The 114574-nt window shown below is 59.8% G+C and carries 101 protein-coding genes and 1 tRNA gene; 53 read left to right on the top strand and 49 right to left on the bottom strand.

All coding sequences use genetic code 11. From position 1 onward, the window contains the following. Positions 1-383 (top strand): hypothetical protein (locus tag J2D73_RS14240; protein WP_207882328.1); only part of this gene is annotated, 383 nt, incomplete at its 5' end. Here J2D73_RS14240 and J2D73_RS14235 read toward each other — a convergent pair. Then, positions 355-642 carry a hypothetical protein gene (locus tag J2D73_RS14235; protein ID WP_207882326.1) on the bottom strand — a complete coding sequence of 96 codons (288 nt, stop codon included), beginning with the start codon at positions 640-642 and terminating at the stop codon, positions 355-357. The genes J2D73_RS14240 and J2D73_RS14235 overlap by 29 nt on opposite strands. On the opposite strand from J2D73_RS14235, the gene J2D73_RS14230 reads away from it, so the two are divergent. Continuing rightward, positions 633-953, top strand: coding sequence for a hypothetical protein (locus J2D73_RS14230; protein WP_207882324.1), 321 nt, complete (start codon positions 633-635; stop codon positions 951-953). The genes J2D73_RS14235 and J2D73_RS14230 overlap by 10 nt on opposite strands. A 27-nt stretch (positions 954-980) precedes the next feature. Here J2D73_RS14230 and J2D73_RS14225 read toward each other — a convergent pair whose 3' ends face one another. From J2D73_RS14225 to J2D73_RS14205, 5 genes are all read right to left on the bottom strand, one after another. Continuing rightward, complete coding sequence (locus J2D73_RS14225) at positions 981-1592, bottom strand: hypothetical protein (RefSeq protein ID WP_207882322.1); 612 nt, start codon at positions 1590-1592, stop codon at positions 981-983. A 771-nt stretch (positions 1593-2363) separates the two neighbouring features. Further along, positions 2364-2454: transfer RNA gene (locus J2D73_RS14220), tRNA-Ser, on the bottom strand. Between the two features lie 13 nt (positions 2455-2467). Beyond that, on the bottom strand, positions 2468-3157 hold the full coding sequence (locus tag J2D73_RS14215) for a phosphoribosylanthranilate isomerase (RefSeq protein ID WP_207882320.1): 690 nt from the start codon (positions 3155-3157) through the stop codon (positions 2468-2470). Beyond that, positions 3154-3861: an orotidine-5'-phosphate decarboxylase gene (pyrF, locus tag J2D73_RS14210; RefSeq protein ID WP_207882318.1), complete on the bottom strand. Its 708-nt coding sequence runs from the start codon at positions 3859-3861 to the stop codon at positions 3154-3156. The genes J2D73_RS14215 and pyrF overlap by 4 nt, the downstream gene beginning before the upstream one ends. Before the next feature lie 13 nt (positions 3862-3874). After that, positions 3875-4222: a lipopolysaccharide assembly protein LapA domain-containing protein gene (locus tag J2D73_RS14205; protein WP_207882316.1), complete on the bottom strand. Its 348-nt coding sequence runs from the start codon at positions 4220-4222 to the stop codon at positions 3875-3877. Positions 4223-4402: 180 nt separating this feature from the next. Between J2D73_RS14205 and J2D73_RS14200 the strand changes: the two genes are divergently transcribed. The 7 genes from J2D73_RS14200 to J2D73_RS14170 all read left to right on the top strand — a co-directional run bounded on the left by J2D73_RS14200 (position 4403) and on the right by J2D73_RS14170 (position 13378). Next, entirely contained in the window at positions 4403-4708 is a 306-nt protein-coding gene (locus J2D73_RS14200) for a hypothetical protein (protein WP_086643952.1), read from the top strand. 97 nt (positions 4709-4805) lie between these two features. Further along, positions 4806-5303, top strand: a complete 498-nt coding sequence (locus J2D73_RS14195) for a protein-export chaperone SecB (RefSeq protein WP_207882314.1) — start codon at positions 4806-4808, stop codon at positions 5301-5303. Positions 5304-5422: 119 nt separating this feature from the next. Further along, positions 5423-8416, top strand: a complete 2994-nt coding sequence (locus J2D73_RS14190; RefSeq protein WP_207882312.1) for a glycosyltransferase — start codon at positions 5423-5425, stop codon at positions 8414-8416. Positions 8417-9214: 798 nt separating this feature from the next. Next, complete coding sequence (locus tag J2D73_RS14185; RefSeq protein ID WP_207882310.1) at positions 9215-10270, top strand: sugar phosphate isomerase/epimerase family protein; 1056 nt, start codon at positions 9215-9217, stop codon at positions 10268-10270. A 6-nt stretch (positions 10271-10276) separates the two neighbouring features. Continuing rightward, the gene (locus tag J2D73_RS14180; RefSeq protein WP_207882308.1) at positions 10277-11413 is read left to right on the top strand and encodes a Gfo/Idh/MocA family protein; all 1137 of its coding nucleotides are present in this window, start codon (positions 10277-10279) and stop codon (positions 11411-11413) included. A gap of 515 nt (positions 11414-11928) precedes the next feature. Beyond that, complete coding sequence (gene frmR, locus J2D73_RS14175) at positions 11929-12204, top strand: formaldehyde-responsive transcriptional repressor FrmR (protein ID WP_207882306.1); 276 nt, start codon at positions 11929-11931, stop codon at positions 12202-12204. A gap of 61 nt (positions 12205-12265) precedes the next feature. Next, positions 12266-13378 carry an S-(hydroxymethyl)glutathione dehydrogenase/class III alcohol dehydrogenase gene (locus J2D73_RS14170; protein WP_207882304.1) on the top strand — a complete coding sequence of 371 codons (1113 nt, stop codon included), beginning with the start codon at positions 12266-12268 and terminating at the stop codon, positions 13376-13378. A gap of 135 nt (positions 13379-13513) precedes the next feature. Here the strand turns inward: J2D73_RS14170 and J2D73_RS14165 are convergent, their stop codons facing one another. From J2D73_RS14165 to J2D73_RS14145, 5 genes are all read right to left on the bottom strand, one after another. Beyond that, positions 13514-14071: a cytochrome b gene (locus tag J2D73_RS14165; protein ID WP_207882302.1), complete on the bottom strand. Its 558-nt coding sequence runs from the start codon at positions 14069-14071 to the stop codon at positions 13514-13516. Between the two features lie 2 nt (positions 14072-14073). Beyond that, positions 14074-15153 (bottom strand): catalase family peroxidase, encoded by a 1080-nt coding sequence (locus J2D73_RS14160; RefSeq protein ID WP_207882300.1) that lies wholly within the window; start codon positions 15151-15153, stop codon positions 14074-14076. 73 nt (positions 15154-15226) lie between these two features. Further along, a complete protein-coding gene (locus tag J2D73_RS14155) occupies positions 15227-15562 on the bottom strand; it encodes a hypothetical protein (protein ID WP_207882299.1) in 336 nt (111 codons plus the stop codon). Positions 15563-15659: 97 nt separating this feature from the next. Beyond that, a complete protein-coding gene (locus J2D73_RS14150; protein ID WP_207882297.1) occupies positions 15660-16409 on the bottom strand; it encodes a molybdopterin-dependent oxidoreductase in 750 nt (249 codons plus the stop codon). Then, a complete protein-coding gene (locus J2D73_RS14145) occupies positions 16406-17029 on the bottom strand; it encodes a cytochrome b/b6 domain-containing protein (protein ID WP_207882295.1) in 624 nt (207 codons plus the stop codon). Before J2D73_RS14145 ends, J2D73_RS14150 begins: the two co-directional genes overlap by 4 nt. Before the next feature lie 158 nt (positions 17030-17187). Between J2D73_RS14145 and msrB the strand changes: the two genes are divergently transcribed. Genes msrB through J2D73_RS14125 form a run of 4 tightly spaced genes read left to right on the top strand, consistent with a single transcriptional unit; the run spans position 17188 to position 19567 of the window. Further along, the gene (gene msrB / locus J2D73_RS14140; protein ID WP_207882293.1) at positions 17188-17652 is read left to right on the top strand and encodes a peptide-methionine (R)-S-oxide reductase MsrB; all 465 of its coding nucleotides are present in this window, start codon (positions 17188-17190) and stop codon (positions 17650-17652) included. A 12-nt stretch (positions 17653-17664) separates the two neighbouring features. Further along, on the top strand, positions 17665-18366 hold the full coding sequence (gene msrA / locus J2D73_RS14135; protein WP_207882291.1) for a peptide-methionine (S)-S-oxide reductase MsrA: 702 nt from the start codon (positions 17665-17667) through the stop codon (positions 18364-18366). A gap of 39 nt (positions 18367-18405) precedes the next feature. Continuing rightward, on the top strand, positions 18406-18936 hold the full coding sequence (locus J2D73_RS14130) for a sigma-70 family RNA polymerase sigma factor (protein WP_341535097.1): 531 nt from the start codon (positions 18406-18408) through the stop codon (positions 18934-18936). Then, positions 18926-19567 (top strand): NrsF family protein, encoded by a 642-nt coding sequence (locus J2D73_RS14125; RefSeq protein ID WP_207882286.1) that lies wholly within the window; start codon positions 18926-18928, stop codon positions 19565-19567. The genes J2D73_RS14130 and J2D73_RS14125 overlap by 11 nt, the downstream gene beginning before the upstream one ends. 406 nt (positions 19568-19973) lie before the next feature. On the opposite strand, the gene prpB is transcribed toward J2D73_RS14125, so the two are convergent. The 3 genes from prpB to J2D73_RS14110 form a co-directional block, all read right to left on the bottom strand. Next, the gene (prpB, locus tag J2D73_RS14120; RefSeq protein ID WP_207882284.1) at positions 19974-20888 is read right to left on the bottom strand and encodes a methylisocitrate lyase; all 915 of its coding nucleotides are present in this window, start codon (positions 20886-20888) and stop codon (positions 19974-19976) included. Beyond that, on the bottom strand, positions 20885-22054 hold the full coding sequence (prpC, locus tag J2D73_RS14115; protein WP_207882281.1) for a bifunctional 2-methylcitrate synthase/citrate synthase: 1170 nt from the start codon (positions 22052-22054) through the stop codon (positions 20885-20887). Before prpC ends, prpB begins: the two co-directional genes overlap by 4 nt. A 71-nt stretch (positions 22055-22125) precedes the next feature. Then, positions 22126-23640 carry an MmgE/PrpD family protein gene (locus tag J2D73_RS14110; protein ID WP_207882279.1) on the bottom strand — a complete coding sequence of 505 codons (1515 nt, stop codon included), beginning with the start codon at positions 23638-23640 and terminating at the stop codon, positions 22126-22128. 491 nt (positions 23641-24131) lie between these two features. On the opposite strand from J2D73_RS14110, the gene J2D73_RS14105 reads away from it, so the two are divergent. Together J2D73_RS14105 and J2D73_RS14100 are read left to right on the top strand one after the other, a co-directional pair. Next, on the top strand, positions 24132-24596 hold the full coding sequence (locus J2D73_RS14105; RefSeq protein WP_207882277.1) for an Rrf2 family transcriptional regulator: 465 nt from the start codon (positions 24132-24134) through the stop codon (positions 24594-24596). After that, entirely contained in the window at positions 24586-25506 is a 921-nt protein-coding gene (locus J2D73_RS14100; protein WP_207882275.1) for an NAD(P)/FAD-dependent oxidoreductase, read from the top strand. Before J2D73_RS14105 ends, J2D73_RS14100 begins: the two co-directional genes overlap by 11 nt. A gap of 306 nt (positions 25507-25812) precedes the next feature. Here the strand turns inward: J2D73_RS14100 and J2D73_RS14095 are convergent, their stop codons facing one another. Beyond that, entirely contained in the window at positions 25813-27090 is a 1278-nt protein-coding gene (locus J2D73_RS14095) for a L,D-transpeptidase scaffold domain-containing protein (protein WP_207882273.1), read from the bottom strand. 233 nt (positions 27091-27323) lie between these two features. On the opposite strand from J2D73_RS14095, the gene J2D73_RS14090 reads away from it, so the two are divergent. Continuing rightward, positions 27324-27527 carry a hypothetical protein gene (locus tag J2D73_RS14090; RefSeq protein ID WP_051292363.1) on the top strand — a complete coding sequence of 68 codons (204 nt, stop codon included), beginning with the start codon at positions 27324-27326 and terminating at the stop codon, positions 27525-27527. A 752-nt stretch (positions 27528-28279) separates the two neighbouring features. Here J2D73_RS14090 and thiO read toward each other — a convergent pair. Beyond that, positions 28280-29257 (bottom strand): glycine oxidase ThiO, encoded by a 978-nt coding sequence (thiO, locus tag J2D73_RS14085; protein ID WP_207882270.1) that lies wholly within the window; start codon positions 29255-29257, stop codon positions 28280-28282. Between the two features lie 165 nt (positions 29258-29422). Here thiO and J2D73_RS14080 point away from each other — a divergent pair, with 165 nt between their 5' ends. Then, positions 29423-31798 carry a bifunctional diguanylate cyclase/phosphodiesterase gene (locus J2D73_RS14080; RefSeq protein ID WP_207882269.1) on the top strand — a complete coding sequence of 792 codons (2376 nt, stop codon included), beginning with the start codon at positions 29423-29425 and terminating at the stop codon, positions 31796-31798. 1288 nt (positions 31799-33086) lie between these two features. On the opposite strand, the gene J2D73_RS14075 is transcribed toward J2D73_RS14080, so the two are convergent. Beyond that, positions 33087-33569: a DUF721 domain-containing protein gene (locus J2D73_RS14075; protein WP_207882267.1), complete on the bottom strand. Its 483-nt coding sequence runs from the start codon at positions 33567-33569 to the stop codon at positions 33087-33089. A gap of 14 nt (positions 33570-33583) precedes the next feature. Between J2D73_RS14075 and J2D73_RS14070 the strand changes: the two genes are divergently transcribed. From J2D73_RS14070 to hemH, 4 genes are all read left to right on the top strand, one after another. Further along, on the top strand, positions 33584-34663 hold the full coding sequence (locus J2D73_RS14070) for an A/G-specific adenine glycosylase (RefSeq protein WP_207882265.1): 1080 nt from the start codon (positions 33584-33586) through the stop codon (positions 34661-34663). 153 nt (positions 34664-34816) lie between these two features. Continuing rightward, on the top strand, positions 34817-35371 hold the full coding sequence (locus tag J2D73_RS14065) for a hypothetical protein (RefSeq protein ID WP_207882263.1): 555 nt from the start codon (positions 34817-34819) through the stop codon (positions 35369-35371). A gap of 352 nt (positions 35372-35723) precedes the next feature. Next, entirely contained in the window at positions 35724-35879 is a 156-nt protein-coding gene (locus J2D73_RS14060) for a hypothetical protein (RefSeq protein WP_207882261.1), read from the top strand. Between the two features lie 59 nt (positions 35880-35938). Further along, on the top strand, positions 35939-36991 hold the full coding sequence (hemH, locus tag J2D73_RS14055) for a ferrochelatase (protein ID WP_207882259.1): 1053 nt from the start codon (positions 35939-35941) through the stop codon (positions 36989-36991). A 149-nt stretch (positions 36992-37140) separates the two neighbouring features. Here hemH and J2D73_RS14050 read toward each other — a convergent pair whose 3' ends face one another. After that, the gene (locus J2D73_RS14050; RefSeq protein ID WP_207882257.1) at positions 37141-38703 is read right to left on the bottom strand and encodes a S10 family peptidase; all 1563 of its coding nucleotides are present in this window, start codon (positions 38701-38703) and stop codon (positions 37141-37143) included. Between the two features lie 216 nt (positions 38704-38919). Here J2D73_RS14050 and J2D73_RS14045 point away from each other — a divergent pair, with 216 nt between their 5' ends. After that, positions 38920-39090 (top strand): DUF1328 domain-containing protein, encoded by a 171-nt coding sequence (locus tag J2D73_RS14045; RefSeq protein ID WP_207882255.1) that lies wholly within the window; start codon positions 38920-38922, stop codon positions 39088-39090. Here J2D73_RS14045 and J2D73_RS14040 read toward each other — a convergent pair. From J2D73_RS14040 to J2D73_RS14010, 7 genes are all read right to left on the bottom strand, one after another. Beyond that, positions 39032-39601: a disulfide bond formation protein B gene (locus tag J2D73_RS14040; RefSeq protein WP_207882253.1), complete on the bottom strand. Its 570-nt coding sequence runs from the start codon at positions 39599-39601 to the stop codon at positions 39032-39034. The two genes, J2D73_RS14045 and J2D73_RS14040, sit on opposite strands and share 59 nt — an antisense overlap. 107 nt (positions 39602-39708) lie before the next feature. Next, positions 39709-41082 (bottom strand): alpha,alpha-trehalose-phosphate synthase (UDP-forming), encoded by a 1374-nt coding sequence (locus J2D73_RS14035; RefSeq protein WP_207882251.1) that lies wholly within the window; start codon positions 41080-41082, stop codon positions 39709-39711. A gap of 2 nt (positions 41083-41084) precedes the next feature. After that, the gene (gene otsB, locus J2D73_RS14030; protein WP_207882245.1) at positions 41085-41822 is read right to left on the bottom strand and encodes a trehalose-phosphatase; all 738 of its coding nucleotides are present in this window, start codon (positions 41820-41822) and stop codon (positions 41085-41087) included. Between the two features lie 305 nt (positions 41823-42127). After that, positions 42128-42793, bottom strand: a complete 666-nt coding sequence (locus tag J2D73_RS14025; RefSeq protein ID WP_207882242.1) for a DUF2155 domain-containing protein — start codon at positions 42791-42793, stop codon at positions 42128-42130. Next, positions 42790-42993 carry a hypothetical protein gene (locus J2D73_RS14020; protein WP_207882342.1) on the bottom strand — a complete coding sequence of 68 codons (204 nt, stop codon included), beginning with the start codon at positions 42991-42993 and terminating at the stop codon, positions 42790-42792. The genes J2D73_RS14025 and J2D73_RS14020 overlap by 4 nt, the downstream gene beginning before the upstream one ends. Before the next feature lie 71 nt (positions 42994-43064). Beyond that, positions 43065-43625 carry an outer membrane lipid asymmetry maintenance protein MlaD gene (mlaD, locus tag J2D73_RS14015; RefSeq protein ID WP_408736847.1) on the bottom strand — a complete coding sequence of 187 codons (561 nt, stop codon included), beginning with the start codon at positions 43623-43625 and terminating at the stop codon, positions 43065-43067. A gap of 209 nt (positions 43626-43834) precedes the next feature. Further along, positions 43835-44203, bottom strand: coding sequence for an NADH-ubiquinone oxidoreductase subunit NDUFA12 family protein (locus tag J2D73_RS14010; RefSeq protein WP_207882338.1), 369 nt, complete (start codon positions 44201-44203; stop codon positions 43835-43837). A gap of 202 nt (positions 44204-44405) precedes the next feature. Here J2D73_RS14010 and J2D73_RS14005 point away from each other — a divergent pair, with 202 nt between their 5' ends. The 4 genes from J2D73_RS14005 (at position 44406) to J2D73_RS13990 (ending at position 49421) form a co-directional block, all read left to right on the top strand. Further along, a complete protein-coding gene (locus tag J2D73_RS14005) occupies positions 44406-46043 on the top strand; it encodes a TSCPD domain-containing protein (protein WP_207882240.1) in 1638 nt (545 codons plus the stop codon). 29 nt (positions 46044-46072) lie between these two features. Continuing rightward, positions 46073-46333, top strand: a complete 261-nt coding sequence (locus tag J2D73_RS14000; protein ID WP_207882238.1) for a hypothetical protein — start codon at positions 46073-46075, stop codon at positions 46331-46333. A 198-nt stretch (positions 46334-46531) separates the two neighbouring features. After that, positions 46532-47926, top strand: a complete 1395-nt coding sequence (locus tag J2D73_RS13995; RefSeq protein WP_207882236.1) for a sodium:solute symporter family protein — start codon at positions 46532-46534, stop codon at positions 47924-47926. Between the two features lie 376 nt (positions 47927-48302). Further along, the gene (locus tag J2D73_RS13990; RefSeq protein ID WP_207882234.1) at positions 48303-49421 is read left to right on the top strand and encodes a THUMP domain-containing class I SAM-dependent RNA methyltransferase; all 1119 of its coding nucleotides are present in this window, start codon (positions 48303-48305) and stop codon (positions 49419-49421) included. Between the two features lie 242 nt (positions 49422-49663). Here the strand turns inward: J2D73_RS13990 and J2D73_RS13985 are convergent, their stop codons facing one another. Further along, positions 49664-49870, bottom strand: coding sequence for a hypothetical protein (locus J2D73_RS13985; protein WP_207882232.1), 207 nt, complete (start codon positions 49868-49870; stop codon positions 49664-49666). Further along, positions 49863-51020, bottom strand: coding sequence for a hypothetical protein (locus J2D73_RS13980; RefSeq protein ID WP_207882230.1), 1158 nt, complete (start codon positions 51018-51020; stop codon positions 49863-49865). The genes J2D73_RS13985 and J2D73_RS13980 overlap by 8 nt, the downstream gene beginning before the upstream one ends. A 277-nt stretch (positions 51021-51297) precedes the next feature. Here J2D73_RS13980 and J2D73_RS13975 point away from each other — a divergent pair, with 277 nt between their 5' ends. From J2D73_RS13975 to J2D73_RS13960, 4 genes are all read left to right on the top strand, one after another. Then, on the top strand, positions 51298-51990 hold the full coding sequence (locus J2D73_RS13975; protein ID WP_207882228.1) for a fumarylacetoacetate hydrolase family protein: 693 nt from the start codon (positions 51298-51300) through the stop codon (positions 51988-51990). A gap of 62 nt (positions 51991-52052) precedes the next feature. Further along, positions 52053-53093: an aldo/keto reductase gene (locus J2D73_RS13970; protein ID WP_207882226.1), complete on the top strand. Its 1041-nt coding sequence runs from the start codon at positions 52053-52055 to the stop codon at positions 53091-53093. Between the two features lie 123 nt (positions 53094-53216). Further along, positions 53217-53714 carry a DUF2721 domain-containing protein gene (locus tag J2D73_RS13965; RefSeq protein WP_207882335.1) on the top strand — a complete coding sequence of 166 codons (498 nt, stop codon included), beginning with the start codon at positions 53217-53219 and terminating at the stop codon, positions 53712-53714. A gap of 148 nt (positions 53715-53862) precedes the next feature. Continuing rightward, the gene (locus J2D73_RS13960; RefSeq protein ID WP_207882224.1) at positions 53863-54033 is read left to right on the top strand and encodes a hypothetical protein; all 171 of its coding nucleotides are present in this window, start codon (positions 53863-53865) and stop codon (positions 54031-54033) included. 203 nt (positions 54034-54236) lie between these two features. Here the strand turns inward: J2D73_RS13960 and J2D73_RS13955 are convergent, their stop codons facing one another. Continuing rightward, positions 54237-54878 (bottom strand): hypothetical protein, encoded by a 642-nt coding sequence (locus J2D73_RS13955; protein ID WP_243429964.1) that lies wholly within the window; start codon positions 54876-54878, stop codon positions 54237-54239. 528 nt (positions 54879-55406) lie between these two features. On the opposite strand from J2D73_RS13955, the gene J2D73_RS13950 reads away from it, so the two are divergent. Next, positions 55407-57134, top strand: coding sequence for a DUF885 domain-containing protein (locus tag J2D73_RS13950; RefSeq protein ID WP_207882222.1), 1728 nt, complete (start codon positions 55407-55409; stop codon positions 57132-57134). Positions 57135-57319: 185 nt separating this feature from the next. On the opposite strand, the gene fdhD is transcribed toward J2D73_RS13950, so the two are convergent. Further along, entirely contained in the window at positions 57320-58141 is an 822-nt protein-coding gene (gene fdhD / locus J2D73_RS13945; RefSeq protein WP_207882220.1) for a formate dehydrogenase accessory sulfurtransferase FdhD, read from the bottom strand. Then, a complete protein-coding gene (mobA, locus tag J2D73_RS13940; protein WP_207882219.1) occupies positions 58138-58827 on the bottom strand; it encodes a molybdenum cofactor guanylyltransferase in 690 nt (229 codons plus the stop codon). The genes fdhD and mobA overlap by 4 nt, the downstream gene beginning before the upstream one ends. Positions 58828-58961: 134 nt before the next feature. Between mobA and mobB the strand changes: the two genes are divergently transcribed. Next, positions 58962-59504: a molybdopterin-guanine dinucleotide biosynthesis protein B gene (gene mobB, locus J2D73_RS13935; protein WP_207882218.1), complete on the top strand. Its 543-nt coding sequence runs from the start codon at positions 58962-58964 to the stop codon at positions 59502-59504. 84 nt (positions 59505-59588) lie between these two features. On the opposite strand, the gene J2D73_RS13930 is transcribed toward mobB, so the two are convergent. Continuing rightward, positions 59589-60581, bottom strand: a complete 993-nt coding sequence (locus J2D73_RS13930) for an N-acetylmuramoyl-L-alanine amidase family protein (protein WP_243429963.1) — start codon at positions 60579-60581, stop codon at positions 59589-59591. A 514-nt stretch (positions 60582-61095) separates the two neighbouring features. Here J2D73_RS13930 and J2D73_RS13925 point away from each other — a divergent pair. Together J2D73_RS13925 and uvrB are read left to right on the top strand one after the other, a co-directional pair. Beyond that, positions 61096-63972, top strand: a complete 2877-nt coding sequence (locus J2D73_RS13925) for an Rne/Rng family ribonuclease (RefSeq protein WP_207882216.1) — start codon at positions 61096-61098, stop codon at positions 63970-63972. Positions 63973-64159: 187 nt separating this feature from the next. Then, positions 64160-66397: an excinuclease ABC subunit UvrB gene (gene uvrB / locus J2D73_RS13920; protein ID WP_207882214.1), complete on the top strand. Its 2238-nt coding sequence runs from the start codon at positions 64160-64162 to the stop codon at positions 66395-66397. A 40-nt stretch (positions 66398-66437) separates the two neighbouring features. On the opposite strand, the gene J2D73_RS13915 is transcribed toward uvrB, so the two are convergent. From J2D73_RS13915 to J2D73_RS13895, 5 genes are all read right to left on the bottom strand, one after another. Further along, positions 66438-66650: a hypothetical protein gene (locus tag J2D73_RS13915; protein ID WP_086643480.1), complete on the bottom strand. Its 213-nt coding sequence runs from the start codon at positions 66648-66650 to the stop codon at positions 66438-66440. A gap of 796 nt (positions 66651-67446) precedes the next feature. Beyond that, positions 67447-68193, bottom strand: coding sequence for an ATP12 family chaperone protein (locus tag J2D73_RS13910; protein ID WP_207882212.1), 747 nt, complete (start codon positions 68191-68193; stop codon positions 67447-67449). A gap of 22 nt (positions 68194-68215) precedes the next feature. Beyond that, the gene (locus tag J2D73_RS13905) at positions 68216-70387 is read right to left on the bottom strand and encodes an AsmA family protein (RefSeq protein WP_207882210.1); all 2172 of its coding nucleotides are present in this window, start codon (positions 70385-70387) and stop codon (positions 68216-68218) included. A gap of 3 nt (positions 70388-70390) precedes the next feature. After that, positions 70391-71365, bottom strand: coding sequence for an RluA family pseudouridine synthase (locus tag J2D73_RS13900; protein WP_207882208.1), 975 nt, complete (start codon positions 71363-71365; stop codon positions 70391-70393). A 10-nt stretch (positions 71366-71375) separates the two neighbouring features. Further along, positions 71376-72770, bottom strand: coding sequence for a replication-associated recombination protein A (locus tag J2D73_RS13895; protein WP_207882206.1), 1395 nt, complete (start codon positions 72768-72770; stop codon positions 71376-71378). 477 nt (positions 72771-73247) lie between these two features. Here J2D73_RS13895 and J2D73_RS13890 point away from each other — a divergent pair, with 477 nt between their 5' ends. Beyond that, positions 73248-76049 (top strand): HWE histidine kinase domain-containing protein, encoded by a 2802-nt coding sequence (locus tag J2D73_RS13890; RefSeq protein WP_207882204.1) that lies wholly within the window; start codon positions 73248-73250, stop codon positions 76047-76049. A gap of 4 nt (positions 76050-76053) precedes the next feature. Here the strand turns inward: J2D73_RS13890 and rsmI are convergent, their stop codons facing one another. Then, positions 76054-77088: a 16S rRNA (cytidine(1402)-2'-O)-methyltransferase gene (gene rsmI / locus J2D73_RS13885; RefSeq protein WP_207882202.1), complete on the bottom strand. Its 1035-nt coding sequence runs from the start codon at positions 77086-77088 to the stop codon at positions 76054-76056. Here rsmI and J2D73_RS13880 point away from each other — a divergent pair. The 3 genes from J2D73_RS13880 (at position 77076) to J2D73_RS13870 (ending at position 80648) form a co-directional block, all read left to right on the top strand. Next, the gene (locus J2D73_RS13880) at positions 77076-78587 is read left to right on the top strand and encodes a penicillin-binding protein activator (protein ID WP_243429962.1); all 1512 of its coding nucleotides are present in this window, start codon (positions 77076-77078) and stop codon (positions 78585-78587) included. The two genes, rsmI and J2D73_RS13880, sit on opposite strands and share 13 nt — an antisense overlap. Before the next feature lie 337 nt (positions 78588-78924). Then, positions 78925-79383, top strand: a complete 459-nt coding sequence (locus J2D73_RS13875) for a (2Fe-2S)-binding protein (protein ID WP_026398564.1) — start codon at positions 78925-78927, stop codon at positions 79381-79383. Next, positions 79380-80648 (top strand): c-type cytochrome, encoded by a 1269-nt coding sequence (locus J2D73_RS13870; protein ID WP_207882200.1) that lies wholly within the window; start codon positions 79380-79382, stop codon positions 80646-80648. Before J2D73_RS13875 ends, J2D73_RS13870 begins: the two co-directional genes overlap by 4 nt. Before the next feature lie 166 nt (positions 80649-80814). On the opposite strand, the gene J2D73_RS13865 is transcribed toward J2D73_RS13870, so the two are convergent. The 3 genes from J2D73_RS13865 to flgE form a co-directional block, all read right to left on the bottom strand. Next, positions 80815-81897, bottom strand: coding sequence for a flagellin (locus J2D73_RS13865; RefSeq protein WP_207882198.1), 1083 nt, complete (start codon positions 81895-81897; stop codon positions 80815-80817). 2 nt (positions 81898-81899) lie between these two features. Continuing rightward, positions 81900-83414 carry a flagellar hook-associated protein FlgK gene (gene flgK / locus J2D73_RS13860; RefSeq protein WP_207882196.1) on the bottom strand — a complete coding sequence of 505 codons (1515 nt, stop codon included), beginning with the start codon at positions 83412-83414 and terminating at the stop codon, positions 81900-81902. A 133-nt stretch (positions 83415-83547) separates the two neighbouring features. Next, positions 83548-84858 carry a flagellar hook protein FlgE gene (flgE, locus tag J2D73_RS13855; RefSeq protein ID WP_207882194.1) on the bottom strand — a complete coding sequence of 437 codons (1311 nt, stop codon included), beginning with the start codon at positions 84856-84858 and terminating at the stop codon, positions 83548-83550. On the opposite strand from flgE, the gene J2D73_RS21060 reads away from it, so the two are divergent. From J2D73_RS21060 to J2D73_RS13845, 3 genes are all read left to right on the top strand, one after another. Then, entirely contained in the window at positions 84857-84988 is a 132-nt protein-coding gene (locus J2D73_RS21060) for a hypothetical protein (protein ID WP_279380936.1), read from the top strand. The genes flgE and J2D73_RS21060 overlap by 2 nt on opposite strands. A gap of 197 nt (positions 84989-85185) precedes the next feature. After that, a complete protein-coding gene (locus J2D73_RS13850; RefSeq protein WP_207882192.1) occupies positions 85186-87288 on the top strand; it encodes a hypothetical protein in 2103 nt (700 codons plus the stop codon). Between the two features lie 13 nt (positions 87289-87301). After that, positions 87302-88069 carry a flagellar hook assembly protein FlgD gene (locus J2D73_RS13845; RefSeq protein WP_207882190.1) on the top strand — a complete coding sequence of 256 codons (768 nt, stop codon included), beginning with the start codon at positions 87302-87304 and terminating at the stop codon, positions 88067-88069. Between the two features lie 244 nt (positions 88070-88313). Here J2D73_RS13845 and J2D73_RS13840 read toward each other — a convergent pair whose 3' ends face one another. The 4 genes from J2D73_RS13840 to gmd all read right to left on the bottom strand — a co-directional run bounded on the left by J2D73_RS13840 (position 88314) and on the right by gmd (position 93645). Then, positions 88314-89099, bottom strand: coding sequence for a methylenetetrahydrofolate reductase (locus tag J2D73_RS13840; RefSeq protein WP_207882188.1), 786 nt, complete (start codon positions 89097-89099; stop codon positions 88314-88316). A gap of 1197 nt (positions 89100-90296) precedes the next feature. Then, a complete protein-coding gene (locus J2D73_RS13835) occupies positions 90297-91736 on the bottom strand; it encodes a glycosyltransferase family 4 protein (protein WP_207882187.1) in 1440 nt (479 codons plus the stop codon). After that, on the bottom strand, positions 91733-92647 hold the full coding sequence (locus tag J2D73_RS13830; protein ID WP_207882185.1) for a GDP-mannose 4,6-dehydratase: 915 nt from the start codon (positions 92645-92647) through the stop codon (positions 91733-91735). The genes J2D73_RS13835 and J2D73_RS13830 overlap by 4 nt, the downstream gene beginning before the upstream one ends. Before the next feature lie 14 nt (positions 92648-92661). Continuing rightward, positions 92662-93645, bottom strand: a complete 984-nt coding sequence (gene gmd / locus J2D73_RS13825; RefSeq protein WP_207882183.1) for a GDP-mannose 4,6-dehydratase — start codon at positions 93643-93645, stop codon at positions 92662-92664. A 199-nt stretch (positions 93646-93844) separates the two neighbouring features. Between gmd and J2D73_RS13820 the strand changes: the two genes are divergently transcribed. After that, the gene (locus tag J2D73_RS13820; RefSeq protein ID WP_207882180.1) at positions 93845-94270 is read left to right on the top strand and encodes a hypothetical protein; all 426 of its coding nucleotides are present in this window, start codon (positions 93845-93847) and stop codon (positions 94268-94270) included. 364 nt (positions 94271-94634) lie between these two features. On the opposite strand, the gene mdoH is transcribed toward J2D73_RS13820, so the two are convergent. The 5 genes from mdoH to J2D73_RS13795 all read right to left on the bottom strand — a co-directional run bounded on the left by mdoH (position 94635) and on the right by J2D73_RS13795 (position 101535). Next, positions 94635-96809, bottom strand: a complete 2175-nt coding sequence (gene mdoH / locus J2D73_RS13815; RefSeq protein ID WP_207882178.1) for a glucans biosynthesis glucosyltransferase MdoH — start codon at positions 96807-96809, stop codon at positions 94635-94637. Then, complete coding sequence (locus J2D73_RS13810; RefSeq protein WP_207882176.1) at positions 96785-98332, bottom strand: glucan biosynthesis protein; 1548 nt, start codon at positions 98330-98332, stop codon at positions 96785-96787. Before J2D73_RS13810 ends, mdoH begins: the two co-directional genes overlap by 25 nt. Before the next feature lie 87 nt (positions 98333-98419). Next, positions 98420-98782 carry a winged helix-turn-helix domain-containing protein gene (locus J2D73_RS13805; RefSeq protein WP_207882174.1) on the bottom strand — a complete coding sequence of 121 codons (363 nt, stop codon included), beginning with the start codon at positions 98780-98782 and terminating at the stop codon, positions 98420-98422. A 7-nt stretch (positions 98783-98789) separates the two neighbouring features. Next, complete coding sequence (locus J2D73_RS13800) at positions 98790-99830, bottom strand: FUSC family protein (RefSeq protein ID WP_207882172.1); 1041 nt, start codon at positions 99828-99830, stop codon at positions 98790-98792. A 124-nt stretch (positions 99831-99954) separates the two neighbouring features. Beyond that, positions 99955-101535, bottom strand: coding sequence for a DegQ family serine endoprotease (locus tag J2D73_RS13795; protein ID WP_207882170.1), 1581 nt, complete (start codon positions 101533-101535; stop codon positions 99955-99957). Positions 101536-101949: 414 nt separating this feature from the next. Here J2D73_RS13795 and J2D73_RS13790 point away from each other — a divergent pair, with 414 nt between their 5' ends. The 11 genes from J2D73_RS13790 (at position 101950) to J2D73_RS13740 (ending at position 114440) form a co-directional block, all read left to right on the top strand. After that, positions 101950-103605, top strand: a complete 1656-nt coding sequence (locus tag J2D73_RS13790; protein WP_207882168.1) for a lysine--tRNA ligase — start codon at positions 101950-101952, stop codon at positions 103603-103605. Between the two features lie 76 nt (positions 103606-103681). After that, entirely contained in the window at positions 103682-105715 is a 2034-nt protein-coding gene (locus J2D73_RS13785; RefSeq protein ID WP_341535096.1) for a lysylphosphatidylglycerol synthase domain-containing protein, read from the top strand. Between the two features lie 217 nt (positions 105716-105932). Then, positions 105933-106130, top strand: coding sequence for a Flp family type IVb pilin (locus J2D73_RS13780; RefSeq protein WP_207882166.1), 198 nt, complete (start codon positions 105933-105935; stop codon positions 106128-106130). Positions 106131-106148: 18 nt separating this feature from the next. Next, the gene (locus J2D73_RS21280; protein WP_207882164.1) at positions 106149-106640 is read left to right on the top strand and encodes a prepilin peptidase; all 492 of its coding nucleotides are present in this window, start codon (positions 106149-106151) and stop codon (positions 106638-106640) included. 3 nt (positions 106641-106643) lie between these two features. After that, positions 106644-107492, top strand: a complete 849-nt coding sequence (gene cpaB, locus J2D73_RS13770; RefSeq protein WP_207882162.1) for a Flp pilus assembly protein CpaB — start codon at positions 106644-106646, stop codon at positions 107490-107492. After that, a complete protein-coding gene (locus J2D73_RS21180; RefSeq protein WP_207882160.1) occupies positions 107482-108897 on the top strand; it encodes a pilus assembly protein N-terminal domain-containing protein in 1416 nt (471 codons plus the stop codon). The genes cpaB and J2D73_RS21180 overlap by 11 nt, the downstream gene beginning before the upstream one ends. A gap of 317 nt (positions 108898-109214) precedes the next feature. After that, a complete protein-coding gene (locus J2D73_RS13760; protein ID WP_207882158.1) occupies positions 109215-110462 on the top strand; it encodes an AAA family ATPase in 1248 nt (415 codons plus the stop codon). Further along, on the top strand, positions 110459-111805 hold the full coding sequence (locus J2D73_RS13755; protein ID WP_207882156.1) for a CpaF family protein: 1347 nt from the start codon (positions 110459-110461) through the stop codon (positions 111803-111805). The genes J2D73_RS13760 and J2D73_RS13755 overlap by 4 nt, the downstream gene beginning before the upstream one ends. A 449-nt stretch (positions 111806-112254) precedes the next feature. Further along, positions 112255-112758 (top strand): type II secretion system F family protein, encoded by a 504-nt coding sequence (locus tag J2D73_RS13750; RefSeq protein WP_207882154.1) that lies wholly within the window; start codon positions 112255-112257, stop codon positions 112756-112758. 1 nt (position 112759) lies between these two features. Beyond that, positions 112760-113644 (top strand): type II secretion system F family protein, encoded by an 885-nt coding sequence (locus J2D73_RS13745; protein WP_207882152.1) that lies wholly within the window; start codon positions 112760-112762, stop codon positions 113642-113644. Between the two features lie 37 nt (positions 113645-113681). After that, on the top strand, positions 113682-114440 hold the full coding sequence (locus tag J2D73_RS13740; RefSeq protein WP_207882150.1) for a tetratricopeptide repeat protein: 759 nt from the start codon (positions 113682-113684) through the stop codon (positions 114438-114440). The last annotated feature ends 134 nt before the right edge of the window (positions 114441-114574 follow it).

Genomic DNA, 114574 nt, shown 5'->3' with positions numbered 1-114574 from the left:
AGCCCGGCGTGCGCGAGGCAGACAGCGTGACCGACGAGCAGATACAGGCGCTCACGGATCTGCGCGACGACATGCGCCTTGCGTCACGTATCGACCTTGGGAAAGCGAGAGGGTCTGACAGCAGCGTCAACCTGTTCACGAACAGCAAGCTTCTGGATATGGCGCAGGGCGCTGCGGCCAAGATCGCCGGATCGGCAGGCGTTGGTCTCGGGGGGCTTCTCACCGGCGGTATCGATGGCGGGATGCTGGCTGGCTATGGCGGAAAGCTACTGTCTGAGGCGGCGTCCAGGCGCGCAGCCGCAAGGGCTGCGACCACGCGCGACAAGACTCTTGGCTATCTCGATAATATGTTGGTCAATCCCTACGGGAGAGATTCCAGGTAGTCTTTCCGGCCCACTCTCCGAAGGCGACATCTTTCCTCGCTTCCAGCCGAGCAAGATGCGCCTTCCACACCTGCCAAAGCATCCATGGGCCGAACGAGATCGACACGACCTCAGCGTAATAATCGAGGAAGTGAGCAGAAACATAGCTGCTCTCCGCCAAGTATCGCATGAACGCGAACAGCATCACCCCAGCGAACAACCGGCCCGTGAGCCAGAAATACGCGAAGACGAGAGCGAAGAGATAAAACCATGCTGACATGCGAGGACGATAGAGCAGGCAGCCCGGCTGACACCATAGAAAAGCTGTGTGGGGAGCTATCCGGAGATCTTCGATCCGCAAATTACAGCTTCGGGATGCATCTTGCCGAGTTGAGTGTGTTGAATGGCGTTGATGAGGCGACGTTCATGGAGAACATGCGGAGGTCAGCAGTCGAGACGCCGCACTATTATATCTCAGGCGGTTTGACGATGGAGGACGCAATCCGATCCATCGTCAACGAAACCGCGATTGCTGTCGTCCGCAGGCGTGAGCTTTTGGGTCGCACGCCTGTTGGGACGGCTAGGGCATGAGTGGACTGACCTTGGAGCCAACAGCGTCTACGGTTCGAAGTCAGGCTCAGGAGCTAGGCCAGATTCAGTATCGTGGACGAGATCGCTCAGGTTTGGCTCTATCTCCGCAATCCGCTCTTCCGCGCGCGCCATCGCCATATCCCATGCCTGCTTCGGGATGTAGCGCTTCACGATCTGCAATAGCCCGTATTCTCGATCCATTCGCCGCTCATGCAGCCTTCGCACGCTCTGCAGCTTGGCTTCGTGATCACGCAATAGGCGATTAACACGGTCAGCAGTCCTCCACTCAGCACGACTGAGTCGTTGGCGCGCTGGACCGATGCGTTCGAGGCCACAACGCGCCCCGACATCCTGCCAGTAACTGTCTTGCCATAGCCGCATTGCCTCTTTGTAGGCGATGTCCCCGGCCTTGTTGCTGGCTCCAGCGTCCATCGCACGCCGCTTTGCCCGCGCGCCCGGGTGGAGGTCCGCCGCACGCATATTGGGGGTAGTGGGCAATACATACGCATGGAGGTGGGGGTAACTCTCGTCATCGTGACGGATGACACTTCTCAGGGCAGCGCCAAACTGCCTTTGTAGCCACCTGACCGTCCCGCGCTGCCACTCCAGCATCATGCCGCCGCCGGGGTATGACGCCACGACCGTGAGGAGCGTGGATTGGCTACCTCGTATCCTACGGGGACCGTTTTTCGTTTCCGTGCGCGCTGCGATAACCCGCGCATGATGTTCCACTTCCAGTTCATCGATCGAACAACCGAAAACTGGAACCGGCGGAAGTGGCTGCTTAACGTGCGGACTAGCGCCCGGTCTTCGCGCCGCCTCATCAAGAACCGAACTCACGCTGGAACCCGACGGCGCTCCACTGAGAGAGTAGGCACTAATGTGAATGAATTGAGTATTCATCGTCTGCGTCCTCTCGTTGTGCAGGAAAATTCCTGCACGCCGGAAGAACAACTCATTTCTTTGCAAGGGACTAAAGAAAGTTCGTGAACAAGAAATGAACACAATAACCTTTAGATACCGACTAAAGGATTGCCGAAAATCATGAGAATTATGTGGTCGTGAAATTCGACGCATCCGTTACCAGAATCGGCAAATTTCAGAGATTCGGTCCAGAATCGCCCCCGACAACTGTCCCCGGCCCTAAGGCCCGGATGTGCATGCGGGGAGCAAAGCGAATGCCGCGCGGGCGCAATATATTAAAGGTAAGCGGCTGCCTAGCCGTAGTCCGCCTGGCAACTCCACAGCGCAGTCGGCCGCATATGAGAACCACGCCTCATGGAGCCTATGCGTCCCCCAATGTTCCCATCTGTTTCTCGGGAGCGCCGTTTTTAAGAGGGGTAACAAGAGGGGGAGGAAAAACTCATGCAGAGTTAACTATATGATTTTATTTGGAATTTTTACATCATCTGGCGGAGAGAGTGGGATTCGAACCCACGGTACGCTATTAACGCACACACGCTTTCCAAGCGTGCGCCTTAAGCCGCTCGGCCATCTCTCCGGCGTCGGCAAGGCTAGATAGCAGCATCTCCACGAGACTCAAGAGGGAAAGCGCTTTCGGTCGCATTCTCGTCGCGTGCGGCCGCAATGAATCGCCGGATCGCATGAGGATCCTTGACGCCCGGAGAGCGCTCGACGCCGGAGGCGACGTCCACTGCGACCGCGCCGCTTTCAGCGATAGCCTGGGCGACAGTGTCCGGCCGCAGGCCGCCCGCCAGCATCCAGGGCGATGGCGCGGCCCAGTCGGCTGTAATCGCCCACGGAAACGCGACGCCATTGCCGCCGGGGCGCGTCGCGTCTTTCGGAGGGCGGGATTCGACGACAAGCCGCTCGAATCGTCCCTCGGCTGGCAGGTCGGCGGCGTCCGAAACCGGACAAGACAGCCAGGTCGGCAGGCCAAACCGCTCCCTCAGGACGAGCGCACGCTCGGGCGAGGCGTAAAGCTGCATGGCGGCGAGGGGGGCATGAGCAAGCGCGCGCTCTATTTCCTGCTCGGACGGTTCGACGAACAATCCGACGATGACGGGCTGAAACGCGGAGGCCTTCACGATGGCGGCCAGTCCGCGCGCGCGCTCGGGCGTCACGTAACGTGGGGATCGGCTGAAGAAGTTGAAACCGATCCAGTCGGCGCGACATTCTATGCAGGCGGCGACCCCGACCTCTTCGGTCAACCCGCAAATCTTGACGCCGACTGCGCCGCTCACGACGTCAGTTCTGCCGCTATGGCGGCGGCGGCGGCGGCCGGGTCGTCTGCGCCAGTGATGGGGCGGCCGACCACGATCCAGTCGGCGCCGGCCCTGCGGGCCTCTCCCGGCGTCATGACGCGCTTCTGATCGCCTGCCGCAGCGCCTGCGGGGCGGATGCCGGGCGTCACCAATACCGGAGACTCGCCGAATTCGCGACGCAGGGCTTCCAGTTCATGGGCTGAACAGACAAGGCCGTCCGCCCCGTTGCGTAGCGCGAGTTCGGCCAACCGCAGCACCTGCGCCCTTGCGCCGCCCGCAACCCCGGTTTCTGCAAGCGCCGCGTCGTCCAGACTGGTCAGGACCGTGACCGCAAGCAGCAGCGGCCGCGTCGCAGTGTCAAATGCGTCATTCCGCGCGGCGCTGGCGGCGGCGACCATAGCGCTTCCGCCGCTTGCGTGAATCGTCAGCATGGCCGGCTTCAGACTCGTCAGACTGCCGACAGCTGCGCCGACTGTATTGGGGATGTCATGCAGCTTGAGGTCGAGGAAGAGCGCCCGCCCCGCGGCAAGTCGCGCGACGGCGTCGAAGCCCGCCGCATAGGCGAATTCGAGTCCAAGTTTTATGACCGAGGCGTGGGGCGTCACCGCTTGCGCCCAGCGCTCCGCCTGCGTCGGGTCACGCGTGTCCAGGGCGACGATCAGCCCGGTCTGTCGATCGGTCATCTCCGTTTCGCTTTCAGAGCGGCTGCGGCGGCAGGCTGGTGTGGGACGCCTCGGAAATCGGCGGAACCATGACTGCGTCCCGACGAAGCTGCGCAAGTTCGGCGTCGCGCTGCGCCAGCGTGGCGTTCAGTTCACGGATTTGTGCTTCCGCTTTTCGCGCACGCCGCCGCTGGGCCAGCTCCACGACCCAGACGGAGAACGCGCCGAGCAAAAACGATATGGCGGCGACGATCAACGCCACGATTCCTACAGACGACGACCACCCGTATGTCAGGAGCCACATCTGGAGGGAGTCCTGATTGCTGGCGGCGAAGAGGATCAGCGCCAGCAGAAATGGTATTATGAGAATAAGGCGGATCATGGTCTGTTCCTAACGTCACGCTGCGCCCGGAGCAAGGAAAGCGCTGGTTGATGGCTCGGCCATCGGCTGCGTTCTGTCAATTGGACGGGGAAATCTTGCATCGGGTCGCCGTGCATGGTGTCGTGACGGAACGCCGTCAGAAGGCGTGTCCTCCCGGGTTGGAAAGGATCGCCCCGACCGATGACTACCATTCTGCCATTCGATTTGCCGGGCAGGAAACGGGGTGAAAATACGCGGGATGGAATGTGGGCCGTCGTCGCCCTGATCGGGCGCACGCGAAAAGTGGCGAATATCTATCCGACGCGCGAAGCCGCCCTGACGGATTGCGCCTGGCGGCGTGATCAGGTCCGCGCCTACGCTCATTTTCTCGAGCAATCTCCTGACCCGGCGCCGACCTATCATATCGCGCCGATTCACCGCGCCGAGTTGCCAAAGGGGTGGAAGCCGATGCCAGCTCTTGGCGTGTTGCATGGACGCTTCGCCTGAAAACGGTCTTCGCTGACCGCCGCACTCGCTCATACGCGCGATGTCTGCTACGGAACCCTTTGTAAGGTATACATCGAAACGGAGCGTGTTCTTCAAGATGGTCGATGCTAACACGATGGAGTCAGTCGCGGGCGGAGCCCAGCAGCAGACTGGTCCGTCCATTCTTATGGGTGTGCAGTATGTCCGCTCCGTCACATTCGACGTCCACAACGCGCCACTGATCCACACTCGACCGCCCCAGCGTCCGCACACGACGCTGCAACTGGACGTCGGCGCCAAACAGATCGGTGAGAACTCTCCCGACTTCGAAGTCGAGTTGGTGCTGCGCTGCGAAGGGGTGGGCGAGCCACCCGCGGAAGGGCAGCAACCTGTCGCGTTGTTCAACGCCAGGATCGTCTACGCCGGACTGTTTTCTCTGCGAAACTCCACAGCCGAGACCTTTGAGCCGTTGCTGCTGGTGGAAGCGCCGAGAATGTTGTTTCCCGCCGCCCGCAACTACCTTGCTGATCTCACTCGCGAAGCAGGATTCCTGCCCGTCATTTTACAGCAGATCGATTTCGTGGCGCTGTGGCGGACCCGTCGCGCCCAGTCGTAGCGCCTGCTGGCAACGTCAGGTGTGATCGTGTTGACTGCGGCGATGTTCACTCGGGGCGTCTATCTGACCCTGCAAGTCGACGCATCGCCGAGGCTTGCTTTCAGGCAAGGTGAGGTAAAGTGCCGCCGGAGTCCTTGAAGACGCCAGTCTGGTCCAGCTTTGACGCCGACTGGTACCGCGCTCGCTATGCTTCCGAGCTTGGAGAACTGGCCGCCGCCGACAACGGTGCGCTGGAGGCGCATTATCGGAACGAAGGCGCCGCGCGCGGACTATCGCCCAACAAGTATTTCGATGAGCTGTGGTATCGCGGCGCGTATCCTGACATTGAAGAGGCTATTCGCCAGAATGGCTTTGTCTCAGGCTTTGACCATTACTCGCAATACGGTCACGAAGACCGGTCGCCGAACGGGCTGTTTTCGGAGCCCTGGTATCTGTCCCGCTACCCGGATCTGACTCGTGCGACCCTTGATCGTTCGGGGGCGTTCAACGGCTACGATCATTACCTGCGAACGGGCGACCGGGAGTTTCGGTCCGGCAGCCTCTTCTTCGATCCACAGCTTTTTTACAACGACTCACTTCTCGCGCCGTCGCCGCTGCCCGACAACGAGTTGCATCCGGCGTCCTCCATTCCCGAAACAGGCGCTTTCGCCACATTGCTGGCTGCCCCTCAGGAAGCTGATGTTCGTCGCACGTCGTGGTATTTCGACGCTCCATGGTATCTTGAGACGTATCCCGCAGTCAGAAAGGCCTTGCGTGATGGTCTGTTTCAAAGCGCGCTGCAGCATTTCCTGACCAACCGCACGCCCGGCCAGTTCTCGGCGCTCCCGTGGTTTTCCGAAAGTTTCTATCTCGATCTCTACCCGGATATCGGCGAAGCCGTGGCGGCCGGAAATTTTCGATCGGGCTATGAGCACTTCGTTCGTTTCGGCTGTCTTGAGCGGCGGCGTCCGCATCCGGAAATCGATCTTGAGGCGTATTTTCACTCGGGGACGGTGCGTGAGGACATCGAGCGTGGTCTGGTTCGGGACGCGTTCGCCCACTGGATTTCGCGCCGCGAGACCCAGGTCCAGTCACTGCCGTCGCTCGCTCAAGGTGAGTATGAGCATCTCGCGGCGTGTCGCGCCGAGGCGCTGATTGCGCTTCTTGCGCGACGTCCGCTGGATTTTTCTTTCAGTGGAACGCCTCGGTTGAGCGTCGTCGTGCACGTGCGCAACAGGTTTCCCCAGACGCTCGCCGCTCTTTCCGCGTTACGTTGCACATTTCATGAGCCTACCGAACTGGTGATTGTCGACGCAGGCTCCCGGGACGACACGGCGCGTATAGAGCAATTCATTATCGGCGCTCGGGTCATCAGGCTGGAAAGTGGCGCCACCCATGCCGACGCCATGGCGTCGGCGTTGCCATATCTGACGGCGCAGGTGGTGCTCTGGTTAGGGCAGGGCGTCCAGGTGGGGCATGGGGCCGTTCAGGCGGCGCTGAGCCATTTCGATGCGGTCGGAGGATCTGGACGAAAACGGGTCGGTCTGGTCACCGGACGCATCGTTCGGCCGGATGGCCGATTGCTGGAGGCCGGGGCCATCCTTTGGCGTGACGCCTCTCTTGAGCGTTATCAGGAAGGCGCTCCGCCCGAAACGCCGGAGGCGTGTTTCTCGCGGGAAGTTTCCTGCGGTTCGACGCCCTGCCTGATGGTCGACCGGGCGTTGCTTGGCGCGCTGAATGGTTTCGACAGGGCGTATGACTCTCCGGCTGCAGCGATCGTCGATCTTGGGTTGCGGGCGGCAGCGCTTGACGCCGCCACTCTTTACGAACCTGAGATGTTCGCCTCGGTGGACATCGTCGCGTCGGAAGCTGTCACGTTGGAAGCATCAGATCGCGCCACCCTGCGCAGTCGCCATGCTGAGCGTTTTCTGACTTTACCGCCGCCCGCGCCGTCTCTTCGCGCCAGGGCGCGTTTGGGGGCATCGTCGCGCAAACGTATTCTATTTGTCGAAGACAAAGTGCCATGTCGCGGGCTTGGCTCTGGGTTCGTGCGTTCGAACGATATTGTGCGCGCGATGAGCCGCCTCGGTCATCAGGTGACTGTGGCGCCAATTTACTCGGCCACCGAACCGCTTTCCAAGATTCTCGCTGAATTTCCATCTGATGTTGAGGTTCTTAACGGCCTGGAGTTGAAAGACTTCGACAGGCTCCTGACCGAGCGAAGCGGCGTTTTCGATTGTGTTTGGGTCGGCCGCACCCACAATCTCGAACGCCTGGCGCCAATTCTTCTGGCGCACGCGGCTGGCTTGCCTATGAACGGAATTGTGCTTGATACGGAGGCGCTGGACGCGCCGAGGACCGCTCTTCGCGCGCAGCTGGCAGGCGAGCCCCAATCCTCGTCGGTGGCGGACGCTGTGTCGGCTGAGTTGACGCACGCATGGTTGTGTCAGGCTGTCGTCGCTACCAGCGCGCTGGACGCCAACGCGATCAGGCAAGCGGGATACGCCAATGTCATGGAGCTGGGGCACATGCGGCCAGTCCGCCCGACACCCACGAATTGGGCGGAACGGCGCGATTTATTGTTTGTCGGGGCGATGCATGAAACTGGGTCGCCGAATCACGATAGTCTCGTCTGGTTTATCCAGCATGTACTGCCGCTGGTGCGTGAAGCGTCAGGGGCTGACATACGCCTCACTGTTGCAGGATACCGGGGGGCAGGCGTCGATCTGAGCTCGCTCGGCGCGTTTCCCGGCGTCGAATTGTTGGGCGCGGTCGATGATGTCGCGCCGCTTTACGCTTCTCACAAGATATTCGTGGCGCCTACACGCTTTGCGGGAGGCGTGCCCTATAAGGTGCATGAGGCGGCTTCGTACGGCCTTCCTGTCGTCGCGTCCGATCTTCTCTGCCGTCAACTCGGCTGGCGCGACGGTCTGGAAATCGTTTCTGGTCCGGTCGATGACCCGTCCCGGTTCGCCTCGCGCGTTGCGTCCTTGTATGCCGACGAAGAGTTCTGGAGCGCGGTGCGCACGGGCGCCTTACGTGCGCTTGAAGACGAGAACAGCGAAAAATCATACACGGTGCGCCTTAATGCAATTCTGCAACGTGTTTTTGCAGCCAGCACGCTGCAGATATAGGTGAGGGACGCATTGGCGTTCTCTGGAAATTTTTCAGTATAATATTTGGGGGGCGAATTTTTTCTCTGAAATCCCGCGTTGAAACTTTGATTGCTTGGCTTGGGTGTTTTGTGAGCGTTTAGCAGAGCGCCAGATGTTTCGGTGGCCAAAATTGATTGCCAAGGGCTGAAAGAAACTAGAGCGGAATAATTCTGCGGCCCTGGCCGTTCTCGAGATATAGATGGATTTCGGGTGTTCTCGCCGATCTGGGCGATAAGTCCGCTCGTGTAATTCGTGGCGCAGAACGGTTGGCAGGATCGGACAACCGCTTGCGCCTTTCTCTTCCGGTGGATCCAGTCGCTCACACAGGAGGTTGAACCTGTGTCAGTTCGAGGCTTTATCCGCGTGCGAAAACATGGGTCAAAATGGAACGCGAGACACGTTACGTTCTGGATACCATCTTCCAGGACGCAGTGGGCTTAGGGCCCAGTTTGGGTTGTCTGATATGAAATGTGCGGATAATCCAAATGCTCCGCAGTTTTGCTCGAATCGTATCGGCGGCGCCCACGTGATGGATATAAATACGTCTCCTCTTGAAGTATGTGGGCTCCCGTCGCCCCATGTGGCGTCGTTGCGGCGGCAGAATTGTTGGAGGAATCTGGAAAAGATATGTTCTTGATAAAAAATCTCCTTTCGCTCTCCGAACGGACAAGTCGGTCCGGTTGGTTTCCGAGGTTGACCGGGTGGTGATAAGCTCGTTCTCGACAGCGAGAGTAAGCGTCGATGGGGGGCGAAGTTGTTGCAGTGAGGGGGCTGACCATGCGGACAATTAAAGGTCCTGCCATTTTTCTTGCCCAGTTCATCGGGGAATCTGCACCGTTCAATAGCCTCGAAGGCCTGGCTGAATGGGCGGCGAAACAGGGATACAAAGGTATTCAGATTCCGACCAATACGCCGTCGATTTTCGATTTGCAGGCGGCGGCGGATAGCGACGAATATTGCAATCAGGTTCGCGGCGTCCTGGATGCAGTCGGGGTCGAGATTACGGAGCTCTCCACGCATATCCAGGGACAGTTGCTTGCAGTTCATCCCGCTTATGACGAACTGTTTGCGCCGTTCGCCCCTGAGGCGGTGCGGGGGGATCGGATCGCGACGCAACAATGGGCGGCAGGCCAGTTGAAACTCGCCGCTCAGGCGTCCCGCCGTCTGGGGCTCACGGCGCACGCAACGTTTTCCGGCGCATTGGCATGGCCGTATCTGTATCCTTGGCCGCAACGCCCGGTCGGTCTGATCGAGACGGCGTTCAGTGAGCTTGGCAAGCGGTGGAGGCCCGTTCTGGACCAGTTTGACGAGGCGGGTGTCGATCTGTGCTTCGAATTACATCCCGGAGAGGATCTGCATGATGGCGCATCTTTCGAAAGGTTCCTGAAAGAAGTGAATGGCCATCGCCGTTGTAACATCCTGTTCGACCCCAGCCATTTTGTCCTTCAGCAGCTCGACTATCTGGCGTTTATCGATAAGTGGCGCGACAGAATAAAGATGTTCCACGTGAAAGACGCTGAATTTCGTCCAACTGCCGATCAGGGCGTCTATGGCGGTTACGAAGGGTGGGTCAATCGTGCGGGACGTTTCCGGTCGATCGGTGATGGACAAGTGGATTTCAAAGCGATCTTTTCGAAACTGACGCAGTATGGTTTCGATGGATGGGCCGTGCTGGAGTGGGAATGCTGCATCAAAAGCCCTGAGGCAGGGGCACGAGAAGGAGCAGGGTTAATAGCCGGTCATATTATCGACGCGACGCAGAAATCGTTTGACGATTTCGCAGGCGTTCAGTTGTCGACGCAGGATGCGGCGCGAATTCTCGGCGTGGGGTGACAGGTCATGGAATTACAGGGTTATCAGCGACCATTACGTCTGGGCATGGTTGGTGGCGGTCAGGGAGCCTTTATTGGCGCGGTGCATCGTGCCGCCGCCCGCCTTTCCGGAGATTTTGACCTCGTTGCCGGGTGTTTTTCATCCAATCCGGACCGAGCACGACAAAGCGCTGCGTTGATAGGGATCGCTCCTGAATGGTGTTACGTCGACTACAGGGATATGGCGCGGGACGCGGTGAAGATCGGGCTCGACGCCGTATCAGTTGTTACGCCAAATTTTCTGCACGTTCCTGTTGCGCAGGCGTTCGCTGAACAGGGTGTCCACGTCATTTGTGACAAGCCGCTGGCGGCCACGTGGGACGGGATCGATGCACTGCAAGCGACGCTTAGGCGGCGGAATGTGGTTTTTGTCCTGACCCATACCTATTCAGCGTATCCGATGATCCGTAAGGCGCGGCGAATGATCGTCGAGGGAGCGCTGGGACGCATACGTTCGGTTACTGTCGAATATTTGCAGGATTGGCTGGCGACGTCGATCGAGGACGCAGGTAACAAGCAGGCGGAATGGCGGACTGACCCCTCCAAAGGCGGCCGTGGCGGCGCCGTCGGCGATATTGGCACCCACGCGTTTCACCTGGCGGAATATGTGTCGGGTCAACACTGTGAATCTCTGTTGGCCATGACGGCGTCGCCGGTGGGAAATCGCGCAGTCAATGATGATGCGCGTATGTTGCTGAAGTTTGCCAATGGGGCCACCGGTTCTTTGTGGTGCAGCCAGGTCACGTTGGGGGCCCGTAATGCATTGACCCTGCGCGTCTGCGGCGAGAAGGGGGCGTTGTCCTGGGCGCAGGAAACACCGAACCAGCTCGTGGTGGCCGACACCGGTGGGTGTGAGCGGTTGATGAGAAGGGGCGAGCAGCCCGGAGAGGGCAGTTTGCCGACTGGGCATCCTGAGGGATTTTACGAGGCGTTCGCGCAATTATATCGCGACGCCGCCAGTTTGATACGTTCAGAGGATTTGACACCGTCTTCGGAAACGGAAGCCGGAGAGATTTCGGGGCTTGATGCGGGCGTTAGGGGTATGCGGTTCATTGATGCGACTCTGACGTCGGCTGAAAAGGGTAATATCTGGGTCGAGATGTAACCCGACGAACGGGTGCGAGATGAAGCTCGGACGGGGACGTTTTTCTCGGGCGTCGGGGGAAGGCGCGCCGGATTGCGTTCCCGGTCATGCAAGGCTCTGAGGCACGTCGAATGCGTTCAGAGCGATAGAAAATCTATCTATAATAATTTTTTAGAATTAAAGTTTCTCCGTTAAAATATTCGATGATGTATATTTATTACTTTTGGGTATTCGATGAATATTCTCGCGGAATTATTAAATATTGTAGAGTCGGCCTGATGTTTTTTTGTAATATTCTCGTGGCAACCGTCTTGCTCAGGTTACGAATTTTGACTCAGGAGCGGACGATTGCGGAAATCATGCGCCTGATAGTCCCGTGACGCCCACTGTGCGGCACGAAGTAGTGGTTATTTGCAACCGTGCCCAACGCCAGAGATGGACTCCCCTATAATGACATCGTGAGGTAGTCAAAATGACACTTGCCGTCCACGTTGATCTGTCTTTATATACTCCTACCCAGTACTGAAAGGCGCTCTATGCCACACAGCCTCGCGGAAAAAAAACGCGCCCTTGCAAGAGTAAGGCGAATCCGAGGCCAGCTTGACGCCCTGGAAAGCGCGTTGGAGCAGGGAAGGGAATGCGGACCTGTTCTGCAGCAGTTGGCGGCCGTCAGAGGGGCGGTCAATGGTCTGATGTCCAGTGTTTTGGAAAGTCATCTGCGTGAAGAGTTTTCTCGTGCGGACGCAAATCATGGTGTGGCCGAGCGATCAATTGATGACGTGATTGCGCTGGTCAGATCGTATTTACGATAAGCGTTGGAAACGCTTCTGTCTGGATGCGCTTAGTCGTCGGGTTATCGAAAGGAATGTCGAAGTGAAATCACGAGCAGCCGTTGCGTTCGAGGCAGGAAAGCCCCTTGAGATCGTCGAAATTGACGTGGATCCGCCGCGTGCGGGCGAGGTGCTGGTGAAGATCACTCATACTGGCGTCTGTCACACGGATGCGTTCACCCTGTCTGGTGACGATCCTGAGGGACTTTTTCCTGCAGTTCTGGGCCACGAGGGCGCTGGCGTCGTAGTGGAAGTGGGTGAGGGGGTTTCCAGCGTGGCGCCGGGCGATCACGTCATCCCACTGTATACGGCGGAATGCGGCGAGTGCCTGTTTTGTAAATCAGGCAAGACGAATCTGTGCGTTTCGGTCAGAGCGACACAGGGAAAGGGAGTTATGCCCGACGGGACAAGCCGTTTCTCCTACAAGGGGCAGCCGGTCTATCATTACATGGGATGCTCGACCTTCAGCGAGTACACGGTCGTCGCGGAGGTTTCCCTCGCAAAAATCAACCCGCAGGCCAATCCGGGACATGTTTGTCTTCTAGGCTGCGGCGTGACGACCGGGATTGGTGCGGTGCACAACACGGCGAAGGTTCAACCGGGCGACACAGTGGCCGTATTCGGGCTAGGTGGGATCGGTCTAGCCGTTATTCAGGGCGCTCGGCAGGCGAAAGCGGGCCGCATTTTTGCGATTGACACCAATCCTGAGAAATTCGAACTGGCGGCCGCTTTCGGCGCCACTGATTTTCTGAACCCCAAGGATTATGAAAAACCTATCCAGCAGGTTCTCGTAGAGATGACGACCTGGGGCGTCGATCACACGTTTGAATGCATCGGGAACGTCAACGTCATGCGCGCGGCGCTTGAAAGCGCGCACCGTGGGTGGGGGCAGTCCATCGTTATCGGCGTGGCTGGGGCCGGGCAGGAAATAGCGACGCGTCCGTTCCAGCTCGTTACAGGACGAGTGTGGAAAGGATCTGCGTTCGGAGGCGTCAAGGGCCGTAGTCAACTACCGGGAATGGTCGAGGATGCGATGCGGGGTGATATCCAGTTGGAGCCTTTCGTCACCCACACGATGCCTCTGAACGACATCAACGACGCCTTCCGTCTTATGCATGAAGGGAAGTCCATCAGATCTGTCGTTCATTACGAATAACGCATCAGGGGCATAGATTCTGAATTCGCTGAGAGCTTTGGCTCTCAGCGATAAACTCGCCAAGTATAACTGTTTTATGAAAGTTCAGTATTTAAAAATAAAAATCATAATCTGGTAATGTATGTTCTCTATGCTCTACTCAATCCGCGTTGAGGCATGCGGACGCCGCCACAACATAGCTTGAAATACGCCGTCCCTGAGCAGAAGACCATGAACAAGCGCCCCAGTGATATGTGCGAGGATTACGCCGAACAGTCCTAGCGCCAACCACGTATGAAGCCCCCTCAAGGAGGCGTACAGAGCAGGGTCGGGCGACACGATCGGAGGCAAGGTGACGCCGCCTGTCATCGAAACTGGATAATCTCCCGCGGACAGCATGGCCCATCCGACCAGCGGCAGGGCGATCATCAGCAGATAAAGCGCGACTTGCGAGCTTCCTGCAAGGATGCGTATCCCTTGGGGCAGCGTCGTCGGCAGTGACGGTGCGCTGGATGCGACGCGGTTGACCAGACGTAAAAAAGCTAGAGCCAGAATTGCTATTCCCAGAGGGCGGTGGAGTCCGACAAGGCGATGATACGCCGGGCCCGTGCTGGCGACCATGGCGACGCCGATGAACAACATAGCGAGAATCATCAGCGCCATGGCCCAGTGTAGTCCCCGTGCGAGCGGAGAAAAATATTTTCTTTCAGACATGACTATTTTCCGCTCTGGGTGGAATTTAGATTGATCGCGCTGGGCGCCTTCGTCTCGCCTGACCGTGCTGTGAAGGAACGGGCGTAGACGGCCGAACGTGCGGCGGGAATCGGATCGTCAGAAGGAGTTATACCCTCAGGCAGGATCAGGGGATCGAACGTGATGCCTGTACATGGCCCGCCATCCTCTCCTTCCGCCTTGTCGAGAACAAGCGTCCCTGCGTCGATGCGTGTTCGCCCGACAGGCCATGCGACAGTGGGATCAGCCGTAGGGTCTCCGGGTTGTCCAAGCACGATCATCAACTTCCACCGCAACGAATGCTCGGCCAATGTCGCCGTAAGGTCGTCAAACAGGTAATCGCGGCCGGCTTTGACGTTGTTCTGCGTCGAAACGGGCTGCTCCGGCTCTATGGCCCAGCGCACGGGCGTTGTTCGCCTGTCTGCATTCACGAACAGGAAGGTATCAAGGCTGTTATAGGCGTCGTCGGCAAAGCCCGACGATAGGGAGCGCTGTTTTATCTGGCTGAGCGCGCGAGCCGTTTCGGGGTGCGCGGCCAGAAACGCGCCGATACGAGCGGGGTCCGGTTTCCGCGTTGTCGCCTCCGGACGGGAGGCTATCAGGAACGAGTTGAAATCGCGCGCATTGCGAAAGAGGAATACCGGAATATCGTTCACGCCCATACGCCACTCGCTGCCGTTGGCGGGCATGATCCGAAGGGCGAGACTGCGCACTTTGTCTGGCGCGTCGTCTTGATAGGGCTGTCCGCCCGCCAGCGCGAAGCGTCCGATGACTGGAGAGCGCTCCACCCTGAACAACGCGGCGCTGGAGTAAGGAGAGGCCTGGCCGCTTCCCTCAAACCATCCGCTCACGCAAACGCCTTTTGCATGATTGCGACGAAAACCGGGGTGTGGACCGTCAACACTGTCAAACGTGCGCACAACCGTGGCCGGCGTCAGGCGATCGGGGGTGAACCAGCCGGCGGCGGCGATAAAGGCGAACGCAAGAGCAGCAGGAACGCCGATGACAACACCGACGCGCCCAAGATTTCCTTTTTCTGTTGCTTTCTGCCGTATCAGTGACATGGACGATCTGCTCCTGCAGGCGATTCTGGATAAAAAACAAGGCAAGATTTCGAGGAGAATTTTTTTAAGAAAATTATTTTTCCGAACTGTCTGATTTCTCGTCGTGCGTATTCAATATGCTCGGAGCAGGAGACGCCGAATCTTTCTTCATCATCATTCCTGCATGCATTTTCGCCATGCTGTTATTCGGCGACATATGCTCGTGCGAAGCGTCGCCCGCCATACTCATGTGTCCAACTCCGGCAGGCATTATTTTGGATCGCGCCATGTTGCCAGTCGTCGTGCCGTCAGGAGTCACGGTTCCGGGAGACATGGGGGCGGCAGCAGCTGGGGTTTGTGCGTGAGCGACGCCGCCCAACGCGAAAATCGAAGAAGCGGCCATCGCCAGAGCGAGTGAACGGAAAGACATGTTTTTCTCCGTGGCAGGTTTTGCGTGAGAGAAAGCGTTCGCCCTCTCCCGTATTATACTCTTCGAATGGCGGAGGCATCGGGTTACAGGAATATTTTTATGATCCCCCAAACCAGTCGTAACCTTGATTCTCCCAGTATCCACCAGGGAAAATATTTGTGACTTCTACCGACGCGAGATATTTCGGATTTTTGTAGCCCAACTTGGTTGGAATCCTGATCTTCATAGGCGCGCCATAGGTAGGAGGAAGAGACGCGTCGTCGAAATCCAGAACCATGATCGTCTGAGGATGCAGGGCGGTCTCCATATCGATGCTGGTCGAATAATCGTCGAAGCATCCGAATTTGACGTATTTGGCCCGTGTGTCCGCTCCGATATGTTGAAGAAATGTTGAGAGCCGCACGCCTGACCATGAACCGATAGCGCTCCACCCCTCGACGCAAATGTGGCGTGTGATTTGTCGCTGCTGTTCAAGGGCCCGGAACTGCGCCAAAGACCAGGGGCGCCTGTCAGAAACCAGACCGGAAACCTCCAATCGCCAGCGTGTTTCATCGACGACACGAATGTCGTCCTGATCATAATAGGCGTTGAATGGAAACGGACGCGTCATTTGCGAGGCCGAGAATTCGCGGGCCACCCGGTTGCGGCTGAATATCATGGCCTGAACACGATCGGTAAACCCCATGATCGTGGCGAGCGCCTTTTCGACGGATGGTTCGTCGTCGATCGCGCAGCCTGACAGCATCGCCAGTCCACCCAGCGACAACGCGCTTTTCAGCATGAATCGTCTCTCTACGCGCCGTAGCTCCGAGGCGACGAGGCCGCGATCAATCGTCGGACGTTTCATGAAGGTTTGTCCTCGTCGATCACAAGAACGCGTCGCCCAAACACCATGCCAAACAGTGTCGAAGGCACGATCAAAGCGAGGCAGACATGCACGATCAGGAAGCCGACGATCAGGCACATCAATGCGAAATGCAGACGTCTGGCGATGTCGTAGCCGCCAAAAGCCCACGCCAGAAAAGCAAGTTGCACGGGTTTCCAGATAGACAGCCCCGTTGCGACCGCCAGTATAACGACGCCCAAAACGCCGCTGTACAGCAGGCGCTGTATGGCGTTGTATGTCCCGGGCGCATGTGTCAGGCGTAAGCGGGCGGCCAGCCCGAGATCGCGCAGCAGCAAATACGCGGCGCGAGGCCGCAGGTCACGGCGCAGACGCCCCGACGCCACGCCGTGGAGCAGGTAGATAGCTCCGCTACCCATCAGCGACCACATCGCGGCGAAATGCCACGCAATCCCGCCGCCGAGCCATCCGCCCAATGTCGCCCATGCAGGAAAGATGAAGGGCAGGAGTGGCGAGGCATTGTAGATCTGCCAGCCGCTGCCGATCATGACGATCATGGACAGGGCGCCGACCCAATGCGTGACGCGGGTGACGAGCGACGGCGAATGAGGGCGATGCGTCATGCCGGGAAAACTTTCGCAGATGCCATGATCGCACGTTCGTCAGGCGCGACCGAAAGGTTACGCCGTTTGAAAAAAATAAGTGGGTGCTGAGGGTGTAACCGTTCAACGCGGTCTGTCGAAGAACGCAGCGTCATTTACCGAATGGACGGAGACCCGCCATGTTCGCTCGACGCCAGTTCCTCCTTGCCGCTGCGATGTTGTCGGTCGCAGGCGAGGCCAGCCGCGCTCAAACACATTTTCCGGTTACGCGAACCGACGCCGAATGGCGTCGGGCTCTCACATCCGTCCAATACAACGTGTTGCGCGAAGCGGGCACCGAAGCCCCGTGGTCCAGCCCGCTTCTGGACGAGCACAGGTCGGGACGTTTTTCTTGCATCGGTTGCGCTACGGCGGTCTTCGACGCCGCAGCAAAGTTCGATAGCGGTACCGGTTGGCCCAGCTTTACTCGCGCATTGCCGCGAGCGGTGCATGAACACGCCGATGACTCTCTGGGGATGGAACGCATGGAGGTGCTGTGCGCCACGTGCGGCGGTCATCTTGGTCATGTTTTCGATGACGGGCCGGCCCCGACGGGTCTGCGTTACTGCATGAACGGCGTGGCTCTCTCCTTCACCCCGGCCTGAGGGATCGTCTCCATGAAACCCTCCACATTCTGGGTCTTTCCCATTCTGGTCACGACACTGTTCGGCGCAGCGTGTCAGGCTGCGGCTGAGCGCTCGGCGATCTTGCTTCCGGCGCCTGTTCTCAAGGAAACGTCCGTAACGGATGGGCGGCATGAAACGGCGGTGTTCGCCGGGGGGTGCTTCTGGGGCGTGCAGAGCGTGTTCCAGCACGTGCGTGGCGTTACTGCGACGCGTGTGGGGTATGACGGTGGGTCGCGCAGCACAGCCGAGTACGACGTCGTCAGTGGCGGCGGCACAGGCCATGCGGAATCTGTCGAAGTCGAATATGACCCTGCGCAGGTGAGCTACAGCGCCCTCCTGCGCATCTTTTTTTCAGTGGCGCTGGATCCGACGCAGGCGGACGGTCAGTTCCCCGATGAGGGCAGCCAGTACCGCTCGGTTCTTTTCGCCCGAACGCAGGAACAGGCAACGATCGCACGCGCCTACGTAGCCCAGCTTGATGCCGCGCACGTCTTCTCCGGCACGATCACCACAGTCGTAACGCCTGACAAGGGTTTTTACCCGGCAGAGGCGGAGCATCAGAATTTCGCCGCGCGCTATCCGTATAACCCGTATATCGCCGCCTACGACGCCCCGCGCGTGGCTGCTCTCAAGTCTCTGTTCGGTTCCGTATACCGGGACGATCCGGTCCTGACCTTGGCCGGAGCCGGATAGCGTGGCAGGAAGGGCTGCGCGTCAGATTCAGGAGGCTGTGTGACCGAAGCTGACTGGAGCCGGTGGATGGCTGCCGCCCAGAATGGCGACGCCGACGCCTATCGCCATGTGCTGGGCGAGGCCTCGGCATGGCTGCGCCGTTATTTTCAGCGGCGCCTGCCGCCGTCTATGGTCGATGACGCAGTGCAGGATACGCTGCTGGCGGTGCATGAAAAGCGGCACACGTTCGACCCTGCGCAAGGTTTTGCTCCGTGGATCGCGGCGATTGCGCGCTACAAATGGATCGATCGTCTGCGTGCGATGCGACGGGTGGACATGACATCCCTCGATGACGAACTGCCGGTTATGGACCACGAAAACGCTGTCACGGCGGCGCATGCTCTGGAGCGTCTGCTCACGTTACTCAAACCCGCGCAGGCCGAAGTCATTCGTCTGGTGAAGCTCCAGGGCTTCAGTATTGAGGAAGCCGCAAGGCGGACTGGACAATCCGCTGCGCTGGTGAAGGTCAACATTCACCGAGGCCTGGGACGGCTGAGCGATGTAGTGATGCGAGGCGCCGATGTCGACTGACCCCCTGATCGGCCGTCTGACGGCGGAATTGCAGCCCGTCAGACGGCAAAGTCCACGCCGCGCGGCGCTGATTCTTGCAGTGCTCTGCGTTACCGAAATCATCGTCCTGCTGTCGCTGGGCTGGATGCGCCCGGATATGCCGCGTGCAATGGGTATGCCAAGTTTCTGGTGGAAGACAGCGAGTCTGACCGTGATCATGATGATCGGGGCGACGACGACGTTGCGCTCGCTCAACCCGATACGCTCGCCACGGCCGGGTTTGCGTGCGCTTGGCTATGTCGTTCTCGCGGCCTTGGCCGCAGGGTGGATGATCGATGCGGCTCAGGTCGGCCCGATTGTCCTGTGGCGGCGTCTGGACCCGGTACATGGGTTGCGTTGTGCGCGGAAGATCATCGAGCTGTCCCTGCCGGTGGCGCTGGCGCTCGGCGTTCTCGTCCGGCGAGGCGCGTCGGTCGACCCGCGTGGCACGGCATGGGCGGCGGGTTCAGCTGCGGCGGCCTGGGGAGCGCTGGCGTTCGTCATGGCATGTCCATTCGACGATCCGCTCTATGTGGCGGTCTGGTATTCTCTCGGGTGCGGCGTCGTCTCGCTTGTCACCCGGCTGGCGCTGCCGTTGCTCACGCGCTGGTAGCGGCGAGCGCGGATTGCCGGTGGCGCTATCCTGATCGCTCCAGGCAAGATGTATTTTCATTGGAATAGAAACGCCCATATCGTTGACGCATCTGCGGGCTTCTTGATGCTAGGTAGGGGGCGTCTTCGGCAGGGCGAAATTTCGAGCTAATTTGTGTAGTCTGGCGGATTGTGAGGTTGTTGAGCCTGTGACTGCCGTTCCGGACGAACTGGCCCCGTTTCGGAGGTCGTTCGCCCGGTGCAGAAAAGCCAGAATTTTGTAATGTTGGCTTTTGAAGGAGACTTCCTGCACACTGGTCTTCGAGCGAACTTTTCGTTGGCGGCCCCGCAGGCGCCGCCGCGCGATGCGATGCCTCCTGGTCGTCGTATCAGCGTTTTTTTATCTGCGTATGCGAGATATCCAGTCCTTAGGCGTCTACGGACGGCAGGACGGTCTCGACGATGCTTTTATCGAGCGCCTCGTAATCATGATAACGAAGCGTCTTGTATAGTTCTTCGCGGGTCTGCATGCGGCTGAGCATCGCTTCCGTGCCTCCATCCCGCATGATTGTTTCATAAAGATCGGCTTGCGCCTTGTTCGCCACGCGCAGCGAACTGACCGGCCAGATCACCATGCTGTAGCCCATGTCTTCGAATTCGCTTGCCGTGTAGAACGGCGTTCGTCCGAACTCCGTCATGTTGGCCAGAAGTTTCACGCCCGGCATGCGTCTGGCGAATTCCCGGAACATCTCCGCGTTTGTCAGGGCCTCCGGGAAAATCGCGTCCGCGCCAGCTTCGATGTAGAGTTTGGCTCGCGCGACGGCGCCATCCATCCCTTCGCTCGCCGCAGCGTCGGTACGCGCGACTACGACGATATCTCGTGCGGCCTTGCGTGCAGCACTGACTTTCATCGCCATATCGTGCGGGGTGGCGAGCTTCTTATCGTTTAAATGCCCGCACTTTTTCGGCAGCAACTGGTCTTCCAGATGCACGGCTCCGGCTCCGACGTCTTCAAATGCGCGAACCATGTTCATGACGTTCAGCGTCTCGCCATAGCCGGTGTCGCCATCGACCAGAAGCGGCAGATTGGAGGCGTGCACGATCTGCTTGATAAAGAACGTGACCTGATCGACCGTGATGATTCCCAGATCTGGCAGGCCCATGCTGGCGGTCATCGCCGCGCCCGAAAGATACAGCGCGTCGAATCCGGCGTCTCTCGCCTGAAGAGCGGCCTGTCCGTTATGAGCGCCCGGTAGCCGGAGGATACCCGGAGCGTTCAGGAGTTCGCGAAATTTCCTCCCCGCCGAGATGGTCGCGCGTTCGCTTCCGATCAGATATGTCATGCTGCTTGCTCCTGATTGCCGCGCCTGTGGATATGAACGAACGGCCGATCGTCTGGTCCGACATACTCCGCGGACGGGCGAATGATCTTGCCGTCCTGACGCTGCTCGATCACATGCGCGCTCCACCCGGCGGAACGGGCGATTACGAAAATAGGGGTGAACATCGCCGTCGGAATACGCATCATGTTGTAGGAAACAGCGCTGAACCAATCGAGGTTCGGAAACATCTTCTTGGTTTCGGCCATGACGGACTCAAGCCGTTCGGCGACGTTGTAAAGACGCATCGAGCCATGCGTGCGCGACAGGGCGTATGCCGTGCGCTTTATGATCTCGTTGCGCGGATCTGCAATTGTATAGACCGGGTGTCCAAAACCGATGACAACCTCGCGATTTTCGACGCGCTTGCGGATGTCCGCCTCAGCCTCGTCCGGCGTCTGGTAACGTTGTTGTATCTCCAGTGCGACCTCATTCGCTCCTCCATGCTTGGGACCTCGCAGGGCGCCGACGCCGCCGCACAGCGCGGAATAGATGTCGGAACCCGTTCCGGCGATCACCCGACATGTAAAGGTCGAGGCGTTGAACTCATGTTCGGCATAAAGAATCAGGGAGACGTGCATCGCCTTCACCCATTCCTCTGGCGGCTTTTCGCCATGAAGCAGGTGGAGAAAATGACCGCCCACACTGTCGTCATCGGTCTCCACTTCGATCCGCCGCCCGTTGGTCGCGAAGTGATGCCAGTAGAGGAGAATCGAACCGAGCGACGCGATGCAGCGATCGGCGATCTCTCGGGCGCCGACAGGGTTCTGATCTCGACGCTCGGGCAGAACGCACCCGAACGCGGAAAGGCCGGACCGCATCACATCCATGGGATGCGCGGCCGCCGGAATCTGTTCCAGCGTGCGCTTCACATTATCCGGCAATCCTCGCAGAGAGCGGAGTTGCGCCTTATAGGCGGAGAGCTCCGCCGGGTCAGGCAGATGGCCGTGTATGAGAAGATGCGCGACCTCCTCATACTCGCAGTTCTCCGCAAGGTCCTTTATATCATACCCGCGGTAGTGCAGGTCGTTCCCGCTGTGTCCGACGGTGCACAACGCCGTGGTCCCGGCGGTGACGCCTGACAGGGCCACGGACTTTTTTGGACGCTTTGCTTCAGAGGTTTGCGTCATGACGGCTTGTCCTCCTTTTTCTTTTTCGATCCCTTGCGAGCGCCCGTTTTCGGTCGTGGCCCGCGACGTAATTACTGCCCAAATCCGAAGATGCCGGTTTTGGGGTTTTTCTTGAGCTCCCTGTCAGGCAAAGAAATTTCAAGCTCGTAAAGCTCTGTCGCACTCAATTCCGGCAGACGCTGGGCCACGTCGAGAAAGCGCTCGATTTCCTTCGGATCAAGAATCCCGTCCGTCAGGGTGCGGAATTTCTTTATATAATCAGGACGCGTCCACGGCGTGTCGCCCAGAGGGTGTGCATTGGCGACGGCGAGTTCGTCAGACAGGACGGAGCCATCGTTAAAGGTGATGGTGATACGACCGCCAAAAGCCTTCACGTTCGGATCCGTCGAGTGGTAGCGCTCGGTCCACTCGGGACGTTCGACCGTATGGATCTTCCTCCACAGACGCACAGTGTCTTCGCGGGCCGCCCGTTCAGGGGCGTAGGATTTTACATGGTGCCAGACGCCGTCCTGCAGTGCGACGGCGACGATATACATGATCGAGTGATCGAGCGTTTCGCGCGAAGCGGTAGGGTCGAATTTTTGTGGGTCATTGGAGCCGGTGCCGATGACGTAATGCGTGTGATGGCTCGTCTCGATCAGGACGTCCTTTACGTCGTCCCAGTTCCCGACCTGCTCGCCAAGCCTGAACGCCAGATCGATGAGGGCCTGGCTTTGATATTCGGCTGAATGCTCCTTCGTGTAGCTATCGAGTATCGCACGTTTTGCTTCGCCTTTCTCTGGCAGGCGAACGACGTAATGCGCGTCCGCGCCGTCCAGCATCCAGGCGATGACCCCGTCTTCTCCTTCGTAGATAGGGCTGGGTGATGTCTCGCCAAGCATGGCGCGGTCAACGGCCTCGACAGCCATTTTTCCAGCGTGCGACGGGGCATAGGCCTTCCATGAGGAGATCTCCCCTTTGCGACTCTGGCGGGTCGCCGTCGTCACGTGCAGGCCATGCTGCACCGCCTGATAGATCGTCTCGGTCGGAAGACCCAATAACGCGCCGATACCGGCGGCGACCGACGGACCGACATGCGCCACGTGGTCGATCTTGTGCTTGTGAAGGCAGATCCCGCGCACGAGATCGATCTGAATTTCATAGCCGGTGGCTATGCCGCGAATCAGATCCTTGCCCGAACGCTGACACTGTTGGGCGACCGCCAGAATGCCAGGAATATTGTCGCCCGGATGAGAATATTCGGCGGCAAGGAAGGTGTCATGAAAATCCAGTTCACGCACGGCGGTGCCGTTGGCCCACGCCGCCCATTCGGCGTGCACGCGCACATCCGGCCCGCAACCGAACACTGTCGCCCCACCCGGACGCTGGTGCGCCAAAGCTTCGGCGCGCGCGCTCATCACTGAATGACGGTTGACCGAAGCGATCGCCACCGACGCGTTGTCGATCACGCGGTTGATGATCATCTCGGTGACCGCAGGCTCCACGGCGACCGTATCGGCTGCGACTTCGGCGATACGCCAGGCGAGTTGTCGCTCGCGCGGAAGTCGATCTTTCTCGGGGTGCACCTTGATGTCGTAACTATGCATGTTGGCCTCGTCTGGGAAAACATGGCGGAGTATGGCGGGTCGGGCGAATTCGACTATGGCCAACCGAGCGAATTCGGGCGAGGAACGGCGTCTGTTTTGCAAATTTTGCGAAAGTGGCGAATTTTGTGCGGCCTGGCATTTGAGAGGCGTCATTTCATGTGATTGCGGTGTGATTTGAAAATATTATTTTACAGTCACATATTTTATTAATTTATCCGCGAAGATAGAATTTCCGAGAATTGATCCTGATCGTTTCTTGATCGGGACGCTTCACTATGAACTGCGTCGTGACCGTAGACGGGAGAGAGGCGTCCTCGGCTAAAGGGCTCGTCTCAATAGGCGGCATCTTGCATGGGTGACCGTACCGCCTCAGCCATGCATCACGGCGCTGTTGAACGTGATCCCTGGAAGATCCATGAAATCGAGGGAGCAGGCTTGCGGGTTGAGCGCCACATTTGACTTCGCAAAAGTCATGCAACATATACTGTTGCATGAAACGTGATAGCAAGCTCTCTGGGATCCTTCACGTCCTGCTCCACATGGCGGAGACGGAGAGTGCCGTGACATCAGAACTCATGGCGCGAGCAATGCACACCAACCCCGTCGTGATCAGAAGAATTCTATCCGGATTACGTGATGCGGGATTCGTGCGTTCGGAAAAGGGGCATGGTGGTGGATGGAAAATTGCTCGGCCACTGACGGAAATCACACTTCGCGACGTCTACGACTCTCTGGGCGCTCCGCAGTTGTTCAGCATTGGAAACAGAACGGAATCGCCGGAGTGTCTGGTGGAGCAGTCTGTAAACGCCGCGCTCGGGCGGGCATTGGAAGAGGCGAAGGCTCTGCTGCTTGACCGATTTGGGACTGTAACGCTGGCGCAGCTCGGGGAAGATTTTCACGCCCGCATGTTGGCGAGCGGAAAAACTATCGATCTGGAGCAGAGTCATGCAATTTGATGCGATTGTCATAGGCGGAAGTTTTGCTGGTCTCTCTGCGGCGATCCATATTGCACGCGCGCGCAGGCGGGTTTGCGTCATCGACTCCGGCGGACCACGCAACCGTTTCGCCTCTGCTTCACACGGTTTCTTTGGTCAGGATGGCGTCAGACCTTCCACTATGATCGACGCTGCGATGGCCCAGGTGCGGCGTTATCCAACGACACGCATGATTGGCGGGGAAGCGCAGGCCGCGCGAGCAATTCCAGAAGGGTTTGAAGTGACGGCACGCGACGGAGATACGCTGTCAGCGTCAAAGCTGTTGCTTGCTTTTGGTATTTCCGATTTGTTGCCGACTATAGATGGACTGGCGGAATGCTGGGGACGCAGTGTGCTTCACTGTCCATATTGCCACGGGTATGAGTTTGCGGAAAAGCGCCTGGGCGTTCTCTATTCATCGACGATGTCGGTCGATCAGGCGCTTCTTATCGCCGATTGGGGACCGACTACCCTCTACCTTGACGGAAAAAGTGATTTGGACGACTCCGCATTGGAGCAGTTGGCAAGGCGGAAGGTTTCGGTCAAAGCAGAGCAGATAGGCAAGCTCAATGCTGAGCAGGGGGAGTTGCATTCGCTGTCATTGCTTGGCGGTGAAGAAAGCCTCATTGACGCGCTGTATGTGATGCCTCGATGGCGGCTGAATAGCCCGATCGCGCAACAACTTGGTTGCGAGATGGATGACTGTCCACTGGGTCCTGTCATTCGGACGGATGAAAAGAAGCAGACCTCGGTGCATGGCGTCTACGCTGCGGGTGATATCGCTCGAGTTCCGCACAATGCGAGTTGGGCCGCCGCTGATGGTGTAACAGCTGGCATTTTCTTACATCAATCCCTTGTTTTTGCTCCACTCGCGTCGGGGAACTCGAAGTAGGCGTAGAATCGTTCGTTCTAATTGGAGATGGAGCGAAGTGATTGCTTGGTTGCAATGCTGTCTGATGCTTTTTTGGATAAAATGCGGTGCATTTTCAAAATCGATGAATCGCTGTCTGCGCCTGCGGCGAGGTCGAGGTTCGGGGACGATCCTCACACCGAATATCCGATTTTTCGTGCGCAGGCACGCAGTAAGATACGTTCACTGGTAAGCGTTTTCGTCGGTTAAGCTTTACAGGCTTCCGCAGGCGATGCGCCGTTAATCGGCGCCGGATATTCGCTCGAATTTGATAAAATCATAAAAAAGTCAAACCTTGGCTCCGTGCGATGTGTGGTTTCGTTTGCGCGGGCGGGGCTGAAGATCTCGCCAGATTGCATTATCTCGATTGTAAAAATCAGGCACAAGTTGCAGCTTTCCGGCGGCGTCCGCAAAAGCGGTCAGATAGACCACGAATACCGGCATTGGCTCCGGCAGGCTCTTCTTGGTTGTCGTTCCTGTCGCGATTTCCGCGTCGATTTTTTCGACGGGTTGTTCCATGAGCAGGGCCGCGAAGTCCCGAGGATTCTGCACGCGAATGCAGCCGTGACTCAGACGCCGGTTGTCTCGATTGAAAATATATCGGTCCGGCGTGTCGTGCAGATACACGTCAAATCGGTTCGGCATATTGAACATGAGCTGCCCGAGTCCAGCCTCCGGGCCGGGAAGCTGTTCGATTTCTCCATTGGAGAGCATGACCATCTTGTTGCGCTTCAGATAATTCGGGTCACGGCTGATCTTCGGCATGATCTCCCGTTTTGCGATATCCGCGGGGATGACCCAAGGGGGATTTACCCAGAAGGCGTCGATCGCCGTATGAAATTCGGGGCTTTGGTTGCGCTCGATATCCTCGCCTACAACGATTCTGGTTGTGAAGGCGGGTCTATCGTTGCGATATAAAATAAGTTGCTCTGCAGCGACGTTTACCCAGGCGCGGTTACGCGGCAACGACCGTGGCAGCCAGCGAAGGCGCTCAAGATTCACTGCGATTTTGTGTTGGCAGGTCGACGCTGCACGGGCTCCGCTTGCGCGACATTTTTGTAGAGCTTTGCGTAAGATCAGGTAGTCTCGCGTTGTCGGAGCAAGGGCGTTGATTGCAGCTGCGGGGTCGCTGCTGTCCATCACCCGGTCAAGCTCCGCGGCCACATCGACCGGCTCCGGGGCAAGCGCCTCGTAATCCTTCCGATGATCTACGTGCACGACGCCTCGGGCAAGCGCGTCCGCGTAGGACAGGAATGCGTCAGACAAGAGCAGATCGCGATCGGTCGGAGTTAACGTCGCGGCATGTTTCAGCGCAGATGCGTGAAACAATTCCGGATCCAGCCCCTGATCCCCAGCGTGAAGGATGGACTCAACCAGTTTGTTCGCTTGCGTTTCATGCGAGGGCCACACGGCTTCGAAGTCATGGCGCGCATAGAAGCTGCGCAGTAGCTCCGTATCCAGCTTTTCACCGGCGACGGTCACTCCGGCTGGAGCGTCAATTCGGTTTCCAAGTTCCGTATCGGCGTGCTGAGGCATGGTGCTGCAGGCGGCCAGCGTCCACGCCATAGCGAGCACGGTCAGGCTCGGACTACGTCGTGCGTATCGGAACGCCTTCAAAAATATTGGGAGCAGTGAGCGGGGAGGAGAGCCGGCAATACAGCGGTCAGATGGCCTGCCCGGCGATCTTGGCGGAGCATTCGCCTGTTTCTGGCGCTCTACACAAATCGTAGTTTGACTTTTTACCAAGAGTCGCTCCTAAATCCGCAGGTCACCCATAGATTCTCTCCAAGGAGTAACGGATGTTCGCTCGTTCTGAAACGTCGGCCCGGCATAAACTGACGCGCAAGGTGGCCGCCGCCGCTGTCGCCCTCCCGCTTGCCCTACTCGCGGCCTGCTCCGACGACACGCCGCCGCCGGCTCCTGCTCCCGTCGAGGCTGCTCCGCCGCCTGCGCCGGCTCCTGCTCCGGCTCCTGCCCCGGCTGTTCCCGCAGCGCGTGGCTGATAACGGCCTGGCTGTCGTTCAGTCTGAATAAAAGCCGATTGCGGTCGGTGCGTCGCAGGCGTTGGATTGAACTGAAAGCAAAGACCGTTTGAACAGGAAGAGGCCCCAATTTTGGGGCCTTTTTCGCGTTGCGATCACTTGTTTCGAATGTGCATTAAGTGGCTGTCGGTTGTGGCTCGTGAGTCATCGAGTTTGCCTGATGCATCCGAGCGACTATGGCGGCCGTAATCATCGCTTTGCGAGACAACGACTATTGTTTGCCCATTGAGGTCCCCCTCTCATGTTGGCTGTCGTCTCGTCTTGAGTTTTGGCTTGTCTGATTTTTTCGTATCATTGCCGCGGAATACAACGCTGTTTTGGTGACCAATCCGGCAGCCCCTATGGACGCGGTTGTATTATTAATGTTTCCTCGTCTCGAAATTCGAGGCGCGTTAAAGCTGCCCCAAACTCATGCAAAATAGCCCGTGACGTTACGAAGTCTGACGCTTTGCGAGTTGACGTCGTGTATAAATTCGTCGCCGCGTGTTAACCGTGTCGGCGGAATTATCGGTCGTGAAACAAATCGGCGGTCATACGCAAATACCGCGCGAACACCGGATTCATAACGTTCGTTGGTCACCCGGCTAAAAAACAGTCATCTACTTATATCTACACTTGGCCTTGAGGCCTCATCAGGCGGGATTTGGTCTGTTGCAAAAAACGTTGAGGTGCAAGTTTAGGTAGCTCGTAGCTCAAGTTGCAGTGGTGCGTTTCTAGCCGAACACCATGTTTGCGACCTCGCCAGCCAGCCAGGGTGAAAGCAAATAGCCGTGACGGTACATACCGTTGACCTGTATTTTGCGTCCGTTTCGTGTCACCGCAGGCATGTTGTCGACATAGGACGGGCGCAGTCCCGCCCCCATTTCCAAAATTTCCGCTTCGGCGAAAGCCGGATGCAACACCCACGCGGCGTTCAGCAACTCGCTCATCGAGCGGAGCGTCATGGGGCCGCCGTTTTCGCTCTCGATCATCGTGGCACCGACCATAAAAATGTTGTTCGCACGGGGAACGATGTAGATCGGGATACGCGGATGCAGCAGGCGGACTGGGCGGCTGAGCGTCACATCGGGGCAACGGAGCAGGATCATTTCGCCACGTACGCCGCGCAAGTCGGGGATTTCCCGGCGCGCTGCGAGGCCGGTGCAATCGACCTCCCAGTCAAATGCATCTGTAAAAGCGGCCGCTTCGTGATCCGTGAGTACACGCCCGCCAAGCATAATCAGCTGCTCGGCGAGAGCGGGCAGGGCCTGACGCGGGTCAAGATGGCCTTCATCCGGAAAGAAAAGCCCTCGTGCGAACCGGTCGGCCAGATCTGGCTCCAATGCGGCGATCTCCGGAGCGGTGACCTCACGGAAATGGCTCGTGCGTCGGGCGAATCGGGAAATTTCGCCGGTGTCGCGCGCCGGGGCGAGGACGAGGCTGCCGTTCGATGCGACATCCGGAACGTTTTCACTCCACCAGGAGAGCGAGCCCAGTGAACGATCCGTCACTTTAGGGGGGGCGGATTCGGCTTCGCACCATGGCGCGAGCATTCCGCCCGCGAGCCATGACGCGCCGGAGCCGATCTTCGCGCCGCTTTCCACCAGCGTCACCCAAGCGCCGCGTCGCGCCAGAGTGACGGCCGTTACTAGGCCTGCGACGCCTGCGCCGCGTATCAGAATCTGCGGGTGATATTCGGGGCTATTAACCATCAGGTCTCCGGCGAACTGCTTCGGTGGGCGTCTGGCGACGCTTCACAGGTTCCGCCGCGTTTGTGCGGCGAATATTAACGGCGAGGTTACGATCAGGGCCCATCTTCGAAGCGATTTGAATCGGTTCTGCAAGAGGTTCCCTTGGCGCCCATGGAAGTCTGGAACATGGCCGGAGCACGCGCCGAGAGCGCTCTGAACGCCACGGCGCTCATACTGAGCCTTGGCGCCGTGGTGTGCGCGCTCTGTGTGTGCGTCCTTTCGATGTTGCTCGCAAGCCAGCAACTGAGGCTCGCGCGCATGTCGCGGGGACGTGAACGCGCGCGTAAAAGTTTTTTTTCCGCCGTCACCGCCGGTTCTGGCGTCTGGGCGACCCATTTCCTTGCAATGCTCGGGTGCGTTGGGGTCATGGGGGTGAAGTTCGATCTGACGCTGACAGTCGTGTCAGCCGTGTTCGTCGTGCTGGCCCTCGCCGCAGCCTGGCGGGTCGAGTTGAGGGCGCCGCGACAGTCGCTGTCCCCGGTTTCCGGGCTGCTTATGACGGTTGCGGTTGGCGGGATGCACTTCGTGGGCTTGCTGGCCGGGCAGGGTGCGATCAGCTGCGTCCCCTCTCCGCAAAGGGGTGTGGCCGCTCTTGTTGTGGGTTTCGTGGGTTTTTACCTCGGCGTCATAATGTTTCGCCGCCGCAAGGGCGCAGCTCGCCTGCTTTCGACCCTGCCATGGGTTCTGGGAGTGCTGGGCCTGCATTTCACAGCGCTGTCATCACCGTCTCTCTCTGCGATGGAAATGATGCGCGACGCTCCGCCCTCCAAAGACGCGGTGTCGCTTATCTATATGGTCGGCGTCGGGACGTTTTTGTTTTTGCTTTTGGCCTTCTGTTCCGGTGTGCGCGAATATCGACGCAAACGGGATATCGCGGACGAACATGCTCGCGCTCATGAATTCGCTGAGGCGACGGTGGAGGGGTTGCTGATTGTCGACGAAGGGAGAATTGTCGACGCGAACAGCGCTTTCCGCAGGCTCGCCGGGTGGTCGAAGTCCGCAGCCGGACAACTTGCCGACAGTTTTCCCGACCTGACATTGGATAACGCGTTCGTCGCGTCGGATGAGCGGGACCGCAGTTACGAGACAAATCTCGTCGGGGAAGGGAAGCGCAGAATCCCGGTCGAGGTGTTCGTCCGGAGCGTGACATGGCGGGGCAAGAGACGCACGGTTCTCGCGGTTCTCGATTTGCGCGCCCGCAAGGCGGCGGAGGAGCGGGTAAGAAGCGTCTCCAGTCAGGATTTGCTGACCGGCCTCGCCAATCGCAGCGCTCTGGTTGCACGTTTAAGAGACTTCCTTCTGACAGCGAGGGAGAGGCGTGCAAGCGTCATCCTTCTTCTCGCTGACGTGGATCGTTTCAAAGCGATCAACGAAGCTCAAGGTTATGCTGTGGGTGACGCCGTCCTTCGTCAGGTCGGACGTGCGCTCGATCGGGCGGCGCCGCCTTCGGCGCTCGTTGCGAGAGTTTCGGGAGACGAATTCGCTGTGGCTTGCGTAGCGCCACCGGATGAAGCAGCGGCGGAGGAGGTCGTAGCGTCCATTGCAAGGGCGCTACGGGATGAGTTCGCGGCGGCGCGCGAGGGTATGCCGATTACGTCCACCTGCATCGGCTATGCGATCGTGAGTGGCGTGGATTGGACAAGCGAAAGCGCAATGCTTCATCATGCCGCCATCGCGCTTCTTCAGGCGAAGATGAGCGGTAAGGGTTCGATCAAGGCCTATGACAACAATTTTGACCTGACGCTTCAGAAACGCGCGAAGATGGAGGGCGAGCTTCGACTAGCGCTGGAGCGTCGAGAGTTGTTCTTGGAATACCAGCCTATTCTCGAATCTGCGACCAGGAGGGTGACGGGCTACGAAGCTCTGGTGCGATGGATGCATCCCATCCGCGGGCGCGTTCCCCCGGACGAATTCATTGGTGTAGCTGAGGAGTATGGACTGATCGGTGATCTGGGGCGGTGGGTTATCGACACAGCCTGCGCGGAAGCTGCATCGTGGGGAAATGACATGAATATTTCAGTAAATGTCTCTCCTGTTCAGTTTCAGACGTCAGACATCGAGAACGTCATAGGTCGGGCTCTTCGTCAGACACGCCTGAGCGCCGGCAGGTTAAATATCGAAATAACTGAATCTACTTTTTTGCAGCAGGAGGAAGAAAATATAGAAATCCTTCGCCGCGTTCATGCTGCGGGTGTCGGAATCGTTATGGACGACTTCGGCACTGGGTATTCCAGCCTCAGCTACCTGAGACGTTTCCCCTTCGACAAGGTAAAAATTGATCGATCCTTCATACGTGACATGCTGACGAACAATCAGGCGGCGGCGATTGTGGACGCCGTGCTCTCATTGGGCCGTGGCCTGGGCGTCGATATTGTTGCCGAAGGAATAGAGACGCATGAGCAATTCGATTATCTCGCTGACAGGGCCTGCTCTCTGATGCAGGGATATTATATCGGAAGGCCTGCTCCCAAGGTTCTGAAAGCGCATGAAAGCGCGCTTTGAGGGAGTCCGGGCAGGCGGAAATTGCGAAAATTTACTCTACACGTTAGGAAGAATTTAAAAAATTTATATAATTGAGGCAATTTTAATAGATTAAAAAATAACAATTTTCCGATGAGCGCAGAGAAATTTGAGCGTTAATGCCCGTGCGCTCTAGAGAAACGGAACCCTGCGCGGCGCTAAGGTACTTCAGTTCGTATGTCGGGCGAACTCATGATCTGGACCACCTGAACGACCATTGCGTTGCGGCATGCGGGTGCGGTCATATGTTCAACTCATGATACACATGGGCGCCACTTGTTGTAGCGAAAGCCGCGAGACGCAATCCGGCAAGCGTGTTACGCGTAACACGCTTGCCGGATTTTGCGGCGTTTTGGTAGGCCGCGTCGATTGACGAGTTCTGTATGACGCGCCGCGGCGGCGTCAACAAATAACGACCGCTCCCCATAGCCTTGTCTGATGGGCCTTCAGCCGCACGAACTATGATGTTTTGCGGGCGGGTTCGGCGTTGTCTCCTGTGTAATTCGACGGACGAGTTCAGGATTTGTGCGACGGAGGAGGCTCGCTCTGAGAAGTTGGGCTGTGTCACGGGCGGACGCGTGACGCCAGTCCTTCAAAAAGGTGACGTCGGAAAGTGTGCGTGCGTCCGCGAGAGCGGTCGAGGCCGTGTCCATGATAATCTCCGCAAATCGCTCAGTTGAATGACGCGTCGGACCGTGAAAGGCGATGCAGCGTTACAGTGAGCGGGGGGCAGGATGGCATGTCTTTATCTCTGACGGGTAAATTGCGACCGTGATGAAACTTCTAGATTTGTGCGACGGAGGAGGCTCGCTCTGAGAAGTTGGGCTGTGTCACGGGCGGACGCGTGACGCCAGTCCTTCAAAAAGGTGACGTCGGAAAGTGTGCGTGCGTCCGCGAGAGCGGTCGAGGCCGTGTCCATGATAATCTCCGCAAATCGCTCAGTTGAATGACGCGTCGGACCGTGAAAGGCGATGCAGCGTTACAGTGAGCGGGGGGCAGGATGGCATGTCTTTATCTCTGACGGGTAAATTGCGACCGTGATGAAACTTCTAGTTGCTCTACGCGGCGCGCCTTGGTCGCGCCGTCTGCCAGCTTCGGCCAACGGCGGCCGGAACTTTTGGTGTGTGTAGGCGGCGTGGGTAAGAAAATCCAAGTTATGGTTTTGTGATGGTTTGATAACTGATCGATAGGACTGCGCTGCTGACGCATCCCTGTCGCGGCGTGGTATAAACGCCGGAACGTGGCGTAATGGTGGCGCCGCGGCGCTTTTTTATCCGCGTCTGGCGCGAACGCGGCCTCCTAGAGCCTCCAGCGCGTCGCGTAGTGGTCCTTCGGGCATCTCGGGTATGGAGAGCGGGGCAGGCGCGGGAGTTTTTCTCGAAGCTCCCGACTGGCGCGGCGCGGCCTGCACGCTCTGCGTGAGGCGCAGGCGCTCGACGAGGGTGTGCCCGCTCCAGGCGTTGATGCGGTCGATCAGGGTCGCTTGCATGTGCTGCAGTTCCATCGCCACCGGCCCCTGACACGCGATGGTGAGCGTGCCTCCGGCAAGTTTCTGTGGCGCGGTCCGGGCGCCGTAGGCGGGGCCGACGGCGCTGTCCCACTCCAGAAAGAGTCGTACAGAGGCTGGCGACCGCTTTTTAAAAGCAGGGCGCGTCACGCCTGGCAGCAGCGCAGAGAGGCTGCGCGCGGCGTAGGCGCGCGGGGGAGGCGCTTCGGCGGCTGCAGCCTTGCCGCTTTTTCGGACCGGCTTCATAAGCTCACTCCGTGATGCCTCCTGCTTCTGCGCTTCTCGACTGGTACGACGCGCATCGTCGTTCTTTGCCATGGCGTGCTCCTACGGGCGCGATCGCCGACCCGTATCACGTCTGGATCAGCGAGGTCATGCTGCAACAGACGACCGTCACGGCGGTCATACCTTATTACCATCGCTTCCTTGGGCGGTTTCCGACCGTTGAGGCGCTGGCTCGCGCGCCGCTCGACGACGTGCTCGCAGCATGGTCCGGCCTTGGGTACTATTCCCGGGCCCGCAACCTCTATCGCTGCGCGCAGGAACTCGCGGCGTTGGGACGCTTCCCCCGAGACGTTGATTCGCTCCGCGCTCTGCCTGGAATCGGCGCGTATACGTCAGCCGCCATTGCCGCGATCGCTTTTGGCGCGCCAGTGGTGCCTGTCGATGGCAATGTTGAACGGATCGCGGCTCGCGTGTTCGCCGTGGAGGCGCCGCTTCCAGCCGCTCGTACGCTCATCGCAAAAAAAGCGGTCACTCTGAATAGGGAGAAGGCGGCGCGGGCGCGTCCTTCCGACTTCGCGCAGGCGTTATTCGACCTCGGCGCCGGAGTCTGCACGCCCAGAACCCCGGCCTGTATGACATGCCCATGGAATGAGGCGTGCGCGGCCCGACAGCAGGGATTACAGGGCGATCTGCCGAGAAAGGCCCCCAAAGCGCAGCGTCCGACCCGATACGGGGCGCATTTTCTGCTCGTTGATCCGTCGGGACGTTTCTTGCTGCGCCGTCGCCCGGAAGAAGGATTGCTGGGCGGAACGATGGAAATGCCTGGCGCTCCCTGGCGGGACGTCTCCTGGTCAGCGGAGGAGGCGTCAGGATACAGGCCGATGAAGGATCGGTCGTCCAAATTGTCTTGGGCGCCTGCCGGACGCGTTAAGCATGTGTTCACGCATTTCACTTTGTTCGTCGATCTTTACGCTGCTCGCTCCCCGGTCGCTTTGAACCCGACCGACGACGACGGCGTCTTTCTGTCCGGCGAAGATATTTCCCGCATAGGAATGTCGTCATTAATGATTAAATGTCTGGAAAATGCGATGACTGCGATGACAAAAGGAGGCTGACCGGCACGATCGGGACGTCGCTTCGGGCGGGGAGCGTTCCCATGTCCGCCCGGCGGCAGGGGAAAACGCATGATAGCGGACCGAAACAGGCGCGTGACTGATCCCGAGATTTGGCTTTTGGACGCGTTCGGTCGATTTCTGGACCATGACCCCGTGAGCGATCGCCTGATAGCGACGTCGCCGCACAACGCCGGAGGTGACCCGCCCGGCCTGATCTTCCGTCTGCGGCCTGACTGTCGGGAGCGTCCGTTTTCTCTGGAGAAGCGACGCTCTGCGCCGATGCCGTTGCCTGAAGTGGCGGCGGCGCTGGGGACAGGGCCGACGATTACGTTGCAAATTCTCGATACCGACGGCCCCTACAGCGGGAAAAGCGGCTTCCTTTCCAGTTCGCCGGACGGCGCGATCACCTACGGACCCGTTCCAAACCCGAATTGGGCGAAATTCGCGCCGTTGCCCGCCTCTGCTGGTCGGGCGCTGTTTTCCGTGGGTCGGGTGGCGCTGGCCGATGAAGGTGGCGAGAGGCTTGGAGATATCGCAGTCGAGTCCGATTTTCGGGTGCGCGTGGCCGACCGCGTTTATCCTCTGGAACGTGTGTCGACCCTTTTGGCCAAGCTTGGTTCAGTCGCTGAAGGGGAGGCTGTCACCCTGCTCCTGCCGCGTTACGGCGACTATGGTGAGAGGGCGTTCAGTGCGCGCAGAAACGCCTGATCCGACCATTCGAAAAAACACTTGGCGACAAAGATGGCGGCTGAGCTGGCGCAATTCGCCGTGCGAGCGATGGTCGCGAGACGCTCTGATCCGGGTGCGGCGTGATCCGCAAACCAGCTCTGCACTAAAACGTTTGGCAAGGTGCGCGCTCTGGTCGGTCCAAGTAGGCCAGACGCGGCGGAATGCCAGCACTCGGCAGCCATCTGCGAGTTTCTTGTTTTACGATGCGTGGGGTCGGGTGAGCGAATGCGTCGATAATTTTGTCTTGCGTGACTGCGCGTCGCGCGTCCATGCTGCGGGAGACAACTGGTGCGGTCGTCTGCGCGCGGCGTAGACGACAGGAGAGTTCGAAATGTCCGTTCCGGCTTCCGTCATGTCGTTTCCCTCCGCCGTCGGCGCTGTGGAGTTCTTCGCGCTGGCAGCCACGTCCGCGCTCGCCGCGTGGATTGTGCGTATTGCGTCCGTCACGCCTGAGCCGATCAGGGTGCGCGTTCGCCGCCGTCGCTGACACAAGTATTTCCTGTCGGAAGATTTCGCTGGCGCGCGTAACTCTCTAGATTACGCAGCATGACCTTCATTCATCTGCATGACGCGCCCGCCGCTCCGCAGGGCTCCGGGCGTATCGGAATCCTGCTCGTCAATCTGGGAACGCCCGACGACACATCCTTCGTCGGTGTCAGGCGCTATCTGTCAGAGTTCCTGTCTGACCGGCGTGTGATCGAAGCCCCGCCAGCGCTGTGGCAGCCGATCCTGCAAGGCGTCGTGCTGACGACGCGGCCACGGCGCAGCGCGGAGGCCTATCGCCGCATCTGGGACAATTCGTCGAATGAGAGCCCGCTGCGCGTCTACACCCGCGCGCAGGCGGAGGGGCTCGCGCAGCGCTTCGCAGCGGACGAGGACATCGTCGTGGCGTGGGGCATGCGCTATGGAACGCCGTCCGTCGCAAGCGCGGTCGACGAACTTCTGCGAGCAGGGTGCGATCGTATTGTCGCGATGCCGCTGTATCCCCAGTACAGCGCCACGACCACAGCCACCGCCAACGATCAGCTTTTTCGCCATCTAATGAAGTTGCGGCGTCAGCCCGCGGTTAGAACCTTGCCGCCATTCGCAGATCATCCGGCGTATATCGCCGCATTGGCGGAGTCAGTGCGCACGGCGTACGCCGCGTTGCCGGAGCGCCCGCAGATGCTGGTGACATCCTTTCATGGGTTGCCAAACGAATACGTGCGCAAGGGCGATCCGTATCGAGAGGAGTGCGAACGTACGGTCACTGCTTTACGCGCCAGCCTCAGCATGAATGAGGACGAGGCGCCGCTGACTTTTCAGTCCCGCTTCGGTCCGGCCAAATGGCTTGAGCCTTATACGGCCCCGTTCATCTCGGCGTTGCCCGCGCGCGGCGTGACTCGCATCGCGGTGCTCATGCCGGGCTTCATGGCGGATTGCATCGAAACGCTGGACGAAATCGGCAATGAGGTTCGTGAGGAATTCATGGAGGCGGGAGGCAAGGAGTTGACGCTTGTTCCGTGCCTGAATGACGCCGTCGAAGCGATCGACCTGCTGGAGACGTTGGCCAGAAACGAGATGAGCGGCTGGCGTGCGCAGGCGGCCCCGGCTCCCTGACGGGGAGCGACCCCGCCCCCTGCAGGGGCGTGGGAGGGCGTTATCCGATCAGGCAAGCTCTGTCCAACAAGGTCGCGTAAGCCGGAACCACGGCGACCCACCCAAACTGTCGGCCTGAAGCGCCTACGCAAGCGCCTCAGGCTTTTCGCTTATGGCGCAAGGAACGCCTTCACATCCCGGCTCAACGCGGTGCGCGTCGCAGGCCGTGTATAGAGCATGTGTCCGCCCGGGTAGACATGCAGCGCGATACGGTCACGGCCGACGGGAATGTGCTCCGCCACCCAGCGCGAGCTGGCGAAGGGGCAAACCAGATCGAAATAACCGTTAGCGATGAAAACGCGCAGCGTCGGGTTAAGGGCGAGCAATTTGCGCAAGGCGGGAATCTCGCTCGCAATCAGTTCGCCGTCGCCGCGGTAATCCCAGGCCCGATTGACGTCGAGATTCAGCAGATCGTACGTGAGTTCCGTATGAAAGCCGAGGGTCTGTGCGGCATAGCCTTCGAAAGCGCTGCCATAGGCGCGACCGAAGCCAAAGAGAACCGGGTCCGGGCTATCGCTGTTGTCGACGCCCTCGGGGAACGGATCGGCAATGGAAAGCGTCGCGTCATATAGCGAGTACAGGCGTCCGTCCCGGCTTCGGACGTCGTGCGCTTGTGGGTCCGGCGCGCCGCGCTGGCGTGCGATAATCCCGGCGTCGAGCCCTGTATGGCCCGCGACATCGGCGTAGAAGCTATGGGCGGCGTCGCCCTCCGGGGGCGGTCCCGCGAGCGCCGAAAGGTAGGGACCGAAAGCATAGCCATAGGCTTCATTGGCTGCTTCCGGCGTCAGTTTGTGCTGCCCGTCGAGATTGGCCGACTGCAGGGATGGAAGAAGCATCGCCGCAGCCAGCGGGTTCGCCGCCGGGTCGAGAAATTTCATCTCCAGCGCCGGAGAGACCATGACGATGCCGTTGAGGATCAGATTTTGTTGCTCTTGCAACGCCGTCGCGACCTCAATGGAGCGAATGCCGCCATAGCTCTCGCCGACCAGATAATGCGGGGAGGCATGACGTCCGAACTGACTGGTCCAGAGTTCAATCGCCTTGGCGAATGCTCGAGCGTCCTGCTTGGTGCCGTAGAAGGTCTTGTTGGCGTCTTCTGGCTTTACTGGGATGGAGTATCCGGTGCCGACCGCGTCGATGAACACCATGTCCGTCGCGCCGAGCCAGCTGTCCGGATTGGGGGCCAGTTTCGCATTCGCGCCGTCAGTGGGATTGCCTGCAGGAAAATTCAGGGCGACCGGTCCGGCCGCGCCGAGGTTGAGAAACGCGCTGCCTCCGCCTGGGCCGCCGTTGAAGAAAAACGAAACCGGCCGTCGATCATCGGGCGCACCGTCAAGCGTGTAGGCGACGTAAAACACGCGAGCCGTCGGGTCGCCCTTGTCGTCTCGCAGCGTCAGCGTGCCTGCATGTGTTGTATAGGACAGCTTGCCTGCGCCGATTGTAAGGGTCTGGTGCGTGACTGAATCAGCGGGAAGCAAGGCGGCCTGTCCCGTGAAGGTCGGCGCCGCCTTCTTTGCGTCGACGTCAGGGGCGGCAGGTTTTGTCGTGGTTGTCTTGTCGATCGCCCAGCTGTTCGTCGTTCCGAAAGTCAGCATTGCCAAACAAGCGGCGGAACGAAGCAGGATGCGACGACGACGCTTGAGCGCGGTGCGCTCGGAAAAGAAAAAAATCATGTAGAATTCCTTGTTTCGGCGCATGCTGCCTAACCCGTAAGCGCTTGCCAAGAAGCCGTCGCCGGGCGGGCGCTCCGGCGGGAAACTCCGCACCTGCGGGAAACGTTACGAAAGCGCGCCTCGTCTGGGCTACGCTTCCTGATGAAACGAGCGTACGGGAACAGGAAGGCAGGCCCGGCGCATGTGAAGCCCGTCCGTATACCGCTGGAGAGATCGATGGATTTGCTACGCTGGACGCTTGTTTTTCTCGTGCTCGCCCTGATCGCTGCGGTCTTTGGCTTTGGCGGCGCGGCTGCGGATTTCGCCTATATCGGCAAAATCCTGTTCTTCATCTTTCTCGTACTGTTTGTCGTGAGTCTGATTTTCGGACGCCGCCGTCGTCTTTAAACAAAAGAGACGCGAGAAGAAGGCCAAGCACGAGAAGGGCGGCAAGGCCTTCGAACTCTACGAGCGATATCGGCAGCCAGTCGAACGGATAGGTTGGCAGGTCGCAGGGCTTGGACGGATGCATCGGCATTGACGCCAGACGTTGCGATATTGATCCGACCTGAAAATGCGGCGCCTGGCATTCTGGAAGAGGGCTCGGCCAGAATCTCCACTCCACACCGAGATGAAGCCCGGCGAGCGCCACGGCCGTCAGCACTGGCGCCACGCCGACCCATGCGACGCCACGTGCCAGTCGGCGCGGCGCGAGCAGGGCTGCCAGCCCGATGACGATCATCGCCCGCCATGGCCAGCGCTCCCACAGGCACAGGCCGCAGGGGACGACGCCGAGCACGTCCTGCACCCACCAGACGGTGAGCATCGCCGCGACGCCCGACAGAGCCAAGAGGAACCCAGGGGGACGTACCAGGCCGGGAACGTGTCGTCTGAAAATGCGGCGCTTGGGCGTCAGCATAACTTACCCGCCGAATATCTGATCACGCCGTTCGTAATGCGGCGTTGTTGTTGCGGCGCGCCGACTCCTGTAGCGGAATGTGTCTGCGCGCTTCCAGAAGACAATGATCAAGTGATTGGCGTCTGTCCATCGACGTTGGCGTCCGCCGAGTCCAGAGCGGTCAGGAAATCACGCGCCCAACTGCCCGCTGTGGTGCTTCGAACCTCGTTATCCAGCAAGGCCCACCGCCGTTTCCGTTCGTCGAGGTTCATGGTGAGCGCTTCGTGAAGGGCGTCGGCGATGGCGTCGGCGTCGTGCGGATTCACCAGCAGCGCCTCGCTCAGTTCCGGCGCTGCGCCCGCGAGATGCGAGAGCACCAGAGCGCCGGGATGCTCAGGATCCTGCGCCGCGATATATTCCTTGGCGACGAGATTCATGCCGTCGCGCAGCGGCGTGATGAGAGCCACATCTGCAAGGCGGTAGAAACCGGCGAGCACGCTCCTCGGCACCGGGCGGGTGAGGTAGCGGATCGGGGTCCAGTCGAATTCGGCAAAGGCGCCGTTAATGCGACCTATCGTCTCGTCGAGTTGGCGGCGAAGCAGGCGATACTCTTCAACTTCGCCGCGAGAAACGGGTGCGACCTGCAGGTACGTGACGTGGCGTCGATGCTCGGGATATCGCGTCAGCAGCCTTTCGTAGCCGAGAAAGCGCTCCTGCAAACCCTTGGAGTAGTCGAGCCGATCAACGCCGATAATCAGCGGTTCGTCATGTACGCTGTCGCGAAGACGCTGAACTTCTTTTCCGGCGAAAGCCAACCGGGCATCTGCGCCGAACTGCGTTGGATCTATGCCGATCGGGAACGGTCGCACACGGTCGGCTCCGCTCAGACCTTCGGCTTCGAAACAGCCGCGCAGGTTGTTTGCGTCTTCCTCGGTTTGCAGGCCGATCAGATCGTAGGCCTGCATCGAACGAAGGATGGGTTCCGCTGGCGGCAGCGCCCGAAAAAGACTCCACGGCGGAAGAGGGATATGAAGGAAGAAGCCGATACGCCCCTGGAACCCGAGGTTGCGCAGTTCCTGCCCGAGAGGGAACAGGTGGTAGTCGTGGATCCAGACAGTGTCGCCCGGCTCCAGCAGCGACGCGAGGCCGCGCGCGAACAGGCGGTTGACCTCGAGATAACGAATCCAGTCGGCGCGCTCGTAGCTCATCAACCCGAGCCGGTAATGGAACAGCGGCCACAGAATGCCGTTTGAGAAATTCTGGTAATAGCCGCGGTGCTGCGCCGGGGTCAGAGGAATGGTCGCGTAGGTGACGGAGCCGTGGGTCTCGACGTTGGGCGTCGGGTCGCCTTCGAACTCCATCTGCCGTCCCGACCACCCGAACCAAAGGCAGGGATCGCCAGAACGGAGGGCGTCAGCGAGCGCGACAGTCAGGCCGCCTGCCGGCTGTGCGAGTTCGTGCGGATCGGGAACACGGTTTGAGACAATAACGAGACGCCCCATGGTCACGCATCCTCCCCGCCGTTGTTGTTTGGCCCCGACGTCTCCGTCAGGGAAGCAAGCCAGTTCCTGAAGGCTGTTGGCGTCGGGAAATCGGCGGGGATGCGAAAACCCGCGCCGCCCAACCGAACAGCCGCCTTCACCCCTTCCTCGTCCGTGACGTCATCGCCCACGAAAACAGGCTTGCGTCCGCTGAACGGGGCGTTTTGCATAAGCTCGGCCACGGCGTAACCTTTGTCGACCCCCGCCGGTCTGATCTCCCACGCCATCTTGGCCGCTTGCACATGGAAGGCGCCGTCGGTTGTGGCGATCCATGCGTCCGCTGCTTTTCTCAATGCGGCTTCTGCCTCAGGGGCTGCGCGGAAATGCAGCACGAAGCCGCCTACCTTGCGCTCGACGCGTACGCCCGGCCATGCCGCAGCCAATTCCTCGGCTTCGTGAATCCAGTCGGGGGGCACGGGAGGAAGCGCCACCCGTTCCACCGGGCCACCGGGCCGCCGGCGAATGGCGATGCCGTGCTCTCCCGCCACCGCGAAAGGGATATCTCCCAGAAATTCGTCGATCTGTGACACCGGACGACCGCTTACGACGGCCAGAGCGTTCCCGCATGCGTCGCGCAGGCGGCGCAACGTATCCTTGAGATCGGGCGGCACGACGACCGATTCCGGCGTCGGCGCGATATCGACAAGGGTGCCGTCGAAATCGAGCAGGAACGCTGCTTCGGAAGGGCGTACGGAGGACATGTCCGATCGGTTCGGCGAGGTCACTGTGAAGAACCTTCCCTGCTAGCGTGCGCCGTCGGGCGCGTGATGGTGTTGGCGCGGTCAGGCTGCGTCACAGTTTGCGGCATCGGGTTCGCGGAGCGCCCTGACAAGGATGCCGAACGTGCGCGCCAACCTCAAGGCGCGCAGCGATCGGGACTGCGCGTCTGTCGCCGCGCGTCACGCGCGGCCGGTTGCCGTTCTCGTATGGATGAAGAACGTCACTATTCGATGAAAGATGCGGTTAAAGAAAAAACCGGCGACGTGGAAGGCGCGCCGATGTGCATTCAGGGTTGCGGCGTTTGGGTATCGCCGGATGGCGCGCCCTGTTGTGGGGCGGCGGGAAGCGGCGCAACGGTCGAAGGCAGTGATTCCGCAGGATCCTGACCGGTGGGGGGTGAGGACAACGTTTGCGGAGCGGCGTCAGTCGCTGCTGGCGGCAGGGCGCCGGGAAGGGTGGGAACGGCGGGCTGCGCGAGGGGGGCTGGAGACGGCGCGACGTCGGCGCCGTCGCATTTGACGACCCTGACGTCATAAACGGGGCTCTCAAAAATGCCGAGCGATGGCTCCTTCGCGAGCATCCATCCGTGGAAGGCGACTTTTTGCGTGTGCTGATCCTGCACGTCTAGCCAGGCTGCGGCGTCGGGAGCCAGCGTCGCCGGTCTATCGAGACAGCGCGCGACGCCGATGTCGAGGCTTTCGTAGTGGGCGAGGGCGCCAACAGTGACGCTGAGAGTCTCGACATGGGCGTCGAGCCGGTTCAGCACGCGCACCACAGCGACACTTTTGCCTTGCCAGGTGTCCGCCGGGTACATCGCAGGCGGGGCGAGAGGTTGCGCTGCACGACTCTGGCTTCCGAGGACGCTGGCTCCAGCCAGACTGGCGCTGACAAAAAGAGCGTGGAGTGCGCGTGCATGAAAACGGTCGCGCCGCGAAGAGATCCGCAACGTCATGATTGCATGTGACTCCGGGGAGAGATCAGGTCGGTCGTCATTTCGACGATCATGCGCTTCATGGCGCTCTCATCGACGCCCATCAACACGGCGTCCTCAAACGCGTCCCGAAGAACGCCCCGCAGTTCTTCCCAGTTCTCCCGAAGCACCATCAGCTTTTCGGTGCAGGACACCGGGGAGCCGTCCGCCTGCGGCCATATGTCCGGCGTTGGTCCGGTCGTCGCAGTGCGTTCGCGCGTGCGGCTGGAAAGCGTGGCCCCCGCGTTGACCGTCACTGCAAATCCCCGCCGTTCTTTGTCGCGGGAGCGTCCGTTCCGGCCTTGCTCTTATTGGCTGCGGTCAGCGAGTCGGTGACCGAGAAGATGAATTTGCTGAGCAACTGCTCGAGACTAATCGATCCCTGCGTCTCCGCCACGGTAGCTCCCGCTGCGAGAGTTCGCGTATCGCCGCCGGGCGAGAGAGCGATGTATTTGCCGCCGAGCAGGCTGTCGCTGGTGATGATGGCGGCGCTGTCCACAGGCAGCTTGACGTCTGGACGCACGGTGAAGGTCACGCTGGCCTTGAACGTCTTCGGATCGACGGTCTCCGACACGACATGTCCAACGCTGATGCCTGCGAGCTTGACCTCGGAACCGATGTTGAGGCCGTCCACATGGGCGAAGTCCGCAGACAGACGATACCCGGCGTCGGTCCGTCGCCCTGTTCCGATGACCGCCAGCACGAGCAGCGCGGCCAAGGCGGCCAGTACGACGAAGCCGGCGAGCAGTTCCGCCAGCTCACGTGGCGCGCGCGCGACCGGCTGGGGCGCGGGAGAGGTCTGGGCCATGCTCATGGGCTGTCGTTCACTTCCACAGTTGCGGAACCCGAGGGTCGTTTCTTCCCGTCCCCGCATGCCTCATCTTCACTAGGAAGGGGCGGCGCGGACGTCATGTCGTTATCAATAACAGATAGCGAGAACAGAAACAGGGGGCGCGACCGAAGGGACGGCGCGCCATGGGTACGCGTGGTAAAGGGCCTTGGAAAGCCGGACCTGATTGGGCCTCAGGCGTCCGGCGTCCACGCCTCGTAATCGCCCGTCGCGGCAGGACGCTGTCCCCCGCGATAGGCGCTGCCAGCTGGGCGGTATGCGCCGGGCGTTCCGGTCAGGTTGGGCTGCGGCGGCAACTGCCAGGGCTTGCGCGCTTCCTGCGGGATCGGATCGGCTTCCACGTGGTGCAGCCAGTTCCACCACTCAGGCGGAACGGCGGAGGCGTCCTCGCCCTTGTGGTAGATGACCCAGCGTTCGAACCGCCGCTCTCCGCCGCCAATGCGGGACGGCGTGCGGGACTGATAATAGGAGCGACCGTCGACGTCCTTGCCGACGAGGCGCCCTTTCAGGCGGGTGTGCAGAAGCGTGCCGAGCGTGGTCATGCCCGACACGATACGGAGTCCCGGCGCCATCGTCCACCGCTTCGCGACGATCAATGTGTTCACGTTGCGCTGTGCAGGGATCGTGCTTCCACACAGCGACTCGGGGAGTCAAAAAGTTATCCCCCATATCCTCGTTTTGCGGGCCATAAGCGGCGTCTTGTTCTGCTTCCGCCACGTCGCGCAGACGCGATAAACTGTCTGCATGAACGCTCGACGCTATTGGAACGGCGTGCGCATGCGCACGGTCATGGCTTCTCCCGATCCCGACACCTCCGCGCGCCGGGTGACCCTGCCGGTTGACTGGGACGATGACGCCGCCGCCGCCCTTGCGCAGATTGCTCCTGTTCAAAAGGGGGCTGGCCAGGACGCCGTGTCCGTGTCCGAAGAGTCTGCACGGTGGATCGAGATGCTGGTCGAGCCGGGCGACGAGGGTAACGCACGCTCGCTGACATGGCTGCTGCTTCTGCGTCAGGCGGCGCCGACACTCGCCCTCTGGAGCGGCGAGCTTGATCGGCGTCCCGGTTTCGTCGTCAATCTCGCCGCGTTCGCCTTGCCGGGAGAGGGATTTGCTGGCGAGACGTTCGTTGCGGCCCTGCGGCTGTTGTGCGGCGTGTTGCGCAGGCAGGCGCTCGAAAAGGCAGGGCTTCGGAACGGTGAACTGGCGCTGGACGCGGAGTCGCCACCGCCGGAAGCTTTGGCGTCAGGCAAGGTCACGGCGCTGCGTAGCGCCGGGAAGAACGAGGCGCGGAAGGGCGGCGCGGCGTCCGAACCCGCTCTGCCGCTCGCTGAGCCTCAACTGGTTGCGGGCGAGTTGCTGCTCACCAATCTGGACGCCTGCCTGGCTTCACTCGGGTTCGATTACGACAGCGACGAAGGTCGGGACGCTGCATGCTCGCTGATGGCTTTGGCGACGCTGGTGGCGCGCGAGGGCCTTGGGTGCGACCGGCTGCCGCTCACCCCCCATCGCCACGTCATTCCCGGCCTCGCCTCGGTCGCGCGTGATGCGTGGGCGCGCGCCGCAGTGGAAACCGATGCGCCCGAGCCACGTATCGAGACAGGGCTGTCCGCGCCCGGTCCGGTGGATGCGCTTCTCGGGGTCGAGGCCTGCGGTCTTGCGCCTATTTTCTCTCCGATCCGGGCCGACGGGCGTCTGGCGGCCAGCACGCTGGCGCGTCTGGCGGCGCGCGGCCTGACCCTGGAAGCTGCATTTGCGGCCAGCATCGCTGGCGCGCCAGCGCTGGCTGTTCCGGGACCGGAGGGGCACATGCGTATGCACCGCGCCTTGGCCGGGTTCGTCGATCGCGCTCCGCCTCGCCCCGATCCAGTCGCCGGGCAGGCTCTGCGCCTGCCTCCACGCGGCGTCGCTCGTCGCATGCCGGACCGGCACGGCGGAGTGATGCAGAAAACGACGATCGGCGGTCGACGGTTGTTCCTCAGGACCGGAGAGTTCGACGACGGCACGCTCGGCGAGATCGAAATTTCGCCTACGCGCGAAAATCCGATGGTGCGCGGCCTGATGGAGAGCTTCAGCGAAGCGGTCAGCGTCGGCCTGCAATATGGCGCCCCGCTTGAGGAGTATGTCGAGCGCTTCGCTTATTCGTGCTTCGGTCCAGCCGGCACGGTCGAGGGCGACCCGGTGGCGTCCTACGCCACGTCCATGCTTGACTATGTTTTCCGTGCGCTTTCGGATCTCTATCTTGGACGCCGCCTGCCCGATGCGCCGCATGAAGACGACGGCGAGGATACGACGCCGCTTCTGCCACTGGACATGGAGAGGGGGTCGCAACGCGCTACCACTCCCCCACCGCGCGGCGGACGGCGACTGCGGCTGGTGAGCTGACGCGGCAGGCGAAGAAAAGGGGCGACGCGGTGAAGCATGCGACAAAGGACACGCTGACCGGGATCGAGCCGCTGCTTCAACGCATTCGTCGTACGGGTCTCAAGGAAAAATCTCTGGGCGTGTTTTATCGCAAATCGAAGCCGTTTCTGCACTTTCATGAAGATCCGAAAGGCCTCTTCGCAGATCTGGTTCGCGGGGCGGACTTCGATCGTTATCCGGTCAACACACCCGAAGAGCAGAAACGGCTGATCGCCGCAATCGACGGCGAGGCGCCACCCGATCCGGTTTAACAAAGAGATCAAGGCGCCCTCGTTCCTGAACCATTTGGCATGGAAAGAATTTTTTCTTCGTCTCGAAGGTGGTTCAGGCAGCAACTCCGGATGAAAATGATCGCACGGGGTCGACAGGCGCTTCATTTCCGGGTCGTATTGAAAACGCACCCATTCCGGCTGAACGCGAGCGGCGTCACATGTGGTTTTCCGATACTGATGGATAAGCTCGTTTTCGCGATCATCCTGATTTTGTCCCTTCTTGTGGCGGTATGGTCGCGCGGCGGTCGCCGACACGACGAAATCCACGATTACTTTGTCGCGTCACGGCAATTTGGCGGCTTGCTGCTGTTCTTTCTTGCTGTCGGAGAGACTTACAGCCTTGGCGTACTGACCGCGTTTCCGGGCGGCGTCTACCTGCATGGCCTGACGTTTTGCGTCTGGTTCGTCGGTTATATCGTGCTGGCCTTTCCCGTCGGGTATTTTCTGGGACCGCTTATCTGGCGGGCGGCGAGGCGATACGACCCCGTGACCATGGCTGATCTTTTCGCGCGGCATTTTTCCAGTCGTTTGCTGGAAATTATCGTCGCCGGGGCGGCGATTCTGTTCATGGTGCCTTGGGGCGTGATCCAGTTCATGGGTTTGACCATGGTGCTGCAGGGGCTGGGCTTCGATTGGCCCGCTTGGGCGCTTATGGGAGTCGCCGCCGCGCTGGCTTACGCCTATACGGCGATTTCCGGCATCCGGGCTCCGGCCTATGTTTCGGTCATCAAGGATGTGTTGTTGCTGGCCGCAATCTTTACGGTCGGCGTGGCGGCCATGCGTCTCCCGCACGGTCGGGAGGCGATGCTGCGCGGCGTGGCGACGGCCCATTTCACCGGCCGCGATATCCGCATCATGGCGACAAATATTCTGTTTCAGGCCAGCGGCCTTTGCATGTTTCCGTCCTATGCGGCGTCGATCTTTACGGCGAAGGACGCCCGCACGGTTCAGCGCGCGCAGATCGCCATGCCGCTTTATATGGTGATGTTCGCCTTCCTGATTGTGGTCGCATTCTATGCGCGGGGCGCCTTCGGAGACGGTCTGTCGCCCAACCATGTGTTCATCGACACGGCGCGTCAGCTTCTGCCGCCCTGGCTGATCGGTCTGGTGGCGGGCGGCGCGGCGTTGTCGGGTCTTGTCGTTCTGGCCGGGACATGTCTCGTGATCGGGCCGCTGTTCACGCACAATCTTCTGAAGTCGCTGACAGAGAGTCAGCAGAAAACAGGGGCGCAGGCGATCGGCGTGGTCTACCTTCTGGCGTCGATGGTCGGGGCGGCCTTCGCGTCGTCTTTTGCGGCGACCATGAACAACCTCACCTATTTTGGCATGACGCAATTCCTGCCCGGTGTGGTCGTGATCGCACTCAACCTGCGGGCTCCTGGCGCGGCGGTTGCGACAGGAATCCTCGTCGGCGACATCATCCCGGTGATTCTGTTCTTCCTCGGCGCCGATACGGGCGGCGTGAATCCGGGCCTGATTGGGCTGGTTGCGAACGTTGCGATCGTGACGTCCATGACGCTACGTGCTCGCCGTAGCAAAGACCGGACCTTGTGCTTGCAGAGCAACGAGTAAGGATCTCCCAACGCTGATGGCTGATGGCTGATGGCTGATGGCTGATGGCTGATGGCTGATGTGGCAGGTGGTCTTGCGTCTGAGTGCGCCAAGGACGCTCCTCCCGGCCGCTAACAGCCATTCCAGCAGTGCTTTCATCGGAGCAGTTTGCAGCAGCGGCAGCTGTCGTTTGCGTCGCCTCGGTGTGGAGCGAGGTCGGTGGGGCATGTGCCCCCCGCACAACTCGACTGCCGTGCCGCAATGGCGGCGGGAGGCGTGGTCCATGGCGTCCGGGGAATTTGGCGTTGACGGCGCGTGTGAGTGGCGAGGGGGCCGGTGGTCGGTTTCCCCTACAGGAACCGTTGCCCCCGACTGATGGACCTGCCATTCAGGATGGATGACGACCGCTGACACCGATTTCGAGATTTTTCTGGCCGGGCCGCCAGGGCTGGAATCGGTACTGTGCGAAGAGACACGCCTGAAGGGTTTCAAGCGTCCTGCGGTCGTGCCGGGCGGGGTTGTCACCCGAGGCGGCTGGCCGGAGGTGTGGCGCGCCAATCTCTGGATACGTGGGGCGTCGCGCGTCCTGGCGCGTGTTGATTCCTTCCCCGCTGTTCACCTCGCCGAGCTCGAGCGCCGGGCGCGGCGTGTGGCCTGGGCGTCGGTCCTGCGCCCCGACGTCTCGTTTCGCGTCGAGGCGGTCTGTCTGGGCTCACGGATTTATCATGAGGGCGCGGCGGCCGAGCGGATTGAGACGGCGATCAAAAGCGCTCTCGGCGCGCAGGTTTCACCTGTGGCTGAGGTCGTGGTCCGGTTGCGGATCGAGCGTAATATGTGTGTGCTGAGCGTGGACACGTCGGGCGAGCTGTTGCACCGGCGCGGCTACAAGCAGGCTGTGAACCGGGCGCCGTTACGGGAGACGTTGGCTGCGCTGTTTCTGCGCCAATGCCGTTTCGACGGTGTGGAGCCGGTGGTCGACCCGATGTGCGGGTCGGGAACATTTGTTATCGAAGCAGCTGAAATCGCGGCTCGGCTCAATCCGGGACGCGCACGTAATTTCGCGTTCGAACGCCTGGCCACGTTCGACGAGGAAGCGTGGCGGGCCATGCGCGCGCCAAAGGGTGTTCGCACGCCGACGGCGCGATATTATGGCCGTGATCGGGACGCAGGGGCGATCGCCATGAGTTGTGAGAATGCTGAACGTTCTGGCGTCACGGCATTCACCGACTTTCGGTGCGCGGTCATCAGCGAGGCGGCGCCACCCGATGGACCGCCCGGCCTTGTGATGATCAATCCGCCCTATGGTGCGCGAATTGGGGACAAAGGCGAATTGGCGCCGCTCTACGGCGCGCTTGGCAAGATTCTGATGCAGCGTTTCTCCGGGTGGCGCGTGGGGCTCGTGGCTAATGATTCCGGCCTGGCTCACGCCACAGGCCTTCCGTTTCTGCCCAATGACGCCCCGGTGCCGCATGGCGGCTTGCGGGTCACGTTGTTTCAGACTGATCCGCTGAGGTGAGGTCGCATGTCCGCGTGAGGAGAGGCCGTGAGTTGACAGGGCGTTCCTCTCGTGCAGCGCGATCTCGTGTCGACGTTTAAGTAATTTCAAAATTCCTATTATATAAATGGCTTTTTCTATATAAATCTAAAGTTTTTCTGGAATTCTGGATTGCGTGACAGTGAATGTTCAGCGTGATCAGGACGGCTATGCCTTGCGGCGTCCCCGTCCGATATGGCGATCTTGTTTCAATCAAAGCTGCTTTAGCGAACCGCCAGCGGTGCGGATTGCGCGTATCGGCCGCACTGCGCCGCCGCATTCGGGAACAATGCGCGATACTCGGCGGTGGGCGCAGGGGTGAGGACCGCCCACGCGGCGAATGCGTCCAGCGCCGTTGCGATCAACGCCGCAATCAACAACGCCGATCGTCGCGCGGCGTGGCGGGCATTGACATCGGGCGCGTCAGGCAAGCGTCGATTTTCCATTAATCCACAAAATTCCAATAATAATGTCCAGGATTGCGAAGAGTCCTAACGCGCCCCATTTCCATGTCGTATTGAGGCTACGCGCCGCCCGCCAGAATACGACGATCATCAGGGGGTTGGCGGGCACAATTCGGTAGATGGAGTTCAGTCCTGTCGACACGGATAGGAGCCATGTGACGCCGAGGATCGCGCTCTCTATCCGGAAGCCGACGGCGAACGCCCATATCAGCACGATCGGTTCGATGACGGCGAACGGAACGAGGGTGGCTGCGTGCGGAAGGCGCATTCCAGCAGCAATGTGAGAAAGGGGATTGTTAAAATGCCGTCCCCAGCCGCTTTGCACGTGGGAAAACGCCAGTGCGTCGCCGGTCGTGTGATGGAGGTACAGCATATAGGCCGCCAGACCGCTGACGCCGATTGCAACCAATGCGGCGCTTTCGGCGACGGCGTCGCCCAACGACGATGCGCCTGCTTTCCGAAGCATGGCGGCCTCGCTCTGCCGATCATTCTTCATGGCCGTAAGCACGTGCGCCACCGCTAGGACAAAGAGAATTGGGGCGCCGGTAGGCCTTGCCGCCGTCATGAGCGCTCCGGCGACGCCTGCCTGCAGCAGGGCGCCCGCCTGTAGCCGCGTGAGGCAGAGCATGAGCGTCAGGCCGAACAGCGTCTCGCTATAAGGAAGCCGGAACCACAGTCCCAATGGATACAGCAGGAAAAAGAAACAGAAGAAACGGGCGTCTCTGATGCCGTGCTGTTTGCGGGTCCAGTCAAAAGTGAGCCAGAGCAGGATCGGGAGCGACACGGCGTTCAGCAACAGGCCAGCTGCCGCGACGTTCAATGTCGTTACGACGCTCACCAGTCGCATGGCGAGAGGAAAAAGCGGAAAAAAAGCCCATGAGCCCTGACCTGGCAGGGCCTCGGGACCAGACTTCACAAGAGCGCCATAACCTGACCGTGCGATGGCGGAATACCACTCGCAGTCCCAATGGCAGGCCGAGCGGACGACGCCCGAACGCCATGCGAGCATAACGCCGAGCGCGAGAAGAATTGCATGCGTCGTCAACGCCAGCCGCAGTGGAAAGCGGCTCCAATGCAGTCGCGCGGGGAGGGTCAGACTCAATTCCGGTCGCTGCACGAACGCCCTGCTCCTAAAATCCGGCGATCGACCCCGGTTTTGCGCCGAAATCCGGGCAAAATACGCCGCCAGCTTAACCGAACGCCGCCGCTAATATTTTGACATAAAGTAACGTATCCAAAAAGTGGAGACGTCGCAGGGGGACTCTTTCGCATTATTTTGGTCGTCCAGCTCTCGACACAATCGCGGGAAGTTCGGGCGCGACTGCTCAACAGCGTTCTTCCGATGCGGTAGCCTGCGCCCGACAGAAACACGGCGAGCAAGGAACAGCACCGTAATGACGTATGTGATCGACGCGCCGAAGCAGGCGAGCGTGAGTGTGGCTGGCGAGGAAGCACGGTTTCCGGTGCGCCGGATCTGGTGCGTCGGACGCAACTACGCCGAACACACGCGTGAAATGGGCGGCGACCCGTCGCGCGATCCGCCGATTTTCTTCTCCAAGCCCTCCGACGCCGTCACCGAAGAGCAGGATCTGCCTTTCCCTGTTCACACGGACGACCTGCATCACGAGGTCGAACTGGTGGTCGCCATAGGTGAGGAGGGCGCTGACGTTCCGGAGGAACGCGCTCTGGACCTTGTCTACGGCTACGCCGTTGGCCTCGACATGACCCGTCGGGACCTTCAGGCGATCGCGAAGAAAGGGGGGCAGCCGTGGGATCTGAGCAAGGGCTTCGACCAGTCCTGCCCGATCAGCCCCATCGCGCCCGCAGCGCGAAACGGACATCCGACATCGGGGAAAATTGAGCTCACGGTAAATGGGGAAGTAAGGCAGTCAGGAAATCTCGATGATCTGATCTGGTCCGTGCCGCAGATCATCGCGTTTCTGTCGACCTATGTTACCCTGCGTCCCGGCGACCTGATCATGACGGGAACGCCGTCGGGCGTCGGCCCTGTGCGGGCTGGCGACATATTGCGCGCGGAGTGCGAGGGCGTCGGCTCTTTGCAGGTGACTTACGTGGCGCGGGATTGATAGCGGCAGTCATTCGTAATCCCTGCGTGGCGCACGCGCGCGACAGAAAAAGGAGCACGACGATGGAATATCGCCAACTGGGCCGTTCGGGCCTGCGTATTTCCGCGCTCACGATGGGAACGATGACGTTCGGCGGGCGCGGAAATTTCGCGAAGACCGGCAATGTCGATCTGGCGGGCGCGAAACGTCAGATCGATCTCTGCATCGAGGCCGGGATCACGATGTTCGACACGGCGGACATCTACTCCACCGGCGCGTCCGAGGAAATTCTCGGTCAAGCCCTGAAGGGGCGTACGGAGGAGACGCTCGTCACCACGAAGGCGCGCTTTCGCATGGGGCCGGGCCAGAATGACGCGGGCCTGTCCCGCCAGCATCTGATCGCGGCGTGCGAGGCCAGTCTGAAGCGACTGGATCGCGACCACATCGATCTTTACTACCTGCATGAATGGGACGGCCTGACGCCGCTGGATGAGACGCTGGAGGCGCTGGATGCGCTGCGTCGCGCAGGAAAGATCCGCTATGCGGGCGTTTCCAATTTTTCCGGCTGGCATCTGATGAAAGCCCTGTCCATCGCGGAGCGTGACCGTCTGATCGCCCCTACCGCGCAACAGATTTATTACTCGTTGCAGGCGCGCGACGCGGAGTATGAACTTTTGCCGATCGCCGTGGATCAGGGAATCGGCGTACAGGTGTGGAGCCCGCTCGCAGGCGGTCTTCTCTCTGGCAAATACCGCCGCGATCAACCGACGCCACAGGGGCGCCAACTGGAGAACTGGGGCGAGCCCCCGGTTCATGACAAGGAGCGTCTGTTCGACGTCGTGGACGTGCTGGTCGCCATCGCGGAAGAGCGTGGCGTTTCACCAGCCGAAGTGGCTCTTGCATGGACGGTTGCGCGCCCCGGCGTCACGTCTCTGGTCATCGGCGCCCGAACGGAGGAGCAACTTCTTTCGAACCTGAAGGCGGCGGAACTTCATCTGTCGGCGGAGGAGACGACGAAGCTGGAGGAGGCGAGTCGTCCGCCGCTGATTTACCCCTACTGGCATCAGGCGAGCACGGCGAAAGATCGGCTCTCGGCGGCCGACCGGGTGCTCATCCGGGAGTGATTTTGGGGGCGACGCATTGGCGCGACTATCGCGGTCGCGCCAATGCGTGGTTTGCACGAAATTTTGAACTTGGACGATCAAAAGGGTAGAACGCCCGGATCGCAACAAACTGTGTCTGATCTGATGCCTCTCCCCCTGTCCTCGCTCGCCACGGATTCAGCAGGCGACGTCGCCCATCTGATTGAAACCGCGCTGACGCCGGTTTTCATGTTGTCCGGCGTCGGCACCCTGTTGAATCTTTTCAACACCCGCTCCGCACGCGTGGCCGATCATATCGAAAAGGCGTCCGACCTGCTGGACGACGAGGTGGACATGCACGCCCGGCAGAGTTTGCACCGCCACCTGTTTCATCTCCGCCGACGGACGTTCGTGCTCGACGTGTCGATTCTGTTCGCTGGCCTCGCAGGCGCGACCACTTGCGGCGCCGCTTTTGTGCTGTTTCTCGGCAGCGTCCGCGACGCGTCTATCGCCCTGTGGCTGGTGCTTATGTTCGGCGCCGCCCTGCTTGCGACCGTGGCCGCGCTGGCCGCGTTCCTTGTCGATTGCCTGCTCTCCTGGAACAGTCTGAAGAGTGAAGGGCCGTTGCCGAAAAGCGTGAAGCGCAGCGGAAAAGCTGGGTGAATCGACGTGCAAAAGTGGAGCGCGCTCGGACCTGATTTGTGTCAGCGCCGGATTGAAATGTCCTACTTTGGCTGAATAGAAATGTTCTTCCTGTCGGCTTTGGCGTTAGTGTGTCGTCGCTCAGGTTGTACTGTTCTGGAGGCCGGACATGGGACTGGTGTTGATGGATGATCGAGACCTGCGCCGGGTTGGGGTGCTGTCCGAGGTGCTGCTGTGCGGGATTCGCACGCCAGGGCCGTCGCCTGCCTGGAGCGCCTGTGCGCGCGTGGCACCGCTCCGCTCCGCTCCGCTCCGCCTTACGGCTGCGCAACGCCCTTAGGTCATTACTCTCATGAAGAGGCGCACTTTGGCTTGAGCCCGCAGGCACAAAACTTGGCCGCAAGCCAGGCTCGCCTTACCGCGAGAAGTCAGTGATAAGTGACGTCTTTTTTTTTGGTGTAACGGAGTGTCTGTTTTGTGATATATGCCGAAAAGGTCACAGATTGTCGATAGTCTCAGGGCGAATCGCTTTGGGAAATATGATTAAAACCACGCGTCGAGGATGGCTGGCTCGAGATAGGGCGTCACCTGCACCAGATACGACCATTGCGCGTCAAACGCGGCTTGCTTGAGATAGGGGCGGTGGAACATCTCGAAGACGGCGTGCCCGAGTTCTTCGTTCGATGCGTCATACCCGATGTGGATATCCATCGCACACCTGTCAGCCATCTTGGCCTTGGAGAGTTGAAGACAATCCAAGGTCGTACGAATATTGGTGTACCTGCGACTTTCGCCTAACGTGTCAACATCAACGCCAAGCTCAGCCTTTAGCTGCGACTTAATGACCTTACTTCTTTCAACTGCACGCTCGCGGAGCTGGGTAATATACTCTGCTCGCCCCTCGAAGTCGTCGCGACGAATATGCTCATGGCATGATGACTTCGATAGCGCGTTTTGCACATAGGTCCCAAGCTGAGCGGGCGACATTGGCAGTGGCGCATACATGATCGGGTGGTCGGGATCGACTCCAGAAGTACCGTTCGCCCACTGCCAGCTAATGACGCATTTCTTGTGTAGCATAATACTGATGTGCCGGTTCTGGGTGGGTGGTTCGTGAGGATGAAAGCGGTTCAGTATGGGGCTGGCGGCAGGCCTTGCGACGACATCGAACATGGTAAGGTTCATGATGCGGCTCTGAACCCAGGTCCTGTTCTCTCGGCGATAGGCGACTATTCCCACCGGAGGGGTAATCTTGCCATGATTAATACGATTGAGGACCAAGGCAGGCCTACGCTTTAGAAACCAAGGTTTGTGGAGCATAGAATTTGGTCTACTATCCTTTGGCACTGGTTTGGGACGGATGAGATCTCCCACTAGGTAGTCATCGAACATGCCACTACTTCTCCACCTATGTTCTTGGACTTTTAGGGTAGTCGACTTTAGGAGCGCAAGCGGCCCATCTTCTTTTCGTAAGCCGTCGTCAGCTTGGAGCCCGCGTTGTGAGGCCTGTTTCGCCTATCGGCTGCACAGGCCTCACAACACGGCGGACACGCGAAAGAGGGCATTTCTATCTGGTTGCAACAATTTGTGTGCAGATAAAAAATTTCGTCGGTTGTGACTTAGATACGAAGCGCGCGACGATTGGTGAGTGCGTCGCCTCCTGAAGCCTGACGCACGCTTTGCACAGAGTTGCGCCCCGGATATCGTGCCGCCATGAACATACATGCACCACGCGCCGTCCGGCGCATCTTTCTGGCCGTGACGGTCTCAATGGTCGGTATCGCCGCTCATGCCGCGCCGCCGGCCTCGTCCACACTCGATGCAATCGAGAAAGCGCATTTTGACGCCGAATGGGCGGCGAGTCCGGTTTCTTCGACCCTGTTCGGCGTCCACAATGCCGATAGCGCACTGGATGACGTCTCCGTCGCCGCGACCGCCGCGCAGACGGCGCGCCTGCACCGCGAGAAGGATGCGCTGACCGCGCTTGACGTCTCCGGCTTGTCTCAGCGGCGTCAGGACGACAGGGATGTCCTTGTCGCCGAGATCAATGGCGAGTTACTCTCGAACGAGCGTCTCCAGCCTTATGCGCATAATCCCGACAGCTATGTCTCGCTTGCGACCAACGCGCTCTACAGCCTGATTGATCGGGACTTCGCGCCGCTTTCTGATCGCATGAAGAACGTCATAGCGCGGGAGAAGCTAATCCCAGCGATGCTGGCGACAGGCGAGAGCCAACTTACACAGGTTCCCGCGATTTTCATCGAAATTTCCAAAGAAAATCTCGCCGGAGCAGTGTCTTTCGTAAAAGACAACGTGCCCGAAGCTTTCGCCGAGGTGAAGGACCCTGCGTTGCAGGCGCAATTACGGGCCAGCACCGCCAGCGTGCTTGACGCTCTGCATACGTTTGGAACGAAGCTCGAAAGCATCAAGCCGTCCGGCGGTTTCGCGCTTGGCGCCGATACGATGAAGGCGATGCTGGCGGCGGATATGGTGGATGCTCCGCTCGATACAGTGATCGCTGCGGGCCGCGCGCAACTGAAGCGGGATCAGGTCGCGTTCCATCAGGCCGAGCGAGAGGTCGATCCATCCCACCCGAAAAACGCGCTCGCCGAAATCCGCAAGGATCACGTCGCGGCTGATGCGCTCAACCAGCTGGTGCGCGATCAGTTGAAGGACGCGCAAAGTTTCGTGACGACGCATCGTATCGTGACGTTGCCCAACGCGACCTTGCCGGTCGTGATGGACACGCCGAGCTTCCAGCGTTCCCTGATCACCGCCGCGACGGATTGGCCGGGTGCTTTCGAGATGAAGGCGACGACGTCGTTTTACTACGTGACGCCCATCGACCCGAAGCTGGATGCGAAGAAGGCTGAGGAGTCCCTGGAGGATTTCAATACGCCTTCACTCCTGAACATCACTGTTCATGAAGCGATGCCCGGACATTTCGTGCAGGGTCTGTATCTGCGCGCCAACCCGGACTGGACCCTGACGCGGAAAGGGGCGCAGTCCTATTCCACGACGGAGGGATGGGCACATTACACCGAGCAGATGATGGTGGAGCAGGGTTTTCACGCTCAGGACGCCAGGCTGCATCTGGCGCAGTTGCAGGACGCTCTTCTTCGCGACTGCCGTTTCCTTGCGGCTTTTGGTATGCATACGCAGGGAATGTCTCTGAAGGACGCGACCGGAATGATGCAGCGCGAGTGCTATCAGTCGTCCGTCATGGCGTACAAGGAAGCGCGTCGTGGTACTGCCGATCCCGGATATTACTCGTATCTGCTGGGAAAGTTGATGATCCTGCATCTGCGTGAGGATATGCGGAAGCGGGACGGAGCCTCATTCTCTTTGCAGAAGTTTCATGACGGGTTGTTATCTTCCGGGTTGGTGCCGATGAAGATCATTCGCCGTGAATTGACCGGCGCCGACGCGCCGATGCTGTAGGGCGTGATCCATTCGCGGACCAGTGCCCGGCTTGCGCGGATATTTCTATCTGATCAGACGATTTTTTGATCGAATGACGTATTGGAGCCTTAACTGTTTGCGCCGATTCACGGACGAGGCTCCAGCTTGTTGTCCTGGCGAGCATCGTGATCCCGCCGGAGGCTTCTCTCTAATCGGGTGGCGCTTTAAACGCCGGGATTTTTCCGGTCGGGCGACGTGAACACCCACGCGTCGTCGCCGCGCGCCAGCGCCGCCAGCGTTTGACCGGCCTGCTCGGCCAGTTTCACGGCTCGCTCCGTTGGCGCGGACACGGCGACCAGCGCGCCAATCCCCGCAGCGACCGATTTCTGCACCATATCGAACGAGCAGCGGCTGCTTATCGTGCAAAATCCATCTAACATATCAAGATTTTTCCTCGACGTCGCCCCGATCAGCTTGTCGAGCGCATTGTGCCGCCCAACATCCTCCCGCACGAGAACGATATCGCCATCGAGAGTCGACCAGGCCGCAGCGTGCAGCATATGAACGTCTCTGTTAAGAATCTGCCTGCCGCGTAGCTCAGCAAGCGTTCGTGCGACTGCTGCAGCCCTCAGTGCGGGAGAGGTGACGGGGCGCAGCGGACGCATGAGCGCGTCCGTATCTTCGGCGCCGCAGACGCCGCAACTGCTTCGAACCGGCATGCTCCTGCGGCGCGCGAGCACGGTTTTCATCGCCGCGCCCGATGTCGCGATTTCAGCGATAAGACCGTCCACGCCGTCGCGAATTTGTATCGAAGCGATTTCGTCAGGCGCTGAAACCAATCCCTCGGTTAGCGAGAAACCGATAATGAAATCTTCGATGTCGCAGGGCGTCACCATCATAACCGAGTAAGGGACGCTGCTGTAAATCAGCGACAGCGGCGTCTCGTCCGCTATCGCCAGTCTGCGCGCGTCGTGTGAGCCGTCCCCCAGTCGGGCGACAGTTCTCCAGAACGCAGGATCGTAAGAAGTCTGGGAAGAATTCGTCATGGCCGGATATTTTTCGTATCGACGCATGACGCCTTTTGGCGCGTGCGCGCCATGGCCAGATCATGCGGGGTGTTGATGTTGAAGAAAGGGTCGCCGTTCTCGACAGGAAACTCAACAACCCGCCAGACGCCAAGAGTTTCCATAAAATCACGGACCCGCCACGCAGCCGATTTTCCTTCGGTCGGGCGGGCGTCCGCCATGCGCTCCTCGATCCACCGCCGAAGTTTTGGCGCGGCTGCTGTCGGCCAGCAGGCGACCAGTGGGTGCGTTCGCCCGCCTGATGACGCTACGGAGAGCGGCGCAGTCAGTTTCTCGGTTAGATTGGACGGGATGAAGGGCGTGTCGCCTGGTACGGTCAGAAGCCTGGCGAAGCCTTCGCGGTGCGCCCATTCAAGTCCGGCAAGCACGCCTCCAAGAGGGCCGACGCCGGGGATGGGGTCGGCGAGCATGGGCTTTTCAAGGGCCGCCGACGCCGGGTTCCGCGTGTTCGTGCTGATCGCGATGGCGTCGCAGGCGTCCTGCAAGGCGGCGACGAGCAGGGACAGGGGCGTCGCGCCACCGAGATCCAGGCTGGCCTTGTCGACGCCATTCAAACGCCGCGCTTCGCCGCCAGCAAGAATAAGCGCGGCATGGCGGCGGTCGTCGCTCACGTCGTCCTCCCGGATGCGTGCAGGAAGTTCGCGCATTGCTTTATGATCGCCTCCGTGAGCAGTGGCGGCCCTTGCGGCCACAGGCCCGTTCCTGAAATAGCATACGCGCTGCACTGCGATTACGCAGCCCTGCCGGGCGAGCGCATGGCGTGAGAAGGACGGTGTAACGGATGAAGCCTCCATTGCTGATGGGAATCGCCGGACGAAGCGGAATGGGAAAAACCACGCTGATCGAGCGACTGATTCCGGCGCTGGCCGCCTTGGGAAAGACCGTGTCGACGATCAAGCACGCCCATCACGGCTTCGATCTCGATCGGCCGGGAAAGGACAGTTTTCGTCACAGGGAAGCGGGCGCGCGTGAGATCATGCTGGCGACGGGCTCACGCTGGGCGTTGATGCATGAGCAGCAGTCGACGCAGGAAGAGCCGGACATCGACAGTCTGGTGGGGCGCATGGAACCGGTGGACATCATTCTGGTCGAAGGGTTCGGCGCCCGTTTACCAGTCGCTCTGGAGGTGTGGCGTCGGGAAGTCAGCAAGCCGCCGCTATGGCCCGAACGTCCTGCTGTGCGCGCCGTCGCTCTTGGTGACGCTTGCGACCTGGCCGACCTGCCGCCCGCTCTCGTGACATTCAGGCTGAGCGATGTTGGTGGGATTGCGAGTTGGGTCGTCGATAACGCCTGTCCTGCCGTTCGAAGGGCCACGGGAGAATGATGGGCGTTCGGTCGCGTCGAAGGCGTCCGCGACGCATAAGCCCGCGGACGGCCCCATGCCGTAGGGAGTCAGGAGGCGTGGCGTTCAGCCGACGCCAACGCCCGCCGACATGAAATAGCGATCGACGGCGTCGCGCATCGCTCCTGCGACCATGGCGCGGTGTCCGGCGGCGCGCAGGGCGGCTTCATCCATGCGGTTGGACATGAAGCCCATCTCGACAAGCACGGACGGGATGTCCGCCGCCTTCAGGACAACGAAGGCCGCATGTCGGTGCGGATTGCTGAGCATCGTCAGGCGGGACGACAGGGAAGAGACGACGGAACTGGCCATATGCGCCGATCCGCGTCTTGTCTCTTCTGAAACAAGGCTCGCCAGAATCTGCTGCACGGCGGGCGACGTCGCGTGGACATGCGGTCCGCCGAACAGGTCCGCGCTGTTTTCGCTCTGCGCGATGGTCGCGGTCTGGCTGTCGGAGGCGTTGCTGGACAGGGTGTAGACGCTGGCGCCCCGGACGGAAGCGTCGTGCAGAGCGTCGGCGTGCATGGAGATGAACAGTTCCGCCTTGTGCGCCTGCGCCATATCGACGCGCCCTTCGAGGGGAATGAAACGGTCGCCGGTCCGCGTCATCGCCACGCGATAGCGGCCCGTGGCGAGCAATTGCCGCTCAAGCTCATTGGCGGCCGCTTCAGCGACGTGTTTTTCGAAGGTGCCTGAATATCCAATGGCGCCCGGGTCTTTTCCGCCATGACCCGGATCGAGCATGACGAGCGGAAGGGGGGCGGCGGCTTTCCGGATCACCGCAGGCGCATGCAGGGGGGCGGTATGCGTGGGAGATGAATGCGGCGCGCTTAATGTATGGGCGTGGGAGTGCGATCGCGCGAAGGTCGCTGCCGGGACCAGAGGGGCGAGGCCCACGAAAAGGGTCGCGCGGCGGACAAGATCGACGCGTTCGGTCGGCCGGGAGGCGACGTCGATCCCCTTCGAGCCGCAACCGTCAAGCAGCCCCTGTTTGAACTGTCGGGTTTGCGCAGCATGCCCGGTCGGGACAGGGGCGCATGTTCTCTCGTTTTTCGTCATCTGGCCTTCCGGGTATGACAGGGGGACAGTTTCATATTTTCATGCCTAAGTCATTAATTCATGCACTTGTGGCGGTTTCTTGATGTCACGAGGGATCTGTCCGGGCAGACGCGTCACGCGCCGCTTGCGCGGGGCGCCCATTTCGGTCATGGTATTGTCATGTGGCATGGTCGATCACAGGCCTGCCGCGTGGCCGCCTTCTGACACCGCCTGTCGCCGTTTTTCGGCGAACGGCGCGGTTACGGGTCGGCGCAGACCTATTGCCGATCGTAAGGATGGATGAAAGCTAGTCTGATCAGGCTGACAGCGCGCAAGGCAGGTCGTGGCGACATTCGCCCGGTCCCGGCGCCGCTTCTGTCCGCACTGCTCAAGAGCGCTCCGCCGACCGCGATCGCCAACGCCACCACTGATCGTTCAGTCGATTTTCCCGACGCGTTCCCCCGCGTAGCCCGGTCGTTGTCCGACCGGTTGCGCCCGGCTGGAAGAACGCGCGGGCACCGGAGTTTTTCTTTTTATGACCAAGCGTATGCTGATCGACGCGACGCACGCGGAAGAAACCCGCGTCGTCGTGATGGATGGTAACCGTCTCGAGGATTATGACGTTGAGGCCGCCAACCGCAAACAGCTCAAGGGAAATATCTATCTCGCCAAGGTGATCCGCGTCGAACCGAGCCTGCAGGCTGCGTTCGTCGAATATGGCGGCAACCGCCACGGGTTCCTCGCCTTCAGCGAAATCCATCCCGACTATTACCAGATTCCGGTCGCTGACCGAGAGAAGCTGCTGGCCCTTCAGGAAGAAGACGAAGCCGCAGCGCAGGAGGCTGAAGAGGCCGCCGAGGTTGAGGGGGCACCCGCTGAGAGCGGTGATGTCGATCCTTCGGCTGACGTAACGGCCGAGGCTGAGGGCGGCGAGTCTGTCGCTTCCGACGATCATGCACGGTCGACCCCGGATTACGTGGGGGGCGAGACCGACACGGGAGAAGAAGCTCTCGTCCAGAAGCGCATGGCGCGCTTCCTGCGCAGCTACAAGATTCAGGAAGTCATCCGCCGCCGCCAGATTCTGCTGGTGCAGGTCGTCAAGGAGGAGCGCGGCAATAAGGGCGCCGCGCTGACCACCTACGTTTCGCTCGCTGGTCGTTACTGCGTGCTGATGCCGAACGCCCTGCGCGGTGGCGGCGTCTCCCGCAAGATCACGGCCGTCAGCGACCGCAAGCGCCTGAAGGAGATCATCGCCGAGCTGCAGCTTCCGCGCGGCATGGCCATGATCGTCCGCACAGCCGGGGCGCAGCGTCCGCGTCCTGAGGTCATGCGGGACTGCGAGTATCTGCTGCATCTCTGGGACGAGATTCGCGAGCATACGATGAAGTCGGTCGCGCCGACGCTGATCTATGAAGAGGCCAGCCTCGTCAAACGGGCGATCCGCGACGTTTACACCCGCGACGTTGAAGAGATCGTCGTGGATGGAGAGCCCGGCTGGCGCTCGGCGCGCGACTTCATGCGCATGCTGATGCCGCAAAGCGCGCAGAAGGTCGTGCTGTGGCGCAAGGAGCACCAGCCGCTCTTCAGCCATTATCAGGTCGAAGGGCACCTCGACGCGATGCTGTCGCCCACCGTCCAGCTTCGCTCCGGCGGCTATCTGGTGATCAACCAGACCGAGGCGCTGGTGTCGATCGACGTCAACTCCGGCCGCGCGACACGCGAGCGGAACATCGAAGAAACGGCGGTCAAGACCAACCTCGAAGCAGCCGACGAAGTCGCGCGTCAGTTGCGTCTGCGTGATCTGGCCGGTCTGATCGTCATCGACTTCATCGATATGGAGTCCCGTCGTCACAACGCACAGGTCGAGCGGCGTCTGAAAGACGCACTCCGCAACGACCGGGCGCGCATTCAGGTCGGCGGCATCTCGCATTTCGGCCTGCTGGAGATGTCGCGCCAGCGGCTTCGCCCGTCGGTCGCCGAAACGGCGTTCATGGCCTGCCCGCACTGTCAGGGCACGGGCATTGTCCGCGGGATCGAAAGCTCCGCGCTGCATGTGCTGCGCGCCGTGGAGGACGAAGGGGCGCTGCGCCGCGCTTCGGAAGTCACCGTCCATGTGGCGGCTGACATCGCGCTCTACATCCTCAACAACAAGCGCGACTGGGTGAACGGCATCGAGACGCGCCACAAGATGCGCGTCTACTTCGCAGCCGATGCGACGCTGCCGCCGCCGCAGGTGCGGATCGAGCGTCACAAGCCGCAGACCGCGCGTTTCGACGCGCCCGAGGCTGCCGCGACGCCGGTGACGACGGAAGCGACGGTCGCCGCTCTTGAGAACCGCCCGGAAGTCGTGGCTGATGACGAGCGGCCGACACAGTCCCGGCCCGCCCGCTCCATCCCGATTGCGGACGCTCCGCCGGTCGTGACTGCGGATGAGCAGGACGAATACGTTTCAGTGGACGCGCCCTCCGACGCACGTTCCGAAGCTTCTGCGGCTCCGCGTTCCGAGGAAGGGGACGGTGAGCAACCGCGCCGTCGCCGTCGCCGTCGCCGTCGTCGTGGCGGTCAGCGCGACAACGCTCAGAATGGCGAGCAGGCGCAGTCTGGTCAGGCTGACGAGGCGTTCGGCGCGCAGGACGACGATGATGACGCGGACGATGCCCCTGTCATCGCGGCGGACGCGCCGAATAGCGAAGACGCCGCACGTGCGGCCGAGAACCTCGTGCCGGGGCGAATGCGTACGCGTCATTCCCGTAAAGGGCAGTCGGAAAGCGAGGCCGTTCAGGAACGGCCGCAGCAGCGCCAGCCTCAGGCTCCGGCCCGTCCTGCTTTCCAGCAGGCGCCCGCGCGTCCGCAACAGCCGCGTCCTGCTGCGGCTCCGGTCTGGCGTGGCCCCACTCCGGCTGACCCGTTTGGCGGCAATTTCGACATTTTCGACATGATGGATCAGGCTGAGCGCGAAGAGGCTCCTCCGCCGCCGCGCGCGCACCAGCCTGTCGCAGTCGAAGTGGAGACGCCCGTCGTGGCGGAGCCTGCCGAGCCGGTGGTGGCCGAGGTGGAAGCGCCTGCCGTGGAACCGGCGCCGGAACCTGCCGTCGCGGAAGAGCCTGCGCGTCGTCCGGCCCGTCGCCGCCGTTCGGCTAAGGCCGCGGTGGAGGAAAGCGTATCCGTTGCCGATGCCCCTGCGCAGGACGCGGCTGAGGGGGAGGCGGCGGAGCCCGCGCCGCGTCGCCGGACCCGTACGCGCCGCGCCAAGACGACCGACGCGGAAGCGCCGATCGAATCGGCCGTTGTCGAGGTTGAGACTCCGGCTGCGACGAAGCCCGCCCCGCGTGACGCTGTCGTCGTGGAGCCGGTGGTGATCGGCGAAGACGCCCCGACGGGCAAGGCGCGCACCGGCTGGTGGAAGCGCTGAGCCTGCTGCCTGCCGGCCATTAACGGCTGGCAGGCAGCCGAACAGACTGGTCGTCCACGGCTCTAAAAACCATGGACGACCATCTTGCGCCACGCTTTGGATTGGGCGCTGCATCCCGACCATAAAAGCGTTGTGACGCCGTGCGAGATGACTTGCGGCGTCGGACCGAAGCGCCCATTTTTCTTCAATGGCCGCACCCTCCCGATCCTCCCTGCAAGCTAATCCAGCGCTTCTGTTCCAGCCCGAGCGGCTTCCGGCGAAGGAAAAGCGCTTCCGGATGGAGGTGGTCTCGGAATATGAGCCTGCGGGCGATCAACCGCAGGCCATAGCCGAACTGTCGAAGGCGGTCATGGAGGGCGAGCGGGATCAGGTGCTGCTTGGCGTCACCGGGTCCGGCAAGACCTTCACCATGGCGAAGGTCATTGAGGCGACGCAGAAGCCGACGTTAATCCTCGCCCCGAACAAGACGCTGGCGGCGCAGCTTTACGGAGAGATGAAGCAGTTCTTTCCAAATAATGCGGTCGAATATTTCGTCAGCTACTACGATTATTTCCAGCCGGAAGCGTATGTGCCACGCACCGACACCTACATCGAAAAAGACAGCCAGATAAACGAACAGATCGATCGTATGCGCCACGCCGCCACGCAGGCGTTGCTGGAGCGGAACGACGTGATCATCGTCGCTTCCGTGTCCTGTATCTACGGCATAGGATCGGTCGAGACATATTCGCGCATGGTCGTCCGTCTGGAGGCGGGCGGAGAGATCGACAGGGACAGGCTGATCAAGGCGCTGGTTGAGCTTCAGTACAAGCGTAATGACGCGGCTTTCGTGCGCGGCTCGTTCCGCGTGCGCGGCGAAAGCGTCGATATCTTTCCCGTACAGAATGAGGACCGCGCGTGGCGCGTGACCCTGTTCGGGGACGAGATCGACCAGATCATCGAATTCGATCCGCTGACGGGTGAGAAGACCGCAGATTTGCAAGAGGTCAGCCTCTACGCAAACAGCCACTACGTCACGCCGCGCCCTACGCTTAATCAGGCCGTCGTCTCCATCAAGCAGGAACTTCGCGAGCGGCTCGACCAGTTCACGAAACAGGGCAAATTGCTGGAGATCGAACGCCTCCAGCAGCGTACGACCTTCGATCTGGAGATGATCGAGACGACGGGCGTCTGCAAGGGCATCGAAAACTACTCGCGCTATCTGTCGGGTCGGAAAGCCGGGGAGCCGCCGCCGACTCTGTTCGAGTATCTGCCCGAGGATGCGTTGCTGATCGTGGACGAAAGCCACGTCACCGTGCCGCAGATCGGCGGCATGGAGCGCGGAGACCACGCGCGCAAGTCGATACTGTCGGAGTTTGGTTTCCGGCTGCCGTCATGTCTCGACAACCGCCCTCTGAAATTCGAGGAGTGGGAGAGCTATCGCCCCCAGACTGTCTTCGTCAGCGCGACGCCGGGACCATGGGAGATGGAACGGACGCAGGGCACGTACAGCGAGCAGGTGATTCGCCCGACCGGATTGATCGACCCCGTGACAGAGGTGCGTCCCGTCGAGAAGCAGGTGGACGACCTGCTTGCCGAATGTCGCGACACGGTGGCGAAGGGGGGGCGGGTGCTGGTCACGACGCTCACCAAGCGGATGGCGGAGGATCTGACCGAGTATCTCGACGAGGCGGGGATCAAGGTGCGCTATCTGCATTCCGACATCGACACGCTGGAGCGGATCGAGATCATCCGCGATCTGCGCCTGGGCGCGTTCGACGTGCTGATCGGCATCAACCTGCTGCGCGAGGGACTGGATATTCCCGAGTGTTCTCTGGTCGCGATTCTGGACGCGGACAAGGAAGGCTTTCTACGCTCTCGCACGTCGTTGATTCAGACGATTGGCCGCGCCGCCCGTAACGTGGACGGCCGGGTGATCCTCTACGCCGACAAGATGACTGACAGCCTGCGATACGCCATCGAGGAGACCGCGCGCCGCAGGGAAAAGCAGGCTGCATGGAACGCCGCCAACGGGGTGACGCCTCAGAGCGTCCGCAAGCAGATCGGTTCTATCGTCAATTCGGTGTTCGAGCAGGATTATGTGACGGTCGCGCCGACGCAGGAGGGTAACGAGGAGTTTGTCGGCAAGTCTCTGGAGGCCAGCATCGCCGAACTGGAGAAGCGCATGCGCGCCGCTGCCGCGGATCTGGAATTCGAAACAGCCGCAAGATTGCGCGACGAGGTCAAGCGGCTCGAGGCGCTGCAACTTGGGCTCGAACCGCCGCCTGTCGCCACGTCGCGCCAGGGGCGTAAGGGCGAGGCTTCGGGACGGAAGAAGGAATTTGCTCCGACGCCGCTGGGGCCGGGGGGCGGAGGCTACGACCCTTCGAAAAGGCGCAGCGGAGCTTCCGGGAGGGGAAAGGCGCGGAAGACCACTTCGGCCTGAGGGAGATTTTCAAAGCCTCAGGTGGAGATCGCGTTCAGGCTCAACCGATCTCGACCAGCACCACGACGAACGGAACCACCGCCAGCAACAGCCATGCGCCCATGGCGAAGGTGGCGAAGAGATGAGCGGCCTTACGTCGGATGCGCTCCGGCGTGCTGCGCGTCACGCCTCCCATCTTCCCGACTTGCCAAGAGTTGCGCGCTCGCGTGGCGAGAGTGTCACCGGGCGTCTGATATGCGGAGTGCTCCATCATGTTCCCTTTCCAGCTTGTCCCGACGATGCGCCGCCGTTGCGTTCGCGCCGACCGTGCTCCCGGCTGCGTCAGAGTTGCAAGTTACCAACTGTCTCTGGCGGTTCGGTTATTTTGTGTTGTGAGATAAAGCGCGGCTCTAAGGCGAAATCGTGGCGTATTTGTAAGATGACGGACATCTTTTCGCTGTTATGCCGATAGAAGAGCAGGCGCGTAACGGTTCAATACCTTGCGGCGGCCTTAGCCCATTCATGGAAATGGACGCGAAATCTCTCGAACACTGCGAGTCGGCGGGGAGGACGCGACGGCGCCTCGCGGTTTTGCCTGCGTGATGACAGGAATGGTTCGCGGCGTGTTGGGCGGTGTCGAGAGAGCGGTCAGCGTACCAGAAAAAGATGTCGACTGCGCGGAGAAAATAAATATATGCGTTTTATTTCAATGTCTTGCTTTGATCGATATCTGACGATAAGCGCCGCGGTCCCCGAAGTTGTGACGAATTTCGATCAATGGCGGCGGAGCGCCGACCATGCTGAACGCAAGGGCTCGCAGGGGCGCCGCGGCGTGACATAATCTGCTGTGCGGGCGCTGATCCTGCCAACGCACAATGCGGGTGACGGCTACTCAGGACCGAAGCAAAAGCTGCAAATGTTCAGCCATAAAAAAAGCTCTGATGTGCCAATCTCGCCCCCGACGACTTCGGGAACACATCCCAAAATCGGGGCGCAAACAGAAACGTCACAGCAGGTTCGTTACAAAACGACGGAATAATTTTCGCCCGCGAGACCCTGTGGGTGCGATTTCAGCGCGCAAGAGTCATAAAACGCGCAGCGTCGGAAAGGTCGGCGGCGATAGTCGCAATCCGGTCAAGCAGCGCGCTGTCCTCGCCCCACCGCGCCATCTGCACCTGCTCGTCCAGAGTCGTCAGGGAGACGGCGTCGTCCACGGGCAGGACGCCGTCCATAAGCGCGAGACCCAGCACGAGACTCCCGAGCGCCGGGACCGCCACGCCCAGACCAGCCAGATCGGAATCAGACGCCGCAACAAGCGTGGCTTCAAGCCGCTCAAGAGCTTCCTGTGGCTGCGTGACGGGCATCAGGCCAGTCGTCTTGACCAGATTGGCGCCCAGTCGCGTGGCGCTCCACGCAAGCCACGGCGCCAATTCGGCTTGCTGCCGCTCAGCAAGCGCTCCGCCTTCGTCGGTCCAGTAGCACAGTGCGTCGTTCTTGCCGTATTCCATAAGCGTGCTGATCGAATGGGTGCGGTCCGGCGCGACGCGCTCTATCATTGTGCCGGTGATCCGGGTCAGCGGCAGGTCGAGCGGCCCGAAGCGCTTCTCCACATCGTCCCGCCCCGCGCGGCTCCATTCTTCCGCCAGCGCCTCGGCCAGCGCCCGAGACGACACGCGCAACGGCGCCCCTCCGGGAAGCCGGACAGGGCGCCCGTCGAGAGCGACGCCGAACTCCTCCATCTCGTCAACGATGGACGCTTCGCTCCAGAAGCGTTTTTTCAGGCCGGACGATGAGCCGGGGACAGGGCGTGGACTCATGGGCGTCCGTTCGTCCGGTGCGTCAATGGAACAACCCGTGCAGCAGGTTCATCAGTTTGTCAGCTTTCCGGGTGGAGGCCGGAGCCGCGGCCGGACCTGGACCTCCCTCGCGGGCTGCGGCCAGAAGATCGGGGCAGGGGTCCGCCTCTCCGCCGCTTCCGCCGACGGTGATGGCGAAACGTCCGTTCGACCCCGGCTCCAGGTGCGGCGATGGGGAGGCGAGCGAGCCGCCGACGCCGACGGGGGATGAGGCTGACGCGCCGCCGACGCCGATATGCGGAAGCAGATGCAGGTCCAGCGCTCCGTCGGCAAGGCCGACGGTTCCATGCCCGCTCATGGACAGGAGATCGGCTTCCAGCCCCAGCCGGTCGATCGTCGCTCGCTGGTCCGCAAACTGCATATGCGCGCCGAAGCAACGCAGACCGATATTGCCGTGGACGGGAATGCTCTGGCCAATCAGGCTGGCCAGCACCGCGCCGTTCACGCGACCGCCGACCATCGACGCTCCGGCATGTCCGGTCAGGCTGCTTCGCCACGCTGCTGCGGATGCGCCGTCGGCGGATACGTCGCCTACGATCTGCAGCGATCCATCGACAAGGCCCTGTGCGCCCGACCAGAACGCGGCGGCCGTCGAGGGGACGACTATGGGGGAAGCGCTAATGGTCAGATGCGGCGTTTCGTTTGATGCGTCGTAGGTGAAGCGGGCCGTCTGCGCGACGCCGGAGCCGGAGCCGCGTATGGGGTCCGCCGTCAGAACGTCCTTGTCGAGCGTGACGTGCGCCGAAAAGTCGGTCCACGCCACGGAACGCCACGTCACGCGCTGCGCCGCGACGTCGAGCGTCGCCTGTGTCGCGCGCATCAGCGCCGTCGGGTCATGCGCGCGCAGGACCGACACAGGGGCGTCGCTCGAGACGTGACCGTCGGCTTTCAGGCCGTTCAGCGTTGGTTTTTCTGGACCGAAGGCGAGGGATGGCAGTGAACCGTGGATGTCCAGCGCCGTGCGACGCCCGCCCGCGACGCCGTCCAGCGTAAGCGACGACTGCCCTTCAACAAGGGCGAGCTTCACCGGTAGGGCCTGATCGTCAGGCGCGCGCAATGCTCGTCCGGTTTCTTCAAGCGTCCCGAGCAGGCCGTGCAAACTGACAATCTGGTCTCCCAGCTTGCCGTCCACCGCCACAGCAACACGGTCGGTGGGTTGCGAAGCGTCGAAGGCCAGGCTGTTTGTCCGCAGATTCGGCAGGACAGCGTGGAGGTCGGTCGATCCCGCGTGCAGATGCAGAGTCTTCAGGACCGCGGCCGCGCCGTCGCCGCTGACGGCTGTCTGAAGGGAGACGTTTCTCGACTCCGGTAGATTTGCGTGTGGAAACAGCGCGTTCAGGGAACGAAGGTCGTCGAGCGTCCCGGTGATCTGTAATGCGTAGCCGGTGGCGTTCGCCGGGTTTTGGATCGCGCCATCGACATGCAGCGCCCCGGAAGGGCGTTTGTCGACGGCGAGAGTGGTGGTCAGGTGAACGGGCCAGGGCGGCGTCCCCGGGGCGACGGCGAAAGGCGGGAACGGGCCAGTTGATCCAGCCAGCGTGTAGGTCGCGGCGGCGCGGCGGCCATGAATGTCGAGGGAAACGACGTTGTTGGTCAGGCCTGAAATATCGGCCTTGTCGAGCGTCGTCGCGCCGGACATGCGACGCACGCGGTCGTCCCAGGTAAGGGAGCCTTCGCGCACGTGGACGGCGTCGACGGCGACGTTCCACCGCACATGCGCACTGCTATCGGACTTTTCTTCACCGGTCGTCGCGATTTGAGGCGGCGCGGCGAAACGCCAGTTGGCGCGCCCGTCGTCACTCCGCTCCAGCGACAGGGAGGGCTTCATGAACGTCACGTCGTCGAGCACGAACCGGTGGGAGAACAGCGGCGTCAGCGCCAGTCGGGCGCGCACCTCTTCCGCCGTGAACATCTCGACCCGCCCGCCATCGGGCATGTCCGTCAGCCCCACGCCTTTGGCGTCGATCCATGGATAGGGGAGCAGCCAGACATGCAGCGAGTCGATCCTCAACTGCCGCCCGGTCTGGCGCTGCATCGCGTTGACGAGGCGCGCGCGCAGCCAGTCGGCGTCCATAAGCGCCGACGCCGCAGTCGCGCCGACCAGAACGATGGCCAGCCCGCCAGCGGCGACGCCGATCCTGCGCTTCAAACCCATGCCTTATCTCCTGCGCGGCGCTGGCGTGGAGCCAGCCGTGAACCCGAGCGCGCGGAAAGTCTCGCGCATATGTGGCGGCAATTCGGCGCTGACTTCCAGCCATCCGCCCGCGGGATGCGGCAGCACGAGGCTGCGCGCATGAAGGTGCAGCCGGTCAGTGAAGCCGTCGGCGTGCGCTTTTTCGGCGCCGTATTTCGGGTCGCCGAGGATCGGCGTGCCGATGGACTGGCAATGCACGCGCAACTGATGCGTCCGGCCCGTCAGGGGTGAGAGGCCCAGCCAGGAGAATTTTTTGCCAGCAGAGTCGAGCACTTCGTATTCGGTGCGAGCGAACTGCGCGTCCTCGTCGTCGCGTTGCGCGGGCACGGTGATGGAGCCGGGACCTGCGCCCAATCGTGCGAGCGGCTGATCGATCTCTCCCGAAAGCGGGTCGGGCCGTCCGACCACCACGGCCCAGTAGGTCTTTTTCACGTCGCGCCCGCGAAACAGGGCGGCGAGTTTCGCCGCAACGCCCGGTGTGCGGGCCAGCAGCAGCAGGCCGGACGTGTCGCGGTCGATGCGGTGTACGAGCCGGGGACGTGGATCGTCCCCCTCGCGCAGCCCGTCGAGCATCATGTCGACATGATGGGTGATGCCGGGGCCGCCCTGTGTCGCGAGGCCCGAGGGCTTGTTCAGGACGATGAGTTGCTTATCGGAATAGACGACCATGCCCTGAATTTCGCGCGCCAGACGCGGGTCCAGCGTCTTTGGCGCATCGCGGGCGGGGCCGGAGGCCACGGGGATCGGCGGAACGCGCACAGACTGCCCAGGCGCGAGGCGCGTGCTGGCCTCGACGCGCTTGCCGTCCACACGAATTTGTCCCGTGCGGCACAACTTCTGCAATGCGCCCTGTGTGAGGTGCGGATAGTGGCGTCGGAAATAGCGGTCGAGCCGGATGTCGGCCTCGTCCTCGCTCACCGTCAACATGGCCACGCTCATAATACCGTCCTCACATTTCTTCTTCGGAGGCGCGGCTTGCCCTCATTCGCGTCCATGTGTCCAGTCTTCGCTTGATTTCGTGTTCGTAACCGCGCCCCGTCGGCCGATAGAAACTCTGCCGCTCCATCTCGTCAGGGAAGTAATTCTGGCCGGAGAAGGCGTCGTCGGCGTCATGGTCATACTGATACCCCGCGCCGTAGCCGATTTCCTTCATAAGCTTCGTCGGTGCGTTGAGAATATGAGCGGGCGGCATCAGGCTGCCGGTCGCCTTGGCGGCGCGCCGCGCAGCGCCGTAAGCCTTGTAGACGGCGTTCGACTTCGGCGCTGTTCCAAGATGCACGACCAGTTGCGCAAGCGCCAGTTCTCCCTCCGGTGAGCCCAGCCGTTCGTACGTCTCCCACGCTGCGATGGCCAGCCGGAGCGCCGACGGATCGGCCATGCCGACGTCCTCGGCGGCGAAACGCGTCAGGCGGCGCGCGAGGTAACGGGGATCCTCGCCGCCCTCCAGCATGCGGGCGAACCAGTAGAGCGCCGCGTCAGGGTCTGAGCCGCGCAGGGATTTATGCAGCGCGGAGATGAGGTTGTAATGCTCCTCCCGGTCCCGGTCATACAGAACGGCCCGCTTGGCCAGCAGCGAGGCGAGCGCCTGAGGGTCAAGCGGTTCTGTCGCGTTCAGCGCGAGAATTTGCTCCACCATGTTGAGCAGATATCGCCCGTCGCCATCGGCCATCGCACGCAATGTCGCCCGCGCGGGTTCGGTGAGCGGGAGGGGATGCTTCGCTTCCTCTTCCGCCCGGACGAGCAGCGCTTCGAGCGCCGCGTCGTCCAGCCGACGCAACACCATCACCTGACACCGCGAAAGCAGGGCGGAGTTCAGCGCGAAAGAGGGATTTTCCGTCGTAGCGCCGACGAGCACGATGGTCCCGTCCTCCACGACAGGCAGGAAGCCGTCCTGCTGGGCGCGATTGAAGCGGTGGATTTCGTCGACGAACAACAGCGTGCTGCGCCCCGCCCCCGCGAGGCGGCGCGCGTCGTCGAAAGCGCGCTTCAGATCAGCGACACCCGAGAACACCGCGGAAATCTGCACGAACCGGAGGGAAGCTGCGTCCGCGAGCAGCCGCGCGATGGTGGTCTTGCCGACGCCCGGCCCTCCCCAAAGGATCAGGCTGGCGAGCGTTCCGCGCGCCAGCATCCGCGTCAGCGCGCCGTCAGGGCCGAGCAGGTGATCCTGCCCGACCACGTCCTGCAGCCGTCGCGGACGCAGGCGGTCGGCGAGCGGCTGGGTGGCGGCGTGACGCCCGCTGGTGGACGGCGCACGTTCCCCAGTTTGCACGCCGCCGGGGGCGGGCGGGCCTCCGCCGAAGAGATCGTCGCCCGGGTCGGGGGCGTTACGGTTTGACGCCATGACGATGCCTGCTGATGTTCATCCTCTGTTCATAGCGCTGTCGGGCCCTTCCGTTAAGCGGTGCGGTGAGCCGCATGGCGGCGATTGAGCGTAAAGCGACAGAGTAGGGAAGGTGACGGCGGAAGATCCGGCGACGCAGGCGCTTGCAAAAGGGACGTAGGCGAACAGGACGCATGAGAACTATGCGCAGGGAGAGGAAAGCCGATTGGAAATGCGAAGAATTTGCGAAGTGCCGTCTTGAGAGTTATGAGAACTTAAAAATGCAGGCAGCTGGGCGATCTGGATCGGGGCGGTCCGCCCGGCTGCTGACGACATGTCGGGGGGCATGACTATAGCGGCGTTGGCGATCAGTCGGAGGGGGGGAAGAATTTCTCCAAAGTACGGCGGAAAGGTCGGGCGACGTCGTGCCGTCTTTTCTCTCTTCAGGCGCTGCTCTTTCCGGAGTCTGATTTCGGACGCCTCGAAGTTCCCCGCATCATGAACGTGGGAAGTCCCCTTGGTCCTTCCGCTTGCCTGTACGCCGCCGAAAGGGGTGATGGCGGACAGGGCTGGTTCGGGTCTTTCGACACGGACATGCGGGTTGACGAGGAAATAACGAGAGCGGCGACCGCCACATTTCGTTCCTATACGGAAACACGGTCGATCCCGCCGAGTGTCCCGCCTCACAGTTGCCTCATCGCATTTGACGCAGCTATGCGCGCAGCTACGCATTTTTCGGCGAATGCGCCCGAAATGCTTGGGATAGCCGGGGATATTCCGGGTCGTTCTATCGAGCAGCTTCTGGGAGCCGAGGCGGCCCGCGCAATCAGGAAAGCATTGGGCGCGACGCCACGGGTGCGTCGCCCGGTCTTGTTCTTCCACGTGACTTTGCCGTCAGGCGAGGCGTTCGACGTTTCGGCGTTCGATGGGCCCGATCGCGTGGTGATCGAGTTCGAACCCGTCGTGCCCGGGGAAGATTCAGGAGCCTATCTGGTGGCGCTCCGGACAATGGTCGACCGGATGCGCGATATCAGCTCCCTTCCGGATCTGTTCGACGCTGTTGTCCGTCTCCTGCGGGATACGCTGCGTTTCGATCGCGTCGTGTTCTTCCGTTATCAGCCAGAGGGGCTCAGTCTGGTGGTGGCGGAAGCGCGCTATCCCGCAATGCCCAGCCTGTTGCGTCGGCGTTTTGCCGAAAACCTGCTGCCGTCGCACGATTTGCCGCCTTATCCCGGCACGCGATTTCGTATGCTGGCGGATACGCGGGCTGAGCCTGTTCCCGTTCTGTCGGGTGAGCGCGCGTCGGTCGATGCTACGGAAGCGACTTCGGACGGCCTTGCTCCTGCGTATCTGACTAGGGCTGGCGCGACATTAGAATGTCTGAATGCGCGGGCGGCCATATCCAATATCCTGATCGCAGACGACGAACCCTGGGGCGGGTTCGTCTGTCACCACAGGACGCCTAGGCGACTGACCCAGGCGCAACGCGTTCTCGTCAAGATGTTCGGGGAGTACGTCTCTCTTCAGATCGTCACGTTGCTGCGGACCAACCGACTGCGGTACACGCGCGGCACGCTTGCCTTCATCGATAGATTTCTGAAGGAGGCGGCCCGGGCTTCCGACATGCCGATGCATTTACGGACCCGGCTCGCGGAACTGAAGGCGTTTGTTCCTTGTGACGGCGCGGCTCTTTGGTTGGGCGGAGAGTGGACGCCGTGTGGGGCCGCCCCGAGCGTGGTCGGACCGTTCGCGGAGCTGGCGCTCGAGCGCGCGGGTTCACAGCTTTGGAGCACCCGCAAACTGGTCGGGACGCTTTCCGACGTATCGCTTGTTGCGCCCGGGATCGCCGGGGTCATGGTTGTGCCGATTTCGTCCGAACCAGGAAACTATCTTTTCCTGTTTCGTAACGAGGCGCTGCAGCTCATCTACAAGCTGCGCGAGGAAGTACGGCAGGAGCATGACGAATCCGGGGACACCGGCGCTATTGTCCCGGAAAACGCTCTCGAAGACGCTCCGGCGGGAAGCGAGCGAGACGCCGATGCGAAAGCGGAGAATTCCTTCGCTCTCTACGGCGATTTCATTATCGGACATGCTCTGCCGTGGAGCGATGAGGACGTCGAGGTCGCGGGGTTGCTGCGATCCGCGTTGATTGAAGTCATGGGAGCCTACCACCAGCGCATGCTCGCCGAGCGGGCTTCGAACGACGAGCGGTTGCGCACCCTGAACGAGGAACTGACGCACCGGGTCAAGAATATTCTCGCCGTCGTGCAGTCTCTCGTTATGCAGCGGGCGCCCGAGGGGCGGGCGGTGGAAGAGCATCTGCACCACATGCGGGGGCGGGTAAGGTCTCTCGCGTCCGCTCATGACCAGATTGTCCGCACCTCCGGAGGGGGGATGTTGAGGGACATGCTGGAGAGTGAGCTTGAGCCGTACTCGGATGGTCGGCGGTCGATCGTGCTGGATGGCCCCGCCTTGTGGCTTGAGGGCGAGGCGCTTTCTGTCACGGCTCTGACTGTGCACGAGTTGGCCACGAACGCCGCGAAATACGGCGCCCTCAGTGTATCCGGCGGCGGCGTGCGCATTCAGTGGCGTCTGTCGGCGGACGGGAAGATGTGGATCCTGTCCTGGCGAGAGGAGGGTGGACCGCAGGTTGGGGAGCCGGTCAGGCGTGGCTTTGGCTCCGCATTGATCGAGCGGGGTATGGCATATGAACTCGGGGGGGCTTCGCGGGTCGCCTACGATCCCGCTGGCTTGCAGGTTACGCTGGAAATTCCCGCCCGCTACGCTGGGGAGGCGCGCTTCGGCGACGATTGGGTCGAACGGGTCGATGCAGCCCAGATGACCGGAAGTTTTGGCCCGCCCGTAAAGGCCGGGATCGCCGTTCATGAAGAACGAGCCGATCTGGGCGGCGTGACGGGAGACCATATCTCGCTTGATGGGCTCGACGTCCTGGTGGTTGAGGACCAGTTGCTGATCGCGCTCGAAGTGGAGCAGGATCTCGGGGAACTCGAAGGTTGCAAGGTGAGGACGGCGAGTTCGGTCGAAGAGGCGATCGTCTGCATAGACGCCGCCGAACCGGATGTTGTCCTGTTGGACGTCAACCTGGGCGATGAAACCAGCGAGGCCGTGGCGTTCACGCTGCGCACGCGCGGCGTGCCGTTCATTCTGACAACCGGTTACGCAGACCGCATCGAGAGTCTGAAGGAGTTTAGCGATGCGCCGGTCATCGCCAAACCTTACGAAGTCCGGACCGTGATTTCGGCCATCATAGATGCGCTGGGGGCGCGAAAAGCGGCTTAAGACCTCATTTCTTACGGGCGGCGGAAAGCTCAAGAGCGCGGGCGTAGACCAGCTTTCGCGGCAGGCCGCTTGCGGCGGCGACAAGTGCGGCGGCGTCTTTGACCGAATGCGTCTCCAAAGCCTGCGACAGGCTCGTATCGAGATCGTCCGCCCCGGCCTCATCTTCGTCGGGCGGACCGAGCAGTACGACAATCTCTCCCCTTGGCGGTTTGTCGGCGTAGGCGGCGGCGAGTTCCGCCGTGCCGCCGCGCCGCACTTCCTCAAAACGCTTGGTCAGCTCCCGCGCCACTACGGCTGCGCGTCCGTCGCCAAAGGCGGCGGCGAGGTCGGCAAGCATCTCGCCCAACCGGTGCGGCGCCTCGTGCCATATCAGGGTCGCTCGCAGGCCCGCCAGTTCAGCAGCGCGCAATGTCGCGAACGCGCTACGCCGCGCCGCGCCACGCGGCGGCGGAAAGCCAAGGAACAGGAAAGGGTGCGGCGGCAGACCAGACAGTACCAGCGCAGTCAGTGCTGCGTTCGGGCCGGGCACCGCTGTTACTGGTACGTCCGCGTCAATGGTGGCGCGGGTGAGGCGATAGCCCGGATCAGACAGAAGCGGCATGCCCGCGTCCGAGACCAGCGCGATCCGCGCGCCCCGCCGCAACCGCTCGACAAGGGCTGGCGTTCGCTGGCGCTCGTTGTGTTCGTGCAGGGCTTCTGATCGTGGCGAGATGCCATGCTCGGAGAACAGCCGCGCCGTGACGCGCGTGTCCTCGCAGAGCACCAGATCGGCGTCCCGCATGGCTTCGACGGCTCGAGGGGGGAGATCTCCGAGATTTCCTATCGGCGTTGCGACCAGCGTCAGGCCGCCGCGTTGTGACCCCGGGACGGGTCCGTGTTCCTCGCTTTCGTAAGCCGGAGGATCTTCCCCTGCGTCGGTCTCGGTTGAGTCATCGCGGACATGACGTGGCCGCAATCCTTCGCTATGGGGGAGGGCGGCGTCGGCGTCGTCCCCGTCGCTGAGGCGTTTAGAAGAAGAGGCGAAAGATGGATCGGACATGCGGCTTCCTGTTGCGCGGGGCCATCCAAGCTGTCGCCCCATCCGGGGCTGCGCGCAAGTCCGAAGGCGGCTTTGTCGGCGCTTACGTGGGGCGGCGCTGTATGGCGTTGACCGCCGTCACGGCGCTGGCGGCTCTTTCAGCATGCGCGAATGGCGGCGGCGAAGCCGGCGCCGGAGCAGCAGGGGCGACGGGTTCGAAGACTATAGGCGTGCTCCTTCCGCTAAGCGGCCCGAACGCTGCTCTGGGTAGCGAGATGCTGGCCGCCGCGCGTCTGGCTGTCACGGGATCGGTGTCTCGCGCGGTCGGCCCGCAAGGGCATGGCGCTCAAGGCGGTGCAGGGAACAATCCGGGCGTGTTGCAGATCGATGCGCACGATACGGCCACGACCGGCGGCGCTGCGGCGGCCATGCAGGCGGCGCTTGCTTCCGGGGACGGCATTATTCTTGGCCCCCTGACCGGCGCGGATACGGGGCAGATTTCGGCTATGGCGCGACAGGCGGGAACGCCGATGCTGGCGTTCACCAGCGATGTGGCTCAGGCGCAGCCCGGCGTCTGGATTCTGGGCGTCACGCCTGAGCAGCAGGTCGACAGGCTGGTGTCGGCGGCTCAAGCCGAGGGACGGCGGCAATTCGCTGCTTTTCTTCCGGACAATCCGCTCGGGCGCGCTCTTGGTGAGGCGTTGTCTCGGTCCTGTCAGGCGCGTGGCCTGGCCCCGGCCCAGATCGTCTATCACGCGACCGGGGCCGATGCGATTACGACCGGCGTCGCCACGCTTTCCGCGTATCAAAGTCGGGTCGACGCTGCCAATGGCGCGGCTTCGAGCGCTTCCGACGCGCTTCCCCCGGACCTTGCGGCGGCGCTCAATCATCCGCCGGGGGCCACTTCGGCCGTCGCCGCGCCAAAACCTCTCGATGGATCGGACGACACAGCCTCATCTTCAGGGGCGCAGTCCACCGCTTCTGGCGCTGTCGCTACGCCTGCGGCGACGGCACCGGCGGAATTGGCTGCACCGCCCTTCGACGCGCTGCTTCTTGGCGATACTGGCCTCGCCCTCAAATCGACGATTGATGCCCTCGCGGCGAACAAGGTGACGAGGGACAAGGTGCGGATTATGGGGCCGGGGCTGTGGGCGGCGTTTGCCGGCAAGCTGGGCGGGTTGGCCGGGGCATGGTACGCCGCGCCTGATCCGGCTAACCGCCGCGCCTTTGTGCAGGCGTTCCTTGCCCAGACGCATCGCACGCCCAAGCCCCTTGCCGATCTGGCTTACGACGCCGGAGCGTTGGCGGGTGCTGTGAACACCGCCACCGGCGGCGCGGGATATCCGATCGCCGAGTTGACGAGGCAGCAGGGTTTCGCGGGTGTCGACGGCGTCTTCGCTCTGACGCCGGATGGAAGAACGACGCGCGAACTGGCGATCTTCGAGGTCCAGACAGGCGGCGGAAGCCGCCTCGTCAGCGCTGCGTCGCGGCGGGCCGCGCCAGCGCCCGGCGCTTCCTGACGCCGGAGCCAACGGTCTTTCGAAATGCGCGCTGGAGGCTATCCAGCGCGCATTTTTAGCGTTTGGGCGTTCAAGATTTCGTCGGTGCGAGGGGGTGCTGCTCGCGTCTCCATTCGGGCTCGCATATCTTGAAAACGTCGTGCGGGTTCGCGATCTCTGGGCGTTGCGAGGATTGCTACGGTAGAGAAACGCGGAAAGTCGCTATTCGTCAGAGGTGAGATGTTCGAATTGCGTTTTGATGCGTTCAGTGCGGACGGCTTGTTGCGAAATCGATCCGGCTTGCCGTCGGGCGCATCTCCTGTGCATTGTTTGGCGTTGGGGCGGTAGCGGAGACGACATGATCACATTGCGGCTCAACGGACAGGACACCCCCGTCGACGTCACGCCCGACACCCCGTTGCTTTGGGTGTTGCGCGATGTTCTCGGACTGACGGGAACCAAATTCGGCTGCGGCATCGCGCAATGCGGCGCCTGCACGGTCCATATCGACGGAAAGGCGGCGCGCGCTTGCGTTACGCCGGTGGGCGCCATTGGCGAGGCTTCTGTCACAACGATCGAGGGCGTTTCGGGCGATACGCTTGCTGACGCTGTGATGAAGGCGTGGGTGGATATTGATGTCGTGCAATGTGGTTATTGCCAGCCGGGCCAGATCATGGCCGCGATAGCGCTGCTGAGAGGCTCGCCGAACCCGACCGATGCGCAGATTGATACGGCGATGTCGGGAAATATCTGCCGTTGTGGCGCTTATGTCCGCATACGGGCCGCCATCCACAATGCCGCGGCGGCAGGCGCATGAATGGGCCCCGGGAGACGAACGACCATCGCCGTCGCTTGTGCGGCGTGGGTCGGTTATGCACGGCTGCTGTCGTTTTCGTTCTGTCGTTCTGTTCGGCAAATTTCGCAAGAGCGGACACGCATGCAGATCTGGTGGCGCGGGGCGAGTATCTGACCCGCGCAGCCGATTGCGAGGTCTGCCACACGGCGAAGGGAGGCGTTCCGTTCGCCGGTGGGCTGAAGTTCGACATTGCGCCCTTTGGCGCAATCTATTCGGGGAATATCACGCCTGATCGCGACTCCGGACTGGGCGGTTGGTCGGAAGCTGCGTTTGTGCGGGCCGTGCGTGAAGGGAAAGGGCCGGAGGGACGTCTCTACCCGGCTATGCCGTATCAGGATTACGGCAGGATGAGTGTGGGAGACGCTCAGGCTATCTGGGCTTATCTGAAGACGTTGCCTCCGGCTCGTTCGCTGCGACCTGAGAATACAGGCGTGTTCGCGTACGGGATCGTGCGTTCCGCCATGATCGGCTGGAATCTGCTATACGGTCCGCGTTCGGATTATCCTGACGATCATGGCCGTTCAGGCGCGTGGAATCGCGGACGTTTTCTTGTCTTGGGGCTGGGGCATTGTCAGGAATGCCATTCGCCGCGGAACTGGATGATGGCGGCGTCCGATGGTCGCGCCTTCGCCGGGAATGTGACGGATGGTTGGCTGGCCTACAATCTTTCCTCCGATCGCTCAGACGGCCTTGGCGCCTGGACCGATGCGGAGCTCATTGAATACCTGTCGACGGGGCATACGCAGAACCATGGTTCTGCGGCCGGTCCTATGGGGTCGGTCGTGGGGCATAGCCTTCGCTTCCTGACGCAGGACGATATTCGCGCGATGGTGACATATCTTCGGAGTGTGCCGCCCCAGTCGCAGACCGGCGTCGTTGAGCGTGCTGCGGCCGACAAGGCGTCGATCCACCGTGGCGCGCGCCTGTATCAGGGCGCTTGCATAGGCTGTCATCTGGAGAGCGGTGACGGGCGCAATACGCATTTCGGCGATATTCACAGAAGCCATACGGCAAGGGCCTCAGATGGTCGCAATCTCGTGCAGGCCATGATCGAAGGGACGTCGCTTGAAACTCAGACCGGCGCGGCTTCCATGCCGGAATTCGGTCATGGCTATGACGACCGCGATATCGCCGACATCGCCAATTATGTTCTCGCCAGTATCGGGCATGCGCAGGGACATGTCGATGTGACGGAAGTGACGAAGGCGCGCGACAGCAGCAATTGATGAGATGAGGTCTTGCTGTATTGGTTTAGGGGGCTCCCGTATCTGTTTTGAATGCCCCTGGCATTGAGAACGCGCTTTTGGCGCGTTCTTGCTCGGCACAATCGCAAGGGATGGCAAGAGCGAAAAACAGTTCGAATGCGAACTCTTTTTTTGTTTTTGTGCCAGTTTAGATGTAACTCGCGAGCGTCATGCTCTTGAGGCTTGCGACAAGAGAGTAAGACGCTTCGAGCTGATTCTGTATTGCTGTCGTTTGCACCGATACGCTTGCGAGGTCGGCAGATTTTGCGTTGTCCAATTGGGTGTTGAGCATCGTGCTCATCGTGGACAGCATCGTCGATTGGGAGGAAAGCGAATCCTGACTGATGCCGAGAAGCCCTTCCTCATTCGTCAGCGATGTTGAGATGGAGGAAGTTGACGCCTGCAGGCTGCTGATCAAGTCGGAGAACTGCGTACTGGACGTGTCGGCGGATCCCAACGAAGCGACAACCATCAGGTTGCGGATCAAATCGCGGATAGGCGAACCTGTGGATGTGGCCGTGGCGTCAGAGCCCTGGGTCGCGATCATTCCAACGCTGACGGTATCGTTCAAACCGATAACGGCGGAACTCTGAAGGGAGGACGCGGATGTTCCGTCGACTGAAAGGGCGGACGAGAAAACTGAATAGCTTGCGTTCGAACCTGTCCCGGTCGCGAGAGCGGTCGCCTGCTCGAGAACGCTTGCAGCCGACGACGACGACAGAGAGGAGACGACGGACGACGTCGCCTGTGCGAGCGAACTGGTGCTCAGGCCGCTGGGGTCGGTGACTGGTGGGTCGTTGGCGTCCGTGCCAGCGAAGACGTAGCCGGAACCCGACGATGTGTTCAGGAGAGTGCCCAGAGTGGCGAGGTCGCTCGTGGCGGTGCTTACGATCGACTTCAACTCGCTTTGCCCCAGACTTCCGCTCAAGGACAGAAGATTCGTCTGTAGCGTCGTCACCATCGACGATATCTGCGTCAGGGCGGTTTGGGTCGTGGACAGCGTGCCTTGAGCCGTCGTGATGCTGCCTTGCCACGCCGACACAGCCGTGATCTGAGGTTCAAGGCTGAGCGCCGCCGAACGGTTGTCGCCCAGTCCGGCGTAGCTTGTGGAGGTGACGCCTGTCGACGCTTCTCCGCTCAGATTGGTTTCCTGAGTGTTGAGGTTCGAGATCGCCTGTTCGAGAACATATAATGTTCCAGAGGCTCCGTATTGTCCGATGCTGGTGCTCATGATCAGTTGATCGCATCCAGAAGGGCTGTGAACATGCTTTGGACAGTCGTGACGATCTTTGCGTTTGCCGTGTAGGCGTTTTGCAAGGCGACGATTTTTGACATCTCATCGTCCACGTTGACGCCGGAAACATTGGAGACCTGCGTCGAAAGACTGGTCTGGACTGACGTCGCCGTCGTCAGGCTTGAAGACGCCGTAGACGCGACCTGAGCCTGTGCGGATGTCAGCGTCGTTGCGAGATTGGCGAGGCTGAGCGTTGAGCTGTATCCTGTGGATAATGTTCCGGTCATGCCAAGCCCGGAGCTCGGCGCCGAGAGCGTCCCGGAGACGTCATTTGTCGCTGAACCCAAGGCGGTCGACAGCACTGCGGACGCCAACGTCGTCGAACCGTTCGGCGAGAGTTGGGACGTGTCGCTGACGATGTCCGGATTGACCTCAAGTGTGCTGGCCAGGCCGACAATGCCGTCTGGAGTGCCGGCTGTTGTCGAAGAAGACGGCATGCTGCCTGTTCCATCGGTGAACAGCGTCAGTCCTGCGGCGTTGAAGCGATTGGCGAGCGTATAGGAAAAGGAATCGAGCTGAGCCTGCATCGTCGGGTAAACACTGTCTCTAAGCTGAATGTTTGCGCCCAGAGTTCCGCCGGTCAGGCTGGTGGTGATGTCGGTGCCGTTGAGTTCGATGTCAGGAATGGCGGAACCCGAGGTGGTTCCGGGATAGCTGCTCGTGGCGTCGACGGAGGCGGATTCGGTCGACAAAGGCCATGTGGAGGTCGGGATGGTCACGCCGGAACTACTTGACGGCTGCGTGGGCAGCTCCGTGCCGTCAGCCGTCTTGACCAGCATGTCTCCGGTCGATGTTTCCGTGAATGTCACAGATATTTTCGACGAAAGATCGGACATTGCGCTGGCGCGCTGGTTCTCGAGGTCAGCGACGCTGGCGCCGGTGACCTGAAGTTTCATGATCTGTTGCGACAGGGCGCCGATCGTCGTCAGGTCCGTATTGACGTCGGAAACACTGGTGACGATTGTGTCCTGCGCGTTTTGACGTTGAGTCTGATACTCGTTCGACAGGGAATTGATCGTCGATGTCAGGGTCTGGGCGTCGGAGATAACCGTCGAGCGTTCGGTGTCGCTTGTCGGGTTGGACACCAGCGCAGTGAAGTCGTTGGAGATGTTTCCCAGCAGGTCAGACAGCGTGTTGCTCGATCCGGATGTCGCGCTGGTCGAGCCCTGTAATGCCGTGATTGAGGACAGCGAATCGCTTGTTGCGGTCAAGGCCGCCACGCTGGCGTTCTGTGTATAAAGCCCGGCCATCAGGGCGTTGTTGACGTTACGCGTCGTAAGGCCGATTGACACGCCGGACCCGACGCCAGCGCTGTCGCGAGAGGAAACCTGCGAAATTTCCTCGACATATCCGGTTGTACTGGCGTTCGAAACGTTTTGCGAGACGACGCCCAGCGCATATTGGGTGGCTTCCAGTCCGCTGGTGGCGATCGAGAGCGATGAGTTCAGATCCATCCTGACCTTCTCCGGCACTGCGCTCTTTCGGCGGATATGGGCTCCAAGAGACGATATAAAACCCGACGAACCTGCGGGATATTCTGCAGTGGTTCAGCCTATCCCGCTTCCGTAAACAATATATGAAATTGGTTTACTGGATCATGGCGATCGTCGACTGCAGCAACTGGTTCGCCGTGGTCACGACTTTTGTGTTCGCCGTGTAGGCTTCCTGCGCGACGATCAGACCCGACAGGTCGGACGTCAGGTCGGTGGTGGACGACTCAACGGACGAGGTCTCCAGCGTGCCCGTGCCGTTGGCGCCGACGACGCCCGTGGTGGCGGAGCCGGACTGGGCGGTGCCGACGTAGGCCTGTCCGTCAACAGCTGACAGTCCGTCTGCATTGGCGAAGCTCGACAGGGCGATTTTACCGACGAGCTGCGTGTCGCCGTTGCTGAACTCTGCCATGACCGAGCCGTCGCTTTCCATTTCGACGCCCTCGTACGTCCCGCTGGTCACGCTGTCGCTGGTCAGGGTTGGCGTGGTGCTGGTTGAACTGGTCGTTGAAAGCGTCGTGGCGCTGCTGCTGCCGATCGTGCCGATATTCAGCGCGATGCTCTGGGACGTGCCGTTATAATTGGCGGTGATGGGGATGGATGCGGTAGCCCCGCTCAGGCTGGAGCCAACGGCGTCGCCGGAAGAATCGGTGACCGACGCGATAGCCCCGCTTGAGTCGAAGGTGACGGTATAGGGCGTTGCGCTTATGGCGGAGGAATCCGACGGGTCGCTGGCGGAGACGGTCCATTTCAGCGGGTTGGCGCTATCCTGCGTCCAGGTGACGTCCAGCGTGTGGCTGCCGCTTTGGGAGTCGTAGATTGTCGAACTGGTCGTCGTCGTGGCGGCGCCGCTTGACGGCAGGGTCGTGCTGCCGACGTCTCCCGTCATGGTCAGTTTGGTGGTTTCTGTGGGGCGGAACACGACGTTGGAAACGTTGAGCTGGGTCAGCGACGTGCCGAGCGTCCCTGTGGTCGCGTCGGCCTGATATCCGTCGAGATAATAGCCCGACGTATTCACCAGATAGCCGTTCTTGTCCGCGTAGAAATCGCCGTTTCTGGTGTAGTACTGCTGATCGCTGAAGCTTTCGGTCCCTGACGTGGCTTGCCCGGTCTCCTTGGAAACGTCGAAGAATCCGTTTCCGGAAATCGCGACGGCCAGCGAGTTGGTGCTGGCCGAGACCGTTCCCTGCTGCTGCGTCGAGGTGTGCGTCACGGCGCCGACGCCGTCGGACACGGCGTCCGAGCTGCTGGAGCTGAGGGAATTGGAGACGAAATCCTGAAAACTTGTTGTCGAGGCCTTGTAGCCGACCGTCTGACTGTTGGCGATGTTGTTGCTCAAATTGGTGAAGGCGGTGGACTGAGCGTTGATGCCAGCCACGGCGGTCGTCAAAGAATTGAAAATCGACATGAAACACTCCTCAGGCGGGTTTTGCGACGGCCAGCGTCGCCGAACCACGACGCTGAAACTCTATGCAGGAATCGTGCCAACTTTTTCGGGAGCGCACTTCAACGCCCTGTTCGCGGCTGGATGCCGTTAGAGTGAGTCGATTGGTGACGACGTGACGCCTGAAAACTCTCAGGTAGGTCAATATTGATCGGCAATTTGTGCCCAGTAGGCAAAAATGGGGCGTCATGCGTTCGGCTGGAATGCAGTCCAGCCTTACCGGAACTACGGGATGTGAGTTGGCCCGGTTTTTGCATGGGATCTAGACGTTCTGGACGATCGGAAACGTTAATGACGCCCATAGTACATTTGACTGGCTCTAAAATTGCACCGTTGGTTTCTTCGTCCGAGGACGCGGACATCAGTTCCGGCGCGTCGCGTTCGATATCCGCGACGCAGGCGCGTCGGTCGTTTTCAAGCGTGCTGGCCAACGAGACGACCGATGGCGGCAGGACTGCGTCTATACGAGATGTAAATTTTTCCCGGACAGTATCGACTAAGGATGCGTCGTTACCGAACAAACCCACCACTGCAGCTTCGCGGGTCGCCCCCGGCGGTTCCTCTGGAACGGCGACGACGTCCGGCCGCGCGACCGTCGAAGCGAGCATGCAGGATGGATCAAAATCGGCGGCCGACGGGCAGGGGGCAGTCGATGCGACGGACGGCGACGTTCAGGCTCGTCCGCTGGAGCCGGGAGAGGAAAGTGACGATCCGACGACCGCCGATGATCAGCAGACGTTACGGGCGATGACCGTGGAGGACGCAAATCAGAGCGTCGTCGCTTCGGCGCCGGTGCAGGTCCAATCGGGCGTGTCGACGGAGAAGGGAAGTCGCGCGCGTCATGAGGACGACGCAGCGGTGTCTTCATCCGCTTCCGTATCGCAGGATGCCTCTTCGGGTGATGTGAGCACGGCGACGATGCAGCTGTTTGCTGGCGCAATAATCCTTGCGCCGGATGTATCCCGGTCAGCCACGCGGATTTTTACGAAGGGAGGGGAGACTAGCGCTGGCGATGTGGTGGGGGGTGTGAACCCAGGCTTATCGTCTCCGGAGGCGCCTGTGATGCAGAGTGCGCAACTCGCGACCATAACTGACGATAAATCGCAGGCTCAGGATGTTGCGCCCGTAACCTCGGATGACGTGGCGAGCGAAGCCATGCCTGGGAAGGCGCTGAAGGTTGACGAGCACGTCGTGGCTGATGCGCTTCCTCAGAACGCTCCGTCTATGTCCGCAGATATGCGATCATCGTATACGCAAGCTTTGGCGGACATGCAGTCTCAGACTTCGCCTGATCAAGGAAACTCTGGCGGCGCACAAGCTACGACGCTGCAGGCGAGCGGTGGACAGGCGGATGGCCCGGCGACGTCCAACGGCGTCGCGAAACTTGGCGTCCGCGCGCTTGCTCAAAAACTATCCGCGGCGGGCGTCGGGAACGCTGTAAGGGTGAGTGCGGCCTCTGTAACGTCTCCCGAAGTGGCTCAGGGCACAGTTGGCGTGGCCTCGGCCGCCGCAGCACAGCAGAGTGGAGGTGTCTCGCCGCTACCGGACGTGACGAAGAAGGCGAACCTCAACGGACGTGACGTTCAGGCCGCGAATGGTCCGGACATAACTTCAACTGTTCCGACCGGATTGAGCACGCGGCCGCTGGCCACCGCAGGTGATCGGCCTCGTGGCGACTCTTCCGGGCAAAACGAAGATAGACGGTCGTTGTCTGCCGGCGGGCAGGGCATTGCAATGAGCGACGCACCGGGCGCTACCGCCGCGCTTCAAATGGGCTTCGCTCCAGTGCTGTCGGAGCAGAAACTCGCCTCGACTATTGGGCAGGCGCCATTTCCCGACACCGGGATGTCGCACGCGACTCAGGCGAACTCCGGAGAGGCGGCCCAGATCGATGTCGCACGATCGGCGGATGGAAGCTCCGTAGTCACCATGACGCTTCCGTTCGACGGAACGGATTCCTCTGTAAATGTCGCGATCAGCAAAGGCGACAATGCTGAGGGCTTGCGTATTCATATCGAAGCTGGTGCAGCCGACGTTTTGCAGTCGTTGCAGACTGATCGGACCGAACTGACGCGAGCATTGGAAAGTTCGGGTGTGGACGCCCGATCCGCTCAGGTGACGTTCGGTCTTGCTTCAAATATCGGTGGCGACGCCCGGCAGGATTTGCCCAGTGGTCAGCCGCAAGGGGGCGACAGCGGAGCGTCCAGAGGGTTCGATCTTGGCTTCAGTGCGTTTGGAGACGGCGGGTATGGCGGAAGCAGTCGCGACAGCGGCAGCCGGCTTTCCGGCGGAATGCCTTTCCCCGGCGCGACCGGTCGTTCCGACGACCCGGCAGAATCAGTTTTTGCTGCGTCACCCTATCGGCGTTCCGGCGCCCTCAACATTACAGCGTGAAAGAACGGCGCCAATGACAACCACATCCTCGACGACCTCAGCCTTGTCAGCAGCCATGTCGGCGGCTCAGTCGGCTGCGGCGACAAACTCTTCCGTATCGACGACGACATCTTCCTCGACCAGCTCCTCGTCGAATGCGCTGGCGTCCCTTTCGAGTAATTATAGCACTTTCCTGACCCTGCTGACGACGCAGTTGAAAAATCAGGACCCATCCAGCCCGATGAGCAGCGACAGTTTCACGTCGGAACTGGCGCAGTTCGCCGGCGTCGAACAGCAGGTGCAGACGAACACGAATCTTCAGACACTGATCGATCTGACGCAGGACGGTCAGGAGTCCTCAAACCTTTCTCTGGTTGGGGAAACAGCGATTGCGACGACGAGCGAGCTGCCGCTGCAAAGCGGTGCGGCGAACGTGTCCTTCACGACGACGAGTGCGGAGCCGATTGCGATTGCGGTCACCAACAGCGCCGGAACGCTGGTCAAGACAGAAGAACTGACCTCCGCCGTTGGCAGCAACACATGGACGTGGGACGGCGTCGATAACAGCGGGAATCAGTTGTCTGACGGGTCTTACAACATCGCGATCGAGACAAGCGATTCTGCGGGCAACACAACGGCGGTGCCGTTTACCGTGTCAGGCAAGGTCACGGGCGTCACTTCGGGCGACGGCGTGATTTATGTCGATATGGGCGCATCCCAGGTCGATATGTCGAAAGTATCGTCGTTTTCAGGGACCAGCGCATCGTCCTCTGCATCGTCGGCGACCTCGTCCGGTGCGTGAAGCGGAGTGGAAGCCGATCCCCGACAATGCGCGTAGCCGTGGCGTCCGTAGATACGATCGGAAAGATGGTTTTCTGCAGAAGGAGTTTCAGGCGGCGTCTGGTCCCGCCGGCTGCGTGCGCATCCTTCTGAGTGAGTGAACAGGCCTGCAGGTTTAGCGGGGTTGGGTGAAGCGTCCCGTCCCATCCCATCTCTCTGAATGCCGTCAGCGAGATGGCGGCGCGCCGACGCTCAGACAAATCAGTTCAGGATGAGAGAGCCGCTGCCAACGGCGTAAGATAATTCGCCAGTTTCACGCGTAAAGGCATCAGATAGACCGATCCGCCGTCGCTTCGGACGGCGCGAATGGCCGCGTCGGCAAATGCGATGTTCGCGTCGAGCGTTGGCTCGAAGTTTCGCGGGAAGATTACACGGTTCGTGGTTTCCCAGTAAGAACGGGACCGGGGGCCGATAACGGGAGACAGGCCCCAGAATACGGTCTCGCCCGAAAGCCACTCTCTGCAAAGATCAAGCATACGCATGTCGAATATGGGTTGCGTGAAAAACCCGCGGGCTCCGGCGTCGCGCTTGCGTTGAATGGCGTCGAGTTCCTGATATGGCGCCTGGCGATATGGATCGAAAGCAGCATAGACGGCGATCTCAGGGGCTTCGCGCTGATAGCGTCTGATAATGCTTTCGCTGGAGTTCGGGAACGTGCGCCGGTTGAGGTCCGCTGGCGGGTCGCCTCGAATGACCAGCACTTCCCGGATCGCGGGGTCGTCGGTTCCAGGAAGCGGTTTGTTGGGATCGACGTCGATAGCCCGTATATGCGGGATTGCGGCGCTGACCCGGTCGCGCACGAGGCTGACCGCCTTCCAGCTGCGAAGATCAAAACGCATCAGGTCCGGGATGTTGATCGTGTCGGCTTGCGGCGCGAGGGCCAGAGCCTCTTCAGCGTCGTTGCGCAGGCTGGCTTCATCCCGAGGGATGAGCTCTACGGAGACGCGGCGTTGATTGGTGAGGGCGGAGGCGATGGGGCTTACGTCAGGCATAGCGTATCATAGCGTATTGGCGTCGCAGAAGTGAAATCCGACCCGCCGGGCCGCAGCGCCGAGTAGGGGGCGTGACTTAGAAGGGCGATTTTTTTGGCGACGTCTCTCTGGAAGGACAGTATCTGCGGCTCGTAACGGCCCGACAGCGATGTGACCGGACTTGGGGATGGCTTAAGAAGATGACTCAAAAAACGTGGGCGCGAAGTTTTCTTCATAACATCTGAAATCTATCGGAAGCCAGGAGCTGGGTGCGCTTAGAGCGCCTTTCAAACTCCTTGTACTATTTTGAAAGGCGCTCTCAGGGTAAGCTCAGATGGCGACAGGGAGCCGATGATTATTCCTCTCCTGGCTGTTTTGGATCTGGTTCTTGAAGTGGTCCGCCTTGCGTGGTGTATTTTCCTCAATCCTTCGACGTGCGTCAGTCTCATACAGCGCGAATACTTCAAAGCTTTTTTATTGCCGATATGAGGCTGGACGAATGCCGTGTCGTCGGAACGTTCTACGGTTTACGCGTGTACGGATGAAGAGCGCTCGTAATGTATATCCTGAGCATGATAAGGTAATCAGCATCGCAAGTCAGAGAGTCATAATATATTTCATAAAATGGTGATTTTGCGAGGATTTTTCGTGATGTATTTTTCTGAGATGCTTTCTGCAAAAGGACGGCGAGTGGTCTGTTGCCGCTGTCGTCATTAATCTTGAAATGCCATTGGTAAAAACCGGAAGGAAAAATAAAGATCATAAGAAAATTGAGGTGATGTTTTTTTCATAAAAAACTCGAATATGTCTGTAAGTCACCTGATTTGGTTTTGGGATGCTGTATTATGAATCTGGATAGACGAAGTGGCATTTTCTAAAATTCTAATTCTGGATTTTTCCTCGGAGCATGTAGAATTTTCCATCGAATGGCCTTTGATGTGCTGGATGGTGGCGAGCCTCCAGCTTTGCACAGGGCTCCAACTGAGATGGTGATGGCGCCTCCTGAAAGCAGGTCGGCATCATAAGCCTTGGGCTTGGCGTTTGTATCGGATCGTTTTCCTGACTTCGCTCTCGAGACGGACGTATTGCGCAAATTGTACGGCGTTTGTTGTATGAGGGTGACTTTGGAAATGTTTGACGGCGACGTTTAGGTCCCAACCGTCAAATTTTCCACGTATTTTTAATAAAAACAAACAGACAGAACGATATGGTGAGCTGTTACGCGAAAGTCGTCACTATCCGCTGCGCCGCGTCATTCCACAAAACAGGCTTGAACCCCGTCACTACGGCTTCCGCCTGTGCGAGCGTAGGCGGCTCGAAAATCATTCGCTCAATGACCTGAAATGCTTCGGACACGTTATCCGGATCGAAACTGTCGACCAGCCCGCCTCCGGCTTCTGGCAGCGACGCCCGGTTCGAGATCAGGCAGGGGCGCCCGTGGGCGAGACTCTCCGTCACCGGCAAGCCCCAACCTTCGTAAAAAGATGGAAACACCGTGAACAGCGACCTTTTGTACAGCGCGTCGATCTGCGAGTCCGACGGCCCACGCACAATGACCAGATGCCCATTCAGGTAATCGCTGTTTCGGATCTGCTGCATGAGATCGTCCACCAGCCAGCCGGGAGACCCGGCGAAGACCAGTTTTGGTAAGGTCTCAGGCGCGTGGCTCTTCAGCAATTTCCGCCAGACGCGGAACAGAAGCGCATGGTTCTTGCGCGCTTCGATCGTGCCGACGCAAAGGACATACCGTCCCAGCCCTTCGGCCATTGCGGCGGCTTCGTGGTCTTCTGCTGATGCGCCGGTGAAACCGCTGCCCATCGGAATGACGGTGACAGGCGCGCGCAGATTCAGCGATGCGCTGGCGGCGTAGGATATGATGTCATCGTGTGTCGCGTTTGATATCGCGAAAACTGCGTCGCATTCAGGCAGCACAGCGTCATGCCAACGGCGGAAGACGCGGCTGAGTCCCGGGCGACACCATTCGGGCCAGAGAAGAGGGATCAGGTCGTAGATCAGCAACCCGATACGCATTCCGTGCTGGTCGCGGCATCGCCGGAGCAGGGATGCATAATCAGCGTGCGACCATGCAGCGCCGAGGACGAGCAGGACGTCGCCCTGTGCGGGCGAGAACACTGCGGGGGACGCGTCACTGTCGCCTTTAACGCCCCGCCGTTCGTCGAGGGCGCGCACGGCGGCGCCTTTTGCCGCACGAAGCAGGGCGCCGCCACTTTTCGCAGCGGCTACCGAATGGCTGATCGTCTGTCCCAGCGGCACGCGCAATTGCGTCGGGAGTTTCAGCGCGAGACGGCGAAGACGCGACGGCGCCGCTTCACCCGCTCCGCCTCTTTCAAGAACGCCGGCGGGGCCCGTCTCGGCGGTCATGCGGCGGTAGAGCGTGTAAATCTCTTCCCATTGCACCGGGATGAGATCGCCGCCCGAGACGGTGTGGCGCACAAAGCGCACCCGTCCAGCAAGCGCAGGATCGCTTTGCAGGGCCAAGCAGATTTCGAATGCGACGCGCTGGATGCCGCTGGGACGTCCGTTAGCGCGCGCATATTCGAAGAAGTCCTCGACGTCGATCCAGAAGGTCGGTCGCGAAGCCACGCTGGAAATTGCCGCTGACGTCGGATCGCCTTGCGGTTGCCCCTGCACGGTCATGCGTCGTCCCGGACGCGTCGCCGCCAATCGTCGAGCACGGAGCGCAGGGTGTCGTCCCACGCGATCCGGGGGCGCCATCCCAGCAACTCGGCGGCGCGGGCGGATGACCCTGCTGCGCGAGGCAGATCGACCGGACGGAGCTTGTCGGCGGCGATCTCGACCTTCGCCGCGACGCCAGAGAGGCGGAGCAGGTCGTCGAGAATGCTGCGGATCGAACGCGTCTGGCCAGAGCAGAGGTTCAGGATCGCGCCTTTTGGCAACGTCGCGCCGTGCGTGAGGCAGGAAGCATAGGCCGCACATATGTCGCGAACGTCGAGGAAATCCCGTTCGGCGGACAGGTTGCCGACCGAGATCAGCGGCTCCTGCCGGCCTGCTTCGATGCGAGCGATCTGGCGCGCGAAAGCGGGCACGACAAAGCTGTCGGTCTGACCGGCGCCCGTGTGATTGAACGGGCGCATCCGCACGACGCGCAGGCCGTCGTTGGCGAGCGCGCCAAGAGCGAGATCGGCGGCCGATTTCGTGGCCGAATACGTGTTTCCGGGTGCGAGGGCGGCTGTTTCGTCGAGCGGCGCGCCGCCCCGAAAACTGTCGCCATAGGCCTCGGAGGTCGAGGTGAAGACCAGCAGGGCCTCTGGCGCGGCGCTCTTCAGCGCATCCGCGACGTTGAGAACGCCGCCCAGATTGACCCGCCATGCCAGATCCGGCTCGCTGCGGGCCTGCCCGATGCTGGAGACGGCGGCCAGGTGGAAGCATATCTGTGGCTGAACCGCCTCGACTGCGTCGAATACGGCCTGCCTGTCCGTCACGTCGAAAGAAGGGGTCAGCACCGTGCAGTCCGGGCGCTCTTTCGCGAGCATGGACTGGAGATGCTTTCCGACGAAGCCGCGCGCTCCGGTGATCAGAACCCGCATCGCGGCCTCCCGCGTCAGAGACCGGCCTTGGCGCGGTGACGGACCAGATCGGCGTCGACCATTTCGCTGACCATATCTTCAAGCGATGTCTTGGCTTCCCATCCGAGGGCTTTCTTCGCCTTCGATGCGTCGCCGAGCAGCACTTCGACTTCCGCCGGGCGGAAGAAGGCGGGATCGACGCGAACATGCGCTTCGTAATCCAGACCGACATGACTGAACGCGATGCGGCAGAGGTCGCGGATGCTCGTCGTGCGGCCGGTGGCGACCACGTAATCGTCCGGCTTGTCCTGCTGGAGCATCAGCCACATGGCTTCGACGTAGTCGCGGGCGTGGCCCCAGTCGCGCGTGGCGTCGAGGTTGCCCAGCGCGAGTTCGTTCGCAAGGCCGAGCTTGATCCGCGCGACGCCGTCGGTGACCTTGCGGGTGACGAATTCGATGCCGCGTAGCGGGCTCTCGTGGTTGAACAGGATGCCCGAAGAGGCGTGCATCCCGAAGCTCTCGCGGTAGTTCACCGTCATCCAGTGCGCGTAGAGCTTGGCCACGGCGTAGGGCGAGCGCGGGTAGAACGGGGTCTTTTCGCTCTGGATATTTTCCTGGATCAGACCGAACATCTCCGAGGACGACGCCTGATAGAAGCGCACAGCCGGATTGACGATGCGCGCGGCCTCCAGAACGTTGGCTGCGCCAAGCCCGGTCACGTTGCCTGTCAGCAGGGGCTGTTGCCACGATGCTGCGACAAAGCTCTGCGCCGCGAGGTTGTAGACCTCGTCAGGCTTCACCGTTTCCATGATGCGGATCAGGCTGGAAAGGTCGGTCAGGTTGCCGTCTACCAGTTCGACCCGATTGGCGACGTTCAGCCAGTGCAGGCGGGCGCCGATCACGTCAGCCGACGCGGAGCGACGAACCAGCCCGACCACCCGGTAGCCTTTGGATAAAAGCAGCTGGCTGAGATAGGCGCCGTCCTGGCCGGTAATTCCTGTGATCAGGGCTGTGGGCATGCGTGTGCTCGCGAGTTGTTTCTGACAAAGGGATGACGAGAGATCCCCCCTCGTCCGCGTTCTGAATAGTCGACTGCTCTGGACATTGCCAGCCGGAGAAGACGACGGAGGGTATACGGCGCGCAGAACGCCCGGTTACGTTCTGATATGTTTACAGTGCGACTTTACCCTTTCGCGGGAGCGCGGCTAGGATCGCGCCATGTCAGCGGGCGACCGCATATTCGACCCGCGAGAGGTTTTCTTCGTGACATTCCGCCGAATCTGGCTGGGCCTGACAGCCGCCGCTCTTTCGACACACGCCGCATTTGCTGAGCCGCCGGGCGCTGGCAGCGTCCCAAACGCCCAGTTGCAGAAGGAGGTCGCAGTGCTGCAGAGCGATCCCGAGGAAGCAAGCCAAGCCTGTCTTGATGCGCTCAAGGAACTGCATGAGACGCAGGACAAGCTGTCGGCGGAACAAGAGCGGAGTCACGATCAGGATCTGGCGGTAGCCCAGGACGTGCTCGAGTCCGATTTTGAGAACGCTATCGAAATGTGCGGACCGGACGCCCGCCGCATGTGCGGCAAGCACAACCCGTCGAACAAGTTGGCGCATGCCTGCGAGATGCTGGGCAGTGTCCCGAACTGATTTTCCGCGCGGCTGTCGGGCCGCGCGTCGTCGGGCAGGGTTACTTTGAAAATGAGCTCGAACGAACTGTGTTTGCTCGCACGGCTTCGCGGCAAAGGCCCGGGACTGAATCCCTTGATGGACGTCGCCGTTTGAACAGGTGAGACGTCTGGCAAAATCAACGGGTGAAACGTTTTCGTTGAATCGCCACTAAATCCATATCTGTTCAAAATGGTTTGCCGATATGGATTTAGAACGTTGTTATATTAGAGCCTATTCATTCGACCCGATGAGTTCGTCCGTTCGGATGATGCTCTGGCGGCGATATTCTGGCTCAGCGTTTCGTGTCACCCGACCAGCCGTTTCTGGCTGATCGGATGACGCCCTAATCCGGCAATGACACCGCGCGTTCCACGCCTGTGGCGTCGCATAGCGCGGCCGCTTTTTCACGAGGCGTGAGTGCGCGTTGGGCGTCCGCAACCGTGCCCGCTTCCGTCAGTTTAAGCACGCCGACAAGCCGCTCCGCATCAATGGCGTCGCCTGGACGACGGGGCGGCGGCAGCATCGCTCTATGCGCCGCCAACAGGACCGGGTCCGCCCGTAGCGCGGCAATCGCTTCGCGTGGACCGTCGGGTTCCGGCGCGGTCATCGCGGCGGCGGCTTTCTTCAGAACATCGGGGGGCGATGTTTCTTCGGGCACCAGCAGCAGGCCGGCGCGCTTCATCGCCAGTCCGGCGTTGCGGCTGGCGGTCCAGGCGGCGAGGGGAATCGCCAAAACCAGCCCCAGCAGCACCGGCGACATCCAGAGGAACAGGGCTGGCGAGACGATCCACGCACATGTGCCAAGGATCAGCCCGAAGGCGGTGAAGCGCCAGTAACCACGCACGATCTCGCCGAACGGAACGCCGCCATCGTCGCGACGCTGCGCGTTCCAGCCGGAGTCCTGACCGCTCAGGATGGAGATCACGCCGGACGTCTGGATCAACATGGCGATCGGCGCGATCAGGCCGCCAATGAGCGTCTCTACGACGATCGACGCCGCTACGCGGATCGCGCCGCCGCATCCCGACATCGTCCGGCGGTCAAACAGAAGCGCTGCGAAAGCAAGCAGCTTGGGCGCCAGCAACACGCCCATCGTGCCGATGAACACGAATTTTGCCTGTACCGGGTCGACTTGAGGCCAGTGGGGATAGAGAGTCTTAGTGTCGCCGAAATACTCAGGCTTGTCGAAGCGGGCCTGCAACGAGATCAGGATGCCAACCAGCAGGAAGATCAGCCACAGCGGGGAGGTGATATAGGAGCCGATGCCCATCGCCATGTGCAGGCGACTCAGCCAGTGCAGCCCCTGCGTCGGCAGCACCTTGTAATGTTGCAGGTTCCCCTGACACCAGCGGCGGTCGCGGATGGCGACGTCGGTCAGGGAGGGCGGGCTTTCCTCGTAAGAGCCCAGAAGCGCCGGGACCATGTGGATCGCCCATCCGCCGCGTCGCATCAGCGCGGCCTCGACGAAATCGTGGCTGAGGATGTGCCCGCCAAACGGTTTGCGGCCCGGCAGATGCGGCAGTCCTGCCTGCTCTGCAAAGGCTGCTGTGCGGATGATTGCGTTATGGCCCCAGTAATTGCTGGCGGCTCCGTGCCACCATGCGATCCCATGCGCGATCAGCGGGCCGTACACGCGCCCGGCGAACTGCTGCATGCGTGCGAACAGGGTGGTGCCGCCCGCAATGATTGGCAGGGTCTGGATCAGTCCTACCTCTGGGTTCCGCTCCATGGCTGCGGCAATACGCACCAGGGTTCCGCCGTCCATCACCGAGTCGGCGTCCAGCGTGACCATCAGAGGATAGGCCGCGCCGAAGCGGTGCACCCATTCTCCGACATTGCCCGCCTTGCGTTCTGTGTTCTTTGGGCGTCGACGGTAGAAGATACGCGATGAATCGCCTGTTTCTTCGCGCAGCGCGAGGAAAGCGGCTTCCTCTTCGATCCACACGTCAGGGTTTGTGGTGTCGGAAAGGATGAAAATATCGAAATCGTCCGCGCGCCCGGTCTCTCGCAGGCTGGCGTGAATGGCGCGCAGTCCAGCCATAACGCGGTGCGGGCTCTCGTTATACGTCGGCATCAGCAGCGCCACGCGAGTGCGTAACGTTGGCAGAGAGCCGGTAGCGTCGATGCCGAGCCCCAGCCCGCCATGCGTCAGCAAAGATACGAAACCGGCGACAGCCGAAGTGAGCGCCAGCGCGATCCACAAAAACAGCGTGATGAACAGGATCAGCATGACGACGCCGAGGATCGACACGCCGTTCGCGTCCAGCACGAGATGCATCTGCCACGCGCCGTAAGCGGTCAGCGCGAGCGCTGAGCCGATCACGAGCGTGCGACGGAGCCGGATCATGCCCGGTTCGGTGCGTGAGAATGTCGGGCGACCATGCCGGTCGGGCGCAGAATGTAGATTCTGGACGGGCATCCGCAGCGGCGCTTCGGGCGGAAGGGCGCGAAACGTTGTTGCGGCGTCGGTCGGTCCGGCGTGGTCTGTGGCGTTCAGGGTGTCCAACGGTACATCCATCGTTCAGAGACAGGGCCTTGCTCGTTGGCCAGAACGGCGGTCAGTTCCACCAACTTGGCGTCGCCCGGCGCGAATTCGAACGTGGTGCGCCAGCCCTTGATGTTGGGGTTAGGCTCCACCACCACGTTACGGATCGCGCCCGCCGAGGTTTGCGGGATGAGATGGAATTTCGCATCCGGCGGGGCGTTCGCAACTGCGCCGCCCGTGAAGTCGATGGCGAAGAAGCGAGCGTGCTTGTCGTCGGTGACAGCGCCGACGCGTGTGGCGCCGATCCGTGCCAGTTGCGTCGTCCCCGGCGCGTCCCAACCCCAGTACATGCGGTAGGTGTAGCCGTATTCATGTCCGGCCTTCAGGGAGTCCTTCGGACGCCAGAAGGAGACGATGTTATCGTTGACTTCGTTGGGCGTCGGGATTTCGACGAGATCGACCGCGCCAGCCCCCCAGTCGCCGATCGGCTCGATCCATAGCGACGGGCGCTTTTCGTAATTGAGCGCAAGATCCTCGAAATCGTGGAATGAACGGCGGCGCTGCATCAGGCCGAACCCGCGCGGAGAGGAGTCTGCGAAGGCGGAGAACTGCAAATCCAGCGGGTTGCGCAGGGGGCGGAAAAGCTGCTGGTCAGAACCGGTCCAGATCTGCAGCGCCTCGCTGTCATGGGCGGCAGGGCGCCAGTCGTCGACGTGATTGCGGTCGTTGGCGTCGAAATAAAACATGCCGGTCAGTGGCGCGATACCGGATTCCGCGATCTCGGTGCGTGGGAAGATGGTCGATTGCACGTCGAACACCGTCGTGTCGCCGGGGCGGATTGTGAAGCGGAAGGCCCCCGCGACGGACGGGCTGTCCAGCAGCGCGTGCACGACGACAGAATCGACGCCGGGTTGCGGCTTCTCCAGCCAGAATGCGCGGAACAGGGCGAACTCCTCGCCCTTCGGATCGCCCGTGCCGTCGGCGAATCCGCGCGCGGACAGACCATAGTTCTGTCCCTTGGCGACCGCACGGAAATAGGACGCGCCAAGGAACACGCAGAACTCTTCCATCACGCCGGGCGTGTTGATGGCCGTACGCAGGCGCAGGCCCGCGAACCCGATGTCGTCCGTCACGCGCAGCGAAGGGTCGCCGTAGGAGAACAGATCGGGGTTGTACGGGACCGGCGCGGCTTTGCCATCGACGACCTCGAAAATCTCGATACGCGGGCGGTAGAGGAAGCCGCGCGGGAAGAATTCCACGTCGAAGGCCAGATTCTGTCCGTGCCAGAGCGCCTGATCGGCTTTGTAATCGATCGACCGGAACTGATCGAAATTCAGGGAATCGATCGCTTTCGGCAAGCTCTGGCTGGGCGCCTGATAGGCGCTTCCCGCGATTTTGCGGGCAAGTCCGACGACCGTGCTGTTGCTGTCGAAGGGGGTCGCGCCTGCGGGAGCGGCGGCGGCGCTCGAAACGCCGAACAGTTCGGCGGCGAGGGAGGCGATAACCGCGCCGCCGCCTGCACGGAACAGGTCGCGGCGTAAAACAGAAGATGACACGCTACGGGGTCTCCCAAAATCGGCCCGCCGCGACGATCAGGAACAGCGCGAAAGGGGCGGCCGCGTTTTTCACAAGGCTGTGGCTTTTTAAGGGCGGCGCAGCAAGCTCTCCACCGCGCGCAGGCTTTCGTGCGCGCCGTCGCAGGCGCGCTGTTCGGCCTCGCGATAGCACCGGATCACCTGCTGGCCCGCTTCGGAAAGCCGGGCGCCCCCGCCGCCGCCGGGCTTTGTCTCGACCAGAGGATAGGCGAACTGGGCGTTGAGCGAGTCGATCAGAAGCCACGCGCGCCGATAGGACATGCCCATCGCCCGACCGGCTGCCGAGATCGAGCCAGTCGCGGCTATTTCTTCAAGCAGTCGGATCTTGCCATGACCGAGAGCAGCGCGGCCGTCCACGTCGATCCGGAGCGTCAGCCTGATGCGTGGGGGCGAGGCGTCTTTTTCGCTCATTGGCATCTTATCCTTGGTCACTGATCGGGCATGCGCTCGCGCTTTTCGCATGACGCCCCGTCCCGGTGAGAAAGCAGGCGAAGTCGCCCAGGTCGACGCGCAGCACGCGTAGTACGAAACGCCAGACCTGATCGTCGATGGCCGCTTCGTCGGGAAGCCCGGCCAGCGCCGCGTCAGCATCGGCGCTTTCGCGTGGCTTGTCGCCAGCCTCGGCGTCGCAATGATCGGCGATCCAGTCCAGTGCGGCGGTCATGCCGCGTTCGAACTGTTCGACGTTGGCGATCTCATGCACCGGGCGCGCCAGCGCAACGCGTGCGACCACCATGGCGTCGGTTTGCAACTGCCGCAATGTGGATGGGAGCGCAGCCAGCATTGGATCGCGGCTTTCCAGCGGACGCCAGTGTTCCCGACGCGCTTCGTCGACATTGGCGATAACGTTCCGGAGGGACGTCGTGCAGGCGTCGCCGAGTGCCCGGATTTCCTTCCACCCGATCGCGTCGTGGGAGGCTTGTGCGAGGATGTCACGCAGCCCCCGGATCATGATCCCGGCTTCCCGGAACGCATCGCGCCGGGGCTGTTCCCGTAGCACAGCGAACGAGACGATCATGGAGACGATCACGCCGGTCAACACGCAGAGCACGCATTCGAACGGGACGCCAAATGGCGAACTGGCCGACGGGAACAGCATCGCGATCGTGAGCGTGACAGGGCCGAGGCGCGTCTGCGGACGCCAGGAGGCCAGCGCGGCCAGTGGAATCAAGGCTCCCCAGTAGGCCAGATGGGCGGGGACGCCCGCGAATTTGGCGCAAAGAGCGAGAATTCCCGCTGTTCCGCCTATGAACGCGCCAAGAAGCTGGCTCCGTCCGTTCGTGTAGGTGGCGCTGATCGTGGTCTGCGTCACGACTGCGGCGGTGATGACGGCCCAGCCGGGATCGTACAGGTGTAAGCCGTAGGCGATGGCTTCGGAGAGACCGACGGCGGTCAGCAGACGGATTGTCTGGCGTTGGACCTTTCCGCCGATCCAATCCATCTTTCCTGATCTCAACATGAAACTCTCGATGACGGCGGGGGTGGGCGGAGCGTTTGTTTTCGTTCTGCCCACCCCCGCCGTGAATTATGATGCTATTCAGGCGTTAGCCTGACCGGGCGCAGTTTACCCGATCATTCGTTATTTAGTGGCCGTCGCCGTCCAGAGGGAACGGTATCCAGCGCAAACCGTCCTGATCGCGCACAAGCATCAGAACCGATTTACGTTTCTCCTTTTGCGCGGCGTCTATGCCTTTGCGGAGATCGGCGGGGCTCGTCACCGTACGCTGCTGGACTTCAGTGATGACGTCGCCTGCTTTAACACCGCGGTCGGAGGCCAGTCCGCCATCGGTCACGTCGGTGACGACGACGCCTTTCTGGTCGGCGGGAAGGTCGTATTTATGGCGTGCGTCGTCAGTGATCGAGCCGACGCTGAAGCCGAACATCGACAGGTTGACGGATTTTTCCACTTTCGCCGCGTCAGGTTTTTTATCGGGCGTTTCTTCAGCCTTGGGCTCCGGGAGGGATCCGATCGTCACGGGCACGTCAACGGCGGCGCCTTTGCGCCAGACCTTGAGATGCGCTTGTGACCCTACGGGCAGGTCGGCGATCAGGCGGGGGAGCGCCTTCCCTTCGATCGGCTTGTCGTTCAGGCCCTGAATGACGTCGCCGGTCTGCAATTTCGCCTTCGCCGCCGGGCCGTTGGGCTCCACGCCGGCGACCAGGGCGCCCTTGGCTGATTTGAGGCCAAGGCCGTCGGCGATATCCTGACTGACGTCCTGAATACGGACGCCGATCCAGCCGCGCGATACTTTTCCCGTCTTGCGGAGTTGTTCGATAATGCCGCGCGCCTCGTTGGACGGGATCGAAAAGCCGATGCCGACCGAACCACCGGACGGCGAATAGATGGCGGTGTTCACGCCAATGACAGCGCCGCGCATATCGAACAGCGGGCCGCCTGAGTTGCCCTTGTTGATCGGGGCGTCGGTCTGGATGAAGTCGTCGTAAGGGCCTTGTTCGATATTGCGACCGCGCGAGGAGATGATGCCCGCCGTCACCGTTCCGGACAGCCCGAATGGATTGCCGATGGCGAGAACCCAGTCGCCGACGCGATCGGCGTCGCTGTCGCCGAAGGTGACGAACGGCAGCGGGTGGCTGCTTTCGACTTTCAGGACTGCGAGATCGGAACGATCATCGTGGCCAATCAGCTTCGCGGGCAGCACCGTGTTGTCCTGAAGCGTGACGGTGATACGGTCCGCGTGACGGATCACGTGGTTGTTCGTCACCACGTATCCGGCGGGATCGATGATGAAGCCGGAGCCCAGCGCCTGCATCTTGCGTGGCGGCGAGTTTGGCGCGTTCTGCCTGTTCATGAAGTCGTGGAAGAACTTCTCGAACGGGGAGCCCTGCGGGAAGCTGGGGATCTGCGGTCCCTGATCGTCACCGCCGCCCTCATCCTCGTCATCCGAGTCGCCCTTGACCGTCTGTGTGGTTGAAACGTTCACCACCGCTGGCAGAAGCCGCGCCGCAAGGTCGGCGAAACTGTCCGGCGCCCCGCGCATAGGCATGGCGGCTGCGGCCGTCGCGGGAAGCGTAGCGGGCTCAGGCGCCGCCAGCGCGTCGTGTGGCGAGGAGGGAAGGAGGAGCGCCGTCGTTGCGGCGAGGACGCCGATACGGGAGAGGGCGGACAGGAATGACGCAGGCGATACGGGGCCGGAAAGGCGCATGGACAGGGCTGCTCTATTTATAGTCGTCGTTGGCAAGACTAGACCACGCTTGCTCCGCCGCCCAGCCTTCGGCGTGATGAAAAGCGCGGGGCTTCGCCGTGAACCAGAGGCGTGGTCGGTTTGATTGGACAGGCTCCCTTATTGGAGCTGGTTACGACGATTCGCGAGGGTGTCCACATGGTGGACGGCATGGAATATGGGTAGGGCCCGGCTACGGCCTCGAATGCATGGCGAAACCGCCCCATTATGCATCATGGCGGTGAGAAGGTGGTTAATTTCGCGACGTTTTGACGCTTTGCTGCGTTGGCGATCGAGCAACGCAGGGGCTCAGATCCGCAGTTAACGGCCAATCGAGCTTGCTGCATATTTGATTTGGATTGACCCGGCGGCGGCCAGTTCATAGCTTCCGCCCCCATGTCTGACCTTTCCACATCCCCCGTCTCCCGCCTGTTTCGGACGCAGCCCGGTTTCCAGCCGAAAGCCTGGCCGTTCGAGGAAGCCCGCAAGCTTGCCGAGCATGTGGCGTCGAAACCGGCGGAGCGGCCAGCCCTGCTGGAGACCGGGTACGGTCCATCCGGTCTGCCGCATATCGGCACCTTCGGAGAAGTCGCGCGCACAAGTTGGGTCCGTCAGGCGTTTACGGCGATGACGGGCCGTCCGACCCGCTTGCTCGCCTTTTCGGACGATATGGACGGGCTCAGGAAGGTACCGGACAACGTTCCGAACAAGGAGATGCTGTCCGCCCATCTTGGGCAGCCACTGACCCGCGTTCCTGACCCGTTTGGCACGCATTCCTCCTTCGCGGCGCATAACAATGCGCGGCTGTGTTCCTTCCTCGACAGCTTCGGCTTCGAATACGAATTCGCTTCAGCCACAGATTACTACACGTCTGGCCGTTTTGATGCGGCGCTTCGCCGGGTGCTTGAGACGCATGACGAGATCGTCGCGGTGATCCTGCCGACGCTTGGCCCGGAGCGTCGCGCGACATATTCGCCCGTGCTGCCGATCCATCCGAAGACCGGGCAGGTCATGCAGGTTCGCATGGACGCCGTCGATCCTGACGCAGGAACGGTAAGCTGGACGGACGATAACGGCGAACGGTTCGAGACGCCCGTCACCGGCGGCGCGGCCAAGATGCAGTGGAAGGCAGACTGGGCGATGCGCTGGTACGCGCTGGGCGTCGATTACGAGATGTCGGGTAAGGATCTGATCGACAGCGTTCGGTTGTCCGGACGGATCTGCCGCATTCTTGGCGCGCCGCCACCGGTCAACCTTACGTACGAGCTGTTTCTCGACGAGCACGGGCAGAAGATATCGAAATCGAAAGGTAATGGCCTGTCGGTTGAAGAGTGGCTGCGTTACGCGCCTCCGGAGAGTCTCGGCCAGTACATGTTCAATCAACCGCAGCGCGCCAAGCGTCTGTTCTTTGACGTGATTCCGAAGGCGACCGACGAATACCTGTCGCATGTCGAAAAGGCTGCGGCGCTTCAGTCGCGGCTGGATGGCGCTGCTGACGAGGCGGAGCAGGCGGACGCAGCGACCCTGTGCGTCAATCCGGCGTGGTTCATTCATAACGGGCACGTGCCGGCTCATGCGGGCAGCCCGGTCTCATTCGGCATGCTGCTGAATCTGGCCAGCGTCGCGAACGCCGAGACGCCGGAAGTGCTGTGGGGCTTTCTCGCGCGATATGACGCGACCGTGTCGCCGCAGACGCATCCTACGCTCGCCACGTTGGTCGAGCGGGCGATCGTCTTCTACGCGGATTTTGTGCGCCCGGCGAAAGTCTACCGCCTGCCGGATGAGCGTGAACGCACAGCTCTGGCCGATCTTTCGCAGGCCCTGGCGATCTACGAAGCCGAGGGCGCGACGGCCGAGACGCTGCAGGAGCTGGTTTTCGAGGTCGGCAAGCGGCACGGGTTCGAGCCGCTGCGTTCATGGTTCGGCTGCCTTTACGAGGTGCTGCTGGGTCAGGCCGAGGGACCGCGCTTCGGCGGCTTCATCGCGTTGTATGGAGTGCGTAATACAATCGCCCTCATCGACGCCGCTCTGATCAGAGGCGGGGAGGCCTGAGGGACGAGGGGCGTTGCAGGAGCGATATCGTGCGGAGCGAGACGAAAACTCCGCAGATAGAAGAGGGGCCGATGGTGTGAGCGTGGAGTCCGAACAGACACGCCCCTGTGCGCCGCCGTCTCGCTGGCGTGCGTGGTTGCATCACGCGCCGCATCTTGTCGGGCTTCTGTTGATGATAGGCGCCATTTTCGTCGTCCGGCGGGAAGTCCGGACGTTGAGCATGGCCGATATCCGCGCGGCGCTTCGCGGCATTCCCAACGAAGCGCTTCTGGCCGGGGTCGGCTGCACCGTTCTGTCTTACTTCATTCTCTCATTTTACGACCGCCTGGCGGTGATTCAGGTAGGGCATCGAAAGATATCCTACCTGCGCACCGCATTCGCGGCGTTCTGCTCTTACGTCCTGTCACATAATCTCGGTTTCTCGGCCGTGTCCGGGGCGGCAGTTCGTTTCAGGCTTTACCGTAACTGGGGCCTGCCGCCGCTTGCGATCGCCCAGATCATAGCTTTCTGTTCTGCGACGTATCTTCTCGGCGCCGCCGCTCTGGCGGGCGGCGTATTTATTCTGGAGCCTCGGGCGATCCCGTTTGTGGGCGCTCACTCGCCGCAACTGCTGATGCGTGTGGTTGGCGGCCTGCTGTGGGCGCTGGTGCTGGCTTATGTCGCGGCGACACTGATGTGGCGGAAGGTCAGCGTACGAGGAAAGGCCATAGAGTTGCCCACCGCTCCCATGGCGGTCGCACAAACCATCGTCTCCGCCGCCGATATGGCTGCTACTGCGGCGATCGCCTATGTGCTGCTGCCAGCTGGTGCGCCGCTCGGGTACGGCGCTTTTCTGGGGATCTATATCGCGTCCTATACGGCGGGCCTTGTCGCTAGTGTTCCTGGCGGATTGGGTGTCTTCGACGGGGCGATGCTGCTTGCTCTGGGCCCGTATATTCCAGCTCCGCAGATTCTCGGCGCCATCCTTGTATTCCGCCTGTTCTACTACATCATCCCGCTGTTTATCGCCGGGGGGATGTTCGCCGGGCATGAACTGTTCCTGCGCGGCGACGCCGCGTTGGCTCGAAAGGCTCAGGCGCGCATGGCTGGCGCTACGCCACGCCCGGCCCGGCGCAGCATCGTCGTGCGTGAGAGCGAGGCAGACTTTTCCGTCGGCGTCGCCACGGGCACGGTGTCACTGTGCGGGATACTGCTGCTGCTGCTGCCGATCATCAATCCGATCGTATCCACGCCTGGGGGGCATGTAGTGTTCGCGGCTGCAGGGGCGATCAGCGGCTATATGCTGTCATTGATCGGCGCCATGCTGATCGCGCTCGCCATCGGTCTTTCGCAGCGGGTGACCTTGTCGTGGGGCGCGACATTGTCGTTGCTGGTCCTGTCCGCCGTCATTACCTTCATGCGCGGCAATTCGCTTCTGGCGCCTGCAATGCTTGCGATGTCGGCGTTTCTGATTGCGCCCTTCCGTAAGTGTTATTATCGCCGCGCGCGGTTGTTGAGCGAACCGTTGTCATTCTCCACATTGTTGTCGTTGCTGTTGTTGATAGGCTGCGCGTTTGTGGTCGCGACAAGCCATCAGATCGGCAACTGGTGGGACATGATTGTATTTGTGCCGGAGGCGAACGACGCACGATGGATCGTCTTGTTGGCGACGTTGCTGGGGCTGATCATCATCGCCCGTCTTGCAAGGCCGGGTAAGGTCGCGGAACAGCCATGGAGCGACGACACGGAGAACTGGTACCGGGGGTTGTCTCATGCGCTCGATACGATACCCGGGCCTGCGCCGGACGGTTTGATCAAGGGAGAGGCCGGGGCTGCAGCGATTCCATTTCGTCGGAAGGGCGGATTTGTCGTGGCGCTCGGTGATCCGGCCGGAGACGACGCCGACTGTGCTTCCGTGATCTGGCGTTTGCGCGATCTGGCTCTTCAGGATGGGCTGCAGCCGGTCTTCTGGCGGACAGGCACATCCTTTCTACCGATTTACGCGGATATTGGCCTGGTCAACTGGCCTCTGAGCGACACACCGGGCGCATATCTTTGCTGTCCGTCCGAACAGATAGGTCTTGTGAGGGCTGTGCTTTTTCGCCGCCGCCCATTGTTCGTCGAGCGCTGATGGCCGTTACGTCCGATGCGACGGAGAGGATCTGCAGTGCTTATGACGGGCTGTGACGGATAGTCGCGGGTCGACGGCGATGCTCGGAAGCGGAAAAATTAACAAAATATCAATCGTTTTTGGGCATACAGGTCCTATTCCGTACGGCATAGCCTGATCCAGACGTTCGCGAGGTTCGGTGCGCCTGCCAAAGGACACTATAGCTTACGAGGGCGTTATGACGAAATTCTGGCGGGCGGCTACCCTATTCCTTCGGGACCGCGAGGGGGTGACTGCAATTGAATACGCACTGATCGCTGGTCTCGTCGCCGTCGTAGCGTTCACGGCGATGCAGACGCTCGGCACAAACCTGACGTCTCTGTTCAATACGATTGCCACTGACGTCAAAAGTGCGCCTGGCAGCACTGGCGGCTAAATTATAGTCATTCAGGAGATGCTGCACGTTTTCGTAAATGGCGCGGCTCTCCTTCTTCTAGGCGCCGCGGCGATCGCCGACTGGCGGACGCGGCTTATACCGAACCGCGTGTCGGGGACGCTATTTCTCCTCGGATTATTCTCGTTTTTTTGTAGTGGACGTGGGGCGGTTGGAGTTGCGACGTTCCTTATGACGTTGATTGTACTGCTTTTATGTTGGCGCCTGGGTCTTCTCGGTGGCGGTGACGTGAAACTTCTTGCGGGTGTGAGTCTTCTTTTGTCCCCAGAAAGTTTTGTGCGGGTGGCGTTTTGGATCGCAATATCGGGAGCGTTATTAGCGATTTTTTATCAATTATTGCCCATTCTCGGGCGTGACGTAGTCCGTATTGCGAAATGCCGCAAGATACATCGAAATCATGCGGAAACAAGCTCACGAAGCCTTCATGACGAGGGGACGCTTCCTTATGCGGTCGCTATAGTCGTTGGATATGTTGTGAATCATTTGGTGTAAGTAATGTTAAATCAAAATATACATAGATATATACCTTATGTATGTATATTTTTTTTGGGCGGAACGTCGCTGTACGCACTTCTCAAATCAGCGGCTCGGCCGCCAGCGCAAATTCACGATGCCGTTGCGACGATCAAGCCGGAGCCAAAAATTTCGGTTTTGGTGGCTGAACATCAGCTTTATGCCGGATCAGTCATAAAGAGTGGGGATCTTGCGGGGGTGCAGACACCAAAATCGTTTGTGTTTCCGGGCGCCATTGTAGAATCGGACTCGTCCAGGCATGATCTGACTGGAGCTCTGTTGAGAGTGTCCATTCCAAAAGGGGCACAAATCAGGGCTGAGGATGTGGTGCATCCGGGAGAAGGTGGATTCCTTGCGTCGCTACTGGGGGCGGGGCTTCGTGGCGTGGCCGTGGCAGTTGATCCTGCAACGTCTGCGGGCGGCCTGATTTGGCCAGGTGATTTTGTTGACGTAATACTGACAGTTTCTGATACGTCAGAAGGTGTCGGGCCAAAAAACACAACGTCCAAAATCATCTTGAGTGATATACGCGTCGTCGCGGTGGATCGGCGTTTGGTTCGAGGAAAAGATCCTTCCAAATCTGAAGAATATCCAAAAAATATTGTTTTAGAACTCACACCAATCCAGGCTCAAAAACTGTCCCTGGCGACGAAAATAGGAAAAATAACATTATCGTTGCGATCGGCTTTCCATGGGGTGGGAGAGAAAGATCTGGTTAGTGATTCATCTTCTTTCGATTTTTTTGATAACAACAGGTCAAAGTCCTCTGTTGCGCCTGCTACTGCTCTTCGCGTCTTTAATGGTCGGGTCGAGGTAAAAAGTGAAAATTAAAGAATATATTATAAAAAGAATATGTACGAATCTCATTTTTTCCATTTGCGCGACGGTCTCGGTTTGGGCTTGCGCACAGGCCGAAACACCGTCAACGGGGATTGTTCTACAGCTTGGATCGGGTCGTTTAATAGAATTAAAAAACCAGGTAAGAAACGTATTTGCCGCTGATCCCAAAATTGCGGAAGTGAGGCCGGCGAACTCCTCGACGCTGTTTGTCTTCGGAACGGGGGTTGGTCACACAACAATTTCTGCGTCAGATGATGCTGGACATTCGCTTGCGCAGTATGACGTAACGGTAATGCCGGCTCAATATCCAGCTTCTCAAGCGAAAAAAATCTCTGCGAAAGAGTTCGGAAATTCCGTCACGCCGAAGATGCTTCCCAATGGCATGATTTTGGATGGATACGCGAGGGACCCCGAGCAAGCGCAAAAAATCGCCGAAGAAGCTCAGGACGAAGTTGGGAAAGACCATATCTACAATCATATGAGCGGAAATCGATCGCTGCAGGTGAACCTGCAAGTAAAAGTTGTAGAAATGTCCCGGCAACTGGTGCGTGAGATTGGTGTGAATTGGGAAAACATGAATGCTCTTGGAACAAGCGCGGCAATTGGAATAGCTACTCAAAATCCATTGGCTGCGATGACATCTTACCAGAGTAGTCTGTCATTTCTGTCAAAATTCAAAGTGGCTGGACGTTCAATGAACCTTGAGACGGTAATAGATGCGTTATCTCAGGATCAACTTATCCACGTTCTGGCAGAGCCTAATCTTACGACGATGAGCGGAGAACCCGCCAGTTTTCTCGTGGGAGGGGAATACCCTATACCGGTCTCCTCTTATAATAATACAGTCTCTGTTCAATTTAAGCAGTATGGAGTTTCCTTATCTTTTGTGCCGACCGTTTTGACTTCGGGTAGAATCAACCTGCATGTCAGACCGGAAGTCAGTCAATTGTCAACTAACGGCGCTGTGCAAATGGGAGAGGGTAATTCTACGATTAGTATTCCTGCTCTTACAGTAAGCCGTGCGGATACGACTGTAGAACTGGGAAGCGGGCAAAGCTTTGCTATCGCGGGGCTGTTTCAGGACAATACGACGAATCAAAATCTTGGATTGCCGGGACTTGGAGGCTTACCCATTCTTGGAGCGCTGTTTCGCTCTAACAGCTTTCAGCACAATCAAAGTGAATTAGTGATTATCGTTACTCCATATGTTGTGCGTCCAGTTCAAAATCCAGATGTATTAAAAACTCCGGATGCGGGATGGGCACCGCCCTCAGATTATCAGAGAATATTTCAAGCTAAACATAGTGCCAGCGACCGTGAATTTTATGAGAAAACCATAAATAAAGATGACGATAATAGTAATAATGAATTGAATGTTGGATTTATGGTTAACTAATATGAAGACGATGGTAATATTTCTTCGTGATTTGCTTTTGTGTGTGTCTTGCTCGGTATTCGGGGGATGCGCGCAAATCGATCCGGTGTACTCAAACTTTTCATGGAATTCCTCGAGTGCGAACGCAAAAAATTTGACTCTGCAAGTAGAGAGCGCGGAAGATTTGTCTTCCGGAAGATATGAACAAGAACATGATATTTCGTTGGGAGCTGATGCTGTTAAACGTTTGAGAGAAGGAAAGGTGAAGCCATTACAAGACGCAGCCCTAAGTAAAGTCGGAAATTCACAAGGGTCTTCCTCTAAGGACCAATAGCGAAATGATGGAATTTAAAAAAAAATATAAACCCGATAGCGGGAATGTGCCGTCAGTACAAGAATATTATGCTCAAGCGTTCGTTGTAGATGAGGATAGCGAAACGGTCATTCGTGAAGTTTTGGAAGAATTTCGTTCAGGTCAGTACTCCGTTGCAGCTATGCGCTGTCAAGAGGCAGCAAAGAAACTGCGGAGGGGCGGTAGTCCTAGAGTTCTTATCGTCGATGTAAGTAATGAAAAACAACCCATTATTATTCTGGAGGAATTGGCTGCCACATTGGAACCTGATGTGAAGGTTCTTGTCATAGGAGATCGCCAGGACGCTAATTTCTATAGGTTGGTAACACGGGGTCTTGGCGCTGCGGAGTACCTGTACAAACCGTTAACGCGTGCGATGGTGGTGCGGTTTTTTGGGCCGTTTTTGGCAACAGGGGATTACGTGCCGGATGTAAGTCGTGGAGGGCGTGTCTTAGGTGTTACGTCAGCGCGAGGAGGTGGGGGTTCGACCACAATTGCGGCAAATCTGTCGTGGTATTTAGGTGAAGTGTCTCGTCGTTACACGCTGGCCGTAGACGGTGATATCTATAAAGGCTCCGCCGCGGTATTGCTGGGTGTGAAAACGGATAATGGATTGCGCGCCGCATTCGAGTCGCCGCACCGCGTTGATGAATTATTCATAGAGCGCAGCGCGCAGAAGGTAGCGGAGCGATGCGACTTATTAAGTAGTCAGGTTGATTTTTCAGAATCCGTGGTTGTGGCGGAAAACGGACCACAGCATTTAATCGATGTCGTGAGAAGAAAATACAATTTTATTGTCATAGATGTTCCAAATTTCAAAAATGATCTTTCGCTTTCACTGAATGCTTTGTGTCAACAGAAAATAATAGTGCTGAATCCGACGCTTCCTGGGCTGCGTGATACAATTAGAGAGATCTCATCGGCATTTTCTAGCAGTCATGGAACTCGTCCTGTTTTGGTTTTGAATAAATCTGGGCAACCGGGAGGACTCTCGATACGAGAGATAGAGGGGGGGGTGGGACGAAAGATAGATGTTATTTTTCCTTACCTACCGAAATTGATAAATAATTCCGAGATATCTGGTGTGCCCGCTGCATCTGTTGATGGACCATTTAAGGACGCAATCATTTCCTTGGCACAAGAGGCGGCATCAATCGCAAGTGTCAAAAGAATTGGAAATGATAAAAAATTACTAAAAAAAATCATACAATATGCTGAAAGAACTAAACGATGAACGGCGCGCGAACATTTGGCAAGAAGATCCTTGGAACTGCGAGGGAGCAGTCAGATCCTGTTGTTGCAATAAAAGTTCAAAATTTCGACTATGCAGCTCAAGCGACAGAATTACACAGTGCTTGTCTAGAAAAACTTGATCCGGCTGCGATTAACAAGTTTCCGCCGGACAGGTTGATGTCGGAAATCGAACATGTTGTGAACGAAATTGCAAACGAAAAAAGAATTCAACTAAACGCTAGAGAGCAAAAATTACTCGCGAACGATCTAGTTAATGATATGTTGGGCCTCGGTCCAATTCAACCGTTATTAGATGACGACCAGATAACAGACATAATGGTTAACGGGCCTTTTAAGATATTTGTCGAGAGACAAGGAGCGCTTGTAGAAACAGACGTAAACTTTCGAAATAAAAAGCATCTCATGGCGGTGAGTCAAAGAATCGCATCAGCAGTGGGGCGTCGTATAGACGAATCCAGCCCAACGGTAGATGCTCGACTCTCTGATGGTTCCCGGGTGAATATAGTTTTCCCGCCGTTGGCATTAGATGGCCCGTATTTGTCTATACGAAAGTTCGCAAAAAGGAGTATTGATTTTAAGTCAATCGTAGAAAATGGAGGATGTTCTCATCAGGTTTCGAGAATATTAGAAATATCTGCAAAATGTAGATTAAATGTCATAATATCTGGCGGAACAGGCTCCGGAAAAACCACCTTGATGAATGCGATGTCGAAATTAATCGATCCAGGTGAAAGAGTGGTTACTGTAGAAGACGCTGCAGAATTGCAATTTCAGCAGCCTCACGTGGTGAGATTGGAAACCAGACCGCCGTCAATTGAAGGGACAGGGGAAGTCACTCAGAGGGATTTGGTACGTAACGCCTTACGTATGCGTCCTGACCGAATAATTATAGGAGAAGTTAGAGGGGGGGAGGCGTTTGACATGGTTCAGGCAATGAATACAGGCCACGACGGCAGCATGTCCACTATTCACGCAAATAATACGCGGGAAGCTATTACTAGAATTGAAAATATGGTTCAAATGGGAAATCTTGGTTTGTCGCCGAATGCAATTCGTGCTCAAATAATCGGTGCTGTTGATCTTTTGGTGCAAATAGAGCGACATAGAGACGGAGTCAGAAGGATTGTTCAAATTACAGACGTGTCCGGCCTCGAGGGTGATATAGTAGTTCTGAATGATGTCGTTTCGTTTGTTATGGATGGGGAAGGACAAGATGGACACATAAGAGGAAGTTACAAAATATCTAGAATAAAAACGAGTTTTTATAACAAACTTCGATATTTTCAGCTAGATAGAAGCTGGAATGCAGCCTTGGGTGAATGAATTATCGTGTTAAACTCAATTTGGCTTTTTTCTTTTTTGGTTTTTGTTCTGTCTGCTGTTGGATATTTTTCTGTTAAAGCTAATAACAATATAATGCAGGGTAGATATTACCGAATCGGAAAGGTGTGCAGCGTACCCAGTTTTCGAGTGATACAAGACGATCTGTCAATCATAAAAAATAAAAATTCCGAAAATTTATTTTATGTTATCGGAAAAATTCTGTATGGATCTTCCCTGGATGGAACGATTTTTACAAAGAATTTTTATTTGAAAAGTGCATTAATCATATTTGCTGTAATATTGTTGTCTATTTTTTTAAGTTTAGATTTTTTTCGTATTTTTTTATATTCAGCCCTTTTTTAATTTTTTGCGCATGTAGGCTCTACATTCACCGTGCCAAGAGAATCTATACCGCGATTTTGGTTGAACAATTACCAGATGTGGTTTTGATGATTTCGCGCAACCTCAAAGTGGGTGTTTCTTTAATCAAGTCTATAGAAATTGTCTCGAGAGAAGCGAGTTCTCCGACTAAAGAACTCTTTCGCGAGGTCGTTGCAAGCACGGTTGTTGGTCGTGATCTGGGGGATTCGCTTAGAGAGGTTGCACGTAATATTAATGTTCAAGAGTACATATTTTTTTCCACGGTTATAGGAATACAGATTAGTACGGGAGGTGGATTGGCCGAGATGTTGGAGATTTTTGGAGCGTCCATAAAAAAACGAATTTTTGCTAGAAAAAAGGCACTGGCGTTGGCGTCGGAGGCGCGTGCTAGTTGCTATGTTTTGGGTGGAATGCCTCCAGTCATGGCTATAGTTATGTATCTGATGAATCCTGATTACATGCGTGTGTTATACGAAACTGATTTAGGAAAAAGATTGATGTACGTTGCATTCTCCTCGTTTTTTTTAGGCATTGGATCTATGGTGGTGATTTCTAAGCGAGTGTTGCGTTGAGATGATTTTTTTGATTCTACAAATATTTATTGTCTTTGTATTTTTCTTAGTCGCAATTGAAAGAATTAATACAAATAAGCAACGAAGAGTGAATCGATTAATGGAAATTTGCTCCGCTGGGCAGGTAAGGACTCGAAATGATAATATTTTATCAAAAGTTAAGACGCAAATAATAAAATATGCACGTATTGTCATCCAAAAAAATTATATCTCTAATGGTGCTCATCAAGCTGGCAAAGATGGAACGATTGCTGGAAAATTTTTTTGTAAAGATCGTTTCAATTTTGGCGTGGATATCGTGTTTTTTTCTTTTTTTATATTTGGTTATATGTCTTTCAATGTTTTAAAAATGTCTTTTGTCGCATCGATTGTCCTGGGCATAATTACTCCAGATATGATGTTTGGTTATCTGAAAAAAATCCACTTGTCAGGTGTGGATTCTGGTCTACCTGATGCTTTAGATTTGTTTTTGATTTGTGCCGATGCTGGATTGGGTATGGAAACCAGTATGGAGCGCGTTGCGAAGGAAATGAAATATCTCAATGGAAAAACAGCGTTAGAGTTTCTGTTGACTGTAGATGAGATGAAGGTGAACCCTAATCACGCCGCCGCGCTAACAGGTCTTGGGGCGAGAACGGGGCTTCCGGCAATGCTTCGGCTGAGTTCTGCATTGATCCAAACGCTGGAGACGGGGGCCTCGCTTCGATCAGTTGTAAAAGTCCTGGTTGCGGAAATCCGGGAGGAGAATCTCATTCGATTTGAGACTCAAGCCGCGCGCCTTTCAGTTTTATTGACGATTCCCATGATAATTTTTCTTCTGCCGTGTGTTTTTATCGTGATTGCAGGGCCCGCGGTTATCAAGATCATGGATGTTTTGGGGCGTTAATGATGAATGAGAGAGTTTTTTTTGTTCTCGCCGCATTGTGCTTTTAAATGTATTTTTATGTTCTGTGTTGTGTGGCTGTCAGGGCAATATTCGCGGGGATGATATTCCGCATGAGATATCCGTCGCGGAGGTAGAAGTCGATAGTGGTCATGTAGACAGCGCGATTAGTAGGTTAAGAAAAATTCAAAAAAAATACCCTCGTAACGTAGAAATTCTTCTTCAACTCGCTAATGTGCACGAAAGTGCGGGAAGATATGAAGCGGCCGTACAGTTGTACAAAAATACAATAAATTTGGAACCGACGTCTCGTATTGCGCAGGTTGGTTTAGGCAAGTTGTATATGAAAAAGGAAAACGATAGGGCTGTCGAAATATTTAAAAATTTATACCAAAAATATCCAAAAGATTTTGATATTTTGAACGATTATGGTGTCAGTTTGGATGGATCTGGTCGGTATTCAGAGGCACAGGCAATATATAGGCGCGCGATAGAATTAGATCCCGCGCAAGTTTCTGCGGTAGTAAATTTATCGTTATCTTTGGCTTTTTCGGGAGAATTTAAGGCGGCAATAAATTTTATTGAGCCGTATGCCGAAACGAGTGAAACTTCTTCGAGAGCGCGACAAGATTATGCGTTGATATTGGTTGGAGATGGGCAACGTCAGCGCGCTATGCGCGTTTTGGAAAATATCGAACCAAGTGAAGACGTTATTCGCGCTATAAATGAAATGTCTAAATTCTGGACGTATTTTTCTGGAAAATCTAAAGCGATTTACGATGGCGTGCATCACGGTTAGATTCTATTTCTTTTTTTTGAATTTATTAAGAAAATTAATTGAATTTCTTTTTTATATCGTGAGCCTGAGCGGTCGAGTTCTCAGAGCCTGTTTGGAAAATCGGTCTGATGTGATTCAAGCTCTGGATGTGGACG

The organism is Acetobacter sacchari (assembly GCF_017377715.1).
GTDB lineage: Bacteria > Pseudomonadota > Alphaproteobacteria > Acetobacterales > Acetobacteraceae > Acetobacter > Acetobacter sacchari.
This window is presented reverse-complemented; position numbering and strand designations above follow the sequence as displayed.

Coding starts and splice junctions, on each gene's coding strand:
- J2D73_RS13850 (WP_207882192.1), top strand. CDS start 85,186: ATGACGCCCATAGTACATTTGACTGGCTCTAAAATTGCACCGTTGGTT.
- J2D73_RS13955 (WP_243429964.1), bottom strand. CDS start 54,878: ATGAACCTTACCATGTTCGATGTCGTCGCAAGGCCTGCCGCCAGCCCC.
- J2D73_RS14050 (WP_207882257.1), bottom strand. CDS start 38,703: ATGATTTTTTTCTTTTCCGAGCGCACCGCGCTCAAGCGTCGTCGTCGC.
- J2D73_RS13930 (WP_243429963.1), bottom strand. CDS start 60,581: ATGACGAAAAACGAGAGAACATGCGCCCCTGTCCCGACCGGGCATGCT.
- J2D73_RS13755 (WP_207882156.1), top strand. CDS start 110,459: ATGAACGGCGCGCGAACATTTGGCAAGAAGATCCTTGGAACTGCGAGG.
- J2D73_RS13950 (WP_207882222.1), top strand. CDS start 55,407: ATGAACATACATGCACCACGCGCCGTCCGGCGCATCTTTCTGGCCGTG.
- pyrF (WP_207882318.1), bottom strand. CDS start 3,861: ATGACCGATCGACAGACCGGGCTGATCGTCGCCCTGGACACGCGTGAC.
- J2D73_RS14185 (WP_207882310.1), top strand. CDS start 9,215: ATGCGGACAATTAAAGGTCCTGCCATTTTTCTTGCCCAGTTCATCGGG.
- J2D73_RS13880 (WP_243429962.1), top strand. CDS start 77,076: ATGGATCGGACATGCGGCTTCCTGTTGCGCGGGGCCATCCAAGCTGTC.
- J2D73_RS13750 (WP_207882154.1), top strand. CDS start 112,255: ATGATTTCGCGCAACCTCAAAGTGGGTGTTTCTTTAATCAAGTCTATA.
- J2D73_RS14125 (WP_207882286.1), top strand. CDS start 18,926: ATGTCGACTGACCCCCTGATCGGCCGTCTGACGGCGGAATTGCAGCCC.
- J2D73_RS13875 (WP_026398564.1), top strand. CDS start 78,925: ATGATCACATTGCGGCTCAACGGACAGGACACCCCCGTCGACGTCACG.
- J2D73_RS14040 (WP_207882253.1), bottom strand. CDS start 39,601: ATGCTGACGCCCAAGCGCCGCATTTTCAGACGACACGTTCCCGGCCTG.
- J2D73_RS14045 (WP_207882255.1), top strand. CDS start 38,920: ATGGATTTGCTACGCTGGACGCTTGTTTTTCTCGTGCTCGCCCTGATC.
- J2D73_RS13995 (WP_207882236.1), top strand. CDS start 46,532: ATGGATAAGCTCGTTTTCGCGATCATCCTGATTTTGTCCCTTCTTGTG.
- J2D73_RS13990 (WP_207882234.1), top strand. CDS start 48,303: ATGACGACCGCTGACACCGATTTCGAGATTTTTCTGGCCGGGCCGCCA.
- J2D73_RS13905 (WP_207882210.1), bottom strand. CDS start 70,387: ATGGGTTTGAAGCGCAGGATCGGCGTCGCCGCTGGCGGGCTGGCCATC.
- J2D73_RS14070 (WP_207882265.1), top strand. CDS start 33,584: ATGCCTCCTGCTTCTGCGCTTCTCGACTGGTACGACGCGCATCGTCGT.
- J2D73_RS13745 (WP_207882152.1), top strand. CDS start 112,760: ATGATTTTTTTGATTCTACAAATATTTATTGTCTTTGTATTTTTCTTA.
- msrA (WP_207882291.1), top strand. CDS start 17,665: ATGAAACCCTCCACATTCTGGGTCTTTCCCATTCTGGTCACGACACTG.
- J2D73_RS14090 (WP_051292363.1), top strand. CDS start 27,324: ATGTTCGCTCGTTCTGAAACGTCGGCCCGGCATAAACTGACGCGCAAG.
- cpaB (WP_207882162.1), top strand. CDS start 106,644: ATGTTAAATCAAAATATACATAGATATATACCTTATGTATGTATATTT.
- J2D73_RS14150 (WP_207882297.1), bottom strand. CDS start 16,409: ATGAAACGTCCGACGATTGATCGCGGCCTCGTCGCCTCGGAGCTACGG.
- J2D73_RS13835 (WP_207882187.1), bottom strand. CDS start 91,736: ATGACCGTGCAGGGGCAACCGCAAGGCGATCCGACGTCAGCGGCAATT.
- mdoH (WP_207882178.1), bottom strand. CDS start 96,809: ATGGATGTACCGTTGGACACCCTGAACGCCACAGACCACGCCGGACCG.
- J2D73_RS21060 (WP_279380936.1), top strand. CDS start 84,857: ATGAAACACTCCTCAGGCGGGTTTTGCGACGGCCAGCGTCGCCGAACC.
- J2D73_RS14005 (WP_207882240.1), top strand. CDS start 44,406: ATGAACGCTCGACGCTATTGGAACGGCGTGCGCATGCGCACGGTCATG.
- gmd (WP_207882183.1), bottom strand. CDS start 93,645: ATGCCCACAGCCCTGATCACAGGAATTACCGGCCAGGACGGCGCCTAT.
- J2D73_RS14035 (WP_207882251.1), bottom strand. CDS start 41,082: ATGGGGCGTCTCGTTATTGTCTCAAACCGTGTTCCCGATCCGCACGAA.
- J2D73_RS14160 (WP_207882300.1), bottom strand. CDS start 15,153: ATGTCACTGATACGGCAGAAAGCAACAGAAAAAGGAAATCTTGGGCGC.
- J2D73_RS13830 (WP_207882185.1), bottom strand. CDS start 92,647: ATGCGGGTTCTGATCACCGGAGCGCGCGGCTTCGTCGGAAAGCATCTC.
- J2D73_RS13900 (WP_207882208.1), bottom strand. CDS start 71,365: ATGAGCGTGGCCATGTTGACGGTGAGCGAGGACGAGGCCGACATCCGG.
- J2D73_RS14195 (WP_207882314.1), top strand. CDS start 4,806: ATGGTCGATGCTAACACGATGGAGTCAGTCGCGGGCGGAGCCCAGCAG.
- J2D73_RS13820 (WP_207882180.1), top strand. CDS start 93,845: ATGTCAGCGGGCGACCGCATATTCGACCCGCGAGAGGTTTTCTTCGTG.
- thiO (WP_207882270.1), bottom strand. CDS start 29,257: ATGGTTAATAGCCCCGAATATCACCCGCAGATTCTGATACGCGGCGCA.
- J2D73_RS13915 (WP_086643480.1), bottom strand. CDS start 66,650: ATGATGGAGCACTCCGCATATCAGACGCCCGGTGACACTCTCGCCACG.
- prpC (WP_207882281.1), bottom strand. CDS start 22,054: ATGACGCAAACCTCTGAAGCAAAGCGTCCAAAAAAGTCCGTGGCCCTG.
- J2D73_RS14180 (WP_207882308.1), top strand. CDS start 10,277: ATGGAATTACAGGGTTATCAGCGACCATTACGTCTGGGCATGGTTGGT.
- J2D73_RS13925 (WP_207882216.1), top strand. CDS start 61,096: ATGACCAAGCGTATGCTGATCGACGCGACGCACGCGGAAGAAACCCGC.
- J2D73_RS14075 (WP_207882267.1), bottom strand. CDS start 33,569: ATGAAGCCGGTCCGAAAAAGCGGCAAGGCTGCAGCCGCCGAAGCGCCT.
- rsmI (WP_207882202.1), bottom strand. CDS start 77,088: ATGTCCGATCCATCTTTCGCCTCTTCTTCTAAACGCCTCAGCGACGGG.
- J2D73_RS13975 (WP_207882228.1), top strand. CDS start 51,298: ATGACGTATGTGATCGACGCGCCGAAGCAGGCGAGCGTGAGTGTGGCT.
- J2D73_RS13960 (WP_207882224.1), top strand. CDS start 53,863: ATGGGACTGGTGTTGATGGATGATCGAGACCTGCGCCGGGTTGGGGTG.
- J2D73_RS13780 (WP_207882166.1), top strand. CDS start 105,933: ATGACGAAATTCTGGCGGGCGGCTACCCTATTCCTTCGGGACCGCGAG.
- J2D73_RS13805 (WP_207882174.1), bottom strand. CDS start 98,782: ATGAGCGAAAAAGACGCCTCGCCCCCACGCATCAGGCTGACGCTCCGG.
- J2D73_RS14060 (WP_207882261.1), top strand. CDS start 35,724: ATGTCCGTTCCGGCTTCCGTCATGTCGTTTCCCTCCGCCGTCGGCGCT.
- J2D73_RS13910 (WP_207882212.1), bottom strand. CDS start 68,193: ATGAGTCCACGCCCTGTCCCCGGCTCATCGTCCGGCCTGAAAAAACGC.
- J2D73_RS21280 (WP_207882164.1), top strand. CDS start 106,149: ATGCTGCACGTTTTCGTAAATGGCGCGGCTCTCCTTCTTCTAGGCGCC.
- J2D73_RS13870 (WP_207882200.1), top strand. CDS start 79,380: ATGAATGGGCCCCGGGAGACGAACGACCATCGCCGTCGCTTGTGCGGC.
- mobA (WP_207882219.1), bottom strand. CDS start 58,827: ATGCGCGAACTTCCTGCACGCATCCGGGAGGACGACGTGAGCGACGAC.
- hemH (WP_207882259.1), top strand. CDS start 35,939: ATGACCTTCATTCATCTGCATGACGCGCCCGCCGCTCCGCAGGGCTCC.
- uvrB (WP_207882214.1), top strand. CDS start 64,160: ATGGCCGCACCCTCCCGATCCTCCCTGCAAGCTAATCCAGCGCTTCTG.
- J2D73_RS14105 (WP_207882277.1), top strand. CDS start 24,132: ATGAAACGTGATAGCAAGCTCTCTGGGATCCTTCACGTCCTGCTCCAC.
- J2D73_RS14145 (WP_207882295.1), bottom strand. CDS start 17,029: ATGACGCATCGCCCTCATTCGCCGTCGCTCGTCACCCGCGTCACGCAT.
- J2D73_RS14235 (WP_207882326.1), bottom strand. CDS start 642: ATGTCAGCATGGTTTTATCTCTTCGCTCTCGTCTTCGCGTATTTCTGG.
- J2D73_RS13970 (WP_207882226.1), top strand. CDS start 52,053: ATGGAATATCGCCAACTGGGCCGTTCGGGCCTGCGTATTTCCGCGCTC.
- J2D73_RS14095 (WP_207882273.1), bottom strand. CDS start 27,090: ATGGCGTGGACGCTGGCCGCCTGCAGCACCATGCCTCAGCACGCCGAT.
- J2D73_RS14205 (WP_207882316.1), bottom strand. CDS start 4,222: ATGATCCGCCTTATTCTCATAATACCATTTCTGCTGGCGCTGATCCTC.
- otsB (WP_207882245.1), bottom strand. CDS start 41,822: ATGTCCTCCGTACGCCCTTCCGAAGCAGCGTTCCTGCTCGATTTCGAC.
- J2D73_RS13890 (WP_207882204.1), top strand. CDS start 73,248: ATGAACGTGGGAAGTCCCCTTGGTCCTTCCGCTTGCCTGTACGCCGCC.
- J2D73_RS13845 (WP_207882190.1), top strand. CDS start 87,302: ATGACAACCACATCCTCGACGACCTCAGCCTTGTCAGCAGCCATGTCG.
- fdhD (WP_207882220.1), bottom strand. CDS start 58,141: ATGACGAATTCTTCCCAGACTTCTTACGATCCTGCGTTCTGGAGAACT.
- J2D73_RS14155 (WP_207882299.1), bottom strand. CDS start 15,562: ATGTCTTTCCGTTCACTCGCTCTGGCGATGGCCGCTTCTTCGATTTTC.
- J2D73_RS13840 (WP_207882188.1), bottom strand. CDS start 89,099: ATGCCTGACGTAAGCCCCATCGCCTCCGCCCTCACCAATCAACGCCGC.
- J2D73_RS13865 (WP_207882198.1), bottom strand. CDS start 81,897: ATGAGCACCAGCATCGGACAATACGGAGCCTCTGGAACATTATATGTT.
- mobB (WP_207882218.1), top strand. CDS start 58,962: ATGAAGCCTCCATTGCTGATGGGAATCGCCGGACGAAGCGGAATGGGA.
- J2D73_RS14010 (WP_207882338.1), bottom strand. CDS start 44,203: ATGACCACGCTCGGCACGCTTCTGCACACCCGCCTGAAAGGGCGCCTC.
- msrB (WP_207882293.1), top strand. CDS start 17,188: ATGTTCGCTCGACGCCAGTTCCTCCTTGCCGCTGCGATGTTGTCGGTC.
- J2D73_RS13790 (WP_207882168.1), top strand. CDS start 101,950: ATGTCTGACCTTTCCACATCCCCCGTCTCCCGCCTGTTTCGGACGCAG.
- flgE (WP_207882194.1), bottom strand. CDS start 84,858: ATGTCGATTTTCAATTCTTTGACGACCGCCGTGGCTGGCATCAACGCT.
- J2D73_RS14025 (WP_207882242.1), bottom strand. CDS start 42,793: ATGACGTTGCGGATCTCTTCGCGGCGCGACCGTTTTCATGCACGCGCA.
- J2D73_RS13800 (WP_207882172.1), bottom strand. CDS start 99,830: ATGTTGAGATCAGGAAAGATGGATTGGATCGGCGGAAAGGTCCAACGC.
- J2D73_RS14230 (WP_207882324.1), top strand. CDS start 633: ATGCTGACATGCGAGGACGATAGAGCAGGCAGCCCGGCTGACACCATA.
- J2D73_RS14165 (WP_207882302.1), bottom strand. CDS start 14,071: ATGTCTGAAAGAAAATATTTTTCTCCGCTCGCACGGGGACTACACTGG.
- prpB (WP_207882284.1), bottom strand. CDS start 20,888: ATGACATATCTGATCGGAAGCGAACGCGCGACCATCTCGGCGGGGAGG.
- J2D73_RS13795 (WP_207882170.1), bottom strand. CDS start 101,535: ATGCGCCTTTCCGGCCCCGTATCGCCTGCGTCATTCCTGTCCGCCCTC.
- J2D73_RS14200 (WP_086643952.1), top strand. CDS start 4,403: ATGACTACCATTCTGCCATTCGATTTGCCGGGCAGGAAACGGGGTGAA.
- mlaD (WP_408736847.1), bottom strand. CDS start 43,625: ATGAGCATGGCCCAGACCTCTCCCGCGCCCCAGCCGGTCGCGCGCGCG.
- J2D73_RS13965 (WP_207882335.1), top strand. CDS start 53,217: ATGCCTCTCCCCCTGTCCTCGCTCGCCACGGATTCAGCAGGCGACGTC.
- J2D73_RS13760 (WP_207882158.1), top strand. CDS start 109,215: ATGATGGAATTTAAAAAAAAATATAAACCCGATAGCGGGAATGTGCCG.
- frmR (WP_207882306.1), top strand. CDS start 11,929: ATGCCACACAGCCTCGCGGAAAAAAAACGCGCCCTTGCAAGAGTAAGG.
- J2D73_RS14080 (WP_207882269.1), top strand. CDS start 29,423: ATGGCCGGAGCACGCGCCGAGAGCGCTCTGAACGCCACGGCGCTCATA.
- J2D73_RS14100 (WP_207882275.1), top strand. CDS start 24,586: ATGCAATTTGATGCGATTGTCATAGGCGGAAGTTTTGCTGGTCTCTCT.
- J2D73_RS14110 (WP_207882279.1), bottom strand. CDS start 23,640: ATGCATAGTTACGACATCAAGGTGCACCCCGAGAAAGATCGACTTCCG.
- flgK (WP_207882196.1), bottom strand. CDS start 83,414: ATGGATCTGAACTCATCGCTCTCGATCGCCACCAGCGGACTGGAAGCC.
- J2D73_RS13895 (WP_207882206.1), bottom strand. CDS start 72,770: ATGGCGTCAAACCGTAACGCCCCCGACCCGGGCGACGATCTCTTCGGC.